At 37.4% G+C, this 100,867-nt stretch carries 94 protein-coding genes, 8 tRNA genes and 6 pseudogenes; 31 read left to right on the plus strand and 77 right to left on the minus strand.

From position 1 onward, the window contains the following. Positions 1-12: 12 nt before the first annotated feature. The 20 genes from KSHG_RS12550 to acpS all read right to left on the minus strand — a co-directional run bounded on the left by KSHG_RS12550 (position 13) and on the right by acpS (position 9,365). Positions 13-86, minus strand: a tRNA-Gly gene (locus tag KSHG_RS12550). Between the two features lie 4 nt (positions 87-90). Further along, positions 91-167: transfer RNA gene (locus KSHG_RS12555), tRNA-Arg, on the minus strand. 37 nt (positions 168-204) lie between these two features. Next, positions 205-290 (minus strand) — tRNA-Leu (locus KSHG_RS12560). Positions 291-361: 71 nt separating this feature from the next. Continuing rightward, a tRNA-Lys gene (locus KSHG_RS12565) sits at positions 362-434 on the minus strand. Positions 435-470: 36 nt separating this feature from the next. Next, positions 471-545 (minus strand) — tRNA-Gln (locus KSHG_RS12570). Positions 546-551: 6 nt separating this feature from the next. Next, positions 552-628 (minus strand) — tRNA-Asp (locus KSHG_RS12575). Positions 629-632: 4 nt separating this feature from the next. Continuing rightward, positions 633-707 (minus strand) — tRNA-Glu (locus KSHG_RS12580). Between the two features lies 1 nt (position 708). Beyond that, a tRNA-Asn gene (locus tag KSHG_RS12585) sits at positions 709-785 on the minus strand. A 116-nt stretch (positions 786-901) separates the two neighbouring features. After that, the gene (locus tag KSHG_RS12590) at positions 902-1,354 is read right to left on the minus strand and encodes a SprT family protein (RefSeq protein ID WP_010307218.1); all 453 of its coding nucleotides are present in this window, start codon (positions 1,352-1,354) and stop codon (positions 902-904) included. A gap of 74 nt (positions 1,355-1,428) precedes the next feature. Next, positions 1,429-1,539 (minus strand): hypothetical protein, encoded by a 111-nt coding sequence (locus KSHG_RS19285; protein ID WP_010307219.1) that lies wholly within the window; start codon positions 1,537-1,539, stop codon positions 1,429-1,431. Continuing rightward, positions 1,536-3,566 (minus strand): Tex family protein, encoded by a 2,031-nt coding sequence (locus KSHG_RS16990; RefSeq protein ID WP_010307221.1) that lies wholly within the window; start codon positions 3,564-3,566, stop codon positions 1,536-1,538. Before KSHG_RS16990 ends, KSHG_RS19285 begins: the two co-directional genes overlap by 4 nt. Before the next feature lie 124 nt (positions 3,567-3,690). Next, positions 3,691-4,467: an RNA polymerase sigma factor SigB gene (gene sigB / locus KSHG_RS12600; RefSeq protein WP_010307223.1), complete on the minus strand. Its 777-nt coding sequence runs from the start codon at positions 4,465-4,467 to the stop codon at positions 3,691-3,693. Next, a complete protein-coding gene (gene rsbW / locus KSHG_RS12605; protein ID WP_010307225.1) occupies positions 4,445-4,921 on the minus strand; it encodes an anti-sigma B factor RsbW in 477 nt (158 codons plus the stop codon). The genes sigB and rsbW overlap by 23 nt, the downstream gene beginning before the upstream one ends. A gap of 3 nt (positions 4,922-4,924) precedes the next feature. Continuing rightward, a complete protein-coding gene (locus tag KSHG_RS12610; protein WP_010307227.1) occupies positions 4,925-5,242 on the minus strand; it encodes an STAS domain-containing protein in 318 nt (105 codons plus the stop codon). 16 nt (positions 5,243-5,258) lie between these two features. Next, positions 5,259-6,263 carry a PP2C family protein-serine/threonine phosphatase gene (locus KSHG_RS12615; RefSeq protein ID WP_010307231.1) on the minus strand — a complete coding sequence of 335 codons (1,005 nt, stop codon included), beginning with the start codon at positions 6,261-6,263 and terminating at the stop codon, positions 5,259-5,261. 16 nt (positions 6,264-6,279) lie between these two features. Beyond that, entirely contained in the window at positions 6,280-6,675 is a 396-nt protein-coding gene (locus KSHG_RS12620) for an anti-sigma regulatory factor (protein ID WP_010307235.1), read from the minus strand. 245 nt (positions 6,676-6,920) lie between these two features. Next, positions 6,921-7,271 (minus strand): type II toxin-antitoxin system PemK/MazF family toxin, encoded by a 351-nt coding sequence (locus KSHG_RS12625; protein ID WP_010307239.1) that lies wholly within the window; start codon positions 7,269-7,271, stop codon positions 6,921-6,923. A 27-nt stretch (positions 7,272-7,298) separates the two neighbouring features. Then, the gene (locus KSHG_RS12630) at positions 7,299-7,559 is read right to left on the minus strand and encodes a hypothetical protein (protein WP_010307242.1); all 261 of its coding nucleotides are present in this window, start codon (positions 7,557-7,559) and stop codon (positions 7,299-7,301) included. 151 nt (positions 7,560-7,710) lie between these two features. Further along, the gene (gene alr, locus KSHG_RS12635; RefSeq protein WP_010307244.1) at positions 7,711-8,838 is read right to left on the minus strand and encodes an alanine racemase; all 1,128 of its coding nucleotides are present in this window, start codon (positions 8,836-8,838) and stop codon (positions 7,711-7,713) included. Positions 8,839-9,008: 170 nt separating this feature from the next. Continuing rightward, complete coding sequence (gene acpS, locus KSHG_RS12640; protein WP_010307249.1) at positions 9,009-9,365, minus strand: holo-ACP synthase; 357 nt, start codon at positions 9,363-9,365, stop codon at positions 9,009-9,011. A 73-nt stretch (positions 9,366-9,438) separates the two neighbouring features. Here acpS and KSHG_RS12645 point away from each other — a divergent pair, with 73 nt between their 5' ends. Next, on the plus strand, positions 9,439-10,059 hold the full coding sequence (locus KSHG_RS12645; protein ID WP_010307252.1) for a rhomboid family intramembrane serine protease: 621 nt from the start codon (positions 9,439-9,441) through the stop codon (positions 10,057-10,059). A gap of 54 nt (positions 10,060-10,113) precedes the next feature. Here the strand turns inward: KSHG_RS12645 and KSHG_RS12650 are convergent, their stop codons facing one another. The 6 genes and pseudogenes from KSHG_RS12650 to KSHG_RS12680 form a co-directional block, all read right to left on the minus strand. Continuing rightward, positions 10,114-11,508 carry a PH domain-containing protein gene (locus KSHG_RS12650; protein WP_147630546.1) on the minus strand — a complete coding sequence of 465 codons (1,395 nt, stop codon included), beginning with the start codon at positions 11,506-11,508 and terminating at the stop codon, positions 10,114-10,116. A gap of 57 nt (positions 11,509-11,565) precedes the next feature. After that, positions 11,566-12,048, minus strand: a complete 483-nt coding sequence (locus KSHG_RS12660; RefSeq protein WP_010307261.1) for a PH domain-containing protein — start codon at positions 12,046-12,048, stop codon at positions 11,566-11,568. 123 nt (positions 12,049-12,171) lie between these two features. Continuing rightward, on the minus strand, positions 12,172-13,728 hold the full coding sequence (locus KSHG_RS12665; RefSeq protein ID WP_010307266.1) for a DEAD/DEAH box helicase: 1,557 nt from the start codon (positions 13,726-13,728) through the stop codon (positions 12,172-12,174). A gap of 418 nt (positions 13,729-14,146) precedes the next feature. Then, positions 14,147-15,508, minus strand: coding sequence for a UDP-N-acetylmuramoyl-tripeptide--D-alanyl-D-alanine ligase (locus KSHG_RS12670; protein ID WP_010307269.1), 1,362 nt, complete (start codon positions 15,506-15,508; stop codon positions 14,147-14,149). 15 nt (positions 15,509-15,523) lie between these two features. Continuing rightward, a pseudogene (locus KSHG_RS16995) lies at positions 15,524-16,538 on the minus strand (D-alanine--D-alanine ligase). A 267-nt stretch (positions 16,539-16,805) separates the two neighbouring features. Continuing rightward, a complete protein-coding gene (locus KSHG_RS12680) occupies positions 16,806-17,567 on the minus strand; it encodes a hypothetical protein (RefSeq protein ID WP_147630547.1) in 762 nt (253 codons plus the stop codon). A gap of 144 nt (positions 17,568-17,711) precedes the next feature. On the opposite strand from KSHG_RS12680, the gene rodA reads away from it, so the two are divergent. The 5 genes from rodA to KSHG_RS18555 all read left to right on the plus strand — a co-directional run bounded on the left by rodA (position 17,712) and on the right by KSHG_RS18555 (position 23,379). Continuing rightward, complete coding sequence (gene rodA / locus KSHG_RS12685) at positions 17,712-18,887, plus strand: rod shape-determining protein RodA (RefSeq protein WP_010307283.1); 1,176 nt, start codon at positions 17,712-17,714, stop codon at positions 18,885-18,887. A 158-nt stretch (positions 18,888-19,045) separates the two neighbouring features. Continuing rightward, positions 19,046-20,458 (plus strand): FAD-binding oxidoreductase, encoded by a 1,413-nt coding sequence (locus KSHG_RS12690; protein ID WP_010307288.1) that lies wholly within the window; start codon positions 19,046-19,048, stop codon positions 20,456-20,458. After that, positions 20,451-21,758 (plus strand): (Fe-S)-binding protein, encoded by a 1,308-nt coding sequence (locus KSHG_RS12695; protein ID WP_010307292.1) that lies wholly within the window; start codon positions 20,451-20,453, stop codon positions 21,756-21,758. Before KSHG_RS12690 ends, KSHG_RS12695 begins: the two co-directional genes overlap by 8 nt. Positions 21,759-21,834: 76 nt before the next feature. Beyond that, positions 21,835-22,926: a CdaR family transcriptional regulator gene (locus tag KSHG_RS12700; protein ID WP_010307295.1), complete on the plus strand. Its 1,092-nt coding sequence runs from the start codon at positions 21,835-21,837 to the stop codon at positions 22,924-22,926. A 312-nt stretch (positions 22,927-23,238) separates the two neighbouring features. Further along, on the plus strand, positions 23,239-23,379 hold the full coding sequence (locus tag KSHG_RS18555) for an Lmo0850 family protein (RefSeq protein ID WP_010307297.1): 141 nt from the start codon (positions 23,239-23,241) through the stop codon (positions 23,377-23,379). Positions 23,380-23,577: 198 nt separating this feature from the next. On the opposite strand, the gene KSHG_RS12710 is transcribed toward KSHG_RS18555, so the two are convergent. Next, positions 23,578-24,969: an L-cystine transporter gene (locus KSHG_RS12710; RefSeq protein WP_010307299.1), complete on the minus strand. Its 1,392-nt coding sequence runs from the start codon at positions 24,967-24,969 to the stop codon at positions 23,578-23,580. 165 nt (positions 24,970-25,134) lie between these two features. Here KSHG_RS12710 and cls point away from each other — a divergent pair, with 165 nt between their 5' ends. Beyond that, positions 25,135-26,598, plus strand: coding sequence for a cardiolipin synthase (gene cls, locus KSHG_RS12715; RefSeq protein ID WP_010307303.1), 1,464 nt, complete (start codon positions 25,135-25,137; stop codon positions 26,596-26,598). Between the two features lie 152 nt (positions 26,599-26,750). Here the strand turns inward: cls and KSHG_RS17000 are convergent, their stop codons facing one another. The 5 genes from KSHG_RS17000 to KSHG_RS12740 form a co-directional block, all read right to left on the minus strand. After that, a complete protein-coding gene (locus KSHG_RS17000; RefSeq protein ID WP_010307307.1) occupies positions 26,751-27,212 on the minus strand; it encodes a M15 family metallopeptidase in 462 nt (153 codons plus the stop codon). Between the two features lie 106 nt (positions 27,213-27,318). Beyond that, positions 27,319-28,062, minus strand: a complete 744-nt coding sequence (locus tag KSHG_RS12725; RefSeq protein WP_010307309.1) for a M15 family metallopeptidase — start codon at positions 28,060-28,062, stop codon at positions 27,319-27,321. 21 nt (positions 28,063-28,083) lie between these two features. Beyond that, the gene (locus KSHG_RS12730; RefSeq protein WP_010307311.1) at positions 28,084-28,323 is read right to left on the minus strand and encodes a hypothetical protein; all 240 of its coding nucleotides are present in this window, start codon (positions 28,321-28,323) and stop codon (positions 28,084-28,086) included. Positions 28,324-28,386: 63 nt separating this feature from the next. Then, positions 28,387-29,277 carry a membrane protein insertase YidC gene (gene yidC / locus KSHG_RS12735; RefSeq protein ID WP_010307313.1) on the minus strand — a complete coding sequence of 297 codons (891 nt, stop codon included), beginning with the start codon at positions 29,275-29,277 and terminating at the stop codon, positions 28,387-28,389. Between the two features lie 100 nt (positions 29,278-29,377). Then, positions 29,378-30,163, minus strand: a complete 786-nt coding sequence (locus tag KSHG_RS12740; protein ID WP_010307315.1) for an AraC family transcriptional regulator — start codon at positions 30,161-30,163, stop codon at positions 29,378-29,380. Positions 30,164-30,612: 449 nt separating this feature from the next. Here KSHG_RS12740 and KSHG_RS12745 point away from each other — a divergent pair, with 449 nt between their 5' ends. Then, positions 30,613-31,263, plus strand: a complete 651-nt coding sequence (locus KSHG_RS12745) for a LytTR family DNA-binding domain-containing protein (RefSeq protein ID WP_010307316.1) — start codon at positions 30,613-30,615, stop codon at positions 31,261-31,263. Between the two features lie 305 nt (positions 31,264-31,568). Then, positions 31,569-33,080 (plus strand): succinate CoA transferase, encoded by a 1,512-nt coding sequence (locus tag KSHG_RS12750; RefSeq protein WP_010307318.1) that lies wholly within the window; start codon positions 31,569-31,571, stop codon positions 33,078-33,080. 46 nt (positions 33,081-33,126) lie between these two features. On the opposite strand, the gene KSHG_RS18605 is transcribed toward KSHG_RS12750, so the two are convergent. Further along, positions 33,127-33,678 carry a hypothetical protein gene (locus KSHG_RS18605; protein ID WP_010307321.1) on the minus strand — a complete coding sequence of 184 codons (552 nt, stop codon included), beginning with the start codon at positions 33,676-33,678 and terminating at the stop codon, positions 33,127-33,129. A gap of 162 nt (positions 33,679-33,840) precedes the next feature. Between KSHG_RS18605 and KSHG_RS12760 the strand changes: the two genes are divergently transcribed. Further along, on the plus strand, positions 33,841-34,419 hold the full coding sequence (locus KSHG_RS12760) for a TetR/AcrR family transcriptional regulator (RefSeq protein WP_010307324.1): 579 nt from the start codon (positions 33,841-33,843) through the stop codon (positions 34,417-34,419). 37 nt (positions 34,420-34,456) lie between these two features. Here KSHG_RS12760 and KSHG_RS12765 read toward each other — a convergent pair whose 3' ends face one another. The 13 genes and pseudogenes from KSHG_RS12765 to KSHG_RS12825 form a co-directional block, all read right to left on the minus strand. After that, complete coding sequence (locus KSHG_RS12765; RefSeq protein ID WP_010307326.1) at positions 34,457-34,918, minus strand: DUF4064 domain-containing protein; 462 nt, start codon at positions 34,916-34,918, stop codon at positions 34,457-34,459. Between the two features lie 132 nt (positions 34,919-35,050). Continuing rightward, positions 35,051-35,335 (minus strand): GNAT family N-acetyltransferase, encoded by a 285-nt coding sequence (locus tag KSHG_RS12770; protein WP_010307329.1) that lies wholly within the window; start codon positions 35,333-35,335, stop codon positions 35,051-35,053. Between the two features lie 66 nt (positions 35,336-35,401). Beyond that, positions 35,402-36,377: pseudogene (locus KSHG_RS17010) on the minus strand (ring-cleaving dioxygenase). 149 nt (positions 36,378-36,526) lie between these two features. Beyond that, entirely contained in the window at positions 36,527-37,465 is a 939-nt protein-coding gene (locus tag KSHG_RS12780) for a DUF1002 domain-containing protein (protein WP_042232069.1), read from the minus strand. Between the two features lie 186 nt (positions 37,466-37,651). After that, positions 37,652-38,512 (minus strand): CvfB family protein, encoded by an 861-nt coding sequence (locus KSHG_RS12785; RefSeq protein WP_010307335.1) that lies wholly within the window; start codon positions 38,510-38,512, stop codon positions 37,652-37,654. A gap of 32 nt (positions 38,513-38,544) precedes the next feature. Then, on the minus strand, positions 38,545-38,970 hold the full coding sequence (mntR, locus tag KSHG_RS12790) for a transcriptional regulator MntR (protein WP_010307338.1): 426 nt from the start codon (positions 38,968-38,970) through the stop codon (positions 38,545-38,547). 89 nt (positions 38,971-39,059) lie between these two features. Continuing rightward, positions 39,060-39,353: a late competence development ComFB family protein gene (locus KSHG_RS12795; protein ID WP_010307342.1), complete on the minus strand. Its 294-nt coding sequence runs from the start codon at positions 39,351-39,353 to the stop codon at positions 39,060-39,062. Between the two features lie 95 nt (positions 39,354-39,448). Further along, positions 39,449-40,561 carry a GNAT family N-acetyltransferase gene (locus KSHG_RS12800; RefSeq protein ID WP_010307345.1) on the minus strand — a complete coding sequence of 371 codons (1,113 nt, stop codon included), beginning with the start codon at positions 40,559-40,561 and terminating at the stop codon, positions 39,449-39,451. Between the two features lie 73 nt (positions 40,562-40,634). Continuing rightward, on the minus strand, positions 40,635-40,985 hold the full coding sequence (gene crcB, locus KSHG_RS12805; protein WP_010307348.1) for a fluoride efflux transporter CrcB: 351 nt from the start codon (positions 40,983-40,985) through the stop codon (positions 40,635-40,637). Continuing rightward, the gene (locus KSHG_RS12810; protein WP_026022602.1) at positions 40,982-41,344 is read right to left on the minus strand and encodes a fluoride efflux transporter FluC; all 363 of its coding nucleotides are present in this window, start codon (positions 41,342-41,344) and stop codon (positions 40,982-40,984) included. The genes crcB and KSHG_RS12810 overlap by 4 nt, the downstream gene beginning before the upstream one ends. Beyond that, positions 41,331-42,092, minus strand: coding sequence for an exodeoxyribonuclease III (locus tag KSHG_RS12815; protein WP_010307353.1), 762 nt, complete (start codon positions 42,090-42,092; stop codon positions 41,331-41,333). The genes KSHG_RS12810 and KSHG_RS12815 overlap by 14 nt, the downstream gene beginning before the upstream one ends. A gap of 181 nt (positions 42,093-42,273) precedes the next feature. Further along, complete coding sequence (gene murB / locus KSHG_RS12820) at positions 42,274-43,206, minus strand: UDP-N-acetylmuramate dehydrogenase (RefSeq protein WP_026022603.1); 933 nt, start codon at positions 43,204-43,206, stop codon at positions 42,274-42,276. A 75-nt stretch (positions 43,207-43,281) separates the two neighbouring features. After that, positions 43,282-43,596 (minus strand): winged helix-turn-helix transcriptional regulator, encoded by a 315-nt coding sequence (locus tag KSHG_RS12825; RefSeq protein ID WP_010307358.1) that lies wholly within the window; start codon positions 43,594-43,596, stop codon positions 43,282-43,284. Positions 43,597-43,749: 153 nt separating this feature from the next. On the opposite strand from KSHG_RS12825, the gene KSHG_RS12830 reads away from it, so the two are divergent. The 3 genes from KSHG_RS12830 (at position 43,750) to KSHG_RS18425 (ending at position 45,651) form a co-directional block, all read left to right on the plus strand. After that, entirely contained in the window at positions 43,750-44,613 is an 864-nt protein-coding gene (locus tag KSHG_RS12830; protein ID WP_010307360.1) for a VOC family protein, read from the plus strand. Positions 44,614-44,657: 44 nt separating this feature from the next. Further along, positions 44,658-45,182 (plus strand): YceI family protein, encoded by a 525-nt coding sequence (locus tag KSHG_RS12835; protein WP_010307361.1) that lies wholly within the window; start codon positions 44,658-44,660, stop codon positions 45,180-45,182. 280 nt (positions 45,183-45,462) lie between these two features. Continuing rightward, complete coding sequence (locus tag KSHG_RS18425) at positions 45,463-45,651, plus strand: hypothetical protein (RefSeq protein ID WP_147630548.1); 189 nt, start codon at positions 45,463-45,465, stop codon at positions 45,649-45,651. A 119-nt stretch (positions 45,652-45,770) separates the two neighbouring features. On the opposite strand, the gene KSHG_RS12840 is transcribed toward KSHG_RS18425, so the two are convergent. The 3 genes from KSHG_RS12840 to KSHG_RS12850 form a co-directional block, all read right to left on the minus strand. Beyond that, entirely contained in the window at positions 45,771-46,418 is a 648-nt protein-coding gene (locus KSHG_RS12840; RefSeq protein ID WP_010307362.1) for an FMN-dependent NADH-azoreductase, read from the minus strand. A gap of 217 nt (positions 46,419-46,635) precedes the next feature. Next, a complete protein-coding gene (locus tag KSHG_RS12845) occupies positions 46,636-47,340 on the minus strand; it encodes a DsbA family oxidoreductase (protein WP_010307363.1) in 705 nt (234 codons plus the stop codon). A 122-nt stretch (positions 47,341-47,462) separates the two neighbouring features. Beyond that, positions 47,463-48,386 carry a manganese-dependent inorganic pyrophosphatase gene (locus tag KSHG_RS12850; protein WP_010307364.1) on the minus strand — a complete coding sequence of 308 codons (924 nt, stop codon included), beginning with the start codon at positions 48,384-48,386 and terminating at the stop codon, positions 47,463-47,465. Between the two features lie 307 nt (positions 48,387-48,693). On the opposite strand from KSHG_RS12850, the gene KSHG_RS12855 reads away from it, so the two are divergent. Further along, complete coding sequence (locus KSHG_RS12855) at positions 48,694-49,452, plus strand: GNAT family N-acetyltransferase (RefSeq protein ID WP_161600742.1); 759 nt, start codon at positions 48,694-48,696, stop codon at positions 49,450-49,452. 50 nt (positions 49,453-49,502) lie between these two features. Here KSHG_RS12855 and menC read toward each other — a convergent pair whose 3' ends face one another. The 4 genes from menC to KSHG_RS12875 form a co-directional block, all read right to left on the minus strand. Next, complete coding sequence (menC, locus tag KSHG_RS12860) at positions 49,503-50,615, minus strand: o-succinylbenzoate synthase (protein WP_010307366.1); 1,113 nt, start codon at positions 50,613-50,615, stop codon at positions 49,503-49,505. Between the two features lie 14 nt (positions 50,616-50,629). Beyond that, positions 50,630-51,799, minus strand: a complete 1,170-nt coding sequence (locus KSHG_RS12865) for an amidohydrolase (RefSeq protein WP_010307367.1) — start codon at positions 51,797-51,799, stop codon at positions 50,630-50,632. Between the two features lie 133 nt (positions 51,800-51,932). Further along, complete coding sequence (gene glpK / locus KSHG_RS12870) at positions 51,933-53,423, minus strand: glycerol kinase GlpK (protein WP_010307369.1); 1,491 nt, start codon at positions 53,421-53,423, stop codon at positions 51,933-51,935. Positions 53,424-53,557: 134 nt separating this feature from the next. Then, positions 53,558-54,787 (minus strand): MFS transporter, encoded by a 1,230-nt coding sequence (locus tag KSHG_RS12875; RefSeq protein ID WP_026022605.1) that lies wholly within the window; start codon positions 54,785-54,787, stop codon positions 53,558-53,560. Positions 54,788-54,987: 200 nt separating this feature from the next. Between KSHG_RS12875 and thrC the strand changes: the two are divergent. From thrC to KSHG_RS12895, 4 genes and pseudogenes are all read left to right on the plus strand, one after another. Then, positions 54,988-56,039, plus strand: a pseudogene (gene thrC / locus KSHG_RS17015) (threonine synthase). Position 56,040: 1 nt separating this feature from the next. Next, positions 56,041-56,943 (plus strand): homoserine kinase, encoded by a 903-nt coding sequence (thrB, locus tag KSHG_RS12885; protein ID WP_010307374.1) that lies wholly within the window; start codon positions 56,041-56,043, stop codon positions 56,941-56,943. A 129-nt stretch (positions 56,944-57,072) separates the two neighbouring features. After that, positions 57,073-57,483 carry an Rrf2 family transcriptional regulator gene (locus KSHG_RS12890; RefSeq protein WP_010307377.1) on the plus strand — a complete coding sequence of 137 codons (411 nt, stop codon included), beginning with the start codon at positions 57,073-57,075 and terminating at the stop codon, positions 57,481-57,483. A gap of 65 nt (positions 57,484-57,548) precedes the next feature. After that, complete coding sequence (locus KSHG_RS12895) at positions 57,549-58,181, plus strand: NAD(P)-dependent oxidoreductase (RefSeq protein ID WP_010307381.1); 633 nt, start codon at positions 57,549-57,551, stop codon at positions 58,179-58,181. A 67-nt stretch (positions 58,182-58,248) separates the two neighbouring features. On the opposite strand, the gene zupT is transcribed toward KSHG_RS12895, so the two are convergent. Next, a complete protein-coding gene (zupT, locus tag KSHG_RS12900; RefSeq protein ID WP_010307384.1) occupies positions 58,249-59,058 on the minus strand; it encodes a zinc transporter ZupT in 810 nt (269 codons plus the stop codon). Positions 59,059-59,199: 141 nt separating this feature from the next. On the opposite strand from zupT, the gene KSHG_RS12905 reads away from it, so the two are divergent. Continuing rightward, positions 59,200-60,402 carry an MFS transporter gene (locus KSHG_RS12905; RefSeq protein WP_010307387.1) on the plus strand — a complete coding sequence of 401 codons (1,203 nt, stop codon included), beginning with the start codon at positions 59,200-59,202 and terminating at the stop codon, positions 60,400-60,402. A gap of 26 nt (positions 60,403-60,428) precedes the next feature. On the opposite strand, the gene KSHG_RS12910 is transcribed toward KSHG_RS12905, so the two are convergent. Beyond that, a complete protein-coding gene (locus tag KSHG_RS12910; RefSeq protein WP_010307390.1) occupies positions 60,429-61,010 on the minus strand; it encodes a phosphatase PAP2 family protein in 582 nt (193 codons plus the stop codon). 162 nt (positions 61,011-61,172) lie between these two features. On the opposite strand from KSHG_RS12910, the gene KSHG_RS12915 reads away from it, so the two are divergent. Next, positions 61,173-62,201 carry an acyltransferase gene (locus KSHG_RS12915; RefSeq protein ID WP_010307392.1) on the plus strand — a complete coding sequence of 343 codons (1,029 nt, stop codon included), beginning with the start codon at positions 61,173-61,175 and terminating at the stop codon, positions 62,199-62,201. Positions 62,202-62,236: 35 nt separating this feature from the next. Here KSHG_RS12915 and KSHG_RS17020 read toward each other — a convergent pair whose 3' ends face one another. The 5 genes from KSHG_RS17020 to KSHG_RS12945 form a co-directional block, all read right to left on the minus strand. After that, positions 62,237-65,563, minus strand: coding sequence for a CDP-glycerol glycerophosphotransferase family protein (locus KSHG_RS17020; protein WP_010307394.1), 3,327 nt, complete (start codon positions 65,561-65,563; stop codon positions 62,237-62,239). A 360-nt stretch (positions 65,564-65,923) separates the two neighbouring features. Then, positions 65,924-67,417, minus strand: a complete 1,494-nt coding sequence (locus KSHG_RS12925; RefSeq protein ID WP_010307396.1) for a peptide MFS transporter — start codon at positions 67,415-67,417, stop codon at positions 65,924-65,926. 348 nt (positions 67,418-67,765) lie between these two features. Next, entirely contained in the window at positions 67,766-69,037 is a 1,272-nt protein-coding gene (gene hflX, locus KSHG_RS12930; protein WP_010307398.1) for a GTPase HflX, read from the minus strand. Between the two features lie 72 nt (positions 69,038-69,109). Then, positions 69,110-69,811 (minus strand): VOC family protein, encoded by a 702-nt coding sequence (locus KSHG_RS12935; protein WP_010307399.1) that lies wholly within the window; start codon positions 69,809-69,811, stop codon positions 69,110-69,112. Positions 69,812-69,981: 170 nt separating this feature from the next. Further along, a complete protein-coding gene (locus tag KSHG_RS12945; RefSeq protein WP_010307401.1) occupies positions 69,982-71,646 on the minus strand; it encodes an L-lactate permease in 1,665 nt (554 codons plus the stop codon). A 200-nt stretch (positions 71,647-71,846) separates the two neighbouring features. On the opposite strand from KSHG_RS12945, the pseudogene KSHG_RS17025 reads away from it, so the two are divergent. From KSHG_RS17025 to KSHG_RS12975, 7 genes and pseudogenes are all read left to right on the plus strand, one after another. Further along, positions 71,847-72,574, plus strand: a pseudogene (locus KSHG_RS17025) (FadR/GntR family transcriptional regulator). Between the two features lie 125 nt (positions 72,575-72,699). After that, entirely contained in the window at positions 72,700-73,905 is a 1,206-nt protein-coding gene (locus KSHG_RS17030) for a Na+/H+ antiporter NhaC family protein (RefSeq protein ID WP_010307409.1), read from the plus strand. Beyond that, positions 73,808-74,086 carry a Na+/H+ antiporter NhaC family protein gene (locus tag KSHG_RS19290; protein WP_369008785.1) on the plus strand — a complete coding sequence of 93 codons (279 nt, stop codon included), beginning with the start codon at positions 73,808-73,810 and terminating at the stop codon, positions 74,084-74,086. The genes KSHG_RS17030 and KSHG_RS19290 overlap by 98 nt, the downstream gene beginning before the upstream one ends. 93 nt (positions 74,087-74,179) lie before the next feature. Continuing rightward, positions 74,180-75,342: pseudogene (locus KSHG_RS17035) on the plus strand (class I SAM-dependent methyltransferase). A 220-nt stretch (positions 75,343-75,562) separates the two neighbouring features. Next, on the plus strand, positions 75,563-76,426 hold the full coding sequence (gene efeO, locus KSHG_RS12965; protein WP_010307411.1) for an iron uptake system protein EfeO: 864 nt from the start codon (positions 75,563-75,565) through the stop codon (positions 76,424-76,426). 17 nt (positions 76,427-76,443) lie between these two features. Next, positions 76,444-77,715, plus strand: a complete 1,272-nt coding sequence (gene efeB / locus KSHG_RS12970) for an iron uptake transporter deferrochelatase/peroxidase subunit (protein WP_010307414.1) — start codon at positions 76,444-76,446, stop codon at positions 77,713-77,715. Next, positions 77,693-79,450 (plus strand): FTR1 family iron permease, encoded by a 1,758-nt coding sequence (locus KSHG_RS12975; RefSeq protein WP_010307418.1) that lies wholly within the window; start codon positions 77,693-77,695, stop codon positions 79,448-79,450. Before efeB ends, KSHG_RS12975 begins: the two co-directional genes overlap by 23 nt. A gap of 59 nt (positions 79,451-79,509) precedes the next feature. Here KSHG_RS12975 and KSHG_RS12980 read toward each other — a convergent pair whose 3' ends face one another. Next, positions 79,510-81,261 (minus strand): methyl-accepting chemotaxis protein, encoded by a 1,752-nt coding sequence (locus KSHG_RS12980; protein WP_010307421.1) that lies wholly within the window; start codon positions 81,259-81,261, stop codon positions 79,510-79,512. A gap of 158 nt (positions 81,262-81,419) precedes the next feature. Next, complete coding sequence (fumC, locus tag KSHG_RS12985; protein WP_010307424.1) at positions 81,420-82,802, minus strand: class II fumarate hydratase; 1,383 nt, start codon at positions 82,800-82,802, stop codon at positions 81,420-81,422. 475 nt (positions 82,803-83,277) lie between these two features. Between fumC and KSHG_RS12995 the strand changes: the two are divergent. Further along, positions 83,278-83,886, plus strand: a pseudogene (locus tag KSHG_RS12995) (DUF47 domain-containing protein); the annotation flags it as partial. A 12-nt stretch (positions 83,887-83,898) separates the two neighbouring features. Next, positions 83,899-84,900 (plus strand): inorganic phosphate transporter, encoded by a 1,002-nt coding sequence (locus KSHG_RS13000; protein WP_010307430.1) that lies wholly within the window; start codon positions 83,899-83,901, stop codon positions 84,898-84,900. Between the two features lie 73 nt (positions 84,901-84,973). Here the strand turns inward: KSHG_RS13000 and KSHG_RS13005 are convergent, their stop codons facing one another. From KSHG_RS13005 to KSHG_RS13020, 4 genes are all read right to left on the minus strand, one after another. Next, the gene (locus KSHG_RS13005; RefSeq protein WP_026022606.1) at positions 84,974-85,582 is read right to left on the minus strand and encodes an alpha/beta hydrolase; all 609 of its coding nucleotides are present in this window, start codon (positions 85,580-85,582) and stop codon (positions 84,974-84,976) included. A gap of 90 nt (positions 85,583-85,672) precedes the next feature. Further along, positions 85,673-86,143 carry a hypothetical protein gene (locus tag KSHG_RS13010; protein ID WP_010307440.1) on the minus strand — a complete coding sequence of 157 codons (471 nt, stop codon included), beginning with the start codon at positions 86,141-86,143 and terminating at the stop codon, positions 85,673-85,675. 143 nt (positions 86,144-86,286) lie between these two features. After that, a complete protein-coding gene (locus tag KSHG_RS13015) occupies positions 86,287-87,372 on the minus strand; it encodes an AI-2E family transporter (RefSeq protein WP_010307441.1) in 1,086 nt (361 codons plus the stop codon). Positions 87,373-87,502: 130 nt separating this feature from the next. Next, positions 87,503-89,200, minus strand: coding sequence for a M3 family oligoendopeptidase (locus tag KSHG_RS13020; protein WP_010307445.1), 1,698 nt, complete (start codon positions 89,198-89,200; stop codon positions 87,503-87,505). A 199-nt stretch (positions 89,201-89,399) separates the two neighbouring features. On the opposite strand from KSHG_RS13020, the gene KSHG_RS13025 reads away from it, so the two are divergent. Further along, a complete protein-coding gene (locus KSHG_RS13025) occupies positions 89,400-90,455 on the plus strand; it encodes a YecA family protein (protein WP_235728383.1) in 1,056 nt (351 codons plus the stop codon). A gap of 46 nt (positions 90,456-90,501) precedes the next feature. On the opposite strand, the gene KSHG_RS13030 is transcribed toward KSHG_RS13025, so the two are convergent. The 11 genes from KSHG_RS13030 to KSHG_RS13080 form a co-directional block, all read right to left on the minus strand. Beyond that, complete coding sequence (locus tag KSHG_RS13030; RefSeq protein WP_010307453.1) at positions 90,502-91,071, minus strand: YdcF family protein; 570 nt, start codon at positions 91,069-91,071, stop codon at positions 90,502-90,504. 90 nt (positions 91,072-91,161) lie between these two features. Then, positions 91,162-92,862, minus strand: coding sequence for a methyl-accepting chemotaxis protein (locus KSHG_RS13035; protein ID WP_010307454.1), 1,701 nt, complete (start codon positions 92,860-92,862; stop codon positions 91,162-91,164). Between the two features lie 249 nt (positions 92,863-93,111). Then, the gene (locus KSHG_RS13040; RefSeq protein WP_010307455.1) at positions 93,112-93,825 is read right to left on the minus strand and encodes a YebC/PmpR family DNA-binding transcriptional regulator; all 714 of its coding nucleotides are present in this window, start codon (positions 93,823-93,825) and stop codon (positions 93,112-93,114) included. A 130-nt stretch (positions 93,826-93,955) separates the two neighbouring features. Continuing rightward, positions 93,956-94,804 (minus strand): KPN_02809 family neutral zinc metallopeptidase, encoded by an 849-nt coding sequence (ypfJ, locus tag KSHG_RS13045; RefSeq protein ID WP_010307458.1) that lies wholly within the window; start codon positions 94,802-94,804, stop codon positions 93,956-93,958. A 79-nt stretch (positions 94,805-94,883) separates the two neighbouring features. Beyond that, positions 94,884-96,407: a methyl-accepting chemotaxis protein gene (locus KSHG_RS13050; RefSeq protein ID WP_010307460.1), complete on the minus strand. Its 1,524-nt coding sequence runs from the start codon at positions 96,405-96,407 to the stop codon at positions 94,884-94,886. Positions 96,408-96,766: 359 nt separating this feature from the next. Continuing rightward, the gene (locus KSHG_RS13055; RefSeq protein WP_010307461.1) at positions 96,767-97,213 is read right to left on the minus strand and encodes a low molecular weight protein-tyrosine-phosphatase; all 447 of its coding nucleotides are present in this window, start codon (positions 97,211-97,213) and stop codon (positions 96,767-96,769) included. A 65-nt stretch (positions 97,214-97,278) separates the two neighbouring features. Then, positions 97,279-97,827: a signal peptidase I gene (gene lepB, locus KSHG_RS13060; protein ID WP_010307463.1), complete on the minus strand. Its 549-nt coding sequence runs from the start codon at positions 97,825-97,827 to the stop codon at positions 97,279-97,281. Positions 97,828-97,971: 144 nt separating this feature from the next. Next, positions 97,972-98,259, minus strand: a complete 288-nt coding sequence (locus tag KSHG_RS13065; RefSeq protein ID WP_010307466.1) for a helix-turn-helix domain-containing protein — start codon at positions 98,257-98,259, stop codon at positions 97,972-97,974. A gap of 96 nt (positions 98,260-98,355) precedes the next feature. Continuing rightward, positions 98,356-98,958: a lysophospholipid acyltransferase family protein gene (locus tag KSHG_RS13070; RefSeq protein ID WP_010307468.1), complete on the minus strand. Its 603-nt coding sequence runs from the start codon at positions 98,956-98,958 to the stop codon at positions 98,356-98,358. 400 nt (positions 98,959-99,358) lie between these two features. Further along, positions 99,359-99,877, minus strand: coding sequence for a DUF2179 domain-containing protein (locus KSHG_RS13075; protein WP_010307476.1), 519 nt, complete (start codon positions 99,875-99,877; stop codon positions 99,359-99,361). A gap of 119 nt (positions 99,878-99,996) precedes the next feature. Beyond that, entirely contained in the window at positions 99,997-100,212 is a 216-nt protein-coding gene (locus KSHG_RS13080) for a hypothetical protein (RefSeq protein WP_010307478.1), read from the minus strand. Between the two features lie 194 nt (positions 100,213-100,406). Between KSHG_RS13080 and KSHG_RS17040 the strand changes: the two genes are divergently transcribed. Continuing rightward, on the plus strand, positions 100,407-100,867 hold a 461-nt coding region (locus KSHG_RS17040; RefSeq protein ID WP_083844901.1), incomplete at its 3' end, for a VanZ family protein.

Genomic DNA, 100,867 nt, shown 5'->3' on the forward strand with positions numbered 1-100,867 from the left:
GGTTCATAAAAATGGAGCGGGTGAGGAGAATCGAACTCCCGACAACAGCTTGGAAGGCTGTGGTTTTACCACTAAACTACACCCGCATTATGGTGCGCCCAGCAGAAATCGAATCCACAACCTTCTGATCCGTAGTCAGACGCTCTATCCAGTTGAGCTATGGGCGCAAAAATATTTATTTTTAGTAATTCGTTTTTGATATTATGGTGCGGTCGAGAGGACTTGAACCTCCACCGAGTTGCCTCGACTAGGCCCTCAACCTAGCGCGTCTGCCATTCCGCCACGGCCGCATCTTATTAACGAAGTGTTTATATTATAACACATCGTTTTAATAGTGTCAATAACTATTTTTAAAAAATGATGAGTCATGCAGGATTCGAACCAGCGACCCTCTGATTAAAAGTCAGATGCTCTACCAACTGAGCTAATGACTCATATTTAAAAATAACAAAATTTAAATTTGAAATAAATGGCTGGGGTACCAGGATTCGAACCTGGGCATGATGGAATCAAAATCCATTGCCTTACCGCTTGGCTATACCCCAATAAAGTGGCGGTCCGGACGGGACTCGAACCCGCGACCTCCTGCGTGACAGGCAGGCATTCTAACCAGCTGAACTACCGGACCATAATGGTGACCCCTACGGGATTCGAACCCGTGTTACCGCCGTGAAAGGGCGGTGTCTTAACCGCTTGACCAAGGGGCCATGGCTCCGTTGGTAGGACTCGAACCTACGACCCTCTGATTAACAGTCAGATGCTGCTACCAACTGAGCTACAACGGAATAATACCATGTCGATATAATTCATTATATCGTGTCGTTTAAGATGTATTATCTTGTCGACTTCTATTATTATAGAGAGGTATATACATTTCGTCAATAGTTTTTTTAAAAAAACTTTATTTTTTATAAATGAGCTTTCCTAAACATTTTCCACATCTATATTTCTCCGTATTTAAACGCCGTTTTCTTCTATATGAAACACCACATTCGCTACACGTATATAGATGCTTTTTTTCGCTTCCTTCTAATTTGTTCGATATGGAAGAGCAAAACCTTGGTGCGTCTACCTTTTTTAACAACTCTTTAAAGTCTCGGTCACGATGTTGATACCCTTTTCCTTCTATATGTAAATGGTAGTGGCATAACTCGTGTTTTATAATTTGAATGACCTCTTCTTCACCAAACAGTTCAAACGATTTCGGATTTACCTCAATATTATGGGTCGATAATAAATAACGCCCCCCTGTCGTTTTCAACCGCTTATTAAAAAGCGCTTCATGCACGAATGCTTTTTGAAAAAAACGATTGGATACGGTACAAACGAGTTGTTGTAATTGTTCGTCGGTCATTATGATCTCTCCCTACTAAAAGAACCTCATTCCTTATTTTAAAGGAAATGAGGTTCTTTTTATAGAGAATTCATTTATTCTGGTTTTAACATCGTTAAAGCGATTCGTTCTTTTTTCAAATCAATCGTATCTACCCATACCGTTACGATATCTCCTAATGAAACGACATCAAGTGGATGTTTCACAAATCCTTTTTTAATTTAGAAATATGCACGAGGCCGTCTTGTTTCACACCAACATCAATAAACGCACCAAAATCGACAACATTTCGTACTGTTCCTTGTAATTCCATTCCTGCTTTTAAATCTTCCATTTTTAAAATATCTTTTTTAAGCAATGGTTGTGGGAACGCATCACGTGGGTCACGTGATGGTTTCATTAACACGTCCAACGTATCTTGCACAGTAATTTCACCGATTTCAAGTGACTGGCTTAATTGTTTAACATCTAGTTGTTTTAATTTTTCTTCTACGTCTGAATGACCGATTTCTTTTTTAGAAACACCTGCTTCTTTTAAAAGTTGCTCAGCTAACGCATAACTTTCTGGGTGAATACCCGTTGCATCCAATGGGTTCTTTCCTTCAGGCACACGTAAAAAGCCAATTGCTTGCTCATACGTTTTCGCACCGAGACGTGGCACTTTCTTCAACTGTGTACGTGCCGTAAATTTCCCTACTTCACTTCGCATTTGAACGATGTTTTCCGCTACCGTTTTCGATAAGCCTGAAACATATTGAAGAAGAGAGGCAGAAGCTGTATTGACGTCTACGCCTACTTGGTTAACAGCTGTTTCCACGATAAAACCTAACGAGTCCGTTAATTTCTTTTGCGATACGTCGTGTTGGTATTGTCCTACACCGACCGCTTTTGGCTCAATTTTAACGAGTTCAGCTAACGGATCTTGCAAGCGACGTGCAATAGAGATTGCACTACGTTGTTCTACTTGAAGCTCAGGGAATTCTTCTCGTGCTTTTTCTGAAGCAGAATAAACACTTGCGCCCGCTTCACTTACGATGACGTATGCCGCTTCGGATTGTAATTCTTGTAAAAGAGAAGCTACGAACGCCTCCGATTCTCGAGAAGCTGTTCCGTTCCCAATTGCAATGATTGAAATCGGATAGCGTTTTAATAAGTCTGTCACAACTCGTTTTGATTCTTCTGGTTTCGCTTTTGGTGGATGTGGATAAATCACCGCAATCTCAAGCATTTTTCCGGTATCATCTACAACAGCTAATTTACAGCCAGTTCGGTATGCTGGGTCTAAACCTAACACGTATTTCCCTTTCAACGGCGGCTGCAATAAAAGACTACGTAAATTTTCAGAGAAAATATGAATAGCTTGTCCTTCTGCTTTTTCCGTCAATTCATTGCGCACTTCTCTTTCAATAGAAGGAGCAATTAAACGTTTATAACTATCTTCGATCGCCTCTTCGATTGCTACTCTAACCGGAGATGTCGTTTTCGGAATGTAAAAACGACGCATCGCTTCTTCGATTTTAACGATAGGTGCTGTAATAGAAACACGTAAAATATCTTCTTTTTCACCACGGTTAATCGCTAACGTACGATGTGGCACGATTTTTGAAAGAGGTTCTTCATATGCATAGTACATTTCAAAAATTTGTTTTTCATCTTGCTCTTCTTTTTTTACAGTAGTCGTGATTGTCCCCTCACGCCAAGTCCATTGGCGAATCATATCGCGAATTTTCACTTCATCAGCAAAACGTTCCGCTAAAATATCTTTCGCTCCTTGAATTACTTGTTCTTCATCTAATTGTTCTGAAACGTATGGCGCAGCTAATTTCGATAACGAATCAACAGGATATTGAAGCATTTTTTCTGCTAATGGTTCTAAGCCTTGCTCTTTCGCAATCGTTGCTTTCGTTCTACGTTTTTGTTTGTATGGGCGGTATAAATCCTCTACTTGTTTCAAAATGGTAGCCGCAGCAATCTTCGCTTGAAGCTCAGACGTTAATTTTCCTTGTTCTTCAATTGATTGAAGGACGTCTTTTTTACGATTCTCTAACTGAACTAAATAATGATGTCGATCTTCAATTGCTTTTATTTGAACCTCATCTAAAGAACCTGTTGCTTCTTTACGATAACGTGCAATAAACGGCACAGTGTTCCCATCTTCCATTAATTGAATCACCGTCGTTACTTGCTTCGGCGCAATTTTTAACTCTTTCCCAATCATTGCTGAAAAATTCATCTACAAACCACCCTTTCTTACGTTTAAGTTTAGCATGTTCGCTTTTTTTACGCACCGCAAAACAAAAGGGGACATCGCGTATAAACACGATGCCCCTTTTACACACAGCCATTCTCTAAACTGTTTATATCCCGCCAGAAGCAATAATTGCTTGCTGTAGTTTTTTGATTGCTTTACGCTGCAAACGAGAGACGTGCATTTGTGAAATACCAAGTCTTTCGCCTGCTTCTTTTTGACTGAGTTGTTCTAAATAAGTCAATTGAATAATTTGTTTTTCTCGCTCGTTTAAAACGCTCATCGCATCAGCAACAATCATACGACGATTCGTTTTCTCGAACTCGTCATCTTCTTTTCCGACAACATCAAATAACGTCACCGTACTTCCATCTGAATCAGATTCAATTGAATGATCCATTGATAACGCTTGATAGCTACGGCTCATTTCCATTGCTTCTAGCACTTCTTCCGTCACTTCTAAATGTTGAGCAATTTCAAACACTTGTGGCGAACGTTGAAGTTCCGTCGTCAATAATTCAACCGTCGCTTTAATACGCGGTCCTAATTCTTTAATTCTTCGTGGTACGTGGACGTCCCACGTTTTATCACGTAAAAATCGTTTAATTTCACCGACAATTGTCGGAACAGCAAATGCTTCAAAACTTCTACCAAATTCCGGATCAAATCGACGAATAGCACCTAATAAACCGAGCATACCGACTTGAACGATATCATCATGGTACGAACGGCCATTTGAATATTTTCGTGCAATGGATTCTACTAAGTATTTGTAGTTTTTAACAAGATTGGTTTGTGCATCATCATCACGTTCTTCTTGGTATAAACGAATCCATTCAAGCACTTGTTCTTTAGAAGCGTTTCTAGAAGACGTCTGTTTCCTCATGTGCATTCACCTGCTCTCGTGAAACATATTTTGTCATGAACACTGTTACGCCGTTTTCATTGAGCACTTTTAATTCGTCCATTAAGCTTTCGATTAGAAATAAACCTAATCCTCCTTCACGAATGAACTCAACTTCCGTATTTTCGTTGTAAGGTCCTACTTTTTTCTTCACTTCTTCAAATTCGAAGCTACGGCCGTAATCTGCGACCATGATTTCTAATTTATCTTTATATAAGGCACAGCCGATTACAACTTCATCTTTGTCTTCGATTTCATCGCCGTATGCATGCTGTATAGCATTCGTTACAGCTTCACTTGTCGCAATTTTTAAATCTTCAATATCATCATAAGTTAAACCTATTCTGCTCGCTAAACCTGAAATCGTTAAACGTACAATTCCTATATATTGTGTTTTTGGCGGAATCCGCATTTCAAAGTAATCAAAGTTCTTCATAAGTTACGCCTCCTCTACGTGGATAATGCCACTTAGACCTGTAATATCAAATAATCGTTTCAAACGTGGAGATAATCCAACTAATTTTACTTCGCTATTTTTCGCAATGCCATTTTTATAAAAAGCGACGATTACGCCAATACCTGTACTATCCATATAACCAACATTTGATAAATCTAGCACCGCTTCTTGAATACTATTTAAATCAACACCAAACAATTCTTCACGTAATTGTGGAGCTGTATGCGCATCGATTTCTCCTGCGATTGCAATCACTACTTGATTCTCGTTTTCTGATTTAATATTTACTGTCAATTCCATTGACGCTCACCTCAAATTAAAGTTTTTTAATAACTGCTAATGTAAAATCATCTCGTTGATGAAATGATTGAAATTTTTCTAATCGTCTGTATACACTTCGAACAAGTTGTTCTGGAGGTTCATCTATCACTTCAAAAATAAACTCTGTCAATTCCTCTCGAGTTAAAAAGCGCTCTTCATCCGTACGGCATTCCGTTACGCCATCGGTCATAATAATAATTAAATCGTTTTGCTTTAGTTCAATATTTCCTTCTAAATAATGAACATCCGGTAATATACCTAACAACAGTCCATTCGCTTGATCCAAATCATAAAACTTCTGTTCTTCTGAATTGTAGTAAAGCGCTGGTTCATGCCCCGCAGAAGCGTATGTAAAGAGTGATGTTTCATTATCATATCGCCCATAAAACATTGAAATGAACATATGGTCTGCAATACTTTTCACGACAATTCGATTCAACACATCTAACGCATAAGCAGGGCTAATATTCGTTTGTCCGAGTGTGTCTAAACCATTCTTCACCATCGACATACAAAGTGCTGCCGGTATCCCTTTTCCTACAACATCTGCCACGCCAACACCTAAATAATCGGTATCGTCGCTTTGAAAATAAACGTAATCACCGTTCATTTGACCTGCAGGTTTAGACAAATAACCGATATCTATACCGTCTAAATTAGCCGATTCTGTTCGCAACATCGTATTTTGAACTTTTGCTGCTAATTCAATTTCATGCTTCATTTCTTCTTGTTGTTCCAAAAGAATCTTATGATCCCGTAAAGCTAAGCCATACTGAATCATAAATTCCGTTAAAAATTCGAAAGAAGTAAAAATTTCTGCTGAAGTAACCGCATCCATTTCTTCTAACGCCTTCTTATGAATACTAATAACTTCTTCAGGGGTAATATTTTTCCGAACGAATAGCCGACTAAAATTTTGTCCTAAATATAAATTACGTTCTGTTTGGTGTTTCAAGTATTGACTCAATAATTCTTTATATTGCGCTTGAATTGCTAACACTATTTCACCCACCTAATTAACTTAACCATTTAACAACAACAATTTTCGTACCCTGATTTGCTTCTGTTTCAATTTCAAATTCATCCATCAATCTTTTTACACCTGGTAAGCCTGCACCTAAGCCATACGAAGAATAATCTTCTTTCAATACACCTTGAAGGTTTTGAATACCTGGTCCACGATCTTCTGCAATAATTTGAATTCCATCGCGATTATTTTTATTGATGACGTTTACCGTCACATTTCCTTGTTCTGCATACAAATAAATATTTCGAGCCAATTCACTAACAACGGTTGTAATCCGCGCTTGATCTACCGCATTAAACCCGATTAATTTTGCTAAGCTCCTACTGATTTGTCTAGCAGCAACAATATCCCATTCAGTTAAAATATTCACAACGGAAGTATTCATATCTACTCCCCCCATCTTTGCCTCATGCAGTACCCCTTCCTTATAACAACAGTCAAATTTACCGTCTTTAATTGTAGCTCTCTATCATTTGCCTTAGCTAAACGCTAATTTTTCAGTCTTTACTAGTAATTGTATACCATTTATGGATATTATTCACTTTATAACCTTTTAGCATACGCAAAATATCTTATACTAAAAAAGCTACCCTTTTCAAAAATAACTGGGTAGCTTCTTTATATGTATGCTTAAAATTTAATTAAACCTAAGCTTATTTCTAATGCATCTTCTACTTTTTTCATTAACGGCGCATCTAACTGCGTAATTTTATCCGTTAAACGTGATTTATCAATCGTTCTGAGTTGTTCTAACAAAATAACCGAATCTCGTTCGAAACCATACTTTTTCGCATCAATTTCGACATGTGTAGGTAATTTTGCTTTTTGAATCTGTGCTGTGATTGCTGCAATAATCACGGTTGGGCTAAATCTATTACCAATATCATTTTGGATTATCAACACTGGTCGTGTTCCGCCTTGCTCAGAACCGACCACTGGTGATAAATCTGCAAAAAAGACATCTCCGCGTTTTACGTTCACAATTTCACCCTCCGTAAACGAGACGCGTTACAATATGCGACCTATTGCATGTTCTGCTTCGTACTCCACATGTAAACATTCGCTACATATTGTAAGGTTAATTTGAGACATTTCTTCATATCCCTTAACCATCAGCTCTCGAATATGTTTTTGTTTTTGCGTAACACTATTTCTACGTTCATCTGATGCAAAAGCATAATGATGAGAAATTTTTTGTAATACGGCATCATACGCTTTTTCCATATCATATTCGGACAGTTGAATTACGTCTAATTGTTTATGACTCACAGCTTACACCTCCAAAACGACACACTCATTTTTCGTATCTTTATAACTTATCCACTATATTAGCATTGAATAAGTTTCTTGAAAAGATGCAAAAAGCAATAAAGAGTATAAAAAGTGGTAGTTTTCTGAATTTTTGTGCATACTATGAAGTTTATTTTTCAGTTACAAACACCCTTGGAATGCGTTCTGTAAGCATACATGGAACTTCATAAACAATCGTGTGTAAACGGTCTGCCCATTCTTGAATAAAAATTTCTTCATGCCCTTGTTTCCCAATTAAAACGACTGATTCACCAATTGGAAATTTCTTCGGAAGTTTGATCATAACTTGGTCCATACAAATACGTCCAATAATCGGTGCACGTTCTCCACCTACGAGTACTTCTTGATTAGCTAGCCCTCGAATCATACCATCCGCATAGCCAATCGGTAACGTACCTACCCACTCATCCTCCTTAGCTACATAAGTTGCTCCGTATCCAACTGAGTCGCCCGCATGCAATTGTTTTACATGTACGAGTTCTGTCACTAAAGAAAGCGCTGGTTGTAAAGGATATGGCAAATGTTCAGCTACATAGTCTGAAGGTGCTAAGCCGTACATTGAAATACCAAATCGAACAGCATCGAATTGAACATGTTCTTTCACAAGAGATGCTGCTGTATTCGCTGCATGAACGATTCTCGGTTTAACTGGTAAAGATTGTACGAATGTCGTAAACGTTTGAAGCTGTTGTTCATAAAACGTAGGATCTTCTTCATCCGCTGTTGCAAAATGTGTGAAAATCCCGTCTACTACGACATTTGGCATGTTCGTTGCTGTGTCATAAACATCTCGTAATTCACTTATCGTTCTAACACCAATGCGTCCCATTCCACTATCTACTTTTAAATGAACAGTTAAAAATTTTTCAAAAGTTGTCGCGCTCGATGCAATACGTTGTAACCACTCTGTTGAAAAAACAGTTAACGTAATATCGTATTTTGCTGCATATGGTGCAAAAGAGACCGGAACAGCACCTAAAATTAAAATAGGTACGTCTGAAATATGTTTTCTGACATGTAATGCTTCTTCCGGAGTTGCAACGGCTAACATCGTTGCGCCAGCTCGTAATGCTGTTTTGGCAACTTGAATATCGCCATGACCGTAAGCATTTGCTTTAATAACCGCCATAATATGTACATCCGAATGCAAATGTTGACGTAAATTTGAAACGTTTGCGTACACCGCATCCAAATTAATTAAAGCTTGCGTTGGTCTAAAATTTTGTAAGTGTTCCATAGTTTCATACCTCTTCTAAAACGTGTTTTTGTTCTATATATTATGTACTTCTCATCAATAGAGGTCAATATTTTAGAAGGCATTGAAAAAAGGTATAATTTACCGTTTTATAGGCGATACTTCTCTTTACCCTTCTTTCGGCAAAATAGTCCTATTTTTTATAATAAAAATCATGCTTCTTCTAAAATAACTTGTGCAGCTGCATACATTTTCGTATGCGTAATCGAAACGAATCCTTTTACTCTCTCGCTTTTAAAATACAAAATAGGTTTCCCAGAGGCTTCTTTTAATATTTCAATATCATGCAAGGCACAATCTTTCCCGAGTCCTGTACCGAATGCTTTAGAAAACGCCTCTTTCGCAGAAAAACGCCCTGCTAAAAACTCCAATTGACGATGCGACGACAAGGCATCGTACAACTGTAATTCTCTTTCTGTTAATATCTTTTTGCGAAAGCGGTCCGTTCGTGCATTCGCTTTTTCGACGCGCTCCAATTCTACGACGTCTAAACCAATACCTGTGATCATGTTTTTGTTCATCCTTTCTTTCTATGATTGAATACGGGTATAATAGCACTAACTCCGAATAAGAGGTGACTTTATGTTCAATCGTACTGAAAAACTTTCTGACTACATTAAATTATACCCGATGGTTTCTACTTTTCTTCTTATTAATATCGCGGTCTATTTAGTCGGTCTCGTGCCATCAATCGGCAACTGGATTTTCGCAAAAGGTGCCGCAATCAACTTTTTAATTGCTCAAGGTGAATATTGGCGCGTCGTCACAGCTATTTTTATTCACGGTGGATTTATGCACGTTCTTTCCAATATGTTCTGGCTATACGTGTTCGGCCCTGAATTAGAACGTATTGCAGGGAAGGCTCGCTTCTTCACTATTTACATGCTTGCCGGCATACTCGGTAATGTATTCACTTACATATGGCAACCGTTAAACTACGCTTCTGTCGGAGCAAGTGGTGCGATTTTCGGTATACTCGGTGCTTTTTTAGCACTCGTTTATTACACACGAAAAATATTCCCACAACTAAAGCAAATGATCGTTCCACTCGTTGTAATTTCCGTTATTATTACATTTTTACAACCGAACGTAAATGTAATTGCTCATATCATTGGCTTGTTAACCGGTTTATTATTTGGCCTCATTAATTTTCATCCGAAAAACATTCGAAGATGGCAACAAAAACGAAGAAATGAACCATAAATTCATTCAAAAAAGGAGATGTCCTATATGCGACATCTCCTTTTTTGATGAAATTTATTTTCCTCTTTGATACCAATGATAAATACGTAATAAATCATCTTTTTTGAAAAAACGAATGCCCACACTCATCGGTAGTTTCCCCGCAACATACGTCACTTGAAAACGAGCAAACTGCCCTCTCTCTGCTATGATTGTTTGCGCCATTTGCACTGTTTGAATTCTATTTTTCATCACATACGTCGTCACTTTTGAAAAAGTTCTCGTCACGACTAATAGTTGTTTATGATGAATTTGGATAGCAGCTGTTTTATATAAAATAAAGCCGTATAAAGCGGCAATGATAACTAAAACCACGCCAAACACTCCATAATAATGTGGGATAAAAATAATCATGAGCGTCACGACAATGAGCCAAATCCAACTATGAAACGCGACATATCTCCAACTAGCCGATTTCGGTGGCTTAATCCATTTTTCAACGTCGTACGCGTAGTCTGGAAATAAACGTTGAAGTAATTGAATACCTTCTGCTTTTTTTATTAAAGGCATCAATGTGACCGTCGAACCACTTTTTTCATCTGTATTCCCAGCACTAACGAGTTGGACCATTGAAAATCCAAATAGTTGGCGGAAAGGTGACTCAACAATGCGAATACTTTGTACACGACTTAACGGTACATTCGTTCTTTTCTTCTCTAAAACGCCTTTACTAATTAGCAACCGCTCGCCTTCTCGCACGACTTCGAAATTTGCAAATTGAATATACGTCACGACAATGGAGAACAACCACGATACGAATAAAATAACTGCAATCAGTAAAACGACAAGCGTAATGCCACTCTTTATAAGTACTTGTACTTGGTTAAAAACAGCATCCATCGGAATAAAATCAGATAGCTGTGTAGCAACGGCTGCTAAAGCTGAAAAAATAATACCGATACTCCCCGATGTCGCCGCTAGTATGAGCAAATCTTTTTTCGTAATTTTGTACATCAATTCTTTTTGGACAATCGGTTGTACTAGTAGTTCCTCTGATGAAGCAAAGCTCTTTTTAGCTTTTTTCGTTACGTCTTCAATCCATTCAGCTTGTCGTTTAGAAATCGCTAACAATTTCATGCCTGATTCCTCACTACCTGCTGTTTCAAGCGTAACACTCACTAAGCCAAATGGTCTGTGTAAAATACTTTCTTTGAAATTAACACTTTGAATGCGCTCAAAAGGTACGAGCTGATGTTTACGAACGAAAATTCCTTTTTCAATATGCAACTCTTGGTCTTCAAACCAATATGTGAACCGTCGCCAAGATACAATGCATAAAACGATCGTCACGACGGCGATGAAACAAATAATGACAAGCCCTATTAGCGTCCACTTAAATCCCGGACTCGTTGGATTCCATTCGATTCGATTAATGTTTACTAAAAAACAACTGCAAATGTCGTAATCCACTGCTTTGCATTTTTTGCTAAATTCAGCAAAATCGTAATCGGATGCAAATGTTGTTTATTAGACATCATCTTCAGCCACCCTTGCCAACGTAGAAATTTTCATACGCAGTTCTTCTGCTTCTTCTTCCGTTAATGCGGGGATTTTATGTACCGTCGCAGCTGTCGAAATCGAAATTTCGGCTAAGTGATATTTTTTCAAAATCGGCCCTTGCGTCATATTTACATGTTGTACACGAATCATCGGCACGAGTACACGTTCAATGACGAATAAGCCATATTTCAACTCAATTTCTTCTTCTCTGACTTCATATCGCCAATGATGCCATCGGATTTTCGGAAAAGCGTATACGAAACAAATCGTGAACAATACGGCGACCATAGCGAGACCCGCATATATCCAATAATCAAAAGATACGTGTAAATAGTGAATCCCCACACCTATCCCGATACAAATAAGCCATACGATAATAGATTCAATCCATCCGTGTATGCGCCATACTGTCAATCCTCTTCTTGAAATTTGGTTTTGTGGATCTTTCATCTTCCTCCTCCTTCATATCACCTAATTACGTTTAGTTTCTCATACATCTTTCAACATCTCCACTTTCGGACAATAAAAAAACAGCAAAGGCTGTTTAGACAACCTTTGCTGTTTTGAATATGACTAGTCTTCAGTGTTGCGACGTTGACGACGTTCTCCGCCTTCACGATTACGACGACGTTCTCCGCCACCGTTACCGCCTTCACGACGACGACGTTCTCCGCCACCATTGCCACGACGTTCTCCGCCTTCGCGACGACGACGTTCTCCGCCACCGTTACCGCTACGATTGCGGTTGCCACCACGATAGTTACGGCCACCGCCATTACGATTACGACCGCCACCGTTGCCACGGCGCATAGGTAAAGGACGTTCTTCAGTAATTTTTACTGGAGTATCATCTGGTTCTTTTGTTAATGATTTAAGAGCTGCTGCTACGAAATCAACTGCATCTCCGTCTTTTAATAACTCTTCAGCCATTGCACGGTAGTTGCTTAAACGATTTTTTTCAATAATTGCTTTTAATTGTTGAACTGCAACTTCTTGTTGACCAACTAATGCTTCATCAGCAGTTGGTGGTTGAAGTGGAGTCATACGTTTTTTAGTTGTTTCTTCAACGATGCGTAGGTAATTCATTTCACGTGGTGTAACGAATGTTACAGCAACGCCTGATTTACCAGCACGGCCAGTACGACCGATACGGTGAACGTAAGATTCTGGATCTTGTGGAATATCAAAGTTGTAAACGTGTGTTACACCTGAAATATCAAGACCACGAGCAGCTACGTCAGTTGCTACTAATACATCAATTTTGTTTTCTTTGAATTGACGTAATACAGAAAGACGTTTCGCTTGAGAAAGGTCACCGTGAATACCTTCTGCAACGTAACCACGGATGCTAAGTGCGTGAGATAATTCATCAACACGACGTTTAGTACGACCGAATACGATTGCAAGTTCAGGTTTTTGAACGTTTAATAGACGAGATAAAATATCGAATTTTTCACGTTCTTGAGATTTTACGAAATATTGATCGATGTTATCGACAGTCAATTCTTTCGCTTTGATTTTAACACTTTGTGGTTCTGTCATGAATGTATCAGCAATTTTACGAATTGCTGGTGGCATTGTTGCAGAGAATAAAAGTGTTTGACGTTCGTTAGGAACGTTTTCTAAGATTGCATTGATATCTTCAATGAATCCCATGTTTAACATTTCATCTGCTTCATCAAGCACTAATGTTTTAACGTTTTCTAATTTAAGAGTACGGCGTTTAATGTGATCTAAAATACGACCTGGAGTACCTACGATAATTTGTGGTTTGTTTTTAAGTGCGCGGATTTGACGGCCGATATCTTGACCACCATATACTGAAAGAATTTTTGAGCGTTTACCGTAACCAATTTTGTGAATTTCTTCTGAACATTGGATTGCTAATTCACGTGTTGGTGCGATTACTAACGCTTGGATTGATGTTTCATTAGGATCGATGTTTTCAATTAATGGAACACCGAAAGCAACTGTTTTACCAGTACCTGTTTGTGCTTGTCCGATAATATCGTGACCTTCAACAGCTAGTGGAATTGTTCCTGCTTGGATTGGTGTTGCTTCTTCAAATCCCATACGTTGTAGGGATTTTAATGTAGATTCGCTAATATTTAATTCTGAAAAATTTGTCAAACTTCTCATTCTCCTTTTGATTAAGTGTGCAGTTGACAAATGGTTACATTCTCAGATGAAAATAGGGCAAATCGAGCCTCATGTCTAGGATTATCTGAATCCTTAACGATTATACCTCCACCCTTGTTGTGGAGTCTGTTTATATAAAATAAAGCCCGGGCTTTGCCGAGCGGTTCAATTCAAAGGTTTAAACCTCATATTGACCGTAATGTTCAAAAAAAAGTACTCCCCATACGAATGTCGGAGAGTCTCATACAAAATGTATCCATTGCTTTAAACATTCTATCATGCACTTTAACACTATGCAATGAATAACAATCGGAAATTTGTTTTCTGAATTCTTTATTCACATGCTTTTGAGCATTAAAAAAAGCCATAATCCCTATAAAAAGGAACTATGGCCAATCATTGATTTTTATTATTTTACGAAGGCTTGCAGTACGTTTTCAAGTGCCATACCACGAGAACCTTTTAATAGAACAAGTGAATCTTTCGATGCATCTTTTTCAATTTTCGTGATGATTGGTGCATAATCATCTGCACTCCATACGACGTCCACGTTTGCTTGTACTCGTAATTTTTCATACAAAGCTTCCATTCTTGGACCGTATAAACATACGTGGTTAATTGCTTCCGTATTTAAATCGTTCGCAATGTTTTCATGGAATTGACGTTCGTTCGTACCTAGCTCTAACATATCGCCAAGTACGACCCATTTATCAGGACGCAGTGTCGCATGTTCAACGAAATTTAGTGCTGCGCGGACAGAAGTCGGTGCAGCATTGTATGCATCATTAATGAATAACATGCCGTTATCCGCTTCAATTAATTGCATACGCATATTTGTTAACTGTACTTGTTTTAATGATTCGCGAATTTGATCGTTTGATAAACCAATTTCTTTCGCAATTAAAATCGCAATCAATGTATTTTTCACTTGATGACGACCGAGTACAGAAATGAAGAAACGGTCTTCCATCACACCGTGAACGTCAAAATGACTTCCACGTTGATCCTCTACGATATTAGAAGCAAATAAATCGTCACTTTCTTCTAAACCGAATGAAACGGTGTTTAAGTTAGCAGCTTCTACTAATGGACGTAATAACGGTTCGTCGCCATCAAAGAAAAACTTACCATCTTGTTGTAAGCCTTGAACGATTTCAAATTTAGCTTTAGCAATTCCTTCACGAGAACCGAGCGCTTCCATATGTGCCTCTCCGATATTCGTAATAATCGCATATTTTGGTTGTGCCAATTTCGTTAATAACTCGATTTGATGATACCCATCCATCCCCATTTCAAGAACGGCAAATTGCGTATCTTCATCTAAGCCTAAAAGCGTTAATGGTAAACCTAATTGGTTGTTGTAGTTTCCTTCTGTTTTTTGCACTTTATAGTAAGGAGACAACGTACCAGCAATTAAATCTTTCGTAGACGTTTTACCGTTTGAACCCGTTACAGCAATGAAAGTTGCTTGGTGTTCTGCGCGATAAGCACGTGCCATTTGTTGCAATGCTTCTTCTGAATCATCTACAAAAATAAGCGGTAAGTCAGCTGGTGGATTCGGTTCGTCTTTTTGCCATAATGCAGCAGCTGCACCATTTTCAAAAGCTTGTGCAACGTATTTATGACCGTTTGTATTTTCACCTCTGAACGGAATAAATAAATCCCCTTTTTGCAACGTGCGTGTATTAATCGATACACCTGTTACGATAGCATCTTCCGCGACATGATCTGCGTTAAGCCAAGCCGCGATTTCGTTAATCGTCTTTTTCATAAATGAGGACTCCTCTTATTGATATTGAAGTTGTTGTTTTTCAGCGTGACGTTCCATACCTAATGAAATTAATTTTTCGATTAAGTCAGCGTATGGAAGATCTGTGTTTTGCCAAAGAATTGGATACATACTAATTGGTGTGAAACCAGGTAATGTATTGACTTCGTTAATGTAAATTTCGTTATCTTTCGTTACGAAGAAGTCCGCACGTACTAAACCAGAGCCGTCTAAAATTTTGAATGCACGTTTTGCCATATCTGACAATTGTGCGTACACTTCGTCTTCAACAGGTGCTGGAATTAATAAATCGGTATTATCATCATTGTATTTAGAGTCGTAGTCATAGAAAGCTGTTTTTGGTTTGATTTCACCAGGTACAGAAGTTTCTGGTTCGTCATTACCTAAAACGGCAAGTTCTACTTCACGTGCTACAACACCTGTTTCTACAACGATTTTACGGTCATATTTAAGGGCTACTTCTACTGCTTTAATTAATTCAGCGCGGTCATCTGCTTTTGAAACACCCACACTTGAACCTAAGTTAGCTGGTTTAACGAACATTGGGTACGTTAATTTTTGTTCCATTTCAGCGATTAAAGCGTCTTGTTTTTTGTTCCAATCATTGCGAATGAAGTATGTGTAAGCAACTTGTGGAAGATTTGCAATTTCAAATAATTGTTTCATGACAACTTTGTCCATACCAGCTGAAGAAGCTAGAACGCCATTTCCTACGTATGGAAGGTTTAATACTTCTAAGAAACCTTGTACTGTTCCGTCTTCGCCGTTCGTGCCGTGTAGTAATGGGAAAATAACATCAAATTTGCTTTCTTTCATAGAAGCTAAAAAATTCAGACACATCGTTTTCTGACGCTTCCTCACGAGTAAATGCAAGTTGTTCAATCGATTGTGCGGGCTCTTTTAATTGATCACCAACACGCCATTCTCCTTCGCGTGTAATGAATACCGGAATGATATCGTATTTATCAAAGTTTAACGCTTGTGTAACAGCCTTTGCTGTAGATAATGACACGTCATGTTCTGCAGATTTACCGCCGTATAATAAGCCTAGTTTTTATTCATAATGTTAAATTTCCTCCAATTATTTATTCATTCATCTAAAGTACTTCGAATTTAATAGGACGTTAGAGAGTGAATGAAGTTCCTCTCGATGTTGTTTCTGAGAGAAAAAATCATTCTTTATAATAGCACTATCAGAAAAATTGTCATCAAAAATCGAAAAAAGATTCCAATCATTAATTAATATGAAAGGAATCCAAAGATGACAATGGACTTGTGCCTATTTATGTACTTCTAGTACCCCATCTGGTTTTTGTTTTAACAATGTATTTAAATCATCCCAAATTTCGTCTGCAAAATGGATATCCGCCACATTTCTCACTTCTAAGACGTATGCTACTTTCGGTTTTTCAATTCGATACATTGAAAAAAGCGCACCGTCTTTCATATGTTCACGAAACGTATCGCAAACGTCCACTGTAAAGTGAGGCATAGCTGTTGCTACGCGGCGACGCCAGAAGCTCGTTTGGCGTTCTTTTAATTGAATCACATTGTTAAATACGTTGACGACGAGTCGATCATTGTCTTGTAAATTATTAAAATAGATTTTCGTATGTTGCTCTTCTTTATTTTCTAAGTAGACGTATTTATTTTGAAGTTGGTGATAAAAAGGAGAACGTAACGGTTCCTTTTTATGACCGATATAAAGAAGTTCCGCTTGCTCTTGCGGTGTGAGCAAATTCAATTTCTTTTCTTCAGAAAAATCAATCCAACATAAATCTTCTTTTAAGTCAGACATCTTTTTTGCAAAATACGGCATACTTTTACTGTCTACAAACCCTAAACGCGTGTGCATGTTAAACGAACCATCTTCGAACTCATTTTTCAACAGCAAAATATTTTGAAGTTGACCGACTGAGGAAGCAAATTCGTGAAATTTCAAACCACTGAATACCACAAATTGGTTCAGTTCATTAACATGCACGTATAAATGATGCAGAAAATCATCTGCAGCCCGCATTTTCTTTGCCAAGTCGATCACCCCACTCCATTCTTATTATAAGATGAAATGCAAGAATTTGAAACATTTGTGGTTCGATTTCGTCACAACTTTATGCACGAGCGTGTTACAATGAAATACGCTATACTATTCATGAGAAAAAATACATTAAATTAGGTGGCATATATGAATAACAACCAAAAAAATTTCTTCGATCGTTTGGATTGGACTTTACTATTCATTTTGGCACTTTTTTGTATCGTCAGTGTAACAGCAATTGCATCGGCACAAACTTCAGGTCAATACGGCATTAACTTCGTACCGAAACAACTTTTCTGGTATTTCGTTGCTGCTTGTATCATTACTGTGATGATGTATTTCGAACCTGAACAATACAAAAAAATGGCTTGGTACTTATATGGCTTCGGTATTTTCTTACTATTGGCATTAATGGTGATTCCAGGAGCATTAACAGAAGAACGAAATGGCGCGAAAAGTTGGTTCCACTTAGGCTTTGCCGACATTCAGCCTTCTGAGTTTATGAAAACCTTTTATGTCCTTGCTTTAGCACGCGTCGTCACAAAGCACCATGAAGCGAATCCAAATAAAACGATCAAATCCGATTTTATTTTACTCGGAAAAATCTTTTTAACTTTACTCGTTCCACTAGCATTTATTATGAAACAACCCGATTTAGGGACTAGCTTAGTATTCCTTGCGATTACAGCAGCCATTATTATCGTTGGCGGCATCGCTTGGCGTATTATTTTACCGATTGCAACTGTTGCAGTCGCTGGTGGTGCATCCTTACTTTGGATGGCTCTTTACAATCAAGAATTTTTATACAATACATTTGGCTTAAAACCGTATCAATTTGCACGTATTTATTCTTGGCTAGATCCGTACTCATACTCTTCTAGTGAAGGGTACCACTTAGTGAAATCATTAAATGCAATTGGTTCAGGTGAAATTTTCGGGAAAGGCTTCAAAGCACATGAAGTTTACGTACCCGAAAACCATACCGATTTCATTTTTAGTATTATCGGTGAAGAATGGGGCTTTATCGGCGCATGTGCCGTTATTATGCTGTTCTTCTTCTTGATTTACCATTTAACAAAACTAACGCTTCAAATGAAAGATCCGTTCTGTACATACGTTTGTGCAGGTATTATCGCGATGATTACATTCCACGTACTAGAAAACATCGGTATGACGACTCAAGTATTACCGATTACAGGTATTCCATTACCGTTTATTAGTTACGGTGGTTCATCGATGATGGGGAATGCCCTCGCACTTGGTCTCGTATTCAGCATGAAATTCCATCACCATACGTATATGTTTGGAAACGATGAAGATTAATCATTTATTTAAACCCTACTTGCAAGAGCAAGTAGGGTTTTTTAGTCGTTTCGAACAAAAAACAGTAATATACAATTCATAAAATTGTTCTTTCAAACTATACTATCTGATAATTCAAACTACTAAACTTAGTAGTAATACATAGAGGGGGCAACAACATGAAACAATCGATCATTGACCAATTTGCTCACATCGTTGGCGAGAAATATGTGAAACAGAGTACGTCCGAACTATTAGCATATTCTTACGATGCAACAGCAAATTTCCAACGCATGCCTGAACTTGTCGTCTCTCCTGCAGATACGGCACAAATTAGTGCAATCGTAAAATTATGTATTCAAGAAAAAATTGCCATCATTCCACGCGGTTCTGGTTCTAATTTAGCAGCAGGAACCGTTCCGTACAATGGCGGTGTCGTTTTATTATTCAATCGAATGAATCGCATACTTGATTTTGACCAAGACAATTTAACAATTACCGTTCAACCTGGCATGATTACGGCGAATATTTGTGACTACGTTGAGCAACACGGTTTATTTTATCCACCCGACCCAAGCTCTATGAAAATTTCTACAATCGGTGGCAATGTTAGCGAAAATTCTGGTGGCTTACGCGGATTAAAATACGGCGTTACGAAAGATTACGTTCGTGGACTAGAGGCAGTTCTTCCGAATGGAGAAGTGATTACAACAGGTGGTAAGCTCGCAAAAGATGTCGCAGGTTACGACTTAACTTCCCTACTCGTTGGAGCAGAAGGAACACTCGGAATTATTACGTCGATTACATTAAAATTAATTCCGCTTCCTCGTTTTAAAAAGACGAGTATCGCTTATTTCAGTTCTTTAGAACACGCTGCCGAAACAGTACAAGAAATTATTGCAAATAAAATCATTCCTGTAACGCTCGAATTCCTAGATAAAAAAACGATTGTCGCTGTCGAACAATTTATGCATATTGGGTTATCCACAGACGTAGAGGCGATGCTTCTTTTCGAACAAGATGGAGACGAAGTAACTGTGGATAAAGACATTATGACGATGACGACCATTGCGAAAGAAAAAGGCGCGACGTATACGAAAATTGCTGAAGACGAGGCACAAGCATTGCAATTAAAAACAGCGCGACGCGTCGCACTATCTGCACTGTCTAAACTACGCCCGACACTCATTTTAGAAGATGCGACCGTTCCTCGCTCACAACTTGCAGAAATGGTACGTCGTATTAACATCGTCGCAGATAAATATAACGTCAACATCGCGACATTCGGACATGCAGGCGATGGAAATCTTCATCCTACTTGTTTGACAGACGTTCGTGACGAGCAAGAAATGGCACAAGTTGAAAAAGCATTAGCGGAAATTTTCGATGGTGCTTTGCAACTCGGCGGCACGATTACGGGAGAACATGGCGTCGGTGAAATGAAAGCACCTTATTTAGAATGGAAGCTTGGTGAGGCAGGGATTGCAGCTATGCGTGCCATTAAAGATGCACTCGACCCACACCATATTATGAATCCGGGTAAAATATTCGCAAAAGATACGAAGAAACGGGTGGTGGTTCAATTTGGCTAACATCGCACAAGACGTTCGTGCCTCTTTCCAAGAGCATGTCGACGAAAACTTATTAATGGACTGTATGCGCTGCGGTTTTTGCTTAACGAGTTGCCCGACATACGTCCACTTAGAATCAGATGAAGCAAATTCACCTCGAGGGCGAATCGCTTTAATGAAAGCCGTACGTGACGGTTTCATCGACTTTGATGACAGCGTCAAGCATTCCTTTGATTTATGCCTCGGCTGTCGAGCATGTGAGCCAGCTTGTCCAGCAGGTGTACAATACGGTTCACTCATTGAGCAAACGAGAGAAGCATTACATGAAGCACTCCCATCAAAAGGTGTTTCTAAAGTCGTTGAAAATACTGTATTCAAACATTTATTCGTCGAACAAAACAATTTATCTAAAGTCGTTGGGCTCGTTCAGTTTTATCAAAAATCAGGCTTGCAAAAAGTAACGCGGAAAATTGGCTTTATGAATTTATTCCCGAAAAACTTACAAGCGATGGAGCGTGCCTTACCTGCTCCACCTAAAAAAATCGATAAAGTAATCCCGAAAAAAACATCGACATTACGCGTTGCTTTCTTCGCAGGATGTTTAATGGATACGATGTTCAAAACCGTCAACGATAAGACGATTGCGCTATTAGAACTTGCTGGCGTACACGTCGATGTTCCTGACAATCAAGCGTGTTGCGGTGCCTTACACGGGCATACTGGTCAAATGGAGCATGGCCATCAAAATTTAATTCAAAACGTTGAAGCTTTCGATAGCGACGACTATGACTATATTGTAAACAACGCCGGTGGTTGTGGTGCCTTTTTGAAAGAATATGCACTGCATTTAAAAAATGATCCTACGTATCGTGACAAAGCTGCCCGCTTCAGCAATAAGCAAATCGATATTTCTAGCTTGCTCGTAAAAGCAGGCATCGTCGATTTATTAAAAGAAGCGCACCCCACTCAGCAAGCTGTCGTCACTTACCAAGATTCTTGCCACCTACGCAATGTAAACGGCGTGATCGAACCTCCTCGTGAATTGTTAAAAAACATTCCGGGGACAACGTATGTTGAATTACCACGAGCGAATACTTGCTGTGGTTCGGCAGGTATTTATAACCTCGTACAGCCTAAAATGGCAGATGCTATTTTGGCAACTAAAATGGAGGACGTCCAATCGGTTTCACCGCAGTTCATTATTACAGCCAACCCCGGTTGTTTAATGCAAATGCGTGCAGGTATTGAACGTGAAAACGTATCTGATCGCATGGAAGCGGTGCATATCGTCGATTATGTATACGACGCACTCCATGGCTAAAAAAGAAACTCGAAGCTTGAATGGCTTCGAGTTTTTTTATATGGTAAATGTATGAAAACTGAAAGGAGACGCGTGCATGTATAGTAACTTCCCCATCGTCGCATTGAAAATCGTTCAGGAACTATCTGAACTCGTCGACCATGAATTTATTATCGTCGACCATAACGGACTCATCCTAGCGAGCACAGACCCTCTGCGTGTCGGCTCTTTCCACGAAGGCTCTCTTATTGCAATGGAATCTAAAAAAATCGAACATATGACGAAAGATTTAGCGCGTTCATTAGACGGAGTACGTGAAGGTTTAACGATGCCCCTCGTAATCGACGGAACGTCCATCGGAGCAATCGGTGTAACGGGCACTGCGGCTAACGTTGAAAAGTACGGAAAGCTCATTCAACGAATTTCTTTATTATTCATTAAAGATTTCCTCAGTCATCAAGAACGTGAACAACATCACCGTTTAATCGAATTATTTTTAACCGATTTATTACGTCAATCAACACCTAAAAATACGTTGTATAAACGCGCAACTTCCTTGAAGCTGAATGCCGAACAATACGGTCGCATCGCAATTGCTAAAACAGATCGTCAACTCGATTATAAGCAAATTGATGATTTAAAAGCACGATGCCATATCGATGAGTATACGCTACTCGTTCAGTGGCGCTTCGACCAACTCATTTTTTTATTTCCAAAACAAACGCGATCGTCACTTGAAAAGCTTTGTAACAAAATCCATACACAGTATGAGCAAATGTTTCACGAAAAGTTATTCATCGCAATTGGTAGTGAAAAAGAATTCCCTTCGCTATACACATCTCATCAATTAGCGAAAGTTGCTTTAACACTCGCCTCTCCTTATCATCCAATCGTATTTGAAGAAGATTTGAAAATGGAACTTTTATTAAACGATGTGACAGACCTTTCGAAACAACAATATTTAGAACGAACGATTGCACCGATTTTACAGCATGAAGAACTGCTTGAAAATTTGCGCGTTTGGTTAACATTTAACGGTTCTTTACAACGATCTGCAGATGCCCTATTCATTCATAAAAATACATTGAAATATCGACTAGCCAAAATTGAGCATCTTTTAAAAATTGATTTAAGTGACGCCCAAACACGTATGGAACTATACATCGCACTGAAATTAAGTACGCCATAAAATCATTTACACAAACATTACAATTATGGGCTATTCCTTAATAAATAAATGTGTTTTACTTAATGGAAAGAATTTAAATAATACAGTTTTAAATAGCAAAAAGAAGGGAAATAAAAGGTTTGTTGGATAAAAATCGTCCCCTTATTTTAAATAAAAAAACTTAAGAATGTAACAATTTTGATAAACTCTAATTGAGAAAATCATGGTATGATAAGTACATAAAGATTTTTCACAATTTGTCAAATGAAACGCTGAAACTTTAATTGGTCGTTTCGCGTCTTATACAATAATTATGAAATTGAGGTGGATTGTATGACAAAAGAAGTCGATATTGGAAAAATTATTACAAATTTATCTAAGCTAGGCGTCAAAGCAACGAAAACGAAATCTCGCTTAGAATTGCTAAAAACTCTTGCACCACCGAAATCAACTCCTACGCAAACTCACCATTAATTACTTGAATTTGCTTCGACGCTGTCGGAGTTTTTTTCTTGTATTTACATAACATTCAACAAAAAGAAGCGCTGCTCCATTCAGTGCTTCTTTTTTATTGCGACTAAATAAATAAAAGCAGCCTACGCTTCCCCAAGCGCATGCTGCTTTTTAATATCCCAAATTGTTTCAACTAGAAGGATTTTCCCAACCCTTAAATTATAATTCTGCTAAATCTTGTGGTTCTTTTGAATTGAATGTTTCTTTATCTAACTCGCCTGTTGCACGTGCTGTTGTTAACCCAGCAAGCATTGAATCGTTTACGTTCAATGCTGTACGACCCATGTCGATTAATGGTTCAACTGAGATTAAAATACCAGCTAATGCAACTGGTAAATCCATAGCAGATAATACGATGATGGCTGCGAATGTCGCACCACCACCAACACCAGCTACACCGAATGAGCTAATCGCTACGATCGCAATTAATAATAAAATAAATTGCCATTCGAAAGGATTAATACCAACGCTCGGTGCAATCATTACAGCTAACATAGCTGGATAAATACCGGCACAACCATTTTGACCAATTGATACACCGAATGAACCAGCAAAGTTTGCAATACCGTCTGGAACACCTAAACGTTTACGTTGTGTTTCGATGTTCATCGGTAACGTACCGGCACTTGAACGAGATGTGAAAGCAAATAATAATGTTGGTGCTACTTTTTTCACGTAAGTGATTGGGCTCATACCTGTAAGAGCGACAACGATTAAGTGAATTAAGAACATCGCAATTAACGCAACATACGATGCAATAACAAATTTACCCATATTGTAAATGGCTTCGAAATCTGATGTTGCGACAGTATTTGCCATGATTGCTAAAATACCGAATGGTGTTAAGCGTAATACGAGTGTTACGATACGCATAACGAGCGCATACAACGTATCTACTGCTTTTTTAATGTATTCTGCATGTTCGCCGTCTTTACGTACAAGACCTAAGTAAGCGAAACCAACAAATACAGCGAAAATAACAACTGCGATTGTTGATGAACCACGCGCACCCGTAAAGTCTAAGAATGGGTTCGCTGGAATAAATTCTAAAATTTGTTGTGGTAAAGTTTTATCACCCATATCATCTGACTTAGCTACGATTTCTTGTCCACGAGCTTGTTCAGCTTCACCGCCAACTAAACTTGAACCGTCTAAATTAAATGCTAATGCTGAAGCAATACCAACAGCTGCCGCTACAGCTGTTGTTCCGACTAACATCGCTAAAATAAGCGCTGCATATTTACCGAATTTTTTACCTGCTACAACTTTTGTAAATGCTGCTACGATTGAAATAAATACGAGTGGCATTGCAACCATTTGTAATAATTTCACATAACCTGACCCTACAATGCTAAACCAATCTGATGTTTTTAAAACGATATCAGACGTTGGACCGTATACGAAATGTAATACGAGTCCGAATAAAATCCCTAAGCCCAAACCTGCAAATACACGTTTAGAGAAAGAGAGATGTTTGGTGTTCATCTTCCATAGTAATGCAATTAAAGCAATTAGTACGATGATGTTCACTAAAATCCATACGGTATCCATCTATAATGCCTCCAATAATTTTTCTATTTATATGACTCAGCCTATAATAGCTCGATAAAACCTATTAGTCAAGTAGGTTTTATACGTTTTCTATTTATATGTCGTTTTTCTCACATTAGGTTATACTTGTTATAGATTTTTATTATAAATATGGAGGCGACTTCTATGTTTCTAGATTTCAGCTACATTACGTTCTCCATCGTTTCTGCTTCGCTGTTTATCAACTTACTGTTGGCAGCGGCTATTATTTTCCTTGAACGTAGAGAACCAACGTCTACTTGGGCTTGGATTCTCGTTCTTTTCTTCTTACCAGTCATTGGATTTATTTTATATTTATTGTTCGGTAGAAAACTTAGGAAAAAGCATTTATTTCGGTGGGAAGGTCGTAAGAAAATCGGAATTGACAACCTCGTCAATTATCAAATCGATGCAATTAAAGAACATTCTCTTGAATATCGAACGAATGATGTCTCTCAATACCGAGACATTATTTACATGCATTTATTAAACAATCATGCTGTTTTAACACAAGATAATAAAGTTGATATTTTTGATGATGGGCATGAAAAATTTGATGCACTCATTCATGACATTTTATGTGCTAAAACAAATATTCACATTCAATATTATATTTTCCGCCTAGATCATCTCGGCAACCGTATTTTAAAAGCATTAATCAAACAAGCTAAAAAAGGTGTTAAAGTTCGTCTATTATACGATGAAATGGGTTCAAGAGGTGTTCATAAACGCCACTTTAAAGAATTACTGGCAGTTGGCGGAGAAGTCGAAGTATTTTTCCCTTCCATTCTCCCGTTAATTAACCCTCGTATGAATTATCGAAACCACCGTAAACTCGTTATTATCGATGGACGTGTCGGCTATATTGGTGGATTTAATGTCGGCGACGAATATTTAGGGCTAGACAAAAAATTTGGCTACTGGCGCGATACACATCTTCGAATAGAAGGTAGTGCCGTTCATCCGCTTCAAACGCGTTTCTTACTCGATTGGAATCAAGCATCTGATAAAAAAGATTTAGAATATGAAGATGACTACTTCCCTACGATTACCCGAAAAGGTGAAGTAGGTATGCAAATTGTTTCAAGTGGTCCCGATTCAGACTGGGAGCAAATTAAAAGTGGCTATTTAAAATTAATTAATATCGCTAAAAAACACATCTATATCCAGACGCCTTATTTCATACCCGATGATAGCTTCATGGACGCTGTACGGATTGCTTGTTTATCTGGTATTGACGTGCGCATTATGATTCCGAATAAGCCTGACCACATGTTCGTCTATTGGGCGACGTATTCTTATGTTGGAGAGTTAATTAAAGCCGGGGCAAAAATATATATTTACGAAAATGGATTCTTGCATACGAAAATGGTCGTTATCGATGACGAAGCATGCACAGTCGGCACAGCAAACATTGATTCTCGCAGTTTTAAATTAAATTTTGAAGTAAATGCTTTTATTTATGACCGTGTAATTTCTCGACAACTTGGTCAAATGTTTGAAAGGGATATGTTGTACTGTTCTCATCTAACACCTGCTCGTTACGAGTTTCGTTCTAGAAAAATCAAAATGAAAGAATCGATTTCTCGTCTATTATCTCCCATTTTATAAACAAAAAAGGAACTGTCTCGGACAGTTCCTTTTTCGTTTACTTTATTTCACAATGTTAAAGTATTCTTCCATCGTAACATTTTTTGCATGTATTTTCTTCGCTAATGATTTACCGACGTAACGAAAATGCCATGATTCATACATATACCCGGTTATTTTTCTTTTCCTTTCGGATAACGTAAAACAAAACCGTATTCATGTGCATGTTTTGCTAACCATTTTGCGGCTCTCGTTTTAGCAAATGAATTCTCAGCAAAGTGTTTCGGATAACGAGAATCTCCAATATCAAACCCTAAGCCTGATTGATGTTCGGAATAACCCGCACGTGCGCTGTATCGATCCGCTGCTTTTTGGCCGTCTCTCTTTTTGTAATTCGCATACAGTACTTGTTGACGACTAAATGAACGGTACGTACTAAATGCTGTTAAACGATGCCCTGATTTACGTGCTGCTGTCGCCATTTGATTAAAAGCTTTACGTGCCGTTTTACTTTCTCCTGGCGCATATTTTTTAGGAAGTGGATGTTGCTTATTAACGATCAACACGCCATTTTTATAATACGGTTTCTTCGGAAGCTTTTGACCGATTATGTAGCCACCCGAATCTTTCTTCACTGCAGCTTGGCTTCCTGTACTGAAACTAAAACAAATGAACAAACTTAGTCCACATATGAAAAGTTTTTTCCACGAACATATCATCTACAAAACCCCTTTTGAAAGATTACCCTTCCATGCCTAAATATTCTTCAAGCGTTGAGCCATCGTTATAAATTTTCGTTGCGATATCGACACCGACATAACGGAAATGCCATGACTCATACATATACCCCGTCACATCTTCTTTGTCGTTCGGATAACGCATAATGAATCCATATTTATGTGCATTTTCTGCAAGCCATTTACCGGCTTCTGTTTCACCAAAACGATTTGAAGCAAAATCATTCGGCACATTCGCATCACCAATATCAAATGCTAAACCTGTTTGATGCTCTGAAAAACCAGGACGTGCACTATAGCGATCCGCTGCTTTTTGACCATCTTTTGCCTTGTAATTTTCATACAATACCGTTTGACGTTCATATGAACGATACGTGCTAAACGCATTAAACGTATAGCCTGATTTTTTCGCAAACGCATTTAATTTTTCAAATGCTGTGCGAGCTTCTTTGCTTTCACCTGGTGCATAATCTCCTGGCATCGGGTAACGCTTATTTGCGATTACAATACCGTTCACTTTTTTCACTTCAGTAGCGGGTTTTTGGTCGATTATATAACCACCGGCATCACGTTTTTCTTCAACCTTTTTCTCCGTTGTGACTTCCGTTTTTTGTTTTTCAACTTGTTGTTTGGACGTCTCTTGTGAAGAAGTTTGTTTCTCAGTTGTTGCATCCTCATCACCACAAGCAGCTAACAACATCGTTGCTGTTAGTGCAACGAGTGATAATGATCTTTTACTACATTTCATAATCGTTCACCCCATACTGTTTTATACGAATAAAGAAGCGATTGCTGCTACTGCTAAAATTCCGAAGAATATCGCAACACCACGCACGAATTTAGCTTCTTTCACATACCCTTTTGCGACCATATCTTTCGCACGTACTCCATTAGTTAACGTAAATGTTACCGCAATTAAAATGACAGCTATATTGAATTGTTCTTTAATGATAAAGTAAACCGCTAATACACTCGCAATCGCCATAATGATCCCTACTATTTTTTGCATCGTTTGTTTCACCTCTTTTACGAAAAAATAGGTCAAAGCGCAAGCACTCTGACCCATCATTCTTTATTTTTTCTTGTTGCTTTTTTGCGCTTTCGCTGCACGTTCAGCAGGAGTTAATTTACGTTTTTCTTGTTTTTCCACAACACTAACTTCTTCTTTTTTACCGAAAAGAGATTTTTTCTCTTTTTTGATAATGTTTCCGTCAGCGTCCATTGGTGGATAAATTTTTTGCCCAAGTAACGTTTGGAATACTAATAATAAACCAGATACTGACCAGTAAAGTGGTAATGCAGACATACTTGAGAATGAAATAACCATAATCATGATTGGAGAAATGAACATCATAATTTTCATTTGAGCTTGTTGCTGCGTAGGCATATTTGCCATCGATACTTTTGATTGCCAGAAGTAAATTGCACCGGCAATCAACGTCATAATAATATCTGTGTTACCTAGTTTAAACCATAGGAACTCATGTCCTTGAACTTCACTAGAGTAACGAATCGCATAGTATAACCCCATGATGATTGGCATTTGGATAATCATAGGAAGACAACCCATGTTTAGAGGGCTGACATCATATTTTTTATAAAGACCCATCATCTCTTGTTGAAGTGCCATTTGCTCTTCTTTAGACTTCGTTGCTTTAATTTTCTTTTGGATTTCTTCCATTTCTGGACGAAGTTTATCCATTTTCGCCTTCATACCTTGTTGATTTTTATACGTCTTCAACATAAATGGCATCAAGATTAGACGGATAATAACCGTGATGATAATGATCGCACCACCGTATCCTCCATCGAAAACAGTATTCCCGAAGAAATCAAGCAAGAAATCCATAGGTTTTACGAATGTGCTATAAAAAAAGCCTGTTTTGTTCTCAATTGAGTCACAGCCCGCTAAGATAAACGGAGCAAGACCAATTAATGAAAGTAAACCTAGTTTCTTCTTCACTTTTTTTCACCTACATTATTCTATTAAACTAAGTGAAGTATACCGTATTTAACTATCAGTAATCAAATTAAAGAAAAGATAAATTATGAAACATTTCTTTTTAAACTAAACGCTCCGGTAGTTGAAAGCGGAAATACTCATGTTCTGGTTGATCACGGAAATGTTTGGGTGTTAGGCCAACATATTTTTTGAAAATACGCGTGTAGTAACTTTGGTTACAAAAATGGAATTGTTCCGAAATGTCCGAGATACTTTTATTCGTATGGCGTAAGTAATATTGTGACTCTTCTACTCGACGAACGTTTAAATATTCAACGAGCGTAATACCTACGTGTTCTTTGAAAATACGAGATAAATGACTCGTACTAATAGTAAAATGTTGTGCAATATCTTCTACTGATAAATCTGTTTCTACTTCATCATCAATAAACATAATCACTTTATTAACCGTTTGGTGTTTGTATGACGGTTGTTTACGTTCTGAAATAACATAAATATAAAATTCAATTAAATCATCTGCGAATTGTAAAAATTCCGCATCGTTCATTCGCTCATCAATCATCTCCACACAAGCTGTATTGAATGCGAATGCTTTTTTTAATGGTGCTTGATTTTCAATTAATCGACGTGTGACGACTGAAGAGAGAATAATGAAGTAGTGTCGAATTGCTTTGAAAAAATGTTTTCCAGAGCGTTGTGATAGAAGATCAAGTAAACTTCTTAATGATTCTTTCGCTGCGTCCGTTTCTAATTGATAAATTTCTCTTAATAGTTGAGCCTCAATTTCAAAGATTTTTTCCACACCATCATAACGATTCATCGTTTCAATTTCTTGAAAATAACGCTTTGAAATAGCTTCTGAGATAGAATATTGGTCTTGTAGCATATAGAATCCCCCATCTTTCTTAAAATACGCATTTTGTAATGAGTTTTAAACTTTCCTAAACGAAAATAGTAACATAAATAATTATTTCAAAAACATACATTTTAAAGATTATTCCAATTAGTAGTTCTTACTACTTATTATAAACTGTGAGTAATTGAGTGATTTTTATAAAAATTATACAATAATATACAGGAAAGGGAAAGCATTTCGTCTAAAAAAATATGTAAAATTTATTATATTTTTAACATGTTATAGTTCATTCTACATAAGTCGACAAAATATCATTTTTTTGTTACGATATGAGAGTCTTTTGTTTCATTTTTAGCTAACATCAACAATTTTGAATATTACATTTATTTTAAGTACTTAATTTTAGAATCAATCTATAGTAAAATGTTATGACAGGATGAAATGTATTTAAGATAACGAAAGAAACGAGGTATAAATGAATGGATCCCAAATCTATCGAAGAACTAATAGAGGTCATTAAAGAATTTTTCCCAGATAATACTTCTATCGTCATCTCGGACACTGAAAAATACTTATATTATCAACCAAGTAAGAAAATTGATTTAAAAATTAAGCCTGGTGACGAAATTCCAGAAGGTTCAGCAACGCACAAAGCACTTGATTACGGACAAAAAATTAACTCATTTATCGAACCAGATGTGTTCGGTGTACCGTACTATGGTATGAGTATCCCATTGTTAGAAGAAGGCGAAACAAAGGGGGCTATTACAGCAATTTTCCCTCAAAAACCGTCTCCATTCTTAACAAATTACATCACAATTAAAATTGACGATTGTTGGTACCCGGTAAAACATAATGAAGTGATTTACTTAGAAACACAACTTCGTAAAACATTTGTGAAAACGATGAAAAAAGAAGGTTATCACCGTCTTAATTTAAGTGATCTAGAATTATTCTTATCACCTGATACATTCATTCGTTGTCATCGTTCTTATATCGTTAACATTGATTATATCGATGAAATCCAACCAGACTCTCACTCTACATTCCTATTAATTATGAAAGACGGAACACGCATACCTGTAAGTCAACGCTATGCTAGTTACTTCCGTCGTTCACTAGGTTTCTAGAACTGGTGTCGTTGGAATAAATTTTACTATGAACCCGGGATTTTTTCGATTCTGGGTTTTTTTATGTTAAAAAGCTATCATTCCAGCAGTTTGTCACCATATTTACATAAAATAAGCCCTCCTAGTCATATCCTTATTCGACTAACCATTATGCTATAACAAGCTTTAAATTTCTCTAAATTACGACTATTTATCCCTTTATTACAACGAAAAAAGAATTTGTGACAATTTGGTGATAAAATTGCTTATAGTGGGGTTTTTACCTCTTCAAATAGGATTTTTTGAATTAAGAAAGAAGGATTTATATGACTAGTAAAGTCGAAGAAAGATTACGTTATGCTGGATTAGAAGACAAAATCATGTCTGCTGACGAAGCATGTGCGTTAATCGAAAATGGTAATGTTCTTGGTTTAAGTGGATTTACTCGTGCTGGAGATGCAAAATTTGTACCTCACGCATTAGCAAAACGCGCGAAAGATTTAGAAGACTTTAAAGTTGACGTATATACAGGTGCTTCACTTGGTTTCGATACGGATGCTGTAATGTCTGATGCTGGTATCGTTCGTAAACGTTTACCTTTCCAAGTAGACCGCACAATGCGTGGTCACATTAACAAAGGCGATGTTGGCTTCATCGACCAACATTTATCAGTGACTTCTGAATACTTACGTCAAGGTGCAATGAAAATTGATGTAGCAATTATCGAAGCTACTGCCATTACAGAAGATGGTTATTTAATTCCAACAACTTCTGTTGGGAACTCACCAATCTACGTAGAATCAGCTGATAAAGTAATCGTGGAATTAAACGTTGCTGCTCCAGCTGAATTAGAAGGATTACACGATATTTATATGCCTGAAAAACAAGGCGAACGTGGTCCAATTCCAATTATGCACGCAAACGATCGTATCGGTGCTAAAGGAATTAAATTAAACATGGACAAAGTAGTGGCAATCGTCGTTACAGAACAAGAAGATTCTCCATCTACAATCGTCCCAGCAGATGCTGAAACACAACAAATGGCTAACTTCCTACTTGATTTCTTCCGTTCTGAAATCAAAAAAGGTCGTTTAACAAATACATTAGCTCCACTACAATCTGGTATCGGTTCAGTAGCCAACGCTGTATTAGCAGGTATGGTTGATTCTGAATTCGAAGACTTAGAAGTATTCTCTGAAGTACTACAAGATGCCGTATTCGATTTAATTGACGCCGGTAAAGTAAAATCAGCTTCTTGCTGTTCATTCACTTTATCTCGCGAAAAAATGGATGCCGTTATGCCTCGTCTAAAAGACTACGCTGACAAACTTGTATTACGTCCTCAAGACATTTCAAACAGCCCTGAAGTCATTCGTCGCTTAGGTCTTATTTGTATGAATACAGCACTTGAATTTGATATTTATGGCAACGTAAACTCAACACACGTATCAGGTAGCAAAATGATGAATGGTATCGGTGGTTCTGGTGACTTCGCTCGTGCTGGTCGCCTATCAATCTTCGTTACAAAATCTGTTGCCAAAGACGGCAAAATCTCTTCAATCGTTCCAATGGTTTCTCACGTAGATCATAACGAACATGATGTAGATGTCGTTGTAACAGAACAAGGGATTGCTGATTTACGCGGATTAACTCCTCGCGAACGCGCTGAATTAATTATCGAAAATTGCGCACATCCAATGTACAAAGATGCATTAAAAGCATATTACGAAGAAGCAAAAGCAACTGTCGGTGGTCAAACACCTCACATGCTTGGAAAAGCTTTCTCATTCCATACAAACTTAGCTGAACACGGTACAATGTTACCTTCAGAAAACTAAGAAACGAAAAAAAGACTGCGATGAGTACTCATCGCAGTCTTTTTTATTATGCTTTTTTATGATGTTCCTCATGTTGTTCTTCATTTTGATATTGAACGGTCGTTAAGGCACCTTCGCCAACCATGTCTTTTTCATCTAAATGATACGCTTCTTGTTTTTCTGTATGTTCTTGAGATTTTTCATTCTCATAGCTTACTTTTGTAAGCGCACCTTCGTCGACCATTTCTTTTTCTTCGATATAGTATTCTAAATTTTCTTTTTCATTTACTTGTTCTTGAACTTGATCGTTGAAATATTGAACAGTCGTTAAGGCACCTTCATCGACCATTTCTTTTTCTTCAATGTAATAAGACGTATCGCGATCTGGAATCGCCGTTGACTCGCCTTTTGTCATTTCGTTGTCATTAGAAGATGTTGCCGTATTTTTAACTTCTTCTACTTTATTCGTAATCGTTTCTTTTTGTTGAGCGATAAACTCTTCTACTTTTGCTTTTGTGCTATTGAAAGCCTCAACTGCTTTGTCACGATTTTCTTTTTTACGTAAGTAAGCATATGCCCCTGCAGCTAAACCTGCTAATATATATTTATTTTTCCCCATTTTCATAACCTCCAAGTAGTGATGAAAGATTTACTGAATTAAATACCCTTTTTTTTAATAAAATAATCTTCACGTGATTTATTTTATTTACAAAATGAAGCGGCGTTCGTTTTGTGCTACTATTTAGTATAGCACCAAATTTGAAAGGATGACGCGTTTACTATGCCAACAAAAGGCGACTTAACGAAGCAACGTATATTAACGATTGCTCGTGAATTATTTTATTCCAAAGGTTTTGATGCGACTTCAACAGCTGAGATTGCTCGTGGCGCTAATGTGTCTGAAGCGACGATGTATAAATATTATAAAAGTAAAAAGGAGCTGCTAATTGCTTCGATTCAACCGACGTATATCGTAGAAGATCTAGCTGACTGCAGCCACTTTACGAACGCTGAGTTAATCGAGCATTGGATGGAAACATTTTTTAAAAAAGTAGAAAATAATTTACAACAATATATCATTTTATTCAGCGAATCTGTAAAGTACCCCGAAGCTTCTGAATCATATTTAAAGCTATTTCATCAAGTGCTAGAAAGTGATGTAGAACTTGAAAAACGTGTTGCCAAAGGGTTATTACCAAACGTCGACATTACGATTTTAAAAGTCGGTATCATCGGTGCATTAATTGCGATGCTCCAACATATGATTATTTATAAACAATTAGATGAACTAACAACCATTCCGCAAAACATTAAAGATTTAGTCCGTGATTTAATCAACGGCAGATTAGTTAATGCATAAAATTAACGCCCGCCTACGACTTGTATTCGTAGGTTTTTTATTTGTATTGTTCTGGATTTCCTGAAGGGATATGTTGACGATTTTTACCGACTGGTGATTCTTGTAGTTGATTTTTATGACGCGTAAAACAAAGAATAGCAGCAATATAAAATAAAATAGACGGTAAGGACATAATGCAGGCAAAAACACCCGCTCCAATAAATAAAATTCCCGCAAACTTCGCATCTGTACGCAATTTAATCATACCTGCTGTTCCGAGTATTAAACTAATGAGTAATACGACAATCACTAGCCAGCCGAGCGAGCCAAACAACTCAAATATATTTTGAATTTCTGTCATCGAAATTTCTTGATTCACATTTTGCTGTACTTTTTCTTGTAAATAATCACTATTTTTCAAGCTATCCAGACTGAATAAAATGATGCCTGTTGAAGCGATGCCGAATACATTTAAAATCGATGCAATAAGTGCTAATACTTTTTCAACTGTACGGTTCAAAATAACCTCACCTTCCTCTAAAATGTCATCTCAATGCCACCAATCCACTCTCCTGTACTATTCTATTGTTATTTACTTATACCCTTTTTATGCCATAAAAAAAACGCCTAGCAAGCTAGACGTTTGTCACAATTACGAAACTTTTACATCATCGTAATCATTTGATTTTTCAAAAGCAGCTACAACATATGAGCAAACTGCTTCAATTTTATAATTTTTTTCACGTGCATAATCAGCTGCACGATTTAATAATTGTTTGGCGACACCTTGACCTCGAAGTGAATTGTCTACGAATGTATGTTCAACGACCATTACATCACCTAACTGTGTCCAAATAATCTCCGCATCTGCTTTGTCACCTACAAGATGTTCAAATGCAAATTCTTCTCCACCACGATTAGAAAACTCAAATTCCATACTATTCACTCCCTCTACTAAATTACCGTAATTGTAGCACAACTTTTTCTGAAATACTCTTCGTGCCTATCGTTCGAAGTGAAGTGGTTTTAAACCTGCCTCAATTTGTTCACGACGAGCTTCTAAAAATGGAGGTAATGCTAATTTTTCGCCCATTGTTTCAAGCGGTTCGTCTGATGCGAATCCTGGTTCATCTGTTGAAACTTCAAATAAAATACCGTTTGGATCGCGATAGTATACAGCTTTGAAATAAAAACGATCAATACGACCTGAAGAGTGAAGACCTAGTTTTTCGTATTGTTCAACCATTGCTTCATACTCAGCCATTGTACGTACACGGAAAGCAACGTGATGGACACTACCTCTTCCTTCTCTATGACGAGGTAAGTCACTGCGTTCCTCAACATGTACTTCTCCAGCTGGACCACCTAAACCTGAGCTATAGACTGCAATATCTTGTTGACCTTCTACTTTTGATGGATAACTTCCTACTTTTTCAAAACCATATAAATTTGTTAAAACGTTCGCTGTTGGAGCGGCATCTCGTACAGTTAATGTTACACCACCAAGACCTACAATCGCATATTCTTCAGGCACTTCTGAACCTGTCCAAGCTTGTCCGTATGGGATACGTGTTCCGTCATCCACAACTAAAATGTAACGAGCATCTTCAAAATCTTTAAATGGCAATACTTTACGACCGAAGCGTTCTTCAATCGGTTCTTGCACGATTTCAAATTGTTCAAAACGTTTTTGCCAATAGGCTAAAGCTTCCTCTGATTTCACTCGGAAAGCTGTTGTATTAATGCTTGAAACACCTGGTAACGCGCGACGTGCTAACGGAATATCAAAAAAATGTCATATCCGTTCCTGGCGTTCCTACTGCATCTGCATAAAATAAATGATAAGAAGATGTGTCATCTTGATTAACTGTTTTTTTCACGAGACGCATACCTAAAATAGTTGTGAATAAGTGATGATTACGTTCGATTTCTCCTGTGATTGCTGATACGTGATGGATTCCTAATACGTTGACTGTCATAAATAATCCGCTCCTTTTTATCTTGAATTCAAGATACTTGATATAAGTATATTAACACATTCTTATTTTTTTGCAACTGTTTTAACATTTATTTTTATATAAAAAAGCTAGTAACCTTTTTAAGGCTACTAGCTTCAACTGTATGCATATTATTTAGTCGTTGATTCCTCATCGTCATTTAAGCCGAATAAATTTTTGAACCAATTCACGACTTTATCCCAAAAGCCTGTGTTATTATCCACAGATTCTTTTAAACCTGAAATAGAATCCGACAATTTGCTACCTAAATCACTTAATTGATTTGACCATTGGTTAAAATTAATGTCTAAGTTGCTAATTTTATTCATTAAATCGATTAACAATTGACGATCTTCATCACTTAAACTAATTTTCAAATCTTTTAATTTATCGTCGACAATTTGAGCAACTTCTTCTTTCGTTGCTGGTTTTTGGTCCGCAATTTGTTGTTTGATTTCCGTTAGTAATTTACTTACTTTATCTTCATCAACACCTGCTTTTTGTGCTAAATCTGTTGCAACATCTAGCTCTTGATTAGCAACGTCTGTACGTTCTGTATCTAATTTTTCACCAGTCGTTACTTCATATGCTTTATAAATACCTGCAAGTGCTGAGTGCCCTGTGACAGGCTTTGGTGCAGCTACTTCAACTTTAGCATCTGTAATACCTGCTGTTAACATCGCATTTGAATACATATCTGCTGTTACTTGTGTAATGTTACTCGGTGTTTTAATGTCTACGACAATGCCGTACCCTTTGTCTTCAGGTGTAATTTTCGCAGAAGAAAATAAGCGAGCAGAAGCATTCCCACCACTTATATATTTGGCGATATCGCTTCCTGTTACGGTTACTTCTTGCACGCTATTCGTAATGCCTAAGCTGTTTTTTACGGTTTGTTTTTCACTTTCTGATAAAGATCCACCGTATACGACGATTGGGTCTCCTAGTTTCTCGTTGACAACATCTGCAGCCGAAGCTGTTTGACTAAAGCTTGTCACAGCAGCTGTTGTCGCTATTGCAGATGTTGCTAAGCAAAATGCAGCAACTATGGCGTAAGCTCTTTTTTTCATCATTTGTTTCTCTCCTTCAAAACCAGTATGTTTATATTACGATTTAATCGTTTGAAAAGTTTCACATACTATTTTTCGGTTTATTTTACAAAAAATAAAGAAAGCGACTACATTCCTTCTTTGTTTCCTTTATTCCTCTACAAAAAAAGCCTTGAAACTTAAATAAGTTTCAAGGTTTTTCACTCTTTAATCTTTTATTTTTGTCCAACCGTCTTCTTGTATAATACGACCGGCTTTCATTAGCGTACCTAATGCACGTTTGAAAGAACCTTTACTCATATCGAACATATCTTTAATTTCGTCTGGTGATGATTTATCACCGAATGGCATTTTGCCGCCAACTTCTGTTAAGTAAGCAAAAATTTGCTCTGCATCTGCTGAAAGACGTTCGTATACACGAGGCTTCATAGAAGCATTTAATGTACCGTCCTCTTTTACTTCGATAATACGAACCGTTACGTCTGAACCGAAGCGAGGTTCTTCATCACGTTCTGTTTCGTGGACAAAAATACGGTACGGTTGTTCAACACCTAATAAAAATGTACCGACTGGTAATAAGCGATATGGTCGTGCTACTACGTTTTTATTGAATAGTGTTTCATCACCATCTACGAAGTGATCCATAACGCGTTCTTCTGTAATTAAGCGACCGAATAAGTTCCCGTTATAATCGACACGTAATGTGATGTATAAATGGTCACCAACTTTAGGCCATAAGCTTTCAATTTGTGGTAAATCTTCTGCTGGTACTGTTACTTCACGAGACGTACCAATATCAACTGTCGCACCATCGTGGTGAGACATTTTCATAACACGTGCCCATCCATAAGTTCCTTTACGGATTGTAGGAATCGCAGTCGTTGCAGCTAATTCTCCACGGCGGTCAGCGTATAAAAATACTTCGACTTTATCATTTTCTTGTAGTTCCTCTAATACCTCAGAGGCATTTAATGGGATCTCGACTTCATCGTTCGTTAGCACATATTGTGAAGCTAACTTTTCTTTAACGACAAGTGTTACGACATCTCCTGATTGTAATTCAGTCATTTTAAAAAAACTCCTTTCTTCTTCGACACGTACTATTTAATGGGATGTTCAGTATCTTTCAGTGCAGCAATTTTTGAAACAAACTGTGGATTTTCTTCCAACACTTGAATCAAATCTGCAATACGGTCTATGGAGTTCCAACTAAGGTGATGTTCAATACCTTCAACATCGTTATAAATCAAGTCCTCATCGACGCCAATGAGTCGTAATAAATTCTCCAATAAACTATGTCTTTCAACGAGACGTTTCCCTAACTTTGTACCTTTCGGCGTTAAAGAAAGTCCACGATATTTTTCATAAATTAAGTAACCATCTTTATCAAGTTTCTGAACCATTTTAGTAACAGAGGAAGGAAGTACTGATAATGCTTCTGCTATATCAGATACACGCGCATAGCCTTTTTGATCAATTAATAAATAAATTTGTTCGATGTGATCTTCCATACTTGGTGTCGGCATCTACTGTCCCTCTCTTTCAATCGTTATCTTATTAGTTTACTACAACTAACATGAAAACGTAAGCAACTACTTTATATTTACAATGTTCGTCACTTTTTATGTTTGTTTTGACCGACAACGTGGATTGCATGAATCACTTGTTTGTTAATCTGCTCCATATTTTTCGGTTGCTTTAATTCAGCAAATGCTCGGTCGCGTTCCTCGGCAGTTGCCACGTAAAAACTTTGTAAATTGTTTAATGCAATTGCACATGTTCTTTCTCCGCATAAATCACAATCGCAATAAGTCGGATATGCCGGTCCATGTAATAAAAAACCTACGAGACCTTGAACAATTTCTTCCGTCACATTTTTAAGCGGAATGAGTTGCTCTGTTTGTTCCATCTTAATGCATTCCCTTCAATTTAAAAGTTCATCGTTTTATTATGCGACAAATTGAAAGGAAATACGTGCACTTTAACGAGATTCATTTAATCTATTTAATTTATACTACTAATTTTTGCATAGACGCACGTATCTCTTAGCTGTCCCGTACTCGCTTTACGTGAATCTTGCTTTAAAATACCTTCTAATTCGAAATTATTTTTCTCTGCAATCGCGCGACTTCGAATATTATCACGATCACAACGTATTTCTAAACGATTCGCTCCTAAATCTTCAAACGCAAATAGCGTCATACTATGCACCGCTTCTGTCATATAACCTTGACCACTATAACGTTCATCAATCCAATAACCAATTTCAAATTTAGGAATCGTCCAATCAATATGTTGCAAGCCAAGACAGCCGATAAATTCATTTGATTGTTTATCAAATAAATGAAAGCGTAGCTCTTCACGATTCATAAAACGCGCAATCGCTCGTCGAATGTTTTCTTGCACATTTTCATGCGTCGGTTTTTTTTGTGCCCATGTCATATACGGCTTTAAAAATGCAACGGAGCGCTTAATTGCCTCGTACACTTTTTCTGTATCTTGTTCTTCTGGTATGCGTACAAGCAAGCGGCTCGTCTCAAATTGAGAGGGGAAATTCCAATATTTTTTATAATCAAATTCTTCATGCTCATCGTTCCATGATACGGGAGTCGTCTTTTCTTCTAAAAAATCTTCCCGCGTAATACCGTACGTAACCGCATCATAATACGCATCTTCTTTTGGCATATACCATGCGTCTCTAAAATGTGCTTCTTTAACGAATCCAACACTTTCAAATGTTTTTCTCATCGGTACATTATCTTGTCTCGTATGACCTTCTAAACGAATTTTTTTCGTCGGTAAGTCAAAAATAAACTTTGTTAATAAATGCAGCGCAATTTTCCCGTAGCCGAGACCACGCCATTGTTCAGCAATACGTAAATCAAAAACTGGAATATCATCTTGCAAATCGTATAACTGAACCATTCCGACTTTTTGTTCTTCATCATTTTCTATCCAAAATGTTTTGACATCATCCGATTCATAGCCGCCTTCTTCAATCGTTCGTTCAATTAATTCTCTACCAGGGTGAGACTGTACGTGATAGGGCCATTCATTTTTAGTCATAAAGTGAATGAGCGGTTCTTGTTCTTCCATTGTCCATTCTTTAAGTCGCATATTCTACACCTTCTATTCATTAATGTATGTTACTTTCATTATAAAGAAAATTATACTTCGGTGACACTATCATCTATTGATTTACCCAATTGTAGCCAACTACGACGCCAAGAAAACTAAGAAACAAAGTCATCACAACGTATAAAATACTCGTAGAAATTTGTTTGCTTTTCCAAAGTTTTACTACATCAAAAGCAAATGTTGAAAAAGTCGTCAAAGCACCGAGAAACCCGGTTACGAAAAAAGCGGTCATACTCCCGTTTAAAAGAAGTGGAATCGTGCAACCGATTATAAAAGATCCGGTAAAGTTCACGAGAAGCGTTGCTACGTAAAAAGGTCTTCCTTGTTTCTCAAATACATACGTACAAATGTAGCGTACGATTGCACCGAGTATGCCTCCGATCATCAAAAAGAAAATAGTCATTTAGCATGCCTCACTTTCTTCATGAGTCCATAACCAACCGCTGCGCAAACGATGCAGCCAAGTGTCATTCCAAATGCATAGGCAATACTCCCAATAGGTGATTGTTGGAAATGATGAAGCCAGTCGGCAGAAAAAGCTGAAAAGGTCGTAAACGAGCCGAGAAAGCCAGTCGTTAAAAGTAGTTTCAATTGTGCATTCGGTTTCGTTTCGAAATAAGCGTTCAATAGGCCCATTAATAAACTCCCGAATCCGTTTACAAGCCACAGAACAATCGAAGCTTCGAACCACTGCATGCAACCATATCTTAGCAATACACCGAAAGTAGCACCAACGCCGACGAATAAACTATTTTTCCACATGAAGTGTTAAAGCAATCGGACAATGATCGCTCCCTAGTTGTTGGTCATGAATTTCAGCTGTTTCGATTTGTGGAACGAGTCGGTCTGAAACGATAAAGTAATCAATGCGCCAACCAATATTTCTCTCACGTACTTTATTCATGTAAGACCACCACGTAAATCGATTGCTTTCTGTCGGATATTTGTGACGGAATGAATCGGTAAAGCCGCTATTTAAAAGCAAAGTCATCTTGCTTCTTTCTCCGTCTGTAAATCCAGAGTTCCCTACATTTGATTTTGCATTTTTTAAATCAATTTCCTCATGTGCTACGTTCAAATCGCCGCAATAAATGACCGGCTTTTGTGCATCAAGTTGTTGTAAATATACGCGTAGGTCATCTTCCCATACGAGACGTTCTTCTAATCTAGCTAAATCTCTTTTAGAATTCGGTGTGTATACCGTTACGACATAAAAATTTTCATACTCCAACGTAATAATACGACCTTCGTCTTCCGTTTCATGGTCCCCGACGCCATACTTCACACTTAACGGCGTATGCTTCGTAAAAATAGCTGTCCCTGAGTATCCTTTTTTCAACGCATAATTCCAATATTGTTCATAACCTGGTAAATCGATTTCAACTTGCCCTGCTTGACATTTCGTTTCTTGAATACAGAAAAAGTCTGCATCTACTTCTTGAAAATACGTAAGCCAACCTTTTTTTAAGCAAGCGCGAATACCATTTACATTCCAAGATACAAATTTCATCTCATTAAACTCCCCTATCGTAACGGATAATTGTTTATTTTTGATTATACGGCAAATAAATAGTACGTACGTAAATTTATTATATGTATAAAAAAACAGGACACACATTTAAATGCGTACCCTGCTTCCTTTACTTAGATTGGCATCTCACCGGATACTTCATGACTAAGTTACTGTCTTATTATTGAACAGCTGTCGATACGTCGTCGCCGACAATTTTCACTTCTGTTTCCAGTGAAATACCGAATTTTTCTTTTACGACACGTTGTACCATATGAATAGTTTCAATATAGTCTGTTGCTGTCGCTGTTCCTGTTTTATTAATAATAAACCCTGCATGTTTCGTCGATACTTCTGCACCGCCGACACCATGTCCTTGTAAGCCGCTATCTTGAATTAACTTCCCAGCAAAGTGACCTGGAGGGCGTTTGAATACAGAGCCCGCTGAAGGATATTCAAGCGGTTGACGAGATTCACGTTTCTCTGTTAAGTCTGCGATTGTTGCATCAATTTGTGCTTGGTCGCCAACTTTTAATGAGAAAACAGAAGATAAGGCATAATAACCTTCATCTGCGATAATACTTTTACGATAGCCTAATTTTAATTCTTCTTTTGAAAGCGTTAAAATGTCGCCATTTTTCGTTAATACTTTACAGCTTTTAATGACATCATTAATTTCGCCACCGTATGCGCCAGCGTTCATCGCCATTGCGCCACCAATTGATCCTGGAATACCACATGAAAACTCTAAACCAGACAATTGATTGGAAGCAGCAATTCTTGATACTTCTTTAATAAGTGCACCTGATTGTGCATATAATTCTTGCCCATTGATTTCTACTTTGTCTAATTTTGCAAAGTTTAAAACGATACCACGAACACCGCCGTCACGAACGACCATATTAGAGCCATTTCCTAATAAAAGAATGTCAATTTGGTTTGCGCGTGCATATTTTACAACAGCACCCGCTTGTTCTTCTGTTTCTGGCATAACGAACACATCAGCGGGACCGCCAAGTTTTGTCATCGTATATTTATTTAGTGGTTCATCTAATTTTACGTTTGCTGGATCGACTATTTTTGCAAGATCTTCTGCCCATTGCATCTTCATAATGAAAAATCCAATCCTTTCTACTTTCAAGTCATTCTCTTACGAATGTACATTAGACATTTTACAGTTTTTCTACTATTAAAGCCACTGTTTCGACCATTTTTCAATCGCATTAATCGTATCGCCCATGCTTAAACCCTTTTCAGTTAACTTATATTCTACACGAACAGGTACTTCTGTATAAACAGAGCGTTCTACTAAACCTTCTTTTTCGAGTTCTTTTAAACGTTCTGATAATAAACGCCCGCTAATTGGTAAAGCCGATTCCATTTGGTTAAAGCGTTTCGGCCCTGTTAATAACTCATATAAAATTAAGCCAACCCAGCGTTTCCCTATTAAATCCATTGCTTTTGACAATCTCGGACAAAGTGTTGTGTTTGCTTGTTCTTCCATTATAGTTCACTCCTTGTTTTTCTATTGTAACGAGAAAAAAGTAACTTTTCAACTTTTCGTAACTAACTTACTTGACGTAATGAAATTATTAATATATAGTTACTTACATAAAGTAACTTAATAAAAATTGCATTTAGAAAGGACTTATCCACAATGGCATTTCAATTAGATCCTAATATGAAGCTCGGTTATACACAGCTACGCGTGTTAAACCTTTCAAAACAAAAAGCATACTATGAAAAATTAGGTTTTCAATTATTAAATGAAACAGAAAATGAAGTTGTTTTCGGTGCAGGTAGCGATGATGCTGTTCTTATTTTGAAACAAGAAGACGATAGCATCCCTCGTCCACCACGTACGACAGGCTTATTCCATTTTGCTATTCTCGTACCAAGCCGTGAAGCACTTGCGCACGTAATCGGAAATATTGCACAACAAGGTGTTCCGTTTAGCGGTGCAGGTGATCATTTGTACTCAGAAGCTTTTTATTTAACAGATCCTGAAGGAAACGGCGTTGAAATTTATCACGACCGTCCGAAATCAGAATGGACTATTCACGAAAATGGCATGATTGATACAGATACGTTACCTGTTGATGTAGAAGACGTTTTATCTCTTTACGACCCTGCAAACGAATGGACAGGCTTTCCTAAAGGAACCATTCTCGGTCATATGCATTTAAACGTTTCCGTTCTTGATTCACAATTAGAACATTTTTATTTCGACGTACTAGGTTTCGATTTGAAAACGAATTTCCATAACTCTGCCTACTTCGTTTCTGCAGGTGGCTATCACCACCATATCGCAATGAACGTATGGGCTGGCGTCGGTGCTCCACCGTCTCCACATAACGCATCTGGCTTAATGAGCTTCTCTTTAAACTTATCTTCACTAGATAAGTTAGAAGAACTTCGCCAACAATTACGAAAAGAAAATGTTTCATTTGTTGATGAAAAGGAAAAAATTATTGTGAAAGACGTAAATGGTAACGACATGATTTTCGTCGTTCAATTATAAAAAGAAGCAACTCATACTTACACATTTTAGGAGGAATTTTTAACATGACAAAATACACTGTAGATGCAGCACACTCTTCAATCGGTTTCCAAGCAAAACATATGATGATTTCAAAAGTGAAAGGGCATTTCGACCGTTTCACAGCAGATTTAGACATCACACCAGAAGACTTAACTGACGGTAAAATTTCTTTCGAAGTTGAGCTTGCTTCTGTTAATACGAATAACGAAGATCGTGATAACCACTTACGCTCAGCAGACTTCTTTGATATAGAAAACAATCCAAAAATGTCTTTCGTTGCAACAGACATCCAAAAAACAGATGACGATGAATATAAAATCACAGGTGATTTAACGATTGGTAGCAAAACAAACACCGCCGTATTCAATGCTGAATACAACGGTAAAGGAACAAACCCATGGGGTGTTGAAGTTGTCGCTTTCGAAGCAGACGGTAAAATTAACCGTAAAGACTTCGGTCTATCTTGGAATGCAGCACTTGAAACAGGTGGCGTACTCGTTGGTGAAGAAATTAAAATCCACATTGAAATCGAAGCAAATCCTGCGTAAACTCACATACATTAAATAAAAGAAAAGCCTCTACATCTTAGTCGGAATGTAGGGGCTTTTTATTATACATACGGTACACTGCATTTATGCGTACAGAGGCGTACTAATTAATGTGTCGATTCCGTTCTAAATAACTATAGTTAGAACAAATTATGCAATCGTTCGTTTCTTTCGTAAAACAACGGTATAATAGAAACTGAGGCTTCGTTTTATAGAGCCTCCCCTTGTTTGACATTATTTTAACGAACGCAATAAGCTCTACCTTGAAAGGATTGGTTAGATGATTACATCCATTTTATTTTTCCTCGGTGCCCTTATTTTATTTGTTAGCTTTATATATTCAGAAAAAATTATGCTGCTCTTTACACAAGCAGATAATGCGACATGGCGCCTTCATTACACGAGAAACCTTTCACTAATTGGTGCATTGATTTGTTTATGTGCCGCTGCTTACTTTTTATTAACTTAATGAAAAGGAACGAGCGGCCTTCATACGTTGATTTATTCAATTCCTTATTTGATTTTAATAATGATATGAAAAAAGAGGATGCCGATTGGCATCCTCTTTTTTATTGTATAAATACTATATTATGCGTTTACTAATGAAGCTACTTTGTTTGCTGCTTCTTTAACTGCTGCGTAACCAGCCTCTTTGATTTCGTCTGCTTTTGCAGAGTTTGCATTGTGACCTTCGATGATGACTTCAGCAAGAATTTCCATACCGAATACGCCGCCAACAACTTGTTTCATGTAGTTTACAGCATGTTCCATTGGAGCTGCTTCTGGTGATGAGTAGAAACCACCACGAGCATTTAAAAGAACTGCTTTTTTACTAGTTAATAATGAGATTAATTGACCTTCTGGGCTGTATTTAAATGAGAAGCCTGAAGCGTAAGTGTAATCGATAAATGTGTGTAATGGAGCTGGGATTGTACCGTTCCATAATGGGAATGCGAATACAACAACATCTGCATTCGTAATTGCTTCACGTGCTTTTGATTGTGCAGCGATTAAACGAGCTTCAACACCTTCTAATTCTTTACCTGCAGCTAAGTTACCGTAAGCATTGAAAGTTTCTTGACCGAAGTAAGGCATATCTTCTGCGAATACGTCGAATGTTGAAACGTTTACGCCTTCTTTACCTTCGATTTCGTTCATGAATACTTCATACATTTTTGAAGATACGCCTTGGTCTGCAGGGCGGTTATTTGCTTTTACTACTAATACGTTTGTCAAAATTAATTCTCTTCTTTCTATTTTTAAATTTAATTATGTTTTCATTTAATAAGTCTCAATTTCGAGATAAATCAATTCTAAATAATTTATGTCTTTTAGTCAATACGTTTCGGGTCAGACTTTCGACTGAATTTTACACAATCAAACAAATATCTTCTAAAAATCAAAAAAAGTATAGCAAGATTCTGCTATACTTTCACTTTTTATTACTAACTTCTTATAAACTACAATGTCCATCATCACAAGTAGCTGAATCATCCCCGAACATTTGTAATGTCGGTTTTAAATTTTCTTCTTCCGCTACTTTTTGAATAGCTTGCACGAATACTTCATTCGGTTGTGCTCCTGAAATAGCGTAACGATCATTAATAACGAAAAATGGTACGCCACCAACACCAATTTGCTGTGCTTCTTGCATGTCGATTAATGTTTCTGCTGCGTATCTTTCTTCTTCTAACGCTTCTTTTACTTCTGATTCATCCAAACCGACTTCTTTCGCAAGTTCAATTAATACGTCCTCTGAACCAATACGTTTATTTTCCGTAAAGTAGCCTTGTAGCAAACGTTCCGTCATTTCTTTCTCTTTCCCTTTTGTTGCTGCAAATTTCGCTAAACGATGCGCTTTGAATGTATTTTCTGGATGCATATCATCAAATTGATACGTCAATCCAACTTCTGCAGCACGATTTGTAATTCCTTCTGCTTGTTGTTTCATCGCTTCTGGCGTTGATTGATATTTTTTAGCTAACGCTTCATGAATCGTTTCTTCTGTATTTTTTGGTGTGTTTGGATCTAATTGATACGCTTTAAATTCCACTTCAACTTGATCTTGGAATCCTGTTTTTTTCAATGCATTTTCTAATTCACGTTTTCCGATATAACAAAACGGACATACATAATCTGACCATACTTTAATTTTCATGTTCGTTCACCTCAAGCTTATTGTAACTAAAACGATTACAACGCGCATCTATTTTGCTCGTACTTTAAAGCAATAAAAAAAGCTCCTCTCGTCTTAAACGAGAGGAGCTTTTAGCTTACTCATTAAAATTGTTCTGTTAATACAGGAACGATTTGTTTTTTACGAGACACAACGCCTGGTAAGTTAATTTGACCATTTTCTACGGTTGCATTAAATGCTTTAGCAGATTCTTCAACTAATGCGCCTGCTGGCACAGCAACAGAGTCATTGTTTAAAATGTCGGTTACGACGAAGAAGAATAAATCTAAACCTTTTGCTTCTACTTCTTTGTTTAATAATGCTACTAGTTCGTCTTGGCGACCAAGTACATCATTTACATCCACAGCATTTACTTGTGCAATAACAACTTTTTTACCGTTCATGTCGAATTCTTTTGCATCAAGATTTAATAAATCTTCTAACGCTTTATCTGAAAGGTCTGCGCCTGCTTTAAGCATTGCAAGACCGTACTCTTCTAAATTAACACCAGCGATTTCTGCAAGTTCTTTTGCAGCTTTCACATCTTGTTCTGTGCAAGTTGGTGATTTTAATAATAACGTATCTGAAACGATGGCAGAAACCATTAAGCCAGCGATGTTTGCAGGAATTGTTACGTCATTTTCTTTGAAAATTTTGTTTAAAATTGTTGCTGTACAACCAACTGGTTCTGCACGGTAGTATAAAGGTGCAGCTGTTTGGAAGTTCGCTACACGGTGGTGATCGATTACTTCTGTAATCGTTACTTCTGAGATATCATCTGCTGATTGTTGGAATTCGTTGTGATCGACTAAAATAACTTCGTTCGTTTCAGTCGCCACTTTTTCCACGAAGCGAGGTGCTTCGAAGCCGAATTGTTCTAATGCGAATTTTGTTTCGTCATTTGGTTCACCTAAGCGTACAGCTTCCGCTTCTACACCTAGTTCATTTTTTAAATATGCATATACTAAAGCAGACGTGATTGTGTCAGTATCTGGGTTTTTGTGTCCGAAAACAAGAACTTTACTCATAATAAAAATTCCTCCTAATTAATTGCTTTTTCCGACTTCATTTTACCATAGATAAAACGGAAAAAAAATGACCCTCCTCAGAAACAACGCACGTCCTTTGCACGTTCCCTTTTAAAACAGAAACTTCTTAAAAATATTAAAATACGATTACTTTTATTAATTTTTTCATATTTTTAAGTATTTTTATTACTTTTTAATTATTTTTATCTAAAATAAAAGAATTATGATAAGATTTTATTAAATTACGTTTTTAAAATTAAAGAGGTGCTCATTTTTGGAACAAAAACTCGAAAAGAAGTACATACCTTTGGCAAATTATTTTAAAAGTGCCAAACAAACTGTCTTGCAACTCTCGTTTACGGAACTCGAAAATATTCTCGGTCAAAAATTGCCGAATGCTTCTTATTTAAATAAAAGTTGGTGGCTCAAATCTAAATCACCTTTAAAATACTTCACTGCTTGGACAGAAAATGACTATTTTGTCGCTAATGTTTTGCCGGGCTACTATGTCACCTTTAAACGAACGACCCCCTTTACAGATCAAACGATCGATGACGACCATCCATACAACATTCGCCAAGCAGAAGCAGACGATGCGAGCGAACTATTCGTATTTCAACGTGCGCTTCAAACACAAACGACATTCACCATCCAAAACTTCATAAATGCGCATCCAACTGTTCAGCATTTACACAAAAGTCTCGTTGAATACAAAAAAACCGAGCATACACTTTTGTTAGTTGCGATTGTGGACGGGTATATCGGTGGTTTTGTTTTGATTAAAAACAATCAAACCGCTCACTTGAAACATCGTGCTGCGATTTCTATTAACATTTTGAATCAATACAAACATTTGGACTTAGTGCCATCTTTCATTGAAAAAGCTGAACAATGGGCACATCAGAAAAATATTCAGCGCTTAGACGTATCACTCTGTACTCGAAGTGAAGAAATGGTTGATATGTATGAACAAAACGGATTTACGAAAGAAGGTACACATCAAAAAGCCTTTCTAATTGACGACGTATTTTACGATGAAATGACATTAGGTAAAATACTATCTTAGTACCTATCAAAAAAAGCCAGAACGACAAAAATGTCGTTCTGGCTTTTATTTTATTCAGGAAATAGCGTCTGCTTACTTTCCGTATATTTTTCAAGCTTCATTCGGTTTACATCGTAACCAATCCCTGGTTTTTCTCGCATATGTACAAACCCCTCTTCAACAGAAACAAGTGGTTCGATAAGATCCTCATGCCAGTAGTTGACAGAGCCTGACGTATCACCTGGAAGTGTAAAACCTTCTAAAGAAGTAAGTGCCACCGCATGCGCACGTCCGATACCTGACTCTAACATGCCACCACACCATATTTGGATACCCGAATCAACACAAACATCATGAATTCGTTTCGCTTCTGTTAAACCGCCTACTCGCGCTTGTTTTACATTAATTACTTGGCAGCTTTTCAATTCAATCGCTGTTAACACATCTTCATAACTATGAATGCTTTCATCTAAACAAATCGGTGTCGTCAATTGACGTTGTAACTTCGCATGATTGATAATGTCATCTGCTGCGAGAGGCTGCTCAATCATTAATAAATTGTATGCATCTAATTGTTTTAAAATTGGTAAGTCTTCTAATGTGTATGCAGAATTGGCATCGACCATCAACGGAACAGTCGGATATTTACTTCGAATACTTTTCACGAGTTCTACATCATGTCCTCGTTTAATTTTCACCTTGATGCGACCATAACCTGCTTGAAGAGACGCTTCTATTTTTTCATATAGCGCTTCTTCTGTCGGTTGTAAGCCGATGCTTACACCAACTGCGATTTTTTCGCGACGCCCACCAAGTTGTTTCCAGAGAGGTTTTTGAATTCGTTTACAGTAAACGTCCCAAATTGCACATTCCACTGCCGCTTTCGCCATATTATTTCGTCGAATCGGGCGGAATCTTTCAGTTACTTCACGAGGATGTTCAATCGGTGCACCGAAAATGAGTGGTGCTAAAAAACACTCAATCATATGAGCACACGTTTCCGTCGTTTCTTCTGTATACCAAGGCGCTTCAAATGCTTCTCCTTCACCATATCCGATATTTCCTCGTTCATCATGTACTTCCACGATTAAAAAACGTTTTTGTTGTACAGAGCCAAAACTTGTCGTGAAAGGACTCTTCATCGTCATATTCATATGACGAATAATTATTTTTTCAATATGCATTGTTGTCATTCCTTCTATACTTTCATCATGTTCATTTTCGCATATTGCATCGCATTAATAACCGTATTCGTTAAAATTTCTACCCCGGTAATTAATTGCCCCCGATCAAATGTCATATGTGGATGATGCAATCCTGGTGATACACCACAACCAAGTCCGAGCATCGCCGCTTTCACGTTAGGACGCATCTTCGTATAAAAGTGGAAATCTTCGCCACCCGGTGTCGTAACAGGATCTGCTAAATGTTTATCCCCCACAGATTGAACGATAGAGCGACGTAAAATTTCTTCCGCTTCTAAATCTACTTCCGCTGCTGGGATGTTCAGTAACACTTTCGCATTAATTTGAGCGTCATACATTTCGCTAATCGAGCGAATTGCCCGTTGAATGCCTTCATCCAATTGTTTCATCGCCGCATTCGTTTGCGCGCGTGCATCCATCGTTAACAACGCTTTCCCCGGAATTGTATTCCCATGCCCTACACCCGCAGAAAATTTCGTTACTTTTACAGACCAAGGAATTCGTGTATCGACACGAATCGTTTTCAATGCGTCAATTAAGCTACCACCAATTTCAATGGAGTTTTTCCCTAAATGTGGTCGAGCTGCGTGTGCTTCTTCTCCATAAATTTCACAAGATACGAGCATCGATGCTCCATGATAAAGAGCCGGTGCATGTTTACCAATTTGGAGCTCTTGAATCGGTCGTACGTGGACGCCGAATAAAAAGTCGAGATCATCAATTAATCCTCTCTCAACGATCGACAATGCCCCATTGCCTGTTTCTTCTGCTGGTTGGAAAATAACGCGAATCGTTCCGCCCGTTTCCAACGTAAATTTTTGTTGCTCTTTCATTTTTTTCAACATTAAAAGAACCCCAATAGCCATCGTCATATGTCCATCATGACCACATGAATGATTGGCTTTGTGTACTCCGTCTACTTCTTGAAACAATGAATCAATGTCTGTGCGTAACCCAATCACCGGACTGCCACTTCCAATTTCAATATATAAACCTGTCGTATCTTCAAAAAGATGTGGTTCGTACCCTTCATCTTTTAATAATTGTGCAAGATATTGTGTCGTTTCTTTTTCTTCCCAACTTGGTTCTGGATTTGCATGTAAATGTTCGAACAGTTGTAGTAGTTTTGGCTCTAAGTCTTTTAAGTCAGCTTGCTTAATCATGTTCATCCCATCCTTTTATTTAAAAAAAATGCTTTTTTACCTGTACCCGAAATCATCGGATTCTAACGTCTGCTTCCTTTAAGCATACAAAAAGGGTATGATGATTGCCATCATTACCCTTTTTATCGATCTATTATTTAAAAGCTTGTGCTGCTTTCACTGCTTTATGCCAACCTGTTAATAACGCTTTGCTCGTTTCTTCTTCCATTTGAACATCGAAGTTTTTCTCGAGTTTCCAATGAGCTGCGATATCTTCTTGTGATGTCCAAAAACCGACTGCTAAACCAGCTAAATATGCTGCCCCAAGTGCCGTCGTTTCATTTACTTCTGGTCTTTCAACTGGCACACCTAATAAATCAGCTTGGAATTGCATTAAGAAGTCATTTTTCACCGCCCCACCATCTACGCGCAAGCTTTTCAGTGGAATGCCTGAATCACTTTCCATTGCATCTAATACGTCTTTCGTTTGGTAAGCAAGCGATTCGAGTGTGGCACGAATGAAATGCTCTTTCGTCGTTCCACGTGTCAATCCGAAAAATGCACCTCGAACGTCGGAATCCCAATAAGGTGTACCGAGACCAACGAATGCTGGCACCATATAGACGCCCTCCGTCGAGTCTACACGTTTTGCATACGTTTCACTTTCCGCTGAATCTCTAAACATACGTAACCCGTCTCGAAGCCATTGTAGAGCTGAACCTGCAACGAAAATACTCCCTTCTAATGCATACGTCACTTTACCATCTACACCCCATGCCAACGTTGTCAATAACCCGTGTTCAGAACGCACAGCTTTTTCTCCAGTATTCATTAACATGAAGCAACCGGTGCCGTACGTATTTTTAACCATTCCTTCTTCATAACACGCTTGTCCGAACAAAGCTGCTTGCTGGTCACCTGCAATACCGGCAATCGGTATTTCTCGTCCGAAGAAATGTTTCGTTGCTGTATGACCATACACTTCAGAAGAAGGGCGTACTTCAGGTAACATAGATTTTGGAACCGTTAGTAACTCCAACAATTCATCGTCCCATTGTAAATCGTAAATGTTGTACATGAGCGTTCGAGACGCATTCGAATAATCCGTCACATGCACTTTCCCTTGCGTCAATTTCCAAATGATCCACGTATCAATCGTACCGAATAATAAATCGCCCGCTTCTGCTTTCTCACGTGCTCCTTCAACATTGTCTAAAATCCATTTTACTTTCGTTCCTGAAAAATACGCATCAATTAAAAGACCGGTTTTATCTCGAACGAGTTGCTCATGCCCCGCTTCTTTTAGTTCTGCACAAATGTCTGCTGTTTGACGTGATTGCCAAACGATTGCATTGTAAACAGGCTTTCCGGTCGTTTTATCCCAAACGACTGTCGTTTCACGCTGATTCGTAATACCGATTCCTTCAATTTGTTCGGCGCTAATACCCTTTTCAGAGACTACACCGACAATGACAGATAAAATAGAACTCCATATTTGTTCTGGATCATGTTCTACCCAACCTGCTTTTGGGAAGAACTGTTGGAATTCTTGTTGTGCAACGTGAAAAACTTTTCCTTCATCGTCAAATAAAATTGCTCGTGAACTTGTCGTTCCTTGATCTAAAGCCATCATATATTTTTTCATGAATACGTATTCTCCTTTTCCATTCATTATTTACAACTTGTTCTACTTCATACCCTCCTCCGTAAAAATAAATACCTCTAAACGCAAAAAAAGAGAGGTAAGCGACCGTGCTTCCTCCCTTTAAAATCATTTAATTAAATAGCATCTTCTAATTCGGTTTGTTTCGTTTCTTTCCCTAATGTAATCACCGCTACAACAGCAATTAAAATCGCAATCGCAAAAATACCAAAAATATAAGATAACGAAATACCTGCTGCCGTCAATGAACCGACTAATAAAGGTCCGATAATTCCTCCGATTCGTCCGACACTTGCTGCCATACCAACACCTGTTCCTCGAATAACAGTCGGATAATTTTCAGGTGTGTAAGCATACATCGCACCCCACGCTCCTAAATTAAAGAACGATAAAAACATTCCTGCAACGACGAGTAATGCTGTACCTGATGCCATTCCAAATACGAGTGCACTAATAGCTGTCCCGACTAAATAGACAGAAAGGACGCGCTTTCTTCCCCATTTTTCGATAAGCCATGCAGCTGTAAAATAACCGGGTAATTGTGCAAGTGTCATAACTAAAACGTATTCAAAACTTTGAATTAAACTAAAGCCCTTCATGACCATCACACTCGGCAACCATAAAAACATACCGTAATAAGAAAAAACGACCATAAACCAGACGATCCAAAGCATAATCGTCTGACGCGCATATTTTTTATGCCAAACATTCTTCATATTCGTCAACATGCTCGTACGCGCTTCTTTTTGTACCGTTTCAAACTTTTTAGAATCTGGTAGTTTCACACGTAGATAAACAGCATAAAGCGCTGGAATCGCTGTAATAACTAATGCGATACGCCAACCGTAAGCTGGAATAACAAAATATGAAATGATTGCCGCTAATAACCAACCTGCTGCCCAAAAGCTTTCCAGTAGTACGACGATTCGTCCACGCTCATGTGCCGCAACGCTTTCAGAAACGAGCGTTGAAGCGACTGGTAACTCACCGCCAAGCCCCATTCCAATAATAAAACGTAAAATAAGAAACGCTGCTAACGTCGTCGTCAAAGCAGATAAACCACTCGCTACGGAAAAAATGAGCAACGTCCACATAAAAATATTTTTCCGACCGTATCGATCCGCTAGTACACCACAAAGTAATGCCCCAACCGCCATACCGATCGAATTAACACTCCCAATCCATCCGATTTGCGTCGGACTCAGTTGCCAATCGATTGCAAGTGCTGCAATAACAAAAGATAAAATCCCTACATCGAGCGCATCAAAAAGCCAACCAACACCTGCCGTCACGAGTAATTTATTACGCGTTGGCGATTTGGATGCTCGCCCTTCTTTATACTTCATCTCCACTTCTCTCTCCACCTGTCTTGTCACTAGTAATGTCATTAATATACACGTTCTATTTCATGTTGACAATACTTTGTTTTTTCTAATAATTCCGATAAATTGTGATATTCTATTGTATATAAGGCAATTTAACGGTAGAATGTCTTTTATAGAAAAACAACTGTTTATTCAGTGCGAACAAAAGGAGATTAATGCATATGTGGAAAGGCTTACTAAACGAATATAAAGAATACTTACCTATTACTAAAAATACACCTGCTCTAACACTTCATGAAGGCAATACACCCCTTATTCATTTAGATACATTATCAAAAGAACTAGGCATCGACCTCCATGTAAAATTTGAAGGCTTAAATCCCACTGGCTCATTTAAAGACCGTGGTATGGTAATGGCTGTTGCAAAAGCAATCGAAGACGGTAGTAAATGCGTCATTTGTGCATCTACTGGTAATACGTCAGCTGCGGCCGCTGCATATGCTGCTCGCGCTGGAATCCAAGCTCTTGTCGTTATTCCGAAAGGAAAAGTAGCTGCTGGGAAGTTAGCACAAGCTTACATGTACGGAGCAAAAATTATTGAAATCGACGGAAACTTTGATGAGGCATTACAAGCTGTTCGTGACATTAGTGAAACGACAGACGTTGCACTCGTTAACTCCGTTAATCCATATCGCTTAGAAGGTCAAAAAACAGCCGCATTCGAAGTATGTGACCAACTCGGTGATGCCCCTGATATTTTAGCAATTCCTGTTGGTAATGCCGGAAATATTAGCGCTTACTGGAAAGGATTTAAAGAATACAACGAAAAAAAGGAACACGCCTTCCTAAAATGTTCGGTTTTGAAGCAGAAGGTGCTGCCGCAATCGTTCAAGGAGCACCGATTGCTAATCCAGAAACAATTGCAACAGCGATTCGAATCGGAAATCCTGCAAGTTGGAAATTAGCAGAAGCGGCACGTGATGAATCAAAAGGGAAAATTGCAGCCGTGACAGACGAAGAAATTTTAAATGCTTATCGTTTAATTGCAGCGAAAGAAGGCGTTTTTGCAGAACCAGGTTCAGCTGCTTCTGTCGCAGGCGTCATCCAATCAGTGAAAAATGGCTCCATTCCTCAAGGTAGTCAAGTCGTTGCGGTTTTAACAGGAAATGGTTTGAAAGATCCTGATACAGCTGTTAAAGCATCTACAGTCGAAATGGTTTCTCTTCCAAACGATGAAGATGCTATCCGCAAATATATCGAGAGCGTTTTATAATATGGGAAAGAAATGGACAATTACTGTTCCGGGAAGTACGGCTAACCTTGGTCCTGGCTTTGACTCGATCGGTTTAGCGCTCGGACTTTATTTACGACTAGACGTCACGTTGCATAACGAATGGGCATTTGAACATCATTCGATTCACTTACCAGAAAAGTTCACTGTCGAAGATCATCTCGTTTACAAAGTAGCAAAAGAAGTCGCAGAACGTTACGATGCGGACCTTCCTGATTGCAAAGTCGTTATGACGAGCGAATTACCGCTTGCGCGTGGTCTCGGAAGTTCTGCTTCTGCTATCGTTGCGGGCATCGAAGTTGCGAACCAAGTATGTGACTTAAACTTAACTGTCGAACAAAAATACACACTCGCTTCTCGCATTGAAGGTCATCCAGACAACGCGTCGGCATCTGTTTGTGGCGGTTTGACGATCGGAGCTAGTTTGCCAAATGGCGATTTAGAATTGATTCATACACAAGACGTGCGAGCGGCATTTGCTGTATTCATACCGAATGTTGAGCTGAAAACGTCCGAAGCACGAAAAGTATTACCTGCACAATATGATAAAGCATATGCCGTTCATGCAAGTGCGAATGCGAATATGTTAACCGCTGCGCTTTTAACGAAAGATTACAAACGTGCAGGTAAATTTATGGAACATGATCTTTTTCACGAACCGTTCCGTGCCAATTTAATTCCGAACTATCATGAAATTCGTCAAACAGCGAAAGATGCAGGAGCATACGGTACAGCAATTAGCGGTGCCGGTCCGACCGTCATTTCATTATTACCAATCGAGCATGTTCAAGCTTTCGTAGAAAAAATGAAACCGCTCTTCCCTACGTATGACATTCAAGCAGTAAAAGTTGATACCGAGGGTGTTCGTGTCGATATTTCAGAATGATGATTTCACTAGAAAAGAAAGGTTGATCACCTCTTTCTTTTCTAGTTTTTTGTTTTTATAAATCTTTTTTATTGACTTATCTCTCAAATGTAACTATGATAGTTACATCAACAAACGGTGGTGAAAATGATGGTTAATAGTCGTTTTGCTGTCGCAATTCACATTTTATCTTTAATTGCTGTGACGAAGGATCGTGCTGTTCTAACTTCCGATTTTATTGCGGGGAGCGTGAATACGAATCCCGTGGTCGTTCGCCGCATTAGTAGTCAATTAAAAAAAGCGCATCTTCTTTCTTCTACAGCAGGTGTTTCTGGTTACGTACTTACGAAACAACCGCAACAAATTTCGTTATTAGAAATTTACAAAGCGGTTCAAGCACCTGATGAGCTTTTTGCACTTCATAAATCGCCTAATCCGGCATGTAATGTCGGTAAACAAATTAATGGCGTCTTAACAAATGTATTTGATACGGTACAACAAGCAATGGAACGTGAAATGCAACAACAGTCATTACAACATATTCTAGATCGACTTCAATAAGTTCGATCTCTTTTTTCCCCGTACCTGTAACAAATTTAATTACAACATTATTAGGAGGAATTCACATGAAAATTGGTATTATTGGCGCAACAGGTAAAGCTGGTCAAAAAATTTTAAAAGAGGCGTTAGTTCGTGATCATGACGTAACAGCAATCGTACGTACAGCTTCAAAAGTAAAAGAGGATGTTTCTGTAATTGAAAAAGACATATTTGAACTAACAGCGCAAGACGTTGCATCATTCGACGTCATTATTAATGCATTTGGCGCTCCTTTCGGTCACGAAGATTTACACGTTAAAGCAGGTCGTCATTTAATCGAAATTTTCGATGGTCTTTCTACTCGCTTAATCGTTGTAGGTGGTGCTGGTAGCTTATTCACAGACGATTCTAAAACGACAAAAGTGATTGATACACCAGACTTCCCAGAAGCATTCGTTCCTACGGCATCAAATCAAGCACAAAACTTAGAAGATTTACAAGCATCTTCACTGAATTATACATTCGTAAGTCCATCAGCATTTTTCGACGCTGAAGGTCCACGTACTGGCAACTACACAACAGCTGAAGACGTATTAATTATTAACGAACAAGGCGAAAGCTACGTATCATACGCTGACTTTGCTATCGCCATCGTTGATGAAGCAGAAAACAACAAATTCGCTAAACGCCGTTTCACCGTTTCTTCTCTACAAAAATAAACAATTAAAAAAGTTATCCAAGAAGGCTGAAATGTAGCCAACTGTGGATAACTTTTTTTATACATAATTATGCAAGTAACAACAAACTAACTGCCATAACGGCCATCCCTAAAACGACACCGTACATCGACGTATGTGTTTCATCATACTCTCTCGCTGCAGGTAATAATTCATCCAGTGATATGAATACCATAATACCGGCTACCCCTGCAAAAATAATACCGAACATCGTATCTGTTAAAAACGGCATCAGCAATAAATAAGCAGTTAATGCCCCAATAGGCTCTGCTAAACCTGATAAAAAGGACAGTTTAAATGCCTTTTTACGATCGCCGGTTGCATAATACATCGGTACAGCGACAGCAATCCCTTCTGGAATATTATGAATAGCTACCGCAATCGCAATCGCAATACCGAGTTGTGGATCTTCTATCGCTGACATGAATGTCGCGATTCCCTCTGGAAAATTATGAATACCAATTGCGAGTGCTGTAAACACACCCATCTTCTTCAATTTTGTAAATTGAGCAGCTGTCGGCTCTTGCTGAAGCACTTCTACCCGCTTCACTTCATGCGGGTTTTCAGAGTTTGGTAAAAGTCGGTCGATACATGCGATTAAAATCATGCCTCCAAAAAAACCGACGACCGTTAAAGCGTAACCTTTCGTATCGCCGACTGCGACGACTAAAGAGTCTTTTGCTTTAAAGAAAATCTCGACGAGCGATACGTAAATCATTACCCCTGCAGAAAAGCCGAGCGCAAATGATAAAAATTTCGTATTCGTTCGTTTCGTAAAAAAGGCTACGAGACTTCCTAAACCTGTCGCTAGCCCTGCAAATAGCGTTAACAATAACGCGTATACTACCGTTGAATCCACTACAACACCTCTTTTTTTGTATTTTCATATTTTCATTGTAACAAAAAAGTTTCCAGAAGGAAACTTTTAAAGTGCATTGTCATTCGTAAAAAGGAGTTTTATAATGAAAAGCATCTCAAGTAAAAAGGAGTCTTTCCTCGTATGCCTTATATAAAAAAAGGAACGAAAGCTTTCCGAAATACAAATTTAGCACTTTTTGCAGGTGCCTTTAGCACGTACGCTAACTTATATATGACGCAGCCAATTCTACCGGCTCTATCGAAACAATTCGGTGTATCTCCTGCTGTCGCTAGTTTATCTTTATCGTTAACGACCATTACACTCGCTATTGCGATGCTCATTACAGGTTCTTTATCCGAAGCTTGGGGACGAAAATCGATTATGACATTCTCGATGATTGCGGTCGGTATATTATCTCTTTGTATCGGTTTCGCACCCAACTTTGAATCGCTTCTCGTTTTACGCGTCATTCAAGGTGTCGTCTTTGCAGGTCTTCCTGCCATTGCGATGGCTTATTTAGCAGAAGAAATGGATCCTAAAAGTTTAAGTACCGCAATGGGTTTGTATATAAGCGGTAACTCTATCGGTGGTCTCGCAGGTCGTGTCATTATGGGTTCTGTAACAGATGCTTATAACTGGCACGTCTCAATGGTTACAATCGGTGTTATTAGCATCATTTTAGCGATTGTCTTTACACTATTACTTCCAAAATCTCAACATTTCATTCCTAAGAAATTATCAATCAAACCGCTATTCGCTTCAATGGTCGATCATTTCAAAAATCCATCGCTGCTCATGTTATTTACACTAGGATTTTTATTAATGGGCGCCTTCGTAACACTTTACAATTATATCGGCTTTCATTTGTTAGAACCCCCTTATTCATTAAGCCAAACGCTCGTAGGCTTTATTTTTTTACTCTATTTAGTCGGTACATTTAGTTCAACCTTTATGGGAAAACTTGCAGATACACACGGACGCTACAAAATCATTTTAACTGCATTTTGTTTAATGCTTGTAGGCGTACTTTGTACACTCCACGCTAGTTTATGGGTCATCATTTTAGGAATTGCCGTCTTTACATTCGGCTTTTTCGGTGGTCATGCCATCGCAAGTAGCTGGATAGGTTCTCAAGCTAAACATGATAAAGCGCAAGCCTCTTCTCTATATTTATTTTTCTACTACTTCGGCTCAAGTCTTGGAGGTACGGTTGGTGGCTTGTTCTTAACAAACTTTGGGTGGTTCGGCGTTGTTAGCATCATCTCCGTATTTTTAATACTCGGCATTATCGTAACGTATATGTTGCACGTCTATTTAATTAAAAATACGCCGTTAAACAAATAAAAGGAAGGCTCAATAGAGCCTTCCTTTTATTTTCTTCTCTGATACCAAAATACGACAGCCATAAAACAAGCAAATCCTAGTGACCAACCACCGAGAACATCTGTCATAAAATGACGTGACCCTGCGACACGAGATAAGCCAACGAGTATAGTTAATACGAGCGCTACACAAAATGCCCACTTTTTATGCACAGCATTTCGCCCTGTCGTTAAAACGTACGCTAACGTCATTAAATAAATCATCGATAACATCGAATGCCCTGATGGGAAACTGTAAGACGTTAGTTGTTCTGGAATAGTAGGACGCGGGCGTTGAACAATAAATTTAATTCCTTGATTAATAATTGTTCCTCCAATTAATGCAAACAATACAAAATACACTTGGCGATATCGTTTTTTCATATATAAGAAAATGACGAGTATAATCGCGACAATGACGACAAATATCGTCTCACCAATATAGTGGAACGGTTCTAAAAATTGATTCCCAGCAAACGTATTAGTTCCCCATTGATCTACTTTTTGTACCCATTCCATATTTAAACTCGCCCAAATTGTAACGAAAAATAAAAAAGCAATAACTGCAATAACATTAAAAAATTTAACCAAAACGAATCTCTCCTCTCATCCATTTTATTGTCCACTGCTTTTCAAAAAAGTAAACTGCCATCGTTTTTTATTAATTTATTGTATTTTTTATTAAAAAACACTTATTATACTATTATTTTGATATTCTATTATAAGAAAAATATTAACTAGAGGTGGACATTTATGGTTAGACCAATCAACTCGTATGATTACTTGCGTGTCATTACAGCATTTGCAGTCGTATTTCTTCATACGGCTGCACCGTACTTATACGATTTCAACACACTCTCTCAGTCTAATTGGATGGCAGTCAATATTTATGATAGCATTTCTCGTTGGTGCGTTCCCGTATTCTTTATGCTAAGTGGTGCCTTCCTTTTGAATCCTAAAAGGGAAGAAACATTAAAAGTACTTTATACGAAACGTGTCATGAAATTACTCATTCCATTAGTCGCTTGGAGCATTATTTATTACATATACACAGCTATTTTACATAACGATTTCTCTTTAGAACATTTTGTGCGAGATTTTCTAAACAATGAAACGTTTTTCCATCTATGGTTTTTGTATATTTTAATTGGCTTATACGTTTTAATTCCGATTTTGCGAATGATTACGAGACAAGCTTCTCAAAAGATGTTGCTTTATATTTTATTACTTTGGTTCATTCAAACACCATTGAAAGAATTACTTAATCATTATTTACATTTAGACATTTACTTTGATATTCCATTAGGAAAATATTTAGGCTTCTTTATTTTAGGTTACTATTTAATGACGTATGAAATCCCTAAAAAGACACGTATTTTATCATACGTACTTGGGCTCATCTCGTTATTCGTTACAGTTTACGGAACGTATGTTGGAACATTAGAAAATAACGGACGCTTCTTTGGATTTTATTATTACTATTTACGTCCAAACGTTATTTTTATGGCGATTGCGATTTTTATTTTCTTTAAATACTCGCGCCTTTCCTTTGCGCCTCAATTCATTCAAAAAATCGATGGGCAAAGCTTCGGTATTTATTTAGTACATGCTTTACTATTAAAAGAATTTACACGTCTTCTTCATTCGGTAACAGGACATGAATACTTGTTTAGTAATTTATATATAAATACAATAATCGTCGCAATAATTATTTTCACAGTCAGTTATTTCGTTAGTAAGTGGATTCGACGTATTCCTGTTCTTAAACATATTATTCCATAGAAAAAAGCTCGGATCCTAGATCCGAGCTTTTTCTTTTATTTAAATATTTTTTCCACGACGCGTTTTGTCGCTTCACCGTCTTCTAAACTACAATACTTCTCTTGGAAAGCATCATATTTCGTTGCATAATCACGTTGAACTTCTTCAATATTTTGAAGTGCATGAATGACTTCATCCGTTGTTTCTAGTAATGGACCAGGGGCTTCTGCCTCGAAATCAATATAAAAACCACGTAAATTATCACGATAGTCTGCAAAGTCGTATGTGTAATATAAAATTGGACGTTTCGTATTCGCAAAATCAAACATAACAGAAGAATAATCCGTCATTAAGACGTCAGAAATTAAGTACAGTTCTTGAATATCTGGATATTTCGATACGTTTTTAAACATCTCTCTGTACTCTTCTGGAATCGTTAAGCTATTGCTTACGACAACGTGCATACGAAGTAATACGATATAGTCGTCTCCGAGTGCTTCTTGCATTCTTTGTAAGTCTAATTCAAGTTTGAAGCTGAACTTACCTTTTTTCCCTGCTGTTTGATTATCACGGAAAGTTGGTGCATATAAAACAATTTTCTTATCGCGTGGTAAGTTTAATTTATTCATTACTTTTTCTTTAATTTGTTCGTGATCTTGATAAAAAATATCATTTCGTGGGTACCCTGTTTGAAGAACTTCTCCATCGTAACGGAAAGCACTTCTAAATGCATTCGTCGCATATTCGCTAGGTGATATTAAATAATCCCACGTTTGAGTCGCATGATGTACACGAGATAAATAGCCATCATCGCGACCTGTCACGTGATCCATATCAAATTGCATTTTCTTCAGCGGTGTACCGTGCCACGTTTGTAAATACGTCGTTTTTTTATTTTTATCTAAATACGTTGGGAAGTTTTGATTATTAACCCAATAGCCCGCTTTCGCTAAGTAGTAATAATATTTCGGACTTAGACGGCTAATTCGACGTGTATGTTCATCTTTAATCGGTAGTAAACCATTGTATACCCATACTTTTTTGTATGGTAAGTTTTGACGAACGATTTCTTCATAAATAACGCGTGGACTATCGGCATATTGCTTACCTACACCACTTTCAAACAAAATTAAGTTTTTATCAACTTTAACTGTTTTTAGCATCACTTTATAAGCAAACTTCATAATTGGATAATACATCTTACGTTTCTTCAATTGGCGAATTGTAATCGAACCAACTGTTGACGTCGCAAAATCATCCCATTTATTTTCGAATTTCGTTGCGCTTTTTACCGCTTCAAAAATACGGTCACATGCACTCGTATCGCGATATTTAATAAATTTATTCGCACGCTGTACGTACTCGTCTTCCATCACGAAGTTTTGCGCTGCATATTTTTCAATTTCTGAAATAACCAATTCATTTTGGTCAACGATAACACCCGGTAGATCACGGTCAATATTTAAATGTGATGGGCGCTTACCGATGAAACGTCTACGGTCAAATTGATAATAAACAATCGGTTTATGCAAGAAGCTGAAATCAAATCCAACACTTGAATAATCAGTTACCATTAAGGCACTCTCTTTAATTAAATGCTGTACGTCTACTTCACCTTGGTTGATGACGCGTACTGCTGAACTCTCAAAGAATTTCGAGTATTTTTGCATATTCGGATGTAAGCAGAATAAAATGTCAAATTGATATTTTTCACTAAGTGCATGAAGTTCTACACTATTTACAAGTTCTTGATAACGATGGAAATAATCACTCTCAAGGAATACTTGCTCTGATGTAATCCAGTCTCGCCACGTTGGAATAATTAAAATTTGACGTTTCAGTGGAACGTCTTTCGTAAATAAAGCATCAAAACGTGATAAGCCTGTTACGACTACTTCTTTTTCTGCATAGCCAAAGTCACTAACAATCATACCTTTTTCAAAATCTGAACTTACGATAAATAAATCTGTATCGAATCCTGATTTAGCAAACTTCCCGTAATTCGACACCATATTTTTCGTACCCATTACGCCGTGTTGTAAAAAGACTTTAACAGCTTGTACTTTTTTCTTATATTTTTTCGTTCTTATCGGATATAAATAGTCGGCATGGTGAGATGAAACGATTTTCGTCGCTTGCATCGTTTTTTCAATATGTTCTTTTGATTTGTAGTAAAGAACATTACCTAAAGGCTCTACGTTTGCGCGCTCAATAGAATTTCGATCAATTACATAGTAAACTTCTTTTTCTGGATGCTGTTTACGCATGTATTCAAAAAATCGAAAGCCGGTATCTTGTGCTTTATAAGGACGCTCCCCAATTAACCAAATATCATGTTTTTTATTCTCTTCGAATATTTTTTTCGAATGTTTCATAGAATGTTTCAACACTTTATAAGCATCTGCATCAACATTGTACGTTTCAAAAGATAAGTTTTGCTGTTTAAATGTGAAGTACGGTGAAATGACAGTTGAAACGTCTTTGCCTTCTATGACCATTTCTTCTAACAATAACTTCGCTCTATTCGTTGGGCGACCAACTTTTTTCACATACACATCTTCATCGCCATTATTAAATTTAAATGCCAAATATAAATCGAATACTTGGTCCTCTAAATTTTTATTTCTAAAACTATTCAAATCAATTGCAATCTCATAAGCATATTTTTGATTACCTAATTTTCGTAGACTATACGCTTCATCACGTATTAACTGTACGTGTTGTTTAAATTGATTTGCACTAGCACGAATTTGAATATATGCATCGCTTTCGACAATAAAGTTCGATTGTGTAAACATAATACCTTTCACGATGACTTGCTCTTTTTGTTGTTTAATAGATTCAATTTGCAAGCGAATCTTCGGCTTAATTTGACCGTTAACATAAACTGATAAGTTTCCTGAAACCGTTTGGGAAAGATGCACTTTATTACCATCTACAATAGAAGGTTCTAACAAGTCTAAATCCGTCTGATCAAAACCGCCTAGTCGAATGAAATAAGACATGTATTCTTCCGAATTTTCAATTGTAAATTTAGCTAGTTCACGTTTTTTCTCTACAAATTCTGGCTTACGTGTACTCGTTTTGATTTTCGTTTCTAAATATAAATCGTACACATCTTCTTCACCATATCCACACGTTAATAGCTCGGTGATATTGAACTCAAATCGAGGTGTATTTGTAGGTTCTTTTAATGAAACGAGTAGTTTCTTTTCATCCGGATTAAGTCTTCGTTGTGCCCAAAGTTGATGTACTTTATAGTCTGGATCTGAGAACACCATACTTAGTGCTACTTTCATTCCTTCTTTACGAATCGTAATACGCTCTTTTAGAGGTGTTTTACGTTTCTTTTTCTTTAATATTTTTTTTATTTTCTTTATCAATTTATGTCACCCTACTTTAAAAAATAATAAACACTTTTTTGTTTATTTCATAGAAAATCTTCACTATATTTCATGAATTATTGCGCTTAACACAATAAGTATGCACTTTTGTATATTAACTTAAAACACGCTTTACATTATACTATAATTTCAAAATTCATGGTGTCTTGAAAAAATATAAAACATCGTGCTTTTACATTCCTATTCCTTCTATATTTATATTCTCTAATTTTAAATTATTTAAACTAAGAATCCATATACCTTCATTAATTACTTTATATGGATTTACTTTCATTTTAATTTCATAAAAAAAACCTCGAAATGAAAATTTCGAGGTTTTGAATACGTACATGTATTTTCTTAGCGAATTGATCCCATTTTACGAGAAATCCAAGGGCAAAGAATTAACATAATAACGAATAACACGATTGCTGCTCCGCCAAGATAACCGAAGTATTGTACTTCTGAAACTTTATCGAATACTTTTGCAAGTTGTGCATTAATTGCTTGAGCAACAGTACTTGTTAAGAACCATAAAGACATTGCTTGTGCAGCGAATGCTTCTGGTGCAAGTTTTGTCGTTGCTGATAAACCAACTGGTGACATTAATAATTCACCGATTACTACTAGGAAGAATGAAAGTACTAACCACCATGGGCTAATTAATTCAGTACCACCAGAAGTCATTGCTGGAATTACCATGATTAAGAATGACGCCCCTGCAAATAATAATGAGAATGAAAATTTAACAGGAGTTGAAGGACCCTTATTACCAAGTTTCATCCATAGAGCAGCCATGATTGGTGCAAGGATGATGATGAATAATGGGTTTAATGATTGGAAGAAAGCTGGTGAAATTGTTTTTGATCCAATTTCTAAGTTTGTACGTGTATCTGCATAGATTGCTAAAATTGTAGAACCTTGTTCTTGGATAACCCAGAACATCGTACCTGCAATGAATAAAGGAATATATGCAAGTAAGTGTGATTTTTCTTCTTTTTTCGTGCTCTTAGATGTGAACATCCAAATGAATACAGAGATTGGTGCTAATACACCGATTACTGTGAAGAAGTTGATTACGAAACCGATTGTTAACCAACCTTTTAAGTAAACGATTAATACTAAAACTAAGAAAATAACGAGTGAGATAATTGCTTTTTTAACGATGCTTTTAATTTCATTTTTCGCCAATGGATTAGCCGGTGCGACACCTGCCATACCAAGGTTTTTCTTCTCAGAAAGTTTAAACATAATTAAACCAATTGCCATACCAACTGCAGCTACCGAGAATCCGGCGTGATAACTTTGAAATTCTTGTTGTACGGCACCAACAATTAATGGTGAAAGAAATGCACCTAAGTTAATACCCATATAGAAAATACTGAAGCCTGAATCACGACGAGGATCATTTGTTGAATAAATATCCCCTACAACTGATGATACGTTTGGTTTTAATAAACCTGTACCTAAAATAATCAAGACCATTGAGATGAATAAGAACGTTGCGCCACCAGGTAATGCTAGACAAATATGCCCTAGCATGATTAATAAACCACCCCAGAATATCGTACGTCTTGTACCTAAAATACGGTCAGCAATCCATGCCCCGATAATACCTGACATATAAACAAGTGAACCGTAAATTGACATGATTGATGCGGCAGTAGATTTATCAAATAATGCTAAACCGCCATCTGTTACGCTTTTGTACATGAAGTACACAAGAAGCGCCTTCATACCATAGTATGAAAAACGTTCCCAGAACTCAGTGAAGAATAAGTTGAACAAACCTTTTGGATGTCCAAAGAATCCTTTTTGAGGGACTGTTTTGACAATCTCTTCTTTTGTTGCCATATAGATTTACCTCTTTCTCTTTCAATAATTAAAATAGTCTAACAATTCGAAACAGTTAAGTTTCTATTTTGAAAAAACAGTATGTCCATTATACACACACAGATGTTCGAATGTCAAAAATTATTATTATATAGAATTTTCTGATTTATTAAGTTAATAATATGTCAAATTAACAAGAAGTTCAATAGTTTTTTCATTTATTTTTCAAATACTACTATAATATTATTTTTCTACTCAATATTTATTTCCCCTTTTTTCCTATACAAAACTCAATGAGTATACTATTGATTCAAACGAAAAATAACTGTAAGAACTTTCATAAAGGAAGTTCTTACAGTTATTTTAAAATTATTTTTTGAATGCTTTCATACGATTTACATCCGAGACATGTAACTCGACTTTTAGTAACGTACCTTCCTCTACATATTCTGTAGAAAGAATATTTGCACGCTCATTCAAATACGATACGAGATCTCCGCGATCATACGGAATACACAACGTTTGTACTTCGTAATCTGCAAAGATTGCTTTACGAATCATTTCTAAAAGTTCATCTAATCCAACATCTTGTTTCGCAGATAAATAAATTTTATTTTTACTAACGAACGGATATTGAATATTTGCTCGGTCTGCTTTGTTGTATACATAAATTGTCGGAACATCCACAACGCCAACGTCTTCTAGCGTTTTATTTGTAATGTCGATCATGTATTCATGTTCTTCATTTGATACGTCAACGACATGAAGTAATAAATCGGCTTCTCTCGCCTCTTCTAATGTTGAACGGAATGCCTTCACGAGATGGTGAGGTAGCTTACTTACGAATCCAACTGTATCCGTTAATAAAAATTTCTTATTATCCTCTAACTCAATTTGGCGTACAGACGTATCTAATGTAGCAAACAACATATCTTTCTCAAGTACTTGCTTTTCCTCATCAGGATTCGTACGTTCAAGAAGTTGGTTCATAATCGTCGACTTTCCAGCATTTGTATAACCGACTAATGAGACGACTGGCAATGCATTTTTTTGACGCTTTTTTCGCTGCGTCTCACGTTGCGCTTTTACTTCTTCTAATTCCTTATGAATTTTTGCAATTTGTTTTTCAATTTTACGACGGTCTAATTCTAGTTTCGTTTCACCAGAACCTTTATTTTGGAAACCGCCGCCCGTACCGCCACCTTGTCTGCTTAATGATGCATTCATTCCGACTAGACGTGGCATTAAATATTTCAACTGTGCGATTTCAACCTGCATTCGTGCCTCATTCGTTTTCGCACGGCGCGCAAAAATGTCTAATATGAGTGTCGTACGGTCAATTACTTTACAATCTAAATCTTGCTCTAAATTACGAATTTGAGCTGGTGATAATTCATCATCAAAAATAACGACGTTCGCACCTTTTTCTTCGTACATTTGACGAATCTCTTCTGTCTTCCCTGTTCCTACGTAATGAGAAGGTGTTACACGCTCTAAATTTTGTGTTACAACACCTACTACTTCTACGTCCATCGCTTCTGCTAAATTGCTTAATTCTTCGATGGAATAATCGAAATGGCGATCGTTACGTAAATTCACACCAACGAGAATCGCTTTTTCTTCAATGTAATCTTCTTCCATCAGAACACCTCCGTTACATATAAAAAGGAGAGCAAGCTTTCGTCTGCTCTCCTTACAGATATTTTTATCGTATCACGCCTCATAGCCCTTGGCAATTTCAATGGACTGTAAGCGTTCAACCGAATCATTGCTTTCTTTAAACTCAAACACTGTATTTCCTAACTTTAAATGATTCCCTTTAATAGGAAGAGATAGCAACCGAGACCAATGTGTCATTTTGCGATTCACGTCTTGAACGTGGAAAATACACTTTTGAATCGACAACGATTCATTCGCTTCTGTTAGTGTTCCATCTTGATGCAACGACTGAAATCGCTCTTCTTTTGATTGCTCCCACTGAATGAAAAATGGGTACGGTAATTTTTTATCAATTTTATGTTCGATAAAAAGCATTTTCCATTTTCGAATGTCTCCGTTTTTTGTCTTACGCTCAGATTCGATTAAACCACTCGTTTTATAACCTAGTTTTTGAAAATAACGATTTTGTTCTTCCAAATTGTCCGAGCGTAAACAAACCGATCCGAAACCTTCACGAAACTGTAAGTCGTTTAACAATTGACGAGTGAGAGGATGTGTAGAATTTTTCGTTATTTCTTCATCTTCTACAGATAAGTATTCAATATAACTATTTTGCGTATATAAAAGTGCATTGTATGTGCCCCACTGTAAATGTTGGCCTCCCTCTACAGGATGAATACCTTCGACTGTAACCTCTCTTGCAATTTCAGCCGGTGTTTTTTTCGTAAAGTAGACTACATGATCTAATTCAAACATTCGCTCATCCCCTTCTTACAGACTTATATTTGTCCATTTTATATTATCATAAAATTTAGAAAATTTTAGATAAAAAGCGTTTGTTTTCATATTTCCACTGTATAATTCACTCTGACTTCTACGCATAAAAAAAGAGTCTGTCATAGCAGACCCTTCTTTTACATACGATGCTATGGAATCATAAATGATAAAACATTACTTTGTAAAAACGTCAGAATACAAACAAACAGTAATAAAATAATGCTGTATTTAAATGTGAAACGAAGTAACTCCGATTCTCTTCCCATCAAGCCTACCGCTGCAGCTGCAACCGCAATCGATTGTGGAGAAATCATTTTACCCGTGACGCCACCCGACGAATTCGCCGCAAGCGCAAGCACAGGATCCATCCCTACAGACGTCGCTGTTACTTGTTGTAATTTCGCAAACAAGACGTTCGCTGACGTATCAGATCCCGTAATAAATACACCAATCCATCCTAATACAGGTGAGAAGAATGGGAATAGCGCGCCGGTTTTAGCAAGTACTAAACCAAGTGTCGTCGTCATACCAGCTGCATTGACGACATAGGCGTACCCAACAACGGCACAAATCGTCAATAACGGGAATTTGATTTCATTCGCCGTCTGCCCAAAAATGCTGAACCAGTCTTTCCAACGAACGTTGAAAATAAACTTCGTCACGATTGCTGCTAATAAAATCGCCGTGCCTGCTGCGCCTAACACTTCGAGTTTGTAATACGCTTCAATCGGTGCTTGCGTCACACCGTTTAAAACTTGATTGTGAACAAAAGGTACGTGTGGCATAAATGTCAGCCAGTCCCCTAATTTATTCACAGCTAACAAAATGCTATTTGCCCCTTCATAATGACCGGTTAAAGCGAGTTTGATTTTTGGAATACCCCAAATAGAAATAAAAATCGTTAATATAATAAACGGAGACCATGCTTTGAAAATTTTCGCGCCGGAGTAAGAAAGATCTTTTTCCTCTTCGACTTTTTCATCTTTAAAACGATAAATCGTTTTTGGTTTCCAAATTTTCATAAATAATGCTAATGCCACTAATGAAACGAGTGCTGACAATACGTCAGGTAACTCAGGTCCTAAAAAGTTTGACGTTAAATATTGCGTCACAGCAAATGAAATACCCGATACTAAAATCGCTGGTAATACTTCCATTGTTTTTTTGAATCCAACCATAATCCAAACGAGTAAAAATGGAATACAGACAGATAAAAACGGTAATTGACGCCCTACCATTTTTGAAATTTCAATCGCTGGAATACCAGTTGGTCCCTCCATCGCCGTAATCGGAATACCGATTGCACCGAACGCTACCGGTGCTGTATTCGCAATCATACAAAGTCCAGCCGCATATAACGGGTTAAATCCTAAACCGACTAATAAGGCAGCTGAAATCGCTACAGGAGCGCCAAATCCTGCTGCACCTTCTAAAAATGCGCCAAATGAAAACGCTACCAATAAAGATTGAATACGACGGTCTTCTGTAATAGAAAGAACCGAATGGCGAATAATGTCAAATTGCCCTGTACGAACCGTCACATTGTATAGGAATACGGATGTAATGATGATCCAACCAATCGGTAACAACCCATATATCCCACCTTGCGTTGCAGACATAATTGCCGTCCCTACAGGCATTTTAAATGCCACAACTGCTAAAACGAGTGCAACGAGTAACGTCGTTAGTCCAGCTATGTACCCTTTCATTTTCTTAATCATTAACGCCCAAATAAAATAAATAATCGGAATGACAGCTATGAGTGCTGACCAACCTAAACTGCCACCAACAGCTGTGTAATCTTGTGTAAACATTCCATTTCCCCCTCATTTTGTGAAATTTGTGCTCCCCATCACAAATATGGTCATCAGATGACCTTACGTTAAAATTATATTCTCAATTTTCAGTTTACTCAACAGTTTTTTTCACTTATTTAGAATTTATAAGACGTTTCATAGAAAATAAATGTATACTATAGCTACATATACACAGACGTACAACTAGGAGTGTTATTATGCCATTTGAAAAAATTCAACCGAAAAAAATATATGAAGAAGTCGCAGATACGATTGAGAAAATGATTGTCGATCGCACATTGCAAGCAGGTGACCGTCTAGATTCTGTTGAAAAACTTGCCGAAAATTTTTCGGTTAGTCGCTCTGCTGTACGAGAGGCTTTATCCGCTCTAAAAGCAAAAGGTCTCATTGATATTCGACAAGGTGAAGGCTCTTTCATTAAAACATTTGATGCGACAAAGTTACTTTTCCCAATCAACAATGCCGTACTTATGAAAAAAAAGATATCGAACATTTACTTGAAATGCGACAAATGATTGAAGTTGGCTCGGCTTCCTCTGCAGCGAAACATCGTACAGATTCTGATTTAGTTGCACTACAACAAATTTTAGACTCCATGAAACAATCTCTCAATGAAGAACATGGTTTCGGTGAACAGGATGATTTAGCTTTCCACACCGCTATTTCAAAAGCGACACATAACCCGCTACTCGTCACCTTTTTACAGCAAGTGTCTGAATTGATGCTTGAAACGATTCGCGAAACACGAAAACTTTATTTATATACGAAAAGAGAAACGATGAACGCTTTGTATGAGGAACACTTAGCCATTTTTGAAGCAATCAAACGACAAAACACACTTGCTGCCCAACAAGCGATGCAACTCCATTTGAATAATGTAGAACAGCTATTACTCACTGCGTTCACAGATGAAGAAATCCTATAAAAGACTTCTTTTTTGTTTTTTTCAAAACAATTCCATTGACTATTTATTCATTCATGTTACAATACTTTATGACTTCAACGCGTTGAAGTGAAAAAGTTTATATACTATGACTGGAGGATTTTACTTTGTTTCATCAAGCGAATCAAGCGTTAACCCCTCGTCTTTCCGAAGCCATTTCACTATTATTTTTAATGGTTGTCATTATGACGAGTTCTATTTTATTTTTTAAAGCAACACCTCACATTCCTGTATTAATCGTGATCATGATGCTGCTATGTTATGGTTGGATTAAAAAAGTGAATTATAAAACGATGGAACAAGGGATTGTAGACGGTGCCAAATCAGGGCTCGCAGCTATTTTCATTTTCTTTTTCATCGGTATTTTAATTAGTGCTTTCATTATGAGTGGCACGATTCCAACTTTGATTTATTACGGCTTTGAAATTATTTCAGGGCGTTTCTTCTATATGATTGTCTTTCTAGTTGCTTGTATCGTCGGCGTTGCAATTGGAAGTTCTTTAACGACTACGGCAACGATTGGTGTCGCGTTTATCGGTATGGCACAAGCGATGGATTTATCTTTAGCAATTACAGCTGGGGCCATCGTTTCGGGTGCATTTTTTGGAGATAAAATGTCTCCTCTTTCAGATACGACAAACTTAGCATCATCTATTATGCACGTTGATTTATTTGAACATATTAAAAATATGTCTTGGACGACAATTCCTGCACTTATTATCTCAGCGATTGTTTACGCGACTCTTTCCCCATCAAATCAAACGTTAAGTCGATCTAATATTGGCGACTTTAAAGAGACATTATTTGCGACAGGGTTAATTCATTGGTACACATTGCTACCTATTTTAGTTTTACTTCTTTTCGCTTTCAAAAAAGTGCCTGCCATTCCAACGTTGATCATCGCATCGATCGTTGCGATTGGCTTATCTTACGGCCATCATTTCCATACAGCAACGCAAATTGCTGATTTATTATTCAATGGATACAAATCAGAAACGGGTGTAGAAGCGATTGATTCTCTTTTAACACGTGGTGGCATTAGTAGTATGTTCTTCACGATTGCGCTCGTACTACTCGCACTTGGCATGGGTGGTTTACTTTTCACACTCGGTATTATTCAAACCGTTTTAGCAAAAATTGAACACTTATTTAAAACAGCCGGCTCTGCCATTACAGGCGCTGCAACAACTGCCATCGGTGTTAACTTCTTTATCGGTGAACAGTACTTATCCATCCTACTGCCTGCTGAAACGTTCCAACAACAATTTAAAAAAAGTAGGTCTTGCACCGAAAAACTTAGCCCGTACAGTTGAAGATGCTGGTACGGTCGTCAATCCTTTAGTTCCTTGGAGTGTATGTGGTATTTTTATCACATCAGTGTTACATGTGGACACGCTGACATACGCACCATTCGCTCTATTTTGTTTACTCTCACCTGTCCTTACAATCATCTTCGGTTGGTCAGGTAAAACACTCACTTATATTAAAAAATAATGAAAAGACCGTATCCGTTATATTTAGCACTGATACGGTCTTTTGTATGCTACACTATCTGTTGTCGGACAAAATTAGTAAAGGAGCGTCACGATGGACTTTGAACAAATGAAAACAGCGTTAATTGAACGCTTACTAAATAAACAACTCGTTTCAGCTACAATTAGTCAGCCACGGATGAAATCAAATGAAATAAAACGCATTAAATTGAAACCAATCGAGCTGAAAGGCGTCTACCATATTCAGCTGGAATTCCAATATGAACGTATTTTAAAACATGAAAATATTCCAGTTGCATCAATTGAAAATACAGTGCACGAACTTTTTGAGGATTTCCGTCAATTCCAAGGGCAATTTGAGGAAGAAATGATTCAAATTCAATTATCTAAAAAAAATAAAGTGCTCTATAAATCTTCTGTGAACGAACAAGTTAAAAAAGCGAATTTATCACATAATCGTAAAAAGAATTATTTACTTGACCCTGAAACACCGTATCCTTTTTTAATTCGTCTTGGTGTACAAACAGCAGACGGTAAAGTTAAAAACAAAAATACGATAAGTTCAAACAAATTAATCGTTTCATCGAATATATTCACGACTCTCTCGACTACTTACCGAAAGATCGTACGATTCGTATTTTAGATTTCGGTTCTGGTAAATCATATTTAACATTCGCTCTTTATCACTACTTAAAAGTAGAGCAAGGGCTTGATTTACGTGTCACTGGACTCGATTTGAAAAAAGAAGTTATCGAAGAATGTGCGCAAATCGCTGCGGACTTACAATACGATAACTTAGAATTTTTAGTTGGTGATATTAACGATTACAACGATGAATCAACTGTTGATATGGTCGTAACGCTACACGCTTGTGACGTAGCGACCGATATGGCTCTTTCCCGTGCTGTTAAATGGGGCGCGAGTGTTATTTTAAGCGTTCCTTGCTGCCAACATGAGTTAAATAACCAGATTCAAAGCTCACCTTTAGACATTATGTTGCAACACGGCTTAATTAAAGAACGCTTCTCTGCACTTGCGACCGATTCAATTCGTGCAGAAATCTTAAACTTAGTCGGCTATGATGCACAGCTGATGGAATTCATCGACATGTCTCATACGCCTAAAAACATTTTAATTCGGGCGTATTTTACAGGTAAAAAAGCATCCGATGAACAATTCGCACGTTATAAAGCATTTACGCGTTTTTTAAATGCGACACCTTTTTTAGAAAATGAATTAAAAGATCGTCTTTCTTAGGAAGACCCAATCGCCAACTATTGAGCAAATTATCATAATTTTATCTTTTTGGGCGCATACGAAATTTATCTTTCTATCCGTTGTATGACGCTCATTCAACCGCCTTTTTTCTATGTTTTTATAAGCCATTCTTATTTTCACTATTGACTTATAACTGATAATGATTATCATTATTTAAGAAGATATACTATTAAATAGACGGAAAGAAGGATATTAATCCATGAAAGCAAAATCATTATTAGCTATTTTATTAGCCAGTGGTGTCGTTATGGCAGGTTGTGGCAACTCTGAAGACGATACGAAAAAAGAGTCGACGAAAACAGAACAAGCAGCAACATCTACAACTAAATTAGATAAAGAAGTCAAAGCGTACAAAGAATTCGCTCTTGAACAATTAGATCAATTTACAATTGAAACAGAAAAATTCGTTACAGCTATTAAAGATGGCGATATCGAAAAAGCAAAAGAAATCTATCCTACTGCTCGTATGTATTTCGAACGTTCTGAACCAATTGCGGAAAGCTTTGGCGATTTAGACCCTGCAATTGATGCTCGTTTAGCTGACTTGAAAGAAGAAGGCCAAAGTATGGAAGACTGGACAGGCTACCATAAATTAGAGTACGCACTTTGGGAAAAAAATACGACTAAAGGTTACGAAGAAACAGCTGACAAATTATTAGCTGATACGAAAGAATTACGTGCACGTGTTGAAACAGTTGATGTAACACCAGACATGATGATTACTGGTGCAGTTGACTTATTAAATGAAGTATCTACTTCAAAAATTTCAGGTGAAGAGGATATCTACTCTCACACAGACTTATATGACTTTAAAGCAAACATTGAAGGTGCGGAAAAAATCTTTGAAATTTTAGAACCATCTATCACTGAAAAAGACCAAGCACTTGCTGACAACTTAACAGACAAATTCAAAAAAGTGAATGATTTATTAGATCAATACAAAACAAAAGATGGCGACTACGTTTCTTACACTGAATTAACAGATGCCAACACGAAAGAATTATCTGAAGCTGTAAATGCACTTGGTGAACCTTTAAGTCAAATGGGTACTATTTTAGAATAAAGGTTGGAGTGAATGAAATGACTGAATCAAATAAAGAGGGGTTTTTAGAAAAAAAACTTTCCCGACGACGTATGTTAAAACTAACTGGTGCCGGTGCTGCAGGTGTAGCAATCGGTGCATCAGGTTTGGGTGGAGTCTTAAAAACCTTTGGTGTGCCGAACTGGTTGGATGACAATCCAAACGTAGACAATAAGGTAAACTTTTATGGGAAGCATCAAGCAGGTATTGCGACGGAGGTACAATCTCACGTATACTTTGCCTCTTTATCTGTTTTAGTCGATTCGAAAGCCGAATTGCAACAACTGTTTAAAGATTGGACACCGATTGCGGTGAATCTAATGAACGGTCAGCAAATCGGCGAAACAAAAAATGGATACGTTCCACCTGTGGATACAGGTGAAGCTATAGGAGTCGACGCCAAAAATTTATCTATAACTTTTGGTGTCGGCCCTTCTCTTTTTGAAAACAAAAAACTCGGCTTAAGTTCTTTAAAACCAAAAGAGCTAAAAGACTTGCCTCATTTCCCGAAAGATCAATTGGACGAGGAATATACCGGCGGTGATCTTTGCATCCAAGCGTGTGCCGATGATCCACAAGTTGCTTTTCATGCCGTGCGAAATCTTGTACGTTCTGCAATTGGAAAAGTGAGCGTTAATTGGACGCAAGCTGGATTCAACTCGATTCCTGTAAATAAAGAAGGAAAACGTGAAACACCACGTAACTTATTTGCCTTCAAAGATGGCACGGAAAATCCACATTCGGATAAAGATCGCAATGACGTCGTTTGGGTGCAAAAAGGTGAATCGAAACCGTGGATGACAGACGGAACGTATTTAGTCGTCCGTAAAATTCAAATGCATTTAGAAACGTGGGACCGCACTTCATTAAAAGAACAAGAAGCAACATTTGGTCGTTATCGCCACTCAGGTGCCCCACTCGGTAAGAAAAATGAATTCGATGCTGTTGATGCAGATCGAAAAGATGAAAACGGGAACTACATCATCCCCGAAACATCTCACGTATTTTTATCAAAACAAGTAAAATCTCGTATTATGCGCCGTGCCTTTTCATACACATCTGGTACGGTTGGACATACGGGTGCTTACGACGCTGGATTGTTGTTTATTTCTTTCCAAAAGAATCCGCAACAATTTATCGACATTCAAAATGCACTTGGTCGCTTAGATAAAATGAATGAATATATTACCCATCGAGGCAGCGCGTTATTCGCTTGCTTCCCTGGCGTTAAAAAAGGGAGTTATATCGGTGAAACACTTTTTAACGCGTAGTAGTCAATTGGCAATCATTGCCCTACTATTCATCATGACACTCGTTCGCCCATTACCGAGCGTAATGGCAGCCGAACCTGCTTCATACAGTAGCTTATACATTTCGATTAGTGATGCAATTATGGACATTCGAAAAGGTGACGGTAAAAAAGCCGACCAAGCTCTAGCAGAGTTTGAAAAAGCATGGTCTGCTCGTACAATCGATGAGAAGCACAATAAAGAAAAAGAAGCCATCGACAAAGCATTAACAGATGCAAAAGAAGCGACTTCTTCAGAAGATCGTCTCGCTGCACTTACGACGTTAACAGAAAACGTAAATGCATTGAAAAAAGCTGAAAATCCGGTTGATGAAAAAGCCGAACGTCAAAAATTCGTTACGGCGATGACACCCGTTTTGACGAAACTTGGTGAAACAATCAATAACGGCACTGTAGAAGAAATCGAACAACAATACAAAACGTTCAACAGTTTCTGGAAGTTAAAAGAAACACCTGTACGCGAAATCGATATGGGTGCTTACGGTCAAATTGAAACGCAAATGTCGTTCATGCGAATTGAATTAGCCAACGACCAGCCAAATCAAGAAGTGTTGAAAGATACATTCAAAACGTTAAAACAAAATATTGATGATTTTGGTGCTGGCAAAAAAGTCGGCTTTGCGAAAAAAGAATATTCACTACAAACACTCGTTGATTTGATCGATGATGCGACAGGGTATATCGAAGATGAACAATACGAAAAAGCATCTGCCAGCGTGAAAAAATTCATTACGATTTGGCCAAATGTAGAAAGTGCAGTTAGCACGAAAAACGGTTCTCTTTACACGTCAATCGAAAGCAATATGCCAATCATCACAGCAAACTTATTAAAAGATACGAGCGATAAAGAAAAACTAGCTAAACAATTAACTTCTTACAAAAAAGAAATTCAGCTTTTACAAGAAGATGACGGCTATTCATTCTGGGATGCCGCGCTTATCTTACTTCGTGAAGGTCTTGAAGCATTACTAATCATCCTTGCATTAGTCGCTTTCTTGAAAAAATCAGATCAACGCCATATGGAAAAATGGATTTACGTTGGAGCTGGAGCCGGTATCGGTTTAAGTGCCATCGCTGCTATTTTCATGTCTGTATTTTTCAACTCCGGTTCAATGGATACGAACCGCGAATTAATCGAAGGATACATCGGTTTAATTGCCGCGATTATGATGCTCGGTGTCGGTATATGGATGCATAGTAAGTCCAATATTAAATCTTGGAATGCTTATATTGCGAAGCAAATGAACCATGCGATTTCAAAAGGTTCTATTATTGCGATGGCAAGTATTAGCTTCCTTTCAGTGTTCCGTGAAGGTGCAGAAACATTGATTTTCTATGCAGGAATTGCGCCTAAAATGCCAACGAGTCAATTCATTTTAGGTATTGCGATTGCCATCGTTATTTTAGCAATCGTCGCAGTTGTGTTATTAAAAGCGAGTGGAAAAATTCCAATTCATCGTTTCTTCGCGATCGCTACGGTTTTAATCTACTTATTAACATTCAAAATTATTGGAGTTTCTTTACACAAACTTCAATTACTCGGCGATATTCCTACAACAGTCATTGATGGCTTACCTATTTGGTCAACAATCGGTTTCTATCCAACGGTTGAAACCATTTTAGGACAAGTCATTCTTCTAATTTTAGTCGGACTTGCATTCTTATGGAAACGTCGTAACGAGAAAAAAGCAAACTAATGAATTTATACGAAAAAGCCTGCGTTCAAGGTCAAAATTGAATGCAGGCTTTTTTATCATTATTTAAATTTTTGCAGCTCTTCTAAAATATCTTTTGACGTTTGGTCAACTTGTTGAATAACTTGCTGAAGAGATGCGACCATCTCTTCTTGAATAAGAGAAGATTCTTTCGTTTCTTTCGTTAACAGTTCGGACTGCTGTAAGCTCGTATTCACTTCATTCATCGAAGCGAATATTTCTTCCGAGCTTGCTGACATTTGTTGAATAATTGCTGACTCTTCTTGAATGCGATCGTTCACCGCAACGACCGATTGTTGAATGTTCGTCAAACGCGTACCGATTGCGCCTACCGCTTCATTGCCACCTCGCATGCGCTCTTTACTCATACGAATATCTTCTTGTGTCACGTCTGATATTTTTTTAAATGTCGTTAGCTCTTCTAAAATATCACTTGCCGCTTTCGAAGAAGACTCCGCAAGTTTACGTACTTCATCCGCAACGACTGAGAAGCCTTTCCCTGCTTCACCTGCACGTGCCGCTTCAATTGCCGCATTTAATGCGAGTAAATTCGTTTGTTTTGCGATGTCTGTAATAATCGATGCCATGTTTTGTACATTCATAAAACGCGTTGCCATATCATCAATATGATCTGCTGTACGGACAATTGTATTTTCTACTTCGTCTATTTGTTTCATCGCATGTTCTGTTTGTATGACGCTTTGTTCTACTAATGCCGTCATATCATGGGAAGAAGATGCCATATCAGAAGTCGAGTCTGCCATTTTTTGAATACCAATCGTCATTTCTTCAATCGCAATCATCACTTCCCCATTGCTTTTCGCTTGTTGCTCACTAGAGTGAGCAACTTGCTGTACATTCGAAGCAATCGAATCATTCGATGTTTTCATCGTTTGTGAAGCTGTCGTTAAGTGATCTGTAATTGTTTTGAGCTGTTCACCCTTATTGTGAAACGTTCCGAATGTTTCTTTCAGTTCATGAATCGCCTTTTTAAAACTTTCAATCAATTGGTCAACTTCTGTTTGGCGTTTAGAAATAGGCACTTGTTCTACTATCTCATACGCTATCATCAGCTGACCATTCGCCATCTCATCCGCTGCTTCTGCAACGGTTTGAAGTGGTTTTAACTGTTTATTAACGAAACGATTTAAAAGAAATGCGACAATCACCATCTCTAGTAAAATAAAAATAGAAACGTATGGAAGTAATGACCATAACGTTTTTTGTTGAATCGCTTTTACTGCCGTCGCATCAATATCAACGCCTAAATACGCGACAATCTCGCCATTGCTATTTCTCATCGGCACCGTGCCCGAAATGTATTCCCCAAAACTACTACTCAATAAAGAAGAAAAGTAATTGCCTTCTTTTTTCGCCTGTTCTAAATTCGATACGGTTGTAGAACTAGAAGAATCCAATAGTTTCCCAACATCTTCTTGTTTCGCATCTTTCGGCTGACCGTCTACTAAAAATTGTACTTTCCCATCTGTTGGTACGAAATATGTATACGCATACATGACCCCATTTTGTTCTCTTAGATTATTTAGCTCTTCACGCAACTTCCAGTACAACTCATTTTCAGAAGGATTGCTTGCTAATTTTTCATACGCTGTCACATCAATATGCTTCGTCATATTCACTGCCGTCGAAACAGCAGATTGTCCAATCGTACTTTCTGCTGTTTTTTTCGATATGTATCCTATCGAAATCATAAAGAATACGAATAATACGAGTAATGAAATAACCGTAAGTCCAAAAATTTTCGTACCTAATTTTCGTTTTCTTTGATTCACAATTGCTCATGCTCCTTTTATATTTCAAAAATTCTTATAATTCAGTATAACCTTCCTAGTTAATTTATCGTATGTATTTTCAACTATTCAAGAAAAATGGCATAAAAAAAGACTGAGTCTATTGAGATTCAGTCTTTTCTATTAATTTTTAAAGAAAATTAGAATTTGATCATTTTTGAAGGAACAACCCATTCGTCAAATTGTTCTTCTGTTAATAGACCAGATTTTAATGCGCCTTCTTTAAGTGTTAAACCTTCTTTATGTGCCATCTTCGCAATTTTCGCAGCATTTTCATAACCGATGTATGGGTTAAGTGCTGTTACTAACATTAGAGAGTTGTTTAAGAAGTGTTCTAATTTATCTTCATTTGCAGTAATACCAGCTAAACAGTGTTCATCGAAGCTACGTACAACATCTGATAATAATTGTACAGATTGCATGAAGTTGTGTAAGATTACTGGTTTGAATACGTTTAATTCAAAGTTACCTTGAGATGCCGCGAAACCGATTGTTGTATCGTTACCCATTACTTGTACAGCTACCATTGTAACAGCTTCACATTGAGTTGGGTTTACTTTACCTGGCATGATTGAAGAACCTGGTTCATTTTCTGGAATTGAAATTTCACCGAAACCAGAACGTGGACCTGAAGCTAACCAGCGTACGTCATTTGCGATTTTCATTAAATCAGCTGCAAGTGCTTTCATTGCACCGTGTGTTGTAGTGATTTGATCGTGAGAAGTTAATGCATGGAATTTATTTGGAGATGCAACGAACTCTAAGCCTGTCTCTTTAGAAATTTCAGCGACAACTTTTTCGTCGAAACCATCTGGTGTATTAAGACCTGTACCAACTGCTGTACCACCGATTGCAAGTTCACGCATGTTTAACGCTGCTTCTTTAATCATTTTTTCAGAAGCTTCGATCATGTATAACCAACCGCTAATTTCTTGACCTAATGTAAGTGGTGTTGCATCTTGTAAATGCGTACGACCAATTTTAATTAAGTTCATAAATTCTTCTGATTTTGATTTTAATGTCGCTTTAATTTGTTCTAAAGCAGGCATTAAATTGCGTTCTACAGCGATTGAAGTTGCGATGTGCATAGCTGTTGGGAATGAGTCATTAGAAGATTGTGATTTATTTACATCATCATTTGGGTGAAGACGTTCTTCAGAACCTTTTGCTTCTAAATATTCGTTACCTAGGTGAGCGATTACTTCATTCACATTCATGTTCGTTTGAGTACCAGAACCTGTTTGGTAAATAACGAGTGGGAATTGATCATCCCATTTACCTTCAACAATTTCATCTGCTGCATGAGCGATTGCTTCTGCTTTAATTGCTGATAAAGTGCCAAGTTCTACACAAACTTTAGCCACTGATTTTTTTAAGATTGCATAACCATGAATGAAATCGATTGGCATATGATCAGAACCGATACGGAAGTTTTGTTTACTTCGTTGAGTTTGAGCACCCCATTTTTTGTCTGCTGGTACTTTAATTTCTCCCATAGAGTCATGTTCGATACGGTATTCCAAGACATTCATCTCCATTTCGTATATATAAATTTTTTAATTTGTTACGCTTATAATGATAGCCTTTCTCATTGAAAAAGTCTTGAAAAGTGAATTAATTCTGTGAAAAAGAGCGAAAAATAGTCTTTCATGTGTTTTTAGAGGAATTTCTCGTCTTGACTAGAACATTTTTAACGAAACGAGCAACAACTTATATCGTATTTGCTGCTTTTCAACGAACTATTAAAAAATGCTATGTCAAGTAAAGATTATGTAAATGAAATGCTCGAATTACTGTTTTTATTCTACAAAAAATGGTATATTCTACATTATAGAACGTTTCAACTATTAAAAAAATGCATTTTCGATTGTTACATCTTTGTAAAGATTACGTAATTTCGAGGAAATAGAATATTGTTTTTGTTTGAATTTGTTATTATAGTAAGTGCGTTTAAATTGATTAAGCGGTTTATATTAGGAGGATTCACATGTTTAGCTCAAAAAACCAGATCCGTTCTTCAATGCCCTTTACGATATTGCGGAAAATTGTAATAAAGCGGCACACTATGCGGAAGAATTTAAAATTACAAGCATTGCTGACTTGAAAGAGCTTAGCGTTACATTAAAAAAATACGAAACAGATGGTGACACGTTAATTCATGAATTAATTCAAAAACTGAATAAGTCATTCATGACACCAATCGAACGTGAAGACATTTTAGAACTAGCTGTTCGTATGGATGATATTTTAGATGGTATCGAAGGCTGTATCGCCCACTTCGAAATGTTCTCATTAACTGAAGTAGACAACTACATGCGTGATTTCTTAAAATACATCGTACTAAGTACAGATGAAATCGTACAAGCAATGAATCACTTAACGAACAAAAAATTAGTCAATATGCGTGAACACGCAATTCTAATTAAAGATTATGAACGTAAATGTGATGAAGTATTACGTACTTCAATCAAGCAACTATTTTTACATGAGCAAGATCCAATTCGTATCATTCAATTCAAAGACATTTATGAACAACTTGAAGAAGTTGCCGATTATTGCCAAAATGTCGCAAATTCAATGGATACAATTATTATGCGTAACGCGTAGGAGCTGCAAAAAATGGACAGTATAATTATATTAACCGTATTAGTCGTATTCTTCGCTTTAGCATTCGACTTTATTAACGGATTTCATGATACAGCAAATGCCATTGCAACAGCGGTTTCTACACGTGCGTTACCACCACGCGTTGCCGTTTTAATGGCTGCTACAATGAACTTTATCGGTGCGATTACCTTTACAGGTGTCGCACAAGCTTTAGCGAAAGATATCGTAGACCCATTCGCACTTGAAAATGGGGTCGTTATTATCTTAGCAGCACTTATTTCAGCAATTATTTGGAACTTAGCTACTTGGTACTTCGGTATTCCATCAAGCTCTTCTCACGCTTTAATCGGTTCACTTGCTGGTGCAGCTGCAATGGCTGCCGGCTTCGGTGCGATTAACTGGGAAGGTTTCACAAAAATTATTAAAGCATTACTATTATCACCATTCATTGCAATCGTCATCGGTTTCTTAATGATGTCACTCTTCAAAATACTTTTCTCTGGATTTAGCTTATACAAAACGAATAACAGTTTCCGTAAAGTACAAATTTTGACTGCAGCTGTTCAATCATTTACACACGGTACGAATGACGCACAAAAATCAATGGGTATTATTACAATGGCTTTAATGGCTGGTGGCTTATTAAGCCAAGGTTCTGAAATTCCATTCTGGGTACGTATTTCTTGTGCCATTGCAATGGGTCTTGGTACATCTGTCGGTGGTTATAAAATCATCAAAACAGTCGGTAGTAAAATTATGAAAATCCGTCCTGTTAACGGTGTAGCAGCAGATTTATCTTCTGCATTAATTATTTTCAGCGCAACAAACTTACACTTACCTGTATCAACTACTCACGTTATTTCTTCAGCAATCATGGGTGTTGGTGCTGCACAAAATGCAAAAGGTGTAAAATGGGGCGTTGCTCGTAACATCGTTATTACTTGGGTCATTACGCTTCCTTTAGCTGGTCTAATGGGTGCACTCATTTTCTTATGTTTCAATCTTTTCTTATAAAATAATATAAACCGCAAAATATACAGAACTATAAAAAAGAGGAGAGCATACGCTCTCCTCTTTTTTTCATTCTCTATTTAAAATGACGGTCATACCATGCTTTCGCATCTTGCACTTCGTCCATCGTTAATTGATGTCCGTATGCGTGCCAATACATTTCTACGTCCGCACCTTGTTGTTCTAAATATTGTTGTAATCCTTTTGATTGGTCAATCGGACACATTTGGTCGTTATTCCCTGCACCAATCCAAACGTTTAAACCTTCTAAACTTGGTAAAGTAATGTCTTCTCTCGGAACCATTGGGTGATGTAAAATAGCCCCTTTTGCTACGTTGCCGATTTCAAAAAATAAGTTAGCGGCAATGTTTGCACCATTTGAGTAGCCAAGTATTACCACTTTTTCACGATTGAACGCATATTGCTCAGCTGCTTCGTCTAAAAATGCAGCAAGTTCTTTCGTACGCATCGATAAATTGTCTAAATCAAATACACCCATGCCTAGACGTTTGAAAAAGCGCGGCATCCCATTTTCATTTTCTTGCCCACGTATACCTAATAAGTTCGCTTCCGGGTCGATTTGTCGTCCTAACCCAAGTAAGTCTTTCTCATTCCCACCTGTACCATGTAGCAATACGAATGTCATTGCATCGTCATTTGTTCCTTTTACATAAACATGTTTCATCATTGCTCCGCCTCCATTATCTTGAATTCAAGATAATTATAAAAGAAAAAGAAGGAAAGTCAAAAAACGACACTTCCTTCTTCAAACAGCTTATTTTTTCTTCTCTTTTAAGAAGCCTTCTTCATGCATATATTCTTCTGCATCTTCACGTGTACCGAAGCTTTCTTCTAAGTTGAAGCCATGTTGTACGTTCCAAAATGCGCCATCAAAAACGAGTAGTAATTGATCACCACTACGATTTCTCCAACTTTCTTCAATCGTTACTTCTTCTACAATATCGTCTACTTCAGATAAATACGTAATAGAATCTTCTACAACATCGCGAAGTTGTTGTTCAGAGAAATCACGAATATTTACTAAACCACGGTCATCTGATTCGTATGCTAATAAATCACCAACGTATACGAATCCATTACCGTTCGGATGTAATTTTTCTACGACAATTTTCTTTTCATATTGGCTACCTTCATAATGGTAGTTTAAACGATTCATTGAAACTTTTTTACAAGTTAATTCTCCGAATGAATCGATAATCGCTTTCTTTTCTTCAAATGATAACATTTGACTATCGCTCCCTTATTTGGACTTAAATTTAAGTATACAAGAAAAAATTGCACGTTCCTATCTTTTTCACTTTTTTATACTTTAACGTGTAATGCCATAAAAAAAGCTTTGAAAGATACTATTCTTTCAAAGCTTCTTCCCTATTCTACGTCTTTTGCTCCGTAATTTTTAATACGTGTTCGATAAGCGTAAATGTTTTGTACGACTACTTTTATAACCGCATAAATCGGTACACCGAGTAAAATGCCGACGAATCCAGCTAAGTTGCCTGCCGCTAAAATAATCGTAATGACCGTTAATGGATGCACGTCTAATGATTTTCCCATCACGTTTGGTGTTACAAAGTTACTATCAATTTGGTTAACGAGTAATGTAATGATACATACCCATAATGCTTGCATCGGGTCGTGTACGAGACCGATTACTAAAGCCGGTAAAAAGGCCATCCAAGGGCCAATGAACGGTACCATATTTAAGAAGAAGGCGAGTATACAAAGTAATAATGCATATTCTAAGTCGATAATGCTATAACCGATAAACATTAATACGGCTAAAATCGCACTTACAAGCATTTGTCCTTGAACGTAACTCGCTAACACTTCGTTCATTTCAGCTAATGTTTTCTTCACCCATTTTTGTAGTTCCCCTGAAAAGATTCCTTCAATTTTCGGACGGAATTTTTCATGATCTTTCAACATAAAAATGAAGAAGAATGGAATGACGATTAATGAGAATGTCCAGTTCGTAATTAATCCTACAATTTCAAACATAAATTTACTCGTAAAAATCGCAATGTCTTGTAGTGAATTTAAAAAATCATTAATAGCCGACGTCACTTGCTTTGGAAAATTATCGCGGTTCGCTAAAATGTAATTAATACGTTGAGAAATTTTTGAGAACAACCACGGTGCACTTTGTATAAGGGAACTCATCTGTTTCATAATAGCGGGTGTCACCCATGATATGAACGCAGATACGAGACCTATTAATACGACAACAATTGATAAAATGCTCGCCCAGCGAGGGAACTTACATTTTTTCTCAAGTAAACGTTGCAAAGGCTCTGTCACGTAAAATAAAATACCCCCAACTAATAGTGGTACGAAAATAGCTCCAATAATGACACCAATTGGTTTAAATACGTACGAGATTTCCAAGAAAATCTTAATAATTAACACAGTCAATAATATACCAATTGCTGCTTGAAACCATCGTTTCTTCGTCAAATAAATCCCTCCTTTTTTATACATATAAGTATAAACCATACAATTAAAATAGGCATTTATATCGCGTGATTTACGCATAAAAAAACTCAAAACCAAATGAATGGTTTTGAGTCTCATAAAATTTTCATTTCTAAAGAGCTGCGTCATCAACATTGTCTAAATAAGCACGAATCGCTTCAAGCACGTTTTCTAAACAACCTTCTTCAAAAGGTGATACGAGATTTGCTTCTGCTACTAGTTTTGTGAATGATTTTGAACCGCCTTGACGGCAAAGGCGAATATAATCTTTCCATGCATTTGCATGGTCTTCACGATCGCGTTTCCAAAATTGGAATGCACAAACTTGTGCTAACGTATAATCAATATAGTAGAAAGGACTGTTGTAAATATGTTGTTGGCGTTGCCAGAACCCGCCGCCTTCTAAATATTCGAAGCCGTCGTAATCACGATGTGGTAAATAAATACCTTCGATTTCTTTCCAAGCTGCTTTACGTTCAGCCGGTGTCATTTCTGGATTTTCGTATACGACGTGTTGGAATTCATCTACTGCTACACCGTACGGTAAAAATAATAGACCTTCTGAAAGATGTGAGAATTTGTATTTCTCTACGTCTTCTTTAAAGAACAATTCCATCCATGGCCATGTGAAAAACTCCATACTCATCGAGTGAATTTCACATGATTCAAACGTTGGCCATAAATATTCTGGAATGCCGATATTACGACTAGAATACACTTGGAAGGCATGACCTGCTTCATGTGTTAATACGTCGATGTCGCCTGAAGTTCCGTTAAAGTTTGAGAAAATATACGGTGAATTGTAGTCATCGATAAACGTACAATAACCGCCGCCTTCTTTCCCTTTCTTCGCAACTAAGTCCATTAAGTTATGATCAATCATATAATTGAAAAATTCATTTGTTTCTTTAGACAACTCACTATACATTTGCTTCCCATTTTCAACGATCCAATCGGCATCGCCTTTCGGTACAGCATTGCCCGTTTGGAATGCATACGATTCGTCGTGGAATTTCAGTTTTTCTACGCCGATTCGTTTCGCTTGGCGTTCACGTAATTCCGTTGCATACGGTACGACAACATCGCGAATTTGATCGCGATATTTTTTAACCATATCTGCATTGTAATCGATACGATTCATTAAAACGTATCCAAGTTCTACATAGTTTTTGTAGCCCATCGTCGTCGCCATTTCGTGACGAACTTTTACTAAATCGTCATAAATGCGGTCGAACTGCGCTTCATGTGATGCATAGAAGCCAAATCGAGCTTTCTGAGCGTCTTCACGCACTTGTCTGTCACTATCTTCGGCAAAAGGTCCTAATTGCGCTAACGTGTACGTTTCGCCTTTAAACTCGATTTGTGCTGAAGCGACTAATTGCATGTATTCAGACGTTAGTTTATTTTGCTTTTGCATTAATTCAATAATATCTTTTGAAAAACCTTTAATTTGATAGTCTGCAAGGTCGAACAATTGTTGACCCCATTTTTCTTCTAATTGTTTGCGAAACTTAGAAGTCGTTAATGCTTTATAATAATCTGTTACGAAATCTTCGTATTTCGGACTGATTTCATCAATATAATCACGCTCTTGTTTATAAAATTCATCATTCGTATCGATGGATGCACGAATATAACAAAGGTTCACCGCTGTTGAGAATCGTCTTTGTAGCGTATTAATTTGTTCAATTACTTCACTTTGCTCTTCTACAGACGACGCTGCACTAAACTTCGCAAGTAATTCATCAAAATCCAATTTCATATCGTCCAAATCTGGGCGAGCATATTGATAATCATTAAATGTTACCACGTTAAAATCCCCCTCTATTTCGAATAACGAAATATTTAATACGTTTATTGTCATTTATTATCCGAAAATTTGCAACAATTATTTACAATACCACGTTTAATATGGATGAATCTACCAAAAAACAGCGAATTAGCATAAAATACTTATTTTTTTCGTTATATTGTGATAATCTAATTTTATGCCTAAATTTTAAAGTGAGGTGCTTACATTGGTAGGACGTAATGATCCTTGTCCATGTGGTAGTGGCAAAAAGTATAAAAAGTGTCATGGTAAAAACAATTCAACTAGCGATATTTCTGCAGTAATCGAAAGTGAAGTAGCACGCCTTCAAGGTTTGTTCGCACAAGATTACTATTCAAAGGTCAATCATAAATTACAAACTCGCCTTCAAGAATGGCATGCTGCATTGCAACATGCTCCACATCTTCCAGAAGGTTATTTAGAAATTGCTGCAGTAGATACAGCAATGTATGTAGATGAACCAACAGAATGGAAAGAGTATATCGAAACTGTAGTAGCTGACGAAGAAGTTCGCGCGCAAGTGAAAGCTGTATTCAAAGAATGGGCTGAACCGACATTAGTATTAGCTGAGGTGGTAAGTAACGATGAAAATCTTTTACAATTAAAAGACGTTACAACTGGTGCTAGCTATGCGATGCCTTCATCTCCAAACGCTGCAACTGCTAAATGGGTATTCGGTGTTGTATTTAAAGATACACGTGTTGCTGAAAACGGCATCCAAGTGTCTCAAAGTACGTTATTCATCCCAGAAACTCTTAGCATGGTAACAGACATCATGAAAGCAAAACTTGCAAATGGTGTAACAGATGCTCTTGAGCTTTACAAAGCATTCGTTGAAATTCTTGAAAATGAAGTAGAAGAAACAGAAACGAAAGAAGTTTCTGAAACTCCTGCTCCTAAGAAAACAACTATTTCTAAAGTTGAAAAAGTAGAAGCTAAAGAAGGCGAAACTTTCGAAGACGAAATTATCGGTCTTGTAAAAGCTTACTTAACTGAATTCAACTTAGAAGCAGCTGACTTCGTAACGTCTGTAGAAAGCTACTTAGCTAATACAAATATTAAAGCGAAAAAAGCTGGTGCAGTTGCTGCTGGTGCAATTCTTGCTGGTCAAACAGCTGGTGTTGTTCCAGAAGGCGGTTTATCTAAAGTAAAAGATGTTGCAGAACACTTTGATGTGTCATCTTCATCTTTATCTAAATACCGTAAAGAAATTGCAGAAACACTAGAAAAATAATACCAACACTGACACAAAAGGGTGCGACAGACGTCGCACCCTTTTTTTATTTACCGAACACAATCGCTTTTATTAACGCTATTTTTTCACGTATTCGCACTTTTTGCTGAATCGCTTCCGGTGTCGGTGCAGCAAGTGTTTGAACGTGTAGATGTTGTCGCTTCGCTAAAATTTTAGCACGTAATAAATGATAATCATTCGATATGATTAACACATCGTGCATATCTGGTACGAGCTGCTTTGCAAACAAAATGTTTTCGTAAGTCGACGTCGCTTTACGCTCTTCTACAATGCGTGTCTCCTCGATTCCTGCAGCAATTAAGTACCGTCGCATTACAACAGCTTCAAACTCATCTTCATCTGGTCCACGTCCTCCGCTCACGATTACCATGCTTTCTGGGTAACGTTTCGCATACTGAGCCGCTACGTCTAAGCGATTTGCCAATGCTTCACTCGGAATTGCCCCTCGTCTCACTTTTGCACCGAGTACGAGAACGTACGGAATCGCCCTTTGTACCACTTGATTACTTTGGCGCATCATCAATGCTCGCAACGTTCCAGACACGGTTGCAAACGCTATAGTTATTAACATGACTCGCTTCCAAAATGTACGCATCCCACTACCTCCTAACGAAAAAAACAGTTGCCCTCACTATAATCGACTTCGCCTCTTTCGGCAACGACTTAGGAGTTCAACTGTTTTGCTTTAATTTAATTTATATTTTCCAACGAGCTGCATTAATTGTTCCGCTGTATTCGCTAAATCATCTGCTGATTTCGTCACTTCTTGCATCGATAAACTCGATTGTTCGACAGAAGCTGTCGTTTCTTGAATTCCCGCAGAAGATTGTTGAGTCAATGCGGCACTTTCTTCAACGATTTGAGACATTTCTTCACTTTCAGATAACACTTCATGTAAGCTAAGTGACACTTGTTCGACGTTATGTGCTACTTCGATAATCGAATCATGAATCGTCTTGAAATTGCTACCTGTATGTTGAATTTGAGAAGCACCTTGTTCGACCGCTGTATAACCATCTTTTAATGACGTTACGACATCTCCCGTATCTACTTGAATACGTTGAACGATCGTCGTAATATCCGAAATTGAATTCGACACTTGCTCTGCCAACTTCCTTACTTCATCCGCTACAACAGCAAACCCTTTTCCTTGTTCGCCTGCTCTCGCCGCTTCAATCGCAGCATTTAACGCAAGTAAATTCGTCTGGTCTGAAATTTCTTGTATGACTTCAACGAGCTGTGTAATCTCTTTTGAACTATCGTATAAATGATTTACTTTTCGGACAGACTCTTTCACGATACCATCGATTTTATTCATTTGATTAACCGACTCATCCATTAACAAGTGCCCTTGTTTCGTACTATTCAGTGCATTTTCCGCATGAAGTTGAATTTGATCACCACTATGATTTACCTTATCCAAGTGATGCGTGAAACCGTTCATCTTCTGTGCCATGTCCCCCGAACTATTCGCTTGAGATTCGGTACTTCTTGCGAGATCGGTCATCGTTAACGCAATTTGATCAGAACCTCTCGCCGTTTCATTCGCCGACTGATGCAATTCTTCACTATGTGATGTTAATAACTCTGCGCTTTTTTGGATTTTCTTAATCATATGTGAATTATTATTTTTTAATTCATTACTAATTTCAACGAGTTCCGCTGTTTCATCGCGGAATAATGTTCGTAAATCTTTCCCCGATAAGTCCCCATCTGCTATTTTACGAAGTTGTGCAATGACTCGCTTCATCGGACGCGTAATCGCTTCCGCTGTAAAAATAGCGATACATAAACCTAGTAACATAATAAATACAGTCACACCAATCGATAATTTAATGACCGCTTGTCCTACAAAAATAGCCTCTTTGCTTTCTTTCATAACTTGCTCTTCACGCGTTTGCGCAACCTCACTAAAACCTTCCATTAAATTTCTAGCAGACGTTTGCACTTTTCCTTGTAACAATTGAGAAGCTTCTTCTTTTTTCCCAGCATCGTACGTTGCGAATACATCGTCTACAATCATTTGTTGCCAAACTTTATTTTCTTCTAACAATTCTTTAATTTTCTCTGAATTCGTTTTTTGTCGTAAATCTTTTTCGAGCACGAGTGCTTCTTCTGAATAGGCATTGAATTGATCTTTGTAATCTCGTTCCCCTGTTAATAAGTAGCCTCTAACGAGTGCAATTCGTTCGGCAACATTAAAGCTCATTTTTTCATCACTTACGAGTAGTGGCAAACTATCATTACCGAGCGTTTCAATATTTTGATTCATTCGCTGAATTGACACGATGCTGAATACACTTAATAGTAAATTTAAGCCAATAACAGCTGCAAATCCGACTAACACCTTCGTCTTCAATTTTTTGAAATTGAAATACTTTCTCATCCAATATACCCTCCATAAATAATATATAAGTAACGAAATAAGGTTACTTTTTCCAATTTATTAATTACTATATTACTATTTAACACCGTTAAAAACGCAGTTTATTGGACTTTTCATAAAGTCGACACAGTTCAAAAATGAAGGAATTTCATATTTAATAACCATCTGAATAAAACAATAGAAATTCATAAAAAAGTACAAAAAAAGAACTCATGCCCGTTTTAAATTGGACACAAGTTCTATTAAAAATTAAAGTTCAACGTTGTGATAAACTTGTTGAACATCTTCTAATTCTTCTAAAGCTTCAAGCATTTTTTCGAACGTTTCTTTCGAAGCATCGTCAAGTTGTACTTCTGTTTGTGGAAGCATTGAAATTTCAGCTACTTGGAATTCTTCAATTCCTTCTGCTTTTAATGCTTCATCTACTTTTGCAAAATCAACTGGTTCTGCATAAACAACTGTAGAATCGCCTTCTTCAAATACGTCGCGTACATCGATGTCAGCCATAATGAACATTTCTAATAAATCATCTGCTGATTTGCCTTCTAAAACGAATACAGCTGTTTTGTTGAACATATAGTCAACAGAACCTTTAACACCCATGTTACCGCCGTTTTTACCGAATGCAGCACGAACGTCTGAAGCTGTACGGTTTACATTATTTGTTAACGCATCGACAATGACCATAGAACCGTTTGGACCGAAGCCTTCATAACGTAATTCATCGAACACTTCCTCCACATTACCTTTTGCTTTATCAATTGCGCGGTCGATAATATGTTTTGGTACACTATATGTTTTGGCACGTTCTAAAACGATTTTTAGTGCGCCGTTTGATTCTGGATTTGGTTCACCCGATTTAGCTGCTACATAAATTTCACGGCCAAATTTAGCGTTAATACGGCTAGAATCTTTATCTTTTGCAGCCTTTTTTTCTTTAATGTTATTCCACTTACGTCCCATGTAAATTCACTCACTTTCAAATTTAGGATACATTTAAATGACGTGTGAGAGGCAGTATTCTGTCCTCACATAAGGACGAGCCATTAATGTGATAATTATACACTATTCGAATACTTGGAAAAAGAATAATTTATAACCCGCTCGCATTAAATGTATCTCCATGTTCTAAGTCGCCGTACTTATATCCTTTATTTAGCCACTCTACTCGTTGTGCTGAAGTTCCGTGTGTAAACGTATCTGGAACGGCATATCCTTGTGCTTGTTTTTGCAACGTATCGTCACCAATCGCATTCGCAGCACGAACCGCTTCTTCAAAATCCGATGCGTCTAAATACTGGCTATTATGTTTCGCAAAAACACCTGCATAATAATCTGCTTGTAACTCTAATTTCACCGATAGGCGATTCGCTTCCGCTTTAGATACTTGGCTTTGCTTCTGACTTACTTTCGTTGATGTACCTAATAAATATTGTACGTGATGCCCGACTTCATGTGCGACAACATATGCCATCGCAAAATCACCTGGTGCTTTAAATTGATCTTTCAATTCTTGATAAAAGCTTAAATCAATGTATACTTTTTGATCGCCTGGACAATAAAAAGGACCGATGGCAGACGTTGCGTTCCCACAAGCTGTCGCGACGCTATTCGTAAATAATACGAGCTTTGGCTCTTTATATGTCAGACCATTTTCTTTAAATACTTCTGTCCAAACTTCTTCCGTATCAGCTAATACAACACTGACAAACTCCGCCATTTCTTGTTCTTCTGCTGTGGCTTCATAAGAACTTGACTGTGTCGTTTGCTGCGTCGTCGAACTATTGTTTAACATATCTGTTGGATTGCCACCAAGTAATGCATAGATAATGACGATAATAATACCAAGGCCGCCGAGACCGCCACCAAGAGCTAAACCACCACCACTCTTACCACGTTGATCCTCAACATTTTTACTTTGTTTTCTTCCTTTCCATTCCATCAGACTGCACCTCATTTCATCGTTTGTATACCCTTATTTTGCCACAAGAAAACAGTGAGCGGAACCCACTGTTTATGTTCTAAGCATTTCGAATTTCATCTGATGAGAATGCCATATCTTTCGCTAACTCTTTTAAAACGTGCGCGAGCTGTGCGGTCCTTTTCACATTCATTACTTGTTCTTCAGCATGTGCCATAATCGCAGAAGCTGTTTGTTGATTTTCTTTTAATAAAGCGGTAATACGATCTAAATTTTTTAGCGTTGATTTTGAACTCGTATCCACTTGAATCGTATGTTCCGTTGATTGTTCTAACAATTTCGTCGTATCGATTGTATCGCTCGTAATCGACGCAAACGTTTCTTCTGAATCATTCATATACGTATTACTTTGCTGTAGCTCGTTTAAAACATCTTTCATTTCTTCTAACATTTTATTCGCATCTCCGACGATTTGTCCGATTTGAGTTTGAATCGTCGTTGCCGTCGCATCAGACGCCTCTGCTAAATTCGATACTTCTTTTGCTACAACAGCAAACCCACGACCGTGTTCCCCTGCTCTTGACGCTTCAATCGATGCGTTTAACGATAATAATTTCGTCTGATTCGCAATACCATTAATTTGTTGAGCTAACACATCCACTTGCTGTACTTGTTTTTGATACGATTCAATCGTCATTGCTAAACGATTAACCGATGACGCCGATTTTTCAAACTGCTGCTGTGTATTAATCATCAGCTCTTTCCCGCTCATCGCATTTTCAGACACTTCTCGTGCTTTCGTTTTACTTTCAATCGCTAATTCCGTTACTGTGGATAACTTTTCGCTCAATGCACGCATTTCTTTTTCCGACAGTTCTAAGTCTTCTACTTGTAAGGCGATCGTCGTCGTTAAATCCGTAATCGATGTTCTCGTATGCTCAATAGCTGTATGTGATTGACTAGAACTTGCTACTAATTCTTCTGCTGTATTTTGTAAGCTTTCCATCGTTTTATCAAATGTCGCAACAATCGACTGGCGCTCCTCCGCTAACAGACGATCACGCTCTGACTCTTCAGCTTTCACTTCATCATTCCGTTGCATAATAAGAACGATATTGGCTCCACTCGTGAACAATAAAAAGACGGCATGAATCATCAACAGTGAAAAGTGATATTCGTGGCTACCGCAAATGAGTTGCGGGAATAAAAAATACCCGAGTAAATGATGAACAGCGAAAATCCCTGTACTTAGTAATACCATTCGAACAGAACCTAAGAAAGATACCATCGCAATAACCATAAATACTGAAAAATGATATTCTACAAGACCGTTACCCATCGCAATAATTGCGATGGAAGCGAACGTTAACGTTAACGTAAATACAATCGGCAATGCGCTATGTTGTTTATTAAGTTTGTATAAGATGAAACTCATGAACAACAATAAAAGAGGCAGTGCAAAAAATGTCCATTTCAAAATGAACAATGGCATCGATAATTCAACACCGTGATGCGCCATGCTATACGCGTGTAAAAAATTAAATTGTTGGTGTAAGACCATTACGATTAAAACAATGCCTACCGTTAACGATGATAACCACAGCATTAGTTTATTTTTATTCATGAAGCATACCTCATCCCTCATTATTATGTTTACCTAATATAATTCCATTATTCCCCTTATCAAGTGATAAAAAAACTATTTTTTTAATGTTTTATTGTATCTTTAGAACTATTTTATGTACATAGTTTTTATAACGAGCATTGCTATAGTCGAAACTATCGAAGAAATATGTCATTCATCTAAAAAGCACTCGAGTGCATCAAGGAAATTTTGAATTGTCTTATTTACAATGGGACCCTATCCTTTCCAAAAATAAAACTACCTTTCTCCAGTTCAACACCGGAAAAAGGTAGTTTAAGGTTTTAAAAACACATAAGGCTTGGCACTTCTTTCGTAGGTCAGTTCCAAATGCGTCCTTTTTAATTTTCTAATCGACGCAATAATTGCTTACAACTTTCTAAGCAAAGCGTATACGTTTCTTCAAAATCTCCTGTGTAGTATGGGTCAGGTACGTTTTTCGTCTCGTGCTGAATCGTATCGAGTAATTTACTAATGCGTACGTCTCCTACAATTTTTTTCGTTTGTCGTACGTTGTCATCGTCCATGCAAATGAAATAATCAAATTGTGCAGCATCTTCTTTTACTAAAGGACGACTGTACATCCCTTCCGTTGAAATATCATATTGTTTTAATTTTTTCAACGTTCCTTCGTGAGGACATTCTCCCTCATGCCAGCCTGATGTTCCTGCTGAATCAATCGTATATCGATTTTGTAGACCTTCTTTTCGTACGAGATCACGAAAAATAGCTTCTGCCATCGGAGAACGGCAAATGTTTCCTAAACAAATAAATAAAACGCGTTTCATATTCATCCCCCTATTTGTATAAATAAAAAAGGTTAAGCGCTTATGCAACCTAACCTTTACTTTATTTATTTCCAAGGATAATAGCGGAATAATACTTTCCCGTCGATGGCATCACGTTTAATGAATCCATACATACGGCTATCACTACTATTCGGACGATTATCCCCTAATACGAAATAAGAATCTTTCGGTACAGTTTTCTCACCCGTCACTTCTTGCATTGTAAAGTCGACTGTATATTGATCGCCTACTTCTTCTTCATACGTTTGTGCCGCTTTTTTTATGTAAGGCTCTTTTACTTCCTTACCGTTCACAAACAATTTCTCATCTTCTACTTTTACTGTATCACCTGGTAAACCAATAACACGTTTAATGTAATGATCATCTTCTACAGGCGATTGGAAAACGATGACGTCATCTCGGTCGATACTGCCTGGTTTCCAAATCATAATGCGATCATTGTCATGGTACGTTGGCTCCATTGATTCTCCTTTTACGGTTACAGGAGAAATTAAAAATTGGCGCACAACAAAAGCAATAACGATTGCAATTAAAATGGGCCATACCCAAGACATGAGCTCTTTTGATTTACTTTTCTTATTTTGCTCTTCCATTTTTTCATCACCTTTACAATTACAAATTCTTTCCTCATTATGCCATTCTTTTTCATTGAACGCCATTAACGAGGAAAGGTTGCGACAAAAAAAGCACTCACGCCAGCGCGAATGCCTCTTTTCTACTTAAACTTAATACCCCAATTAGTTTATGTACTGCTTCAAGTCTTCTAAATGATCACTTGTAATGCCTAAAACTTCATAAACTTTTCTTAATGTTGTTTCACGAACTTTCGTATCCCCACGCTCAATACGACTAACTGTTTTTTGTGTAACATTTGCTTTTTCAGCAAGTTCAGACTGCGTCAAACCAACGTTCATGCGTTGTTTAAAAATGATTTGACTACGGTGTTCAGCCATTTTTTCTAAAATTGACTTTTCACGTACTGCTTTACTTTCTTCTGCGTTTTCTAAAATGTTAACTGTTACCATTGAATCCACCACTCCTATATTGGTATTTGTATGAATTTCAAACAGCAGCATTTCCAAAAATAGTTATTCGATTACGCGATGCCCCTTTGCGTATGACTATTTCTCAGCAGCAATTTTTTCCTTCAATTGTTGTTGAAGATCCATCAGTGCCTTTTCTAATAAATGTGTATACTCTTCTCGACCTTCTTTGCCTTTTGCAGTTACATAAAATGGTTCACCAAAAATTAAGTAACCTTTTTGACGGCGAAAAACATCTTTCGGAGTATTCGGCCCAATGTATGCTGCAGGAACTACTGGCGCTTTCGATAATTGCGCAATTGTAATTGTTCCTTGCTTTAATGAATCACCCTCTGCATTACGAGTACCACTCGGAAAAATCCCTACGATTTTCCCTTCTTTTAAAAGTTGACGTGGTATTTTAATAACGCTCGGTCCTGGATTCTCACGATCTACTGGGAAAGCTTTCATTTTCTTAATAAACCATCCAAGTCCTTTTATTTCAAACAATTGCTTCTTCGCCATAAAATGAATTGGCGTTGGATAAATAGAAACCCCTAAATTTAAAATATCAATCCAACCTGTATGCGTACATGCAATAATACAACCGCCCTCTGCCGGTATATTATGCTTATTAAACACTTCTGCTTTATTAAATAAACCTAAAAACCATTTGACAAATTTGCCTATAAATTTATACATCGAACTCTCTCCAACTCCAACAGAATATTGAGCCAATCTTGCTCTACTCTGTATCGTGCCTTTTTTAGATGAAATCGTCAACCTTTAAACAATTCCATACTAAAATACATTTTTTTGAAAGCATTAGGTTTTCTATCTTCCTTTACCTAATTATTGTAAATGAATTTTCAAAAAATTAAAGCCCTATTTATAAACAATCTTTCAATTATTTAGTTTTTTCAAAATATTTACGTATAAAAGAGCATTTTCTGTCATAAACGACCGATTTGATTTTCATAAAAAAAAGGAGAGTGATCTATTCATACGAATCTTTTTGTATAAAATAGTTCTACATGTCCTACTGACATAGATTTTGTACAGTATAATAATCCAATTTTTTACTTTTAAATCATTAGAAAAGCTAGGTTTTGCGCATTTGTTTTGTTAAAAAACCGCCATTGAGTTTATTCGGTTCATACGAAACGATAAACGCTTTCGGAGACATTTCTAAAATTGTATAGCGAAGCTTCTTTTCATTTTTTCTTTTTGCGATGACCGTCATACAAATTTTACGGCCGTCTTTCCCATCCGCCATCCAAGAAGTGACACCATACCCATTTTGTCTTAATAAAGGAACGACTTGAATTTCCGTTTCATTAACGATGATTTCAAACATCACATAACCTAAAGCGAGGCGGCGTTCAATTAAACTACCGACAAAGACACCGAGCCCCCATCCGAAACAGTACGCAGTCATATTCCATGGGTTGCTAATTTCATCTAACACCATCGTTAAACCAATTAAATAAATAAACACCTCGAGCATCGATAAACCAGAGGCTGTTTTCGTATAACCCTTAATGACTAAAATCATACGCAGCGTCGTTAGCGTCATATAAATAACATTGATTATAATAATGAGAAGAATCGTTTGAAGCATCTTACACCTCCTTCTACATTATTCCCAACTTTTTTATTTTCACACAATGCGATTCATTCCAAATAAAAAGCCTACACAAAATCCGTGCAGACTAAACGAAAGTCAATATTATTTATTTCTTATTGTAACGGTTTCTTTTTCGTTCCGTTTTTATGCGCTCGCGCATCTTCTTTTTGTAAAAAGAAATATAGTAAAATAATAGCAATCATATTTAGTAAAATACCGATGATTAATAATGTCCATTGAATTTTAGGCGGCAGAATATGTGTGACGCCAAACGTAATACATAAGCATCCGATCACAATGACCATTAAATATGCAGGCAGCCGATTCATTTTTCTGCCTCCCTTCTTTTATTATTAGCAATGCTAACATTTATTGTTCAAAATGTCTAAATTATTCGTTGTTTCATAGTTTAATTATTACATTACGATATCATTCTCGGAAATAATTAGGCATAAAGCTATTTTTATGGTACGTTTTTTATAAATAAACTGCTTCAAGAAAGGACGTTTGGCTATTGCGTTGGATGAAGTTCTTACCCATTGTATTGCTACTCATCGGTGTGTTTATCTCGTCAAGTATGCCTTACAAACAGCAAACAATCGTTCCTGACTTAATGCGACTACTCCCTAACGCACCATTTTATGATGTACTATCATACATTCATATTCCGTATTACGGTATGGATGTTTCTGTAGAAACTCGTGGATATTATTATTTTTTAGAGTTTCTCGTTCGTAAATTTGCACATCTTACGTCTTTCGGAGCGATGGCCATTGCGGTCTATATCGCACTCCCTAGACGTAAATGGCGTTTTGTCGTTGCAATTTTCGTCACGTTTCTTTTTGCGTGTGCAGATGAATTGCATCAACATTTTACCGCAGGCCGTACCGCGTCTGGTCAAGACGTGCTTCTCGATACGTTTGGAGGACTCCTTTGGTTGTCCATCGTCGTTAGTATTCGTAGATTGTTTCGTAAAAAAGAAAA

It is taken from the genome of Kurthia senegalensis, from assembly GCF_000285595.1.
Classification (GTDB): domain Bacteria; phylum Bacillota; class Bacilli; order Bacillales_A; family Planococcaceae; genus Kurthia; species Kurthia senegalensis.

What these genes read in the sequence shown, in the direction of transcription:
- KSHG_RS12590 (WP_010307218.1), bottom strand. Translation starts at nt 1,354, where the DNA reads ATGACCGACGAACAATTACAACAACTCGTTTGTACCGTATCCAATCGT.
- KSHG_RS16990 (WP_010307221.1), bottom strand. Translation starts at nt 3,566, where the DNA reads ATGAATTTTTCAGCAATGATTGGGAAAGAGTTAAAAATTGCGCCGAAG.
- sigB (WP_010307223.1), bottom strand. Translation starts at nt 4,467, where the DNA reads ATGAGGAAACAGACGTCTTCTAGAAACGCTTCTAAAGAACAAGTGCTT.
- rsbW (WP_010307225.1), bottom strand. Translation starts at nt 4,921, where the DNA reads ATGAAGAACTTTGATTACTTTGAAATGCGGATTCCGCCAAAAACACAA.
- KSHG_RS12610 (WP_010307227.1), bottom strand. Translation starts at nt 5,242, where the DNA reads ATGGAATTGACAGTAAATATTAAATCAGAAAACGAGAATCAAGTAGTG.
- KSHG_RS12620 (WP_010307235.1), bottom strand. Translation starts at nt 6,675, where the DNA reads ATGAATACTTCCGTTGTGAATATTTTAACTGAATGGGATATTGTTGCT.
- alr (WP_010307244.1), bottom strand. Translation starts at nt 8,838, where the DNA reads ATGGAACACTTACAAAATTTTAGACCAACGCAAGCTTTAATTAATTTG.
- acpS (WP_010307249.1), bottom strand. Translation starts at nt 9,365, where the DNA reads ATGATCACAGGTATTGGTTTAGACGTCGTAGAATTGGAGCGCGTCGAA.
- KSHG_RS12645 (WP_010307252.1), top strand. Translation starts at nt 9,439, where the DNA reads ATGTTCAATCGTACTGAAAAACTTTCTGACTACATTAAATTATACCCG.
- KSHG_RS12660 (WP_010307261.1), bottom strand. Translation starts at nt 12,048, where the DNA reads ATGAAAGATCCACAAAACCAAATTTCAAGAAGAGGATTGACAGTATGG.
- KSHG_RS12670 (WP_010307269.1), bottom strand. Translation starts at nt 15,508, where the DNA reads ATGAAAAAGACGATTAACGAAATCGCGGCTTGGCTTAACGCAGATCAT.
- rodA (WP_010307283.1), top strand. Translation starts at nt 17,712, where the DNA reads ATGAATAACAACCAAAAAAATTTCTTCGATCGTTTGGATTGGACTTTA.
- KSHG_RS12690 (WP_010307288.1), top strand. Translation starts at nt 19,046, where the DNA reads ATGAAACAATCGATCATTGACCAATTTGCTCACATCGTTGGCGAGAAA.
- KSHG_RS12700 (WP_010307295.1), top strand. Translation starts at nt 21,835, where the DNA reads ATGTATAGTAACTTCCCCATCGTCGCATTGAAAATCGTTCAGGAACTA.
- KSHG_RS18555 (WP_010307297.1), top strand. Translation starts at nt 23,239, where the DNA reads ATGACAAAAGAAGTCGATATTGGAAAAATTATTACAAATTTATCTAAG.
- KSHG_RS12710 (WP_010307299.1), bottom strand. Translation starts at nt 24,969, where the DNA reads ATGGATACCGTATGGATTTTAGTGAACATCATCGTACTAATTGCTTTA.
- cls (WP_010307303.1), top strand. Translation starts at nt 25,135, where the DNA reads ATGTTTCTAGATTTCAGCTACATTACGTTCTCCATCGTTTCTGCTTCG.
- KSHG_RS12725 (WP_010307309.1), bottom strand. Translation starts at nt 28,062, where the DNA reads ATGAAATGTAGTAAAAGATCATTATCACTCGTTGCACTAACAGCAACG.
- KSHG_RS12730 (WP_010307311.1), bottom strand. Translation starts at nt 28,323, where the DNA reads ATGCAAAAAATAGTAGGGATCATTATGGCGATTGCGAGTGTATTAGCG.
- KSHG_RS12740 (WP_010307315.1), bottom strand. Translation starts at nt 30,163, where the DNA reads ATGCTACAAGACCAATATTCTATCTCAGAAGCTATTTCAAAGCGTTAT.
- KSHG_RS12745 (WP_010307316.1), top strand. Translation starts at nt 30,613, where the DNA reads ATGGATCCCAAATCTATCGAAGAACTAATAGAGGTCATTAAAGAATTT.
- KSHG_RS12750 (WP_010307318.1), top strand. Translation starts at nt 31,569, where the DNA reads ATGACTAGTAAAGTCGAAGAAAGATTACGTTATGCTGGATTAGAAGAC.
- KSHG_RS18605 (WP_010307321.1), bottom strand. Translation starts at nt 33,678, where the DNA reads ATGGGGAAAAATAAATATATATTAGCAGGTTTAGCTGCAGGGGCATAT.
- KSHG_RS12760 (WP_010307324.1), top strand. Translation starts at nt 33,841, where the DNA reads ATGCCAACAAAAGGCGACTTAACGAAGCAACGTATATTAACGATTGCT.
- KSHG_RS12770 (WP_010307329.1), bottom strand. Translation starts at nt 35,335, where the DNA reads ATGGAATTTGAGTTTTCTAATCGTGGTGGAGAAGAATTTGCATTTGAA.
- KSHG_RS12780 (WP_042232069.1), bottom strand. Translation starts at nt 37,465, where the DNA reads ATGAAAAAAAGAGCTTACGCCATAGTTGCTGCATTTTGCTTAGCAACA.
- KSHG_RS12785 (WP_010307335.1), bottom strand. Translation starts at nt 38,512, where the DNA reads ATGACTGAATTACAATCAGGAGATGTCGTAACACTTGTCGTTAAAGAA.
- mntR (WP_010307338.1), bottom strand. Translation starts at nt 38,970, where the DNA reads ATGCCGACACCAAGTATGGAAGATCACATCGAACAAATTTATTTATTA.
- KSHG_RS12795 (WP_010307342.1), bottom strand. Translation starts at nt 39,353, where the DNA reads ATGGAACAAACAGAGCAACTCATTCCGCTTAAAAATGTGACGGAAGAA.
- KSHG_RS12800 (WP_010307345.1), bottom strand. Translation starts at nt 40,561, where the DNA reads ATGCGACTTAAAGAATGGACAATGGAAGAACAAGAACCGCTCATTCAC.
- crcB (WP_010307348.1), bottom strand. Translation starts at nt 40,985, where the DNA reads ATGACTATTTTCTTTTTGATGATCGGAGGCATACTCGGTGCAATCGTA.
- KSHG_RS12810 (WP_026022602.1), bottom strand. Translation starts at nt 41,344, where the DNA reads ATGTGGAAAAATAGTTTATTCGTCGGCGTTGGTGCTACTTTCGGTGTA.
- KSHG_RS12815 (WP_010307353.1), bottom strand. Translation starts at nt 42,092, where the DNA reads ATGAAATTTGTATCTTGGAATGTAAATGGTATTCGCGCTTGCTTAAAA.
- KSHG_RS12825 (WP_010307358.1), bottom strand. Translation starts at nt 43,596, where the DNA reads ATGGAAGAACAAGCAAACACAACACTTTGTCCGAGATTGTCAAAAGCA.
- KSHG_RS12830 (WP_010307360.1), top strand. Translation starts at nt 43,750, where the DNA reads ATGGCATTTCAATTAGATCCTAATATGAAGCTCGGTTATACACAGCTA.
- KSHG_RS12835 (WP_010307361.1), top strand. Translation starts at nt 44,658, where the DNA reads ATGACAAAATACACTGTAGATGCAGCACACTCTTCAATCGGTTTCCAA.
- KSHG_RS18425 (WP_147630548.1), top strand. Translation starts at nt 45,463, where the DNA reads ATGATTACATCCATTTTATTTTTCCTCGGTGCCCTTATTTTATTTGTT.
- KSHG_RS12845 (WP_010307363.1), bottom strand. Translation starts at nt 47,340, where the DNA reads ATGAAAATTAAAGTATGGTCAGATTATGTATGTCCGTTTTGTTATATC.
- KSHG_RS12850 (WP_010307364.1), bottom strand. Translation starts at nt 48,386, where the DNA reads ATGAGTAAAGTTCTTGTTTTCGGACACAAAAACCCAGATACTGACACA.
- menC (WP_010307366.1), bottom strand. Translation starts at nt 50,615, where the DNA reads ATGCATATTGAAAAAATAATTATTCGTCATATGAATATGACGATGAAG.
- KSHG_RS12865 (WP_010307367.1), bottom strand. Translation starts at nt 51,799, where the DNA reads ATGATTAAGCAAGCTGACTTAAAAGACTTAGAGCCAAAACTACTACAA.
- glpK (WP_010307369.1), bottom strand. Translation starts at nt 53,423, where the DNA reads ATGAAAAAATATATGATGGCTTTAGATCAAGGAACGACAAGTTCACGA.
- KSHG_RS12875 (WP_026022605.1), bottom strand. Translation starts at nt 54,787, where the DNA reads ATGAAGTATAAAGAAGGGCGAGCATCCAAATCGCCAACGCGTAATAAA.
- thrB (WP_010307374.1), top strand. Translation starts at nt 56,041, where the DNA reads ATGGGAAAGAAATGGACAATTACTGTTCCGGGAAGTACGGCTAACCTT.
- KSHG_RS12890 (WP_010307377.1), top strand. Translation starts at nt 57,073, where the DNA reads ATGGTTAATAGTCGTTTTGCTGTCGCAATTCACATTTTATCTTTAATT.
- KSHG_RS12895 (WP_010307381.1), top strand. Translation starts at nt 57,549, where the DNA reads ATGAAAATTGGTATTATTGGCGCAACAGGTAAAGCTGGTCAAAAAATT.
- KSHG_RS12905 (WP_010307387.1), top strand. Translation starts at nt 59,200, where the DNA reads ATGCCTTATATAAAAAAAGGAACGAAAGCTTTCCGAAATACAAATTTA.
- KSHG_RS12915 (WP_010307392.1), top strand. Translation starts at nt 61,173, where the DNA reads ATGGTTAGACCAATCAACTCGTATGATTACTTGCGTGTCATTACAGCA.
- KSHG_RS12925 (WP_010307396.1), bottom strand. Translation starts at nt 67,417, where the DNA reads ATGGCAACAAAAGAAGAGATTGTCAAAACAGTCCCTCAAAAAGGATTC.
- hflX (WP_010307398.1), bottom strand. Translation starts at nt 69,037, where the DNA reads ATGGAAGAAGATTACATTGAAGAAAAAGCGATTCTCGTTGGTGTGAAT.
- KSHG_RS12935 (WP_010307399.1), bottom strand. Translation starts at nt 69,811, where the DNA reads ATGTTTGAATTAGATCATGTAGTCTACTTTACGAAAAAAACACCGGCT.
- KSHG_RS12945 (WP_010307401.1), bottom strand. Translation starts at nt 71,646, where the DNA reads ATGTTTACACAAGATTACACAGCTGTTGGTGGCAGTTTAGGTTGGTCA.
- efeO (WP_010307411.1), top strand. Translation starts at nt 75,563, where the DNA reads ATGAAAGCAAAATCATTATTAGCTATTTTATTAGCCAGTGGTGTCGTT.
- efeB (WP_010307414.1), top strand. Translation starts at nt 76,444, where the DNA reads ATGACTGAATCAAATAAAGAGGGGTTTTTAGAAAAAAAACTTTCCCGA.
- KSHG_RS13000 (WP_010307430.1), top strand. Translation starts at nt 83,899, where the DNA reads ATGGACAGTATAATTATATTAACCGTATTAGTCGTATTCTTCGCTTTA.
- KSHG_RS13005 (WP_026022606.1), bottom strand. Translation starts at nt 85,582, where the DNA reads ATGAAACATGTTTATGTAAAAGGAACAAATGACGATGCAATGACATTC.
- KSHG_RS13010 (WP_010307440.1), bottom strand. Translation starts at nt 86,143, where the DNA reads ATGTTATCATTTGAAGAAAAGAAAGCGATTATCGATTCATTCGGAGAA.
- KSHG_RS13030 (WP_010307453.1), bottom strand. Translation starts at nt 91,071, where the DNA reads ATGCGTACATTTTGGAAGCGAGTCATGTTAATAACTATAGCGTTTGCA.
- KSHG_RS13035 (WP_010307454.1), bottom strand. Translation starts at nt 92,862, where the DNA reads ATGAGAAAGTATTTCAATTTCAAAAAATTGAAGACGAAGGTGTTAGTC.
- KSHG_RS13040 (WP_010307455.1), bottom strand. Translation starts at nt 93,825, where the DNA reads ATGGGACGTAAGTGGAATAACATTAAAGAAAAAAAGGCTGCAAAAGAT.
- ypfJ (WP_010307458.1), bottom strand. Translation starts at nt 94,804, where the DNA reads ATGGAATGGAAAGGAAGAAAACAAAGTAAAAATGTTGAGGATCAACGT.
- KSHG_RS13050 (WP_010307460.1), bottom strand. Translation starts at nt 96,407, where the DNA reads ATGAATAAAAATAAACTAATGCTGTGGTTATCATCGTTAACGGTAGGC.
- KSHG_RS13055 (WP_010307461.1), bottom strand. Translation starts at nt 97,213, where the DNA reads ATGAAACGCGTTTTATTTATTTGTTTAGGAAACATTTGCCGTTCTCCG.
- lepB (WP_010307463.1), bottom strand. Translation starts at nt 97,827, where the DNA reads ATGGAAGAGCAAAATAAGAAAAGTAAATCAAAAGAGCTCATGTCTTGG.
- KSHG_RS13065 (WP_010307466.1), bottom strand. Translation starts at nt 98,259, where the DNA reads ATGGTAACAGTTAACATTTTAGAAAACGCAGAAGAAAGTAAAGCAGTA.
- KSHG_RS13070 (WP_010307468.1), bottom strand. Translation starts at nt 98,958, where the DNA reads ATGTATAAATTTATAGGCAAATTTGTCAAATGGTTTTTAGGTTTATTT.
- KSHG_RS13075 (WP_010307476.1), bottom strand. Translation starts at nt 99,877, where the DNA reads ATGCTTCAAACGATTCTTCTCATTATTATAATCAATGTTATTTATATG.
- KSHG_RS13080 (WP_010307478.1), bottom strand. Translation starts at nt 100,212, where the DNA reads ATGAATCGGCTGCCTGCATATTTAATGGTCATTGTGATCGGATGCTTA.